The sequence below is a fragment of the Priestia sp. SIMBA_032 genome, from assembly GCF_046535215.1.
Taxonomy (GTDB): domain Bacteria; phylum Bacillota; class Bacilli; order Bacillales; family Bacillaceae_H; genus Priestia; species Priestia aryabhattai.
Window position 1 is genome coordinate 57,672 of sequence record NZ_JAWRXD010000002.1, and the last position, 115,343, is coordinate 173,014.

At 38.6% G+C, this 115,343-nt stretch carries 111 protein-coding genes, 1 pseudogene and 4 other annotated features (1 of these 116 only partly in view); of the genes and pseudogenes, 92 read left to right on the top strand and 20 right to left on the bottom strand.

Features of this window, described 5'->3' with window-relative positions:
* Positions 1-147: 147 nt before the first annotated feature.
* Positions 148-369 (bottom strand): DeoR family transcriptional regulator, encoded by a 222-nt coding sequence (locus tag SB717_RS06245; RefSeq protein WP_013059517.1) that lies wholly within the window; start codon positions 367-369, stop codon positions 148-150.
* 408 nt (positions 370-777) lie between these two features.
* Here SB717_RS06245 and pepV point away from each other — a divergent pair, with 408 nt between their 5' ends.
* Positions 778-2,181, top strand: coding sequence for a dipeptidase PepV (gene pepV, locus SB717_RS06250; protein ID WP_074677845.1), 1,404 nt, complete (start codon positions 778-780; stop codon positions 2,179-2,181).
* A 32-nt stretch (positions 2,182-2,213) separates the two neighbouring features.
* On the opposite strand, the gene cysK is transcribed toward pepV, so the two are convergent.
* The gene (gene cysK / locus SB717_RS06255) at positions 2,214-3,146 is read right to left on the bottom strand and encodes a cysteine synthase A (RefSeq protein WP_045291259.1); all 933 of its coding nucleotides are present in this window, start codon (positions 3,144-3,146) and stop codon (positions 2,214-2,216) included.
* 189 nt (positions 3,147-3,335) lie between these two features.
* Between cysK and thpR the strand changes: the two genes are divergently transcribed.
* The 4 genes from thpR to SB717_RS06275 all read left to right on the top strand — a co-directional run bounded on the left by thpR (position 3,336) and on the right by SB717_RS06275 (position 8,172).
* Entirely contained in the window at positions 3,336-3,890 is a 555-nt protein-coding gene (gene thpR / locus SB717_RS06260; RefSeq protein WP_410903465.1) for an RNA 2',3'-cyclic phosphodiesterase, read from the top strand.
* Positions 3,891-4,025: 135 nt separating this feature from the next.
* Entirely contained in the window at positions 4,026-4,952 is a 927-nt protein-coding gene (locus SB717_RS06265) for a hypothetical protein (RefSeq protein ID WP_074677841.1), read from the top strand.
* A gap of 92 nt (positions 4,953-5,044) precedes the next feature.
* On the top strand, positions 5,045-7,186 hold the full coding sequence (gene pulA, locus SB717_RS06270) for a type I pullulanase (RefSeq protein ID WP_410903466.1): 2,142 nt from the start codon (positions 5,045-5,047) through the stop codon (positions 7,184-7,186).
* A 191-nt stretch (positions 7,187-7,377) separates the two neighbouring features.
* On the top strand, positions 7,378-8,172 hold the full coding sequence (locus SB717_RS06275) for a phosphotransferase family protein (RefSeq protein WP_098622729.1): 795 nt from the start codon (positions 7,378-7,380) through the stop codon (positions 8,170-8,172).
* 6 nt (positions 8,173-8,178) lie between these two features.
* Here the strand turns inward: SB717_RS06275 and SB717_RS06280 are convergent, their stop codons facing one another.
* Positions 8,179-8,457 (bottom strand): YtzH-like family protein, encoded by a 279-nt coding sequence (locus SB717_RS06280; RefSeq protein WP_045291248.1) that lies wholly within the window; start codon positions 8,455-8,457, stop codon positions 8,179-8,181.
* Between the two features lie 127 nt (positions 8,458-8,584).
* Here SB717_RS06280 and trmB point away from each other — a divergent pair, with 127 nt between their 5' ends.
* Both trmB and SB717_RS06290 read left to right on the top strand, forming a co-directional pair.
* Positions 8,585-9,235, top strand: a complete 651-nt coding sequence (gene trmB / locus SB717_RS06285) for a tRNA (guanosine(46)-N7)-methyltransferase TrmB (protein ID WP_410903467.1) — start codon at positions 8,585-8,587, stop codon at positions 9,233-9,235.
* A gap of 75 nt (positions 9,236-9,310) precedes the next feature.
* Positions 9,311-10,168 carry a YtnP family quorum-quenching lactonase gene (locus SB717_RS06290; protein ID WP_410903468.1) on the top strand — a complete coding sequence of 286 codons (858 nt, stop codon included), beginning with the start codon at positions 9,311-9,313 and terminating at the stop codon, positions 10,166-10,168.
* Here SB717_RS06290 and SB717_RS06295 read toward each other — a convergent pair.
* Positions 10,137-10,448: a PepSY domain-containing protein gene (locus tag SB717_RS06295; protein WP_074677831.1), complete on the bottom strand. Its 312-nt coding sequence runs from the start codon at positions 10,446-10,448 to the stop codon at positions 10,137-10,139. The genes SB717_RS06290 and SB717_RS06295 overlap by 32 nt on opposite strands.
* Positions 10,449-10,600: 152 nt before the next feature.
* Here SB717_RS06295 and SB717_RS06300 point away from each other — a divergent pair, with 152 nt between their 5' ends.
* From SB717_RS06300 to murC, 8 genes are all read left to right on the top strand, one after another.
* Positions 10,601-11,674: a M42 family metallopeptidase gene (locus SB717_RS06300; protein ID WP_013059506.1), complete on the top strand. Its 1,074-nt coding sequence runs from the start codon at positions 10,601-10,603 to the stop codon at positions 11,672-11,674.
* 58 nt (positions 11,675-11,732) lie between these two features.
* The gene (locus SB717_RS06305) at positions 11,733-12,257 is read left to right on the top strand and encodes a DUF84 family protein (RefSeq protein WP_098622733.1); all 525 of its coding nucleotides are present in this window, start codon (positions 11,733-11,735) and stop codon (positions 12,255-12,257) included.
* A gap of 153 nt (positions 12,258-12,410) precedes the next feature.
* Positions 12,411-12,728 (top strand): thioredoxin family protein, encoded by a 318-nt coding sequence (locus SB717_RS06310; protein ID WP_013059504.1) that lies wholly within the window; start codon positions 12,411-12,413, stop codon positions 12,726-12,728.
* A gap of 72 nt (positions 12,729-12,800) precedes the next feature.
* A complete protein-coding gene (locus tag SB717_RS06315) occupies positions 12,801-13,613 on the top strand; it encodes a DUF1444 domain-containing protein (RefSeq protein ID WP_074677827.1) in 813 nt (270 codons plus the stop codon).
* A gap of 2 nt (positions 13,614-13,615) precedes the next feature.
* Positions 13,616-14,221 carry a YtpR family tRNA-binding protein gene (gene ytpR / locus SB717_RS06320; protein ID WP_074677825.1) on the top strand — a complete coding sequence of 202 codons (606 nt, stop codon included), beginning with the start codon at positions 13,616-13,618 and terminating at the stop codon, positions 14,219-14,221.
* Positions 14,222-14,650: 429 nt separating this feature from the next.
* A complete protein-coding gene (locus SB717_RS06325) occupies positions 14,651-17,755 on the top strand; it encodes a DNA translocase FtsK (RefSeq protein WP_410903469.1) in 3,105 nt (1,034 codons plus the stop codon).
* A 341-nt stretch (positions 17,756-18,096) separates the two neighbouring features.
* Positions 18,097-18,750, top strand: coding sequence for a nicotinate phosphoribosyltransferase (locus SB717_RS06330; RefSeq protein ID WP_074677821.1), 654 nt, complete (start codon positions 18,097-18,099; stop codon positions 18,748-18,750).
* A gap of 185 nt (positions 18,751-18,935) precedes the next feature.
* Complete coding sequence (gene murC / locus SB717_RS06335) at positions 18,936-20,237, top strand: UDP-N-acetylmuramate--L-alanine ligase (RefSeq protein WP_013059499.1); 1,302 nt, start codon at positions 18,936-18,938, stop codon at positions 20,235-20,237.
* Positions 20,238-20,277: 40 nt separating this feature from the next.
* On the opposite strand, the gene SB717_RS06340 is transcribed toward murC, so the two are convergent.
* Positions 20,278-21,393, bottom strand: a complete 1,116-nt coding sequence (locus tag SB717_RS06340) for an aminopeptidase (RefSeq protein ID WP_013085232.1) — start codon at positions 21,391-21,393, stop codon at positions 20,278-20,280.
* Between the two features lie 281 nt (positions 21,394-21,674).
* Here SB717_RS06340 and SB717_RS06345 point away from each other — a divergent pair, with 281 nt between their 5' ends.
* From SB717_RS06345 to motS, 7 genes are all read left to right on the top strand, one after another.
* Complete coding sequence (locus SB717_RS06345; RefSeq protein ID WP_410903470.1) at positions 21,675-22,160, top strand: DUF948 domain-containing protein; 486 nt, start codon at positions 21,675-21,677, stop codon at positions 22,158-22,160.
* 27 nt (positions 22,161-22,187) lie between these two features.
* Positions 22,188-22,643 carry a YtxH domain-containing protein gene (locus SB717_RS06350; RefSeq protein WP_410903471.1) on the top strand — a complete coding sequence of 152 codons (456 nt, stop codon included), beginning with the start codon at positions 22,188-22,190 and terminating at the stop codon, positions 22,641-22,643.
* Positions 22,644-22,854: 211 nt separating this feature from the next.
* Positions 22,855-23,178, top strand: a complete 324-nt coding sequence (gene ytxJ / locus SB717_RS06355; protein ID WP_074677817.1) for a bacillithiol system redox-active protein YtxJ — start codon at positions 22,855-22,857, stop codon at positions 23,176-23,178.
* Between the two features lie 227 nt (positions 23,179-23,405).
* Positions 23,406-24,482, top strand: coding sequence for a bifunctional 3-deoxy-7-phosphoheptulonate synthase/chorismate mutase (locus SB717_RS06360; RefSeq protein WP_074677815.1), 1,077 nt, complete (start codon positions 23,406-23,408; stop codon positions 24,480-24,482).
* Positions 24,483-25,041: 559 nt separating this feature from the next.
* Positions 25,042-26,040, top strand: coding sequence for a catabolite control protein A (gene ccpA, locus SB717_RS06365; RefSeq protein WP_057233192.1), 999 nt, complete (start codon positions 25,042-25,044; stop codon positions 26,038-26,040).
* 53 nt (positions 26,041-26,093) lie between these two features.
* A complete protein-coding gene (gene motP, locus SB717_RS06370) occupies positions 26,094-26,897 on the top strand; it encodes a flagellar motor protein MotP (RefSeq protein WP_335442724.1) in 804 nt (267 codons plus the stop codon).
* Complete coding sequence (motS, locus tag SB717_RS06375) at positions 26,863-27,543, top strand: flagellar motor protein MotS (protein ID WP_410903472.1); 681 nt, start codon at positions 26,863-26,865, stop codon at positions 27,541-27,543. Before motP ends, motS begins: the two co-directional genes overlap by 35 nt.
* Positions 27,544-27,572: 29 nt before the next feature.
* Here motS and SB717_RS06380 read toward each other — a convergent pair whose 3' ends face one another.
* The 3 genes from SB717_RS06380 to SB717_RS06390 are packed head-to-tail and all read right to left on the bottom strand — an operon-like array spanning position 27,573 to position 30,040.
* The gene (locus SB717_RS06380) at positions 27,573-28,736 is read right to left on the bottom strand and encodes an acetoin utilization protein AcuC (RefSeq protein ID WP_074677811.1); all 1,164 of its coding nucleotides are present in this window, start codon (positions 28,734-28,736) and stop codon (positions 27,573-27,575) included.
* Positions 28,736-29,377, bottom strand: a complete 642-nt coding sequence (locus SB717_RS06385) for an acetoin utilization AcuB family protein (RefSeq protein ID WP_025750679.1) — start codon at positions 29,375-29,377, stop codon at positions 28,736-28,738. The genes SB717_RS06380 and SB717_RS06385 overlap by 1 nt, the downstream gene beginning before the upstream one ends.
* Positions 29,378-29,407: 30 nt before the next feature.
* Positions 29,408-30,040, bottom strand: coding sequence for an N-acetyltransferase (locus tag SB717_RS06390; protein ID WP_410903473.1), 633 nt, complete (start codon positions 30,038-30,040; stop codon positions 29,408-29,410).
* 284 nt (positions 30,041-30,324) lie between these two features.
* Here SB717_RS06390 and acsA point away from each other — a divergent pair, with 284 nt between their 5' ends.
* Positions 30,325-32,040 (top strand): acetate--CoA ligase, encoded by a 1,716-nt coding sequence (gene acsA / locus SB717_RS06395; protein ID WP_410903474.1) that lies wholly within the window; start codon positions 30,325-30,327, stop codon positions 32,038-32,040.
* Between the two features lie 139 nt (positions 32,041-32,179).
* Positions 32,180-32,390, top strand: a binding site (T-box leader).
* 73 nt (positions 32,391-32,463) lie between these two features.
* A complete protein-coding gene (gene tyrS / locus SB717_RS06400; protein ID WP_410903475.1) occupies positions 32,464-33,723 on the top strand; it encodes a tyrosine--tRNA ligase in 1,260 nt (419 codons plus the stop codon).
* A 73-nt stretch (positions 33,724-33,796) separates the two neighbouring features.
* Here the strand turns inward: tyrS and rpsD are convergent, their stop codons facing one another.
* Both rpsD and SB717_RS06410 read right to left on the bottom strand, forming a co-directional pair.
* Positions 33,797-34,399, bottom strand: a complete 603-nt coding sequence (gene rpsD, locus SB717_RS06405; RefSeq protein WP_013059485.1) for a 30S ribosomal protein S4 — start codon at positions 34,397-34,399, stop codon at positions 33,797-33,799.
* Between the two features lie 417 nt (positions 34,400-34,816).
* Positions 34,817-35,296, bottom strand: coding sequence for a GAF domain-containing protein (locus tag SB717_RS06410; protein WP_098622740.1), 480 nt, complete (start codon positions 35,294-35,296; stop codon positions 34,817-34,819).
* 217 nt (positions 35,297-35,513) lie between these two features.
* Here SB717_RS06410 and refZ point away from each other — a divergent pair, with 217 nt between their 5' ends.
* On the top strand, positions 35,514-36,161 hold the full coding sequence (gene refZ / locus SB717_RS06415) for a forespore capture DNA-binding protein RefZ (protein WP_013059482.1): 648 nt from the start codon (positions 35,514-35,516) through the stop codon (positions 36,159-36,161).
* Here the strand turns inward: refZ and hisJ are convergent.
* Positions 36,153-36,947 carry a histidinol-phosphatase HisJ gene (gene hisJ / locus SB717_RS06420; RefSeq protein WP_410903476.1) on the bottom strand — a complete coding sequence of 265 codons (795 nt, stop codon included), beginning with the start codon at positions 36,945-36,947 and terminating at the stop codon, positions 36,153-36,155. The two genes, refZ and hisJ, sit on opposite strands and share 9 nt — an antisense overlap.
* A gap of 213 nt (positions 36,948-37,160) precedes the next feature.
* Between hisJ and ezrA the strand changes: the two genes are divergently transcribed.
* The 5 genes from ezrA (at position 37,161) to SB717_RS06445 (ending at position 43,482) form a co-directional block, all read left to right on the top strand.
* Positions 37,161-38,852 (top strand): septation ring formation regulator EzrA, encoded by a 1,692-nt coding sequence (gene ezrA / locus SB717_RS06425; RefSeq protein WP_013059480.1) that lies wholly within the window; start codon positions 37,161-37,163, stop codon positions 38,850-38,852.
* A 276-nt stretch (positions 38,853-39,128) separates the two neighbouring features.
* Positions 39,129-40,271: a cysteine desulfurase family protein gene (locus SB717_RS06430; protein ID WP_410903477.1), complete on the top strand. Its 1,143-nt coding sequence runs from the start codon at positions 39,129-39,131 to the stop codon at positions 40,269-40,271.
* Between the two features lie 6 nt (positions 40,272-40,277).
* A complete protein-coding gene (gene thiI / locus SB717_RS06435; RefSeq protein ID WP_074677799.1) occupies positions 40,278-41,489 on the top strand; it encodes a tRNA uracil 4-sulfurtransferase ThiI in 1,212 nt (403 codons plus the stop codon).
* Between the two features lie 88 nt (positions 41,490-41,577).
* Complete coding sequence (locus tag SB717_RS06440) at positions 41,578-41,766, top strand: alpha/beta-type small acid-soluble spore protein (RefSeq protein ID WP_013059477.1); 189 nt, start codon at positions 41,578-41,580, stop codon at positions 41,764-41,766.
* 123 nt (positions 41,767-41,889) lie between these two features.
* The gene (locus tag SB717_RS06445) at positions 41,890-43,482 is read left to right on the top strand and encodes an amidohydrolase (RefSeq protein WP_410903478.1); all 1,593 of its coding nucleotides are present in this window, start codon (positions 41,890-41,892) and stop codon (positions 43,480-43,482) included.
* A gap of 23 nt (positions 43,483-43,505) precedes the next feature.
* Here SB717_RS06445 and SB717_RS06450 read toward each other — a convergent pair whose 3' ends face one another.
* A complete protein-coding gene (locus tag SB717_RS06450) occupies positions 43,506-44,306 on the bottom strand; it encodes an NAD kinase (RefSeq protein ID WP_074677795.1) in 801 nt (266 codons plus the stop codon).
* Positions 44,307-44,455: 149 nt separating this feature from the next.
* Here SB717_RS06450 and sppA point away from each other — a divergent pair, with 149 nt between their 5' ends.
* The 8 genes from sppA to SB717_RS06490 all read left to right on the top strand — a co-directional run bounded on the left by sppA (position 44,456) and on the right by SB717_RS06490 (position 51,629).
* A complete protein-coding gene (gene sppA, locus SB717_RS06455) occupies positions 44,456-45,466 on the top strand; it encodes a signal peptide peptidase SppA (protein WP_410903479.1) in 1,011 nt (336 codons plus the stop codon).
* A 10-nt stretch (positions 45,467-45,476) separates the two neighbouring features.
* On the top strand, positions 45,477-45,980 hold the full coding sequence (locus SB717_RS06460; RefSeq protein WP_074677793.1) for an RDD family protein: 504 nt from the start codon (positions 45,477-45,479) through the stop codon (positions 45,978-45,980).
* A gap of 200 nt (positions 45,981-46,180) precedes the next feature.
* Positions 46,181-46,879, top strand: a complete 699-nt coding sequence (locus SB717_RS06465; protein WP_013059472.1) for a DUF2953 domain-containing protein — start codon at positions 46,181-46,183, stop codon at positions 46,877-46,879.
* A gap of 13 nt (positions 46,880-46,892) precedes the next feature.
* Positions 46,893-47,357 carry a GerW family sporulation protein gene (gene ytfJ / locus SB717_RS06470; RefSeq protein ID WP_013085211.1) on the top strand — a complete coding sequence of 155 codons (465 nt, stop codon included), beginning with the start codon at positions 46,893-46,895 and terminating at the stop codon, positions 47,355-47,357.
* A gap of 137 nt (positions 47,358-47,494) precedes the next feature.
* Positions 47,495-48,028, top strand: coding sequence for a thiol peroxidase (gene tpx / locus SB717_RS06475; protein WP_045291207.1), 534 nt, complete (start codon positions 47,495-47,497; stop codon positions 48,026-48,028).
* A gap of 147 nt (positions 48,029-48,175) precedes the next feature.
* Positions 48,176-49,168, top strand: a complete 993-nt coding sequence (locus SB717_RS06480; RefSeq protein ID WP_410903480.1) for a class I SAM-dependent methyltransferase — start codon at positions 48,176-48,178, stop codon at positions 49,166-49,168.
* 196 nt (positions 49,169-49,364) lie between these two features.
* A complete protein-coding gene (locus tag SB717_RS06485) occupies positions 49,365-50,555 on the top strand; it encodes an acetate kinase (protein WP_013059468.1) in 1,191 nt (396 codons plus the stop codon).
* 228 nt (positions 50,556-50,783) lie between these two features.
* Complete coding sequence (locus SB717_RS06490) at positions 50,784-51,629, top strand: EcsC family protein (protein ID WP_410903481.1); 846 nt, start codon at positions 50,784-50,786, stop codon at positions 51,627-51,629.
* 26 nt (positions 51,630-51,655) lie between these two features.
* Here SB717_RS06490 and SB717_RS06495 read toward each other — a convergent pair.
* Positions 51,656-51,970, bottom strand: a pseudogene (locus SB717_RS06495) (hypothetical protein).
* 316 nt (positions 51,971-52,286) lie between these two features.
* On the opposite strand from SB717_RS06495, the gene SB717_RS06500 reads away from it, so the two are divergent.
* From SB717_RS06500 to SB717_RS06535, 8 genes are all read left to right on the top strand, one after another.
* The gene (locus SB717_RS06500; RefSeq protein WP_033579611.1) at positions 52,287-53,495 is read left to right on the top strand and encodes an argininosuccinate synthase; all 1,209 of its coding nucleotides are present in this window, start codon (positions 52,287-52,289) and stop codon (positions 53,493-53,495) included.
* A complete protein-coding gene (gene argH / locus SB717_RS06505; RefSeq protein WP_074677787.1) occupies positions 53,492-54,880 on the top strand; it encodes an argininosuccinate lyase in 1,389 nt (462 codons plus the stop codon). Before SB717_RS06500 ends, argH begins: the two co-directional genes overlap by 4 nt.
* 163 nt (positions 54,881-55,043) lie before the next feature.
* Complete coding sequence (locus SB717_RS06510; RefSeq protein WP_013059463.1) at positions 55,044-55,211, top strand: hypothetical protein; 168 nt, start codon at positions 55,044-55,046, stop codon at positions 55,209-55,211.
* Positions 55,212-55,361: 150 nt separating this feature from the next.
* Positions 55,362-56,483, top strand: a complete 1,122-nt coding sequence (ald, locus tag SB717_RS06515; RefSeq protein WP_013059462.1) for an alanine dehydrogenase — start codon at positions 55,362-55,364, stop codon at positions 56,481-56,483.
* Positions 56,484-56,596: 113 nt separating this feature from the next.
* Positions 56,597-57,274 (top strand): metal-dependent hydrolase, encoded by a 678-nt coding sequence (locus SB717_RS06520; protein ID WP_410903647.1) that lies wholly within the window; start codon positions 56,597-56,599, stop codon positions 57,272-57,274.
* Between the two features lie 134 nt (positions 57,275-57,408).
* Positions 57,409-57,588 carry a hypothetical protein gene (locus SB717_RS06525; protein WP_410903482.1) on the top strand — a complete coding sequence of 60 codons (180 nt, stop codon included), beginning with the start codon at positions 57,409-57,411 and terminating at the stop codon, positions 57,586-57,588.
* Positions 57,589-57,686: 98 nt separating this feature from the next.
* Entirely contained in the window at positions 57,687-57,923 is a 237-nt protein-coding gene (locus tag SB717_RS06530; protein ID WP_074677783.1) for a hypothetical protein, read from the top strand.
* Between the two features lie 81 nt (positions 57,924-58,004).
* Complete coding sequence (locus SB717_RS06535) at positions 58,005-59,321, top strand: CBS domain-containing protein (protein ID WP_074677781.1); 1,317 nt, start codon at positions 58,005-58,007, stop codon at positions 59,319-59,321.
* A gap of 25 nt (positions 59,322-59,346) precedes the next feature.
* On the opposite strand, the gene SB717_RS06540 is transcribed toward SB717_RS06535, so the two are convergent.
* Complete coding sequence (locus SB717_RS06540; RefSeq protein ID WP_045291198.1) at positions 59,347-59,643, bottom strand: YtpI family protein; 297 nt, start codon at positions 59,641-59,643, stop codon at positions 59,347-59,349.
* Between the two features lie 251 nt (positions 59,644-59,894).
* Here SB717_RS06540 and SB717_RS06545 point away from each other — a divergent pair, with 251 nt between their 5' ends.
* Positions 59,895-60,833: a DHH family phosphoesterase gene (locus SB717_RS06545; protein ID WP_410903483.1), complete on the top strand. Its 939-nt coding sequence runs from the start codon at positions 59,895-59,897 to the stop codon at positions 60,831-60,833.
* A gap of 38 nt (positions 60,834-60,871) precedes the next feature.
* On the opposite strand, the gene ytrI is transcribed toward SB717_RS06545, so the two are convergent.
* Together ytrI and ytrH are read right to left on the bottom strand one after the other, a co-directional pair.
* Positions 60,872-61,390 carry a sporulation membrane protein YtrI gene (gene ytrI / locus SB717_RS06550; protein ID WP_045291194.1) on the bottom strand — a complete coding sequence of 173 codons (519 nt, stop codon included), beginning with the start codon at positions 61,388-61,390 and terminating at the stop codon, positions 60,872-60,874.
* Positions 61,387-61,722 (bottom strand): sporulation membrane protein YtrH, encoded by a 336-nt coding sequence (gene ytrH / locus SB717_RS06555; protein ID WP_045291192.1) that lies wholly within the window; start codon positions 61,720-61,722, stop codon positions 61,387-61,389. Before ytrH ends, ytrI begins: the two co-directional genes overlap by 4 nt.
* 141 nt (positions 61,723-61,863) lie before the next feature.
* Here ytrH and dnaE point away from each other — a divergent pair, with 141 nt between their 5' ends.
* From dnaE to SB717_RS06590, 7 genes are all read left to right on the top strand, one after another.
* On the top strand, positions 61,864-65,214 hold the full coding sequence (gene dnaE, locus SB717_RS06560; protein ID WP_410903484.1) for a DNA polymerase III subunit alpha: 3,351 nt from the start codon (positions 61,864-61,866) through the stop codon (positions 65,212-65,214).
* A gap of 201 nt (positions 65,215-65,415) precedes the next feature.
* The gene (gene ystJ / locus SB717_RS06565; protein WP_013059453.1) at positions 65,416-66,645 is read left to right on the top strand and encodes an NADP-dependent malic enzyme; all 1,230 of its coding nucleotides are present in this window, start codon (positions 65,416-65,418) and stop codon (positions 66,643-66,645) included.
* Positions 66,646-66,724: 79 nt separating this feature from the next.
* The gene (locus SB717_RS06570; protein WP_074677775.1) at positions 66,725-67,327 is read left to right on the top strand and encodes a FadR/GntR family transcriptional regulator; all 603 of its coding nucleotides are present in this window, start codon (positions 66,725-66,727) and stop codon (positions 67,325-67,327) included.
* Between the two features lie 226 nt (positions 67,328-67,553).
* A complete protein-coding gene (gene accD, locus SB717_RS06575) occupies positions 67,554-68,435 on the top strand; it encodes an acetyl-CoA carboxylase, carboxyltransferase subunit beta (RefSeq protein ID WP_074677773.1) in 882 nt (293 codons plus the stop codon).
* Positions 68,429-69,406, top strand: a complete 978-nt coding sequence (gene accA, locus SB717_RS06580) for an acetyl-CoA carboxylase carboxyl transferase subunit alpha (RefSeq protein ID WP_074677771.1) — start codon at positions 68,429-68,431, stop codon at positions 69,404-69,406. The genes accD and accA overlap by 7 nt, the downstream gene beginning before the upstream one ends.
* Before the next feature lie 474 nt (positions 69,407-69,880).
* Positions 69,881-71,641 carry a pyruvate kinase gene (gene pyk, locus SB717_RS06585; RefSeq protein ID WP_071270338.1) on the top strand — a complete coding sequence of 587 codons (1,761 nt, stop codon included), beginning with the start codon at positions 69,881-69,883 and terminating at the stop codon, positions 71,639-71,641.
* Between the two features lie 81 nt (positions 71,642-71,722).
* Positions 71,723-72,115, top strand: coding sequence for an FxsA family protein (locus SB717_RS06590; RefSeq protein ID WP_176547927.1), 393 nt, complete (start codon positions 71,723-71,725; stop codon positions 72,113-72,115).
* A 39-nt stretch (positions 72,116-72,154) separates the two neighbouring features.
* On the opposite strand, the gene ytvI is transcribed toward SB717_RS06590, so the two are convergent.
* The gene (gene ytvI, locus SB717_RS06595) at positions 72,155-73,264 is read right to left on the bottom strand and encodes a sporulation integral membrane protein YtvI (protein ID WP_074677767.1); all 1,110 of its coding nucleotides are present in this window, start codon (positions 73,262-73,264) and stop codon (positions 72,155-72,157) included.
* A 113-nt stretch (positions 73,265-73,377) separates the two neighbouring features.
* Here ytvI and SB717_RS06600 point away from each other — a divergent pair, with 113 nt between their 5' ends.
* The 23 genes from SB717_RS06600 to SB717_RS06710 all read left to right on the top strand — a co-directional run bounded on the left by SB717_RS06600 (position 73,378) and on the right by SB717_RS06710 (position 96,878).
* Positions 73,378-73,839: a DUF441 domain-containing protein gene (locus SB717_RS06600; RefSeq protein ID WP_013059446.1), complete on the top strand. Its 462-nt coding sequence runs from the start codon at positions 73,378-73,380 to the stop codon at positions 73,837-73,839.
* A 360-nt stretch (positions 73,840-74,199) separates the two neighbouring features.
* Complete coding sequence (citZ, locus tag SB717_RS06605) at positions 74,200-75,318, top strand: citrate synthase (RefSeq protein ID WP_016765709.1); 1,119 nt, start codon at positions 74,200-74,202, stop codon at positions 75,316-75,318.
* A 75-nt stretch (positions 75,319-75,393) separates the two neighbouring features.
* Positions 75,394-76,686, top strand: coding sequence for an NADP-dependent isocitrate dehydrogenase (gene icd / locus SB717_RS06610; protein ID WP_308201686.1), 1,293 nt, complete (start codon positions 75,394-75,396; stop codon positions 76,684-76,686).
* Positions 76,687-76,714: 28 nt separating this feature from the next.
* Complete coding sequence (gene mdh / locus SB717_RS06615; RefSeq protein WP_013059443.1) at positions 76,715-77,653, top strand: malate dehydrogenase; 939 nt, start codon at positions 76,715-76,717, stop codon at positions 77,651-77,653.
* Between the two features lie 133 nt (positions 77,654-77,786).
* Positions 77,787-78,263: a MaoC family dehydratase gene (locus SB717_RS06620; protein ID WP_060745478.1), complete on the top strand. Its 477-nt coding sequence runs from the start codon at positions 77,787-77,789 to the stop codon at positions 78,261-78,263.
* Between the two features lie 178 nt (positions 78,264-78,441).
* Positions 78,442-79,158: a response regulator transcription factor gene (locus tag SB717_RS06625; RefSeq protein WP_013085192.1), complete on the top strand. Its 717-nt coding sequence runs from the start codon at positions 78,442-78,444 to the stop codon at positions 79,156-79,158.
* Positions 79,151-80,923 (top strand): two-component system histidine kinase PnpS, encoded by a 1,773-nt coding sequence (pnpS, locus tag SB717_RS06630; protein ID WP_074677763.1) that lies wholly within the window; start codon positions 79,151-79,153, stop codon positions 80,921-80,923. Before SB717_RS06625 ends, pnpS begins: the two co-directional genes overlap by 8 nt.
* A 327-nt stretch (positions 80,924-81,250) precedes the next feature.
* A complete protein-coding gene (gene polA, locus SB717_RS06635) occupies positions 81,251-83,878 on the top strand; it encodes a DNA polymerase I (protein WP_410903485.1) in 2,628 nt (875 codons plus the stop codon).
* A gap of 21 nt (positions 83,879-83,899) precedes the next feature.
* Complete coding sequence (gene mutM / locus SB717_RS06640; protein ID WP_410903486.1) at positions 83,900-84,733, top strand: DNA-formamidopyrimidine glycosylase; 834 nt, start codon at positions 83,900-83,902, stop codon at positions 84,731-84,733.
* Between the two features lie 60 nt (positions 84,734-84,793).
* Positions 84,794-85,423, top strand: coding sequence for a sporulation membrane protein YtaF (gene ytaF, locus SB717_RS06645; protein ID WP_033579623.1), 630 nt, complete (start codon positions 84,794-84,796; stop codon positions 85,421-85,423).
* 23 nt (positions 85,424-85,446) lie between these two features.
* Positions 85,447-86,043: a dephospho-CoA kinase gene (coaE, locus tag SB717_RS06650; protein WP_410903487.1), complete on the top strand. Its 597-nt coding sequence runs from the start codon at positions 85,447-85,449 to the stop codon at positions 86,041-86,043.
* 274 nt (positions 86,044-86,317) lie between these two features.
* Positions 86,318-87,349 carry a glyceraldehyde-3-phosphate dehydrogenase gene (locus SB717_RS06655; RefSeq protein ID WP_013059435.1) on the top strand — a complete coding sequence of 344 codons (1,032 nt, stop codon included), beginning with the start codon at positions 86,318-86,320 and terminating at the stop codon, positions 87,347-87,349.
* A gap of 421 nt (positions 87,350-87,770) precedes the next feature.
* Complete coding sequence (speD, locus tag SB717_RS06660; RefSeq protein ID WP_013059434.1) at positions 87,771-88,151, top strand: adenosylmethionine decarboxylase; 381 nt, start codon at positions 87,771-87,773, stop codon at positions 88,149-88,151.
* Positions 88,152-88,244: 93 nt separating this feature from the next.
* A complete protein-coding gene (locus SB717_RS06665; RefSeq protein ID WP_074677753.1) occupies positions 88,245-88,631 on the top strand; it encodes a cytosolic protein in 387 nt (128 codons plus the stop codon).
* A 243-nt stretch (positions 88,632-88,874) separates the two neighbouring features.
* A complete protein-coding gene (gene nrdR, locus SB717_RS06670) occupies positions 88,875-89,336 on the top strand; it encodes a transcriptional regulator NrdR (protein WP_410903488.1) in 462 nt (153 codons plus the stop codon).
* 72 nt (positions 89,337-89,408) lie between these two features.
* On the top strand, positions 89,409-90,836 hold the full coding sequence (locus tag SB717_RS06675) for a replication initiation and membrane attachment family protein (RefSeq protein WP_074677751.1): 1,428 nt from the start codon (positions 89,409-89,411) through the stop codon (positions 90,834-90,836).
* Positions 90,837-90,868: 32 nt separating this feature from the next.
* On the top strand, positions 90,869-91,801 hold the full coding sequence (gene dnaI / locus SB717_RS06680; RefSeq protein ID WP_013059430.1) for a primosomal protein DnaI: 933 nt from the start codon (positions 90,869-90,871) through the stop codon (positions 91,799-91,801).
* 96 nt (positions 91,802-91,897) lie between these two features.
* Positions 91,898-92,758 (top strand): sporulation protein YtxC, encoded by an 861-nt coding sequence (gene ytxC / locus SB717_RS06685; protein WP_074677749.1) that lies wholly within the window; start codon positions 91,898-91,900, stop codon positions 92,756-92,758.
* A 60-nt stretch (positions 92,759-92,818) separates the two neighbouring features.
* Positions 92,819-93,067: a binding site (T-box leader), on the top strand.
* A 43-nt stretch (positions 93,068-93,110) separates the two neighbouring features.
* Positions 93,111-95,069 carry a threonine--tRNA ligase gene (gene thrS / locus SB717_RS06690; RefSeq protein WP_234483698.1) on the top strand — a complete coding sequence of 653 codons (1,959 nt, stop codon included), beginning with the start codon at positions 93,111-93,113 and terminating at the stop codon, positions 95,067-95,069.
* Positions 95,070-95,240: 171 nt separating this feature from the next.
* Positions 95,241-95,363: a sequence feature (ribosomal protein L20 leader region), on the top strand.
* Between the two features lie 69 nt (positions 95,364-95,432).
* A complete protein-coding gene (infC, locus tag SB717_RS06695) occupies positions 95,433-95,936 on the top strand; it encodes a translation initiation factor IF-3 (RefSeq protein ID WP_013059427.1) in 504 nt (167 codons plus the stop codon).
* A 21-nt stretch (positions 95,937-95,957) separates the two neighbouring features.
* Entirely contained in the window at positions 95,958-96,158 is a 201-nt protein-coding gene (rpmI, locus tag SB717_RS06700) for a 50S ribosomal protein L35 (protein ID WP_013059426.1), read from the top strand.
* 39 nt (positions 96,159-96,197) lie between these two features.
* Entirely contained in the window at positions 96,198-96,557 is a 360-nt protein-coding gene (gene rplT / locus SB717_RS06705; protein ID WP_074677743.1) for a 50S ribosomal protein L20, read from the top strand.
* 60 nt (positions 96,558-96,617) lie between these two features.
* A complete protein-coding gene (locus SB717_RS06710; protein WP_410903489.1) occupies positions 96,618-96,878 on the top strand; it encodes a DUF1294 domain-containing protein in 261 nt (86 codons plus the stop codon).
* A gap of 18 nt (positions 96,879-96,896) precedes the next feature.
* Here SB717_RS06710 and SB717_RS06715 read toward each other — a convergent pair whose 3' ends face one another.
* Complete coding sequence (locus SB717_RS06715) at positions 96,897-97,274, bottom strand: hypothetical protein (RefSeq protein WP_410903490.1); 378 nt, start codon at positions 97,272-97,274, stop codon at positions 96,897-96,899.
* A 132-nt stretch (positions 97,275-97,406) separates the two neighbouring features.
* Here SB717_RS06715 and SB717_RS06720 point away from each other — a divergent pair, with 132 nt between their 5' ends.
* Entirely contained in the window at positions 97,407-97,895 is a 489-nt protein-coding gene (locus tag SB717_RS06720) for a dUTP diphosphatase (protein WP_410903491.1), read from the top strand.
* Between the two features lie 77 nt (positions 97,896-97,972).
* Positions 97,973-99,058 (top strand): M42 family metallopeptidase, encoded by a 1,086-nt coding sequence (locus tag SB717_RS06725; protein ID WP_074677739.1) that lies wholly within the window; start codon positions 97,973-97,975, stop codon positions 99,056-99,058.
* Positions 99,059-99,113: 55 nt separating this feature from the next.
* Here the strand turns inward: SB717_RS06725 and sspI are convergent, their stop codons facing one another.
* Positions 99,114-99,320, bottom strand: coding sequence for a small acid-soluble spore protein SspI (gene sspI / locus SB717_RS06730; protein ID WP_013059420.1), 207 nt, complete (start codon positions 99,318-99,320; stop codon positions 99,114-99,116).
* A gap of 140 nt (positions 99,321-99,460) precedes the next feature.
* Between sspI and SB717_RS06735 the strand changes: the two genes are divergently transcribed.
* From SB717_RS06735 to pheT, 3 genes are all read left to right on the top strand, one after another.
* Positions 99,461-100,225 (top strand): TrmH family RNA methyltransferase, encoded by a 765-nt coding sequence (locus SB717_RS06735; RefSeq protein WP_176547928.1) that lies wholly within the window; start codon positions 99,461-99,463, stop codon positions 100,223-100,225.
* A 48-nt stretch (positions 100,226-100,273) separates the two neighbouring features.
* Positions 100,274-100,509 (top strand) — a binding site (T-box leader).
* A gap of 54 nt (positions 100,510-100,563) precedes the next feature.
* Positions 100,564-101,598 carry a phenylalanine--tRNA ligase subunit alpha gene (gene pheS / locus SB717_RS06740; protein ID WP_014458064.1) on the top strand — a complete coding sequence of 345 codons (1,035 nt, stop codon included), beginning with the start codon at positions 100,564-100,566 and terminating at the stop codon, positions 101,596-101,598.
* Between the two features lie 13 nt (positions 101,599-101,611).
* Complete coding sequence (pheT, locus tag SB717_RS06745) at positions 101,612-104,026, top strand: phenylalanine--tRNA ligase subunit beta (RefSeq protein ID WP_410903492.1); 2,415 nt, start codon at positions 101,612-101,614, stop codon at positions 104,024-104,026.
* A 33-nt stretch (positions 104,027-104,059) separates the two neighbouring features.
* On the opposite strand, the gene rnhC is transcribed toward pheT, so the two are convergent.
* On the bottom strand, positions 104,060-104,974 hold the full coding sequence (gene rnhC, locus SB717_RS06750) for a ribonuclease HIII (protein WP_410903493.1): 915 nt from the start codon (positions 104,972-104,974) through the stop codon (positions 104,060-104,062).
* Positions 104,975-105,117: 143 nt separating this feature from the next.
* Between rnhC and zapA the strand changes: the two genes are divergently transcribed.
* The 10 genes from zapA to SB717_RS06800 form a co-directional block, all read left to right on the top strand.
* Positions 105,118-105,378, top strand: coding sequence for a cell division protein ZapA (gene zapA / locus SB717_RS06755; protein WP_013059415.1), 261 nt, complete (start codon positions 105,118-105,120; stop codon positions 105,376-105,378).
* Entirely contained in the window at positions 105,375-105,932 is a 558-nt protein-coding gene (locus SB717_RS06760; protein WP_014458067.1) for a CvpA family protein, read from the top strand. The genes zapA and SB717_RS06760 overlap by 4 nt, the downstream gene beginning before the upstream one ends.
* 198 nt (positions 105,933-106,130) lie before the next feature.
* On the top strand, positions 106,131-107,843 hold the full coding sequence (gene polX, locus SB717_RS06765) for a DNA polymerase/3'-5' exonuclease PolX (RefSeq protein ID WP_098622763.1): 1,713 nt from the start codon (positions 106,131-106,133) through the stop codon (positions 107,841-107,843).
* 19 nt (positions 107,844-107,862) lie between these two features.
* The gene (locus SB717_RS06770) at positions 107,863-110,226 is read left to right on the top strand and encodes an endonuclease MutS2 (protein WP_410903494.1); all 2,364 of its coding nucleotides are present in this window, start codon (positions 107,863-107,865) and stop codon (positions 110,224-110,226) included.
* 181 nt (positions 110,227-110,407) lie between these two features.
* The gene (locus SB717_RS06775) at positions 110,408-110,815 is read left to right on the top strand and encodes a DUF350 domain-containing protein (RefSeq protein WP_013059411.1); all 408 of its coding nucleotides are present in this window, start codon (positions 110,408-110,410) and stop codon (positions 110,813-110,815) included.
* A 320-nt stretch (positions 110,816-111,135) separates the two neighbouring features.
* Positions 111,136-112,827, top strand: coding sequence for an AMP-binding protein (locus SB717_RS06780; protein WP_410903495.1), 1,692 nt, complete (start codon positions 111,136-111,138; stop codon positions 112,825-112,827).
* 112 nt (positions 112,828-112,939) lie between these two features.
* Positions 112,940-113,524, top strand: a complete 585-nt coding sequence (gene fadR / locus SB717_RS06785) for a fatty acid metabolism transcriptional regulator FadR (RefSeq protein ID WP_410903496.1) — start codon at positions 112,940-112,942, stop codon at positions 113,522-113,524.
* Between the two features lie 79 nt (positions 113,525-113,603).
* Positions 113,604-114,377, top strand: coding sequence for an enoyl-CoA hydratase (locus SB717_RS06790; protein WP_410903497.1), 774 nt, complete (start codon positions 113,604-113,606; stop codon positions 114,375-114,377).
* Between the two features lie 18 nt (positions 114,378-114,395).
* Positions 114,396-115,169 carry an electron transfer flavoprotein subunit beta/FixA family protein gene (locus SB717_RS06795; protein ID WP_016765685.1) on the top strand — a complete coding sequence of 258 codons (774 nt, stop codon included), beginning with the start codon at positions 114,396-114,398 and terminating at the stop codon, positions 115,167-115,169.
* A 33-nt stretch (positions 115,170-115,202) separates the two neighbouring features.
* On the top strand, positions 115,203-115,343 hold the 5' end (the start) of the coding sequence (locus SB717_RS06800; RefSeq protein WP_410903498.1) for an electron transfer flavoprotein subunit alpha/FixB family protein. 840 nt of this gene lie beyond the right edge of the window; 141 of the gene's 981 nt are visible here — the first part of the coding sequence; the start codon lies at positions 115,203-115,205; its stop codon lies beyond the right edge, outside the window.

The window sequence follows — 115,343 nt, forward strand, 5'->3', positions numbered from 1 at the left end:
TTTCACGTTAAAGCACTTAAACGAGTACCAACTCTGCTTGACGTGCAAATGGAGCGGGGGACTATGCACTCGTCCAAGTCTTGACTTTCTACTGCGTAGAATTTTATCTCTATATATAAATCACTTACTACCCTTGAAATAAACTTACTAGGATGACATCTTGACCTTCTTTTGCGTAGTCGTCCATGTACCGCGACTTGGGCTGCGAACTAAATCATTATATGCTAACACATTCAAGTCACGCTGAATGGTTCTTGGTGTAATACCAAATTCGTCTACGAGCTCTTGCGTTGTAACTGTTCCATTTTTACAAATGAACATATAGACCGATTTGATACGAGTTAGCATTCGATTAGTTGAAGGTTTCAAAAAACCACTTCCTTATTCGTTTTTCGTAAGGCACAACTTCTTTATAACTCTGAGATGTCAAGCACTATTTCAGTCCTTATCCTTATTGTACACAAAATCGACAGAAAAATAAAAGAGAAAACGCAAATTAACACAATATTTACAAAAAATGATATAAATATGTAATCCTTTCGTAACATCTCCTTCCTCTATTTGCACATTTTTTATAGTATATGTAAACAATAAACAAATAGAATCCGTTTTTATCGATTGTGCCTACAAATTATTTCCCGGAATTTTGACTCTGTAAACCTTTGATATGAAAGGAAAGAGACAATTATTTCTTTCTATATAAAGGTATGATAAAGTTAAATTTACCAATAGTAATGATAGATACAATCTGTAAAAGCAGGCAAAGGAGACAAACAGATGACGGCAATTAATTGGAAAGAGGAAGTTCAAAAAAGAGAAGCTGAAATTCTAGCTGAGACGCAGCGTTTTCTACAAATTAAAAGTGTTTTGACAAGCACAGAAAAACAAGAAGAGCCATTTGGACCTGGAATTGCTCAAGCGCTTGACTTTCTTTTAAATAAAGGAAAAAATGATGGGTTTTCCGTCAAGAACGTAGACGGATATGCTGGTCATATTGAAGCAGGAGAAGGAAAAGACCTCCTTGGCATTCTTTGTCACGTAGACGTTGTTCCTGAAGGAGACGGGTGGTCGGTTGATCCATACGGCGGTGAAATAAAAGACGGGAAAATTTTTGCTAGAGGAGCAATCGATGACAAAGGCCCGACGATGGCTGCTTATTATGCGATGAAAATTGTGAAAGATTTAGGGCTTCCTCTATCTAAGCGGGTTCGAATGATTATTGGAACGGATGAAGAAAGTGACTGGAGATGTGTGGACCACTACTTCAATCATGAAGAGATGCCAACGATGGGATTTGCGCCCGATGCAGATTTTCCTATCATTTATGCTGAAAAAGGTATTACAGATGTAGAAATTCGCCAGCAGCCAATTGAAGGAACAAAGGGAAGCGTTCAGCTTACATCATTTGTCTCTGGGCGACGCTACAATATGGTTCCTGATCTTGCAACAGCTGTTCTTGAATTCCATAGTGAAACGGATATTAAAAATAAATATGATCAATTTTTAAAAGATGAGTCTTTAAAAGGTTCAATAACCGAAAAGAGCGGTGCGTATACACTTACTCTAGAAGGAGTTTCAGCACATGGCAGCGTGCCTGATAAAGGGAAAAATGCTGGGCTTACACTTCTTCGCTTTTTACACACATTAGAACTTGATGAACAAGCTAATCAGTTTGTAGGTTATGCAAATGCGTATTTAGTTCAAGATGCACTAGGAGAAAAAATGGGCTTGAATCGCAAAGATGAGGTCACGGGTGATTTAACGATCAATGTGGGAATCATGTCTTATAATCAAGAAGAAGCGGGGCACTTTGGCTTAAATATTCGCTATCCTGTATCAGCTCATATTGACGATATTATTGATACGATTAAAGAAAAAAGTGAATCTTATCAAATGACCATCAAACATTTTACAGATTCTAAACCACATCACGTCGATCAAAAACATGAGCTTATTCAAACGCTTCAAAAGGTTTACCAAGAACAAACAAATGAAGAACCTACACTTATTTCAATCGGAGGAGGAACATATGCCAGAGCATTAGAAGCTGGTGTGGCATTTGGACCTCTTTTCCCAGGCCGTGAAGAAGTAGCGCATGAAAAAGATGAGTACATGGTAATTGAAGATTTACTTCGTGCAACAGCTATCTATGCACAGGCTATTTACGAATTAGCTAAATAAAAAAGCGAACGCCTTTGCGTTCGCTTTTTTTATTATTCAAATGAGAAGAGGTCGCTTGATAAATAACGTTCACCTGTATCGCAAGCAATACATACGACCACTTGATCGGGAGATAATTTTTTGGCTACCTCGATAGCAGCATAGCACGCAGCGCCTGATGAAGGGCCGACTAAAATTCCTTCTTCAGAAGCTAAGCGTCGCGTAATATCGTAGGCTTGTTCATCTTTAATTTTTAAAATTTCGTCGTAAACATCTACGTTAAGCGTATCAGGAATAAATCCAGGGCTTGTTCCTACAAGCTTGTGCTTTCCAGGTCTTCCTCCAGATAATACAGGAGAACCAGCGGGTTCCACAACGTGAACGGTCATGTCTGGGTAGTTCTCTCTTAGAACTTCACCTGTGCCTGTGATTGTTCCGCCTGTTCCAGCAGTAGCAACAAAAGCGGATAAGTCTTTTCCTAAATCGTTCATTGCCTCAATAATTTCCTTAGCAGTCGTTTTTCGATGTGCGTCAGGGTTTGCATTATTTTCAAACTGCATAGGCATAAATGCATTTGGAATTTCTTTTGTAAGCTCTTCTGCTTTGCGAATTGCCCCACGCATTTTTTCATCGCCCGGTGTTAGAACAACTTCAGCACCATATGCTTTTAACAAGTTAATTCGTTCTTGAGTCATGGTATCTGGCATGACTAAAATAGAACGATACCCTCTTGCCGCGGCATTCATAGCTAAGCCAATACCTGTATTTCCGCTCGTTGGTTCAATAATTGTGGAATTTTCATTGAGCAAGCCTGCTTTTTCAGCTTCCATGATCATATTAAAAGCAGCACGGTCTTTTACACTACGGCTCGGATTAAAAAATTCTAGTTTTAAGTAAACGGATGCTCCATCTGCTGGTTGAAGACGATTTAATTTAACAAGAGGTGTCTCGCCAATCAAATCAGCCATATTGTTAACAACTTTCATTTTTCTCATCCTTTTCTTATAAAAATTCTCTGTATTGTTTCTATGATAACACAAATTCTTATTTTTTAAGCACATGGCAAATTTTCAGAAAAACCTCTCTATTTTATCCAAAAAACCTTTAAAATAAATCTAGTTCTTTTTGAACATAACAAATTGGGGAAAGATAATGAAAACAAAAGGAGGGATTTGATGAAAGGTGATCAACACTATTTTATTGGAATCAACGTGCCTGTCTCCATTGCACGTCAGGCAGAAAATTGGGCAAAGGAATTAACACCTTTTCCTTTCAAACAATGGACATACCTTGACGATTATCATATAACGCTACAATTTTTAGGATTTGTCGGGAACAAAAAGGAAAAGCTGATTAACCGCTTAAAAGAAGTAGCCTCTCGTCATTCAAGTTTTTCATTGCAGACAGGTCAGTACGATGTGTTCGGTGCGTATAACAAGCCTAGAGTGCTTTATGTAGGCCTTAAGCCAAATGATAAGCTTATGAATCTACAAAGGGATATACAGGCCGTATGGGGAGACCTAAGCGGCTTATACGAAAAACGTCCTTATCGTGCTCATATTACGATTGCAAAGAAGTGGGGAGGGGAAGCCGGGCTTTCGGAAGAGCAGTTAAAGCAAACGTTGATTGAAGAACAGTTTCAAGTAAGTTCGTTTGCCCTTTTTGAAGTTCATCCTGCTAGCAAACCTAAATATAAAGAAATACTATCTTTTTCCTTGCAGTCACAGTAGCATATGAACATATAAGCATGGAGAGAGAGTATTTAAAGATTAATCTTATCAAAGGAAAGAAAACGCCGATGATAATAGAGAAACGATCGATGAACAAAGTTTTAGAGGAATTTTAATTAGGGGATTGATGTAAACGTGGCGCAGCTACTTAAGGTGAAAGATTATATTTCCCGTTATGAAAAAGACGTTTATCACTACACGTCTCAGTTTAATCAGTTAAAAAAACATAATTGGAAGAAAGCAAAGCAATTATTTGAAGAAGGGCTATTACATGAGCCCCCTGTACAAGAAGAACCAAAAGCTCAACGTTCATTTTTGCAAAAAGCAAAAGAGCGGTTTACAAGAAAAAAAGAAACGTTTGAAGTGGAAGAGGCGTTCTCTAGCGATAGCGTGGAAAATCAAGAGCTATTGAGGTTTACAACTCTTCCACAAACAGCGGAAGATTTGAAAATATTGTTTTTAGAAAATGTATTTGATCTTCAAATGAAATGGGCTACATCCACTTTATTTGAGTTCTCGCAAGCAGATCGTAAATATTACCATGATGAAGCTCTTCGTTATTTTATTCAGCGCTTTCCTGATACGTATCTCGTGATGTACAAGCCTGTTTTCCTGATTAATAAAGCTCCGGTAGAAGGGGATATCATTATTGTTACTCCAACGGAAACCCTCTGTATTTGTTTAATAGAAACATATAAAAGCGCTGTTTTTCAGTATTCAAAAGAAAATTTTTGGACAGAGTTAAGAGGAAGAGATCAAAAAAAGATATTAAATCCTTTAATTGGGTTAAATCGAATGGAGCAAATTGTCCGAAGCATCTATCGTACTCACGATATTGAACATAGCGTAAAGAAAATATTACTAAGCAGAAATGGATACATTGACTACGCTGCGGAGCCTTATCAGGTTGAATTTGTAGATGCTAGAAAGTATGAAGAATGGTTTTATGAACTTCGTAAATCTAAAGCGCCTTTAAAGTTCAAACAGATGAAAGCAGCTCAGGTACTGCTCGAACACAGCCAGAGTATTTATTTTGACCGGGAATTTGAAGCAGGTCAATAATACGAACATTCACGCTATGAAAGTGCTTTCGTTTTTGCGTTTGCTACATATAATGCTACTAAAGAGGTAATTGGCATAAGGAGGAGAAAAGGATGACTGGTGATAATAAGTTTCAAGCTTATTTAGATCAAATAGATCGTATTACTCTTTTAGTTCCCACTTCTTATCATGAAGGTCAAATTGATTTTTTTGTGATTAAAAGTACACAAGTGCATGAGACCATCTCTATTGAAAACGTACATGAATTAGAAGGTTTTATCAAATATGAAGGCAAGGTTGAAGGCAGCATAGCAATTGGACAGTCGTACTTTATCTGTGATAATTACGGAGAGAAAGTTCCGCTGCAGGTAGGGGCTGTTATACGAACAAAAGAGTTTGATGAAAGATTTTATTATAATCAAAATGATTTGGGTGCAGCCTTTTATTCAGATCATATTATGATAAAAATTTGGGCCCCGACTGCATCAGCAGTGGTTTTAAAATTAATACATGCAAACAGCGGGAAAGAAGAACTGTACGTTATGACTCGTCAAAGAAAAGGCGTATGGGAAAAGAAACTTCCCTTAGATAAAGAAGGGTATTATTATCGATTTTTAATAGATGTAAACGGCGGGACAAATGAAGCGGTGGATCCTTATGCCGTTGCAGCTACAGCAAACAGTGAATACGGAGTTCTGATAAATCTTCATACAGCCTATGTTCATCTCCATGAAAAGCCACCTTTCCTTCAGCCAACGGATGCCGTTATTTACGAAATGCACGTTCGCGATTTTTCTATTCATCCTTCAAGCGGGATGGAAAAAAAAGGTACGTACCTAGCTGTTACTGAATCAAGCGGTCAGCCAGACAAAACAACAGGTCTTCATTATTTAAAAGAGCTAGGAGTGACCCACCTTGAATTTCTTCCTATTAACGACTTTGGCGGAGTAGATGAATTAAATCCTCATGCTTCTTATAATTGGGGGTATAATCCATTGTTGTTTAATGTACCAGAAGGAAGCTACTCCGCTGACCCTTCAAATCCCGTCACTCGTATTGCTGAAGTGAAACAATTAATATCAACACTTCATCAACAGGGATTCCGTGTTATTATAGATGTAGTTTATAATCACGTATTTGTACGAGAAGAATCACCTTTTGAAAAAATTGTTCCGGGCTATTATTTTCGACATGATGAGTTTGGGATGCCTTCGAACGGGACGGGAGTAGGAAATGATTTTGCTTCTGAACGAAAAATGGCGCAAAAATTTATTATCGATTCAGTATTATTTTGGATAAAAGAATATGACGTTGATGGGTTTCGCTTTGACCTCATGGGGATTTTAGATATAGAAACGATGAACATCATTCGGGAAAAAATAAATGAAATTGATTCTACTATTTTGGTGTTTGGCGAAGGCTGGGATTTAAATACTCCTCTCCCCTACGATCAAAAAGCAATGATGGCGAATGCCCGCCAAACCCCTCAAATCGGCTACTTTAATGATCGCTTTCGAGATTCTGTAAAAGGAAGCACGTTTGATGTGTATGAAAAAGGTTTTATCAGCGGAAATATTCATCAAAAAGAGACCGTGCAATCCGTGATAGCGGGGAGCATTCTGGATAAAGAAGACAGCCGGGCTTTATTTATAAATCCAGCACAGTCAGTTAATTACGTTGAATCACATGATAATCATACGCTGTGGGATAAGTTAACGAATTCAAACGGAGACGAAGACGAAGACACTCGTAGAAGTCGTCACCGCCTTGCTACTGCTATTGTACTTCTTTCACAAGGCATACCGTTTCTTCATAGTGGTCAAGAGTTTTACCGCACTAAACAAGGCGTAGAGAACAGCTATAATTCACCCGATGATATTAATGCACTTGATTGGAATCGAAGAATGGAATTTTCTGCTGATGTAAATTGGGTTCAAGAGCTGATTCGTATTCGCAAACAGCACGGTGCATTTCGCCTGGGGGATGCTTCAGCAATTAGGCAGCATGTCTCTTTCCTAAACACGCCGCAATCCGTTATTGGCTATTGTTTATCAAACGTACTGGCTTACGGTCCGTGGAAGAATATTATGGTGTTTTTTAATCAAGGCCTAATGGAAGAAAAAGTAGTTTTGCCAGAAGGACCATGGAAAATAGCACTTGATCATTGTAAAGTATATAAAAATGGGTATCCTGCTATAGAGGATAATGCTATAAACGTTCCAAAGCTTAGCGTTCTTATTTTATTTCAAACGTAATTATTGTCTTCAACCACTTGACGAAAAAAGTATGATGGAGATAATATTTATAAAGGATGGCTATTGATACATATCCTCAATAGCCGTCTTTTTTATTTACTAAGAAAATAACGTCATGATGTCTTAATAGATTGCTTTATTGAGTGAAATTTTTAAACGAAATGTGTGTGTTGAAATTGAAGGTGAATTGGTTGGAAGATATATTAGGAAGCGAATGGGAAATTACTCCTGCTGGCGGAGCGACAGGAGAAGCTTATTTTGCAAAATTTCAAGACCGAAAGCTTTTTTTAAAGCGTAATTCATCACCTTTTTTAGCAGTATTGTCAGCTGAAGGAATTGTACCGAAGCTCGTGTGGACAAGACGAATGGAAAATGGAGATGTGATCACAGCTCAGCACTGGCTAGATGGTCGAGAATTAAAACCAAAAGATATGAATTCGAGTCGAGTGACAGAATTGCTTAGTAAAATTCATCATTCAAACGAGTTATTAGATATGTTGAAAAGGTTAGGGAAAACGCCGCTTCTTCCCGAAGACGTGCTAGCCGATATTCTAGAGAACGTGGACGAACGACTTCAAAAAGAGAGTATTGTAGAGCAGGGAATCAGCTATTTACAAGCAGAGCTTACGTCCATTCAAACAGATAAATATGTTGTGTGTCACTGTGATGTGAACCACAATAACTGGATGCTTGGAGAGAATACGCAGCTATATTTAATTGATTGGGACGGAGCGATGATTGCAGATCCTGCTATTGATTTAGGTTTATTGCTTTATTGGTACATCAATCCATCTCAGTGGGAAGAATGGCTTGAGCATTATGGGATCGAACTAACTGAGAACTTGAAAAAGAGAATGAAGTGGTATGTGATAAGTCAAACCATTTTATTCATTGAATGGCATCGTTCGAAAAACGAACATTCTGAAATGAATTACTGGCTTGAATATCTTCGGTTGTTGCTCGTCAACGACATTCAAGCACAGTAGCAAAGATTATGACAAGGTAGATAGTTCTTGGACCCATTGTGATAAATTTTGTTGATTGGTTTGAATATGTTCGTCTAAATGAGCAGCACTTTTTGCATCTTGCGTGTATTGATACACGTTTTGTAGTGTTGCTTGTACGTCTGTGCTAGCATGTCCTTTTGCTAACATTGATTGAATTAAACGTTCAACCTGTTCACATTCCGCAACTGTTCCGCAGCAATCACTTTGATGATTAGATAAAATATCTTTTAATATATTCATTTGGTGTTCGGCATTTAAAGGCATTAAGCATCATCCTTTCTCGTATGATGCTCTTATTTTTTTCTATCTAAACACAATTATGCATGAGAATGTCGGTTGTTTCGAATAACCGACATTTTCAATGCGTCAAAATAAATTAAAGAGGTGCAACATGAGATTACGAAACAAACCTTGGGCAAAAGATAAAATTGCTGAAAATCCCCAATACGTGGTTCCAAACCCAGCGGATTATAAAGGAAACTGGAAAGAAGTTTTTGGGAATGAAAATTCTCTTCATATTGAAGTAGGAACAGGAAAAGGCCAATTTTTAGTAGGGATGGCTAAACAAAATCCGCATATTAACTATATTGGAATTGAAATGTACGAAAGTGTCATCTTAAGTGCTCTAGAACGACTGATTGAAGAAGAGCTCCCAAATTTAAAGTTGTTGAATGTAGATGCTAACCAACTTAGTGAGTTTTTTACAAAAAATGATGTGGGTCGCGTTTATCTTAATTTCTCTGATCCATGGCCAAAAAAGAGACATGCCAAGCGCCGTTTAACATACAAAACGTTCTTAAACATGTATGAAAATCTGCTGGTTGATGGTGGAGAAATTCACTTTAAAACAGATAATCAAGGGCTATTTGAGTATTCATTGACAAGCTTTTCAGAATATGGGCTTCTTCTCAAGTACATTAGCTTAGATTTGCATAAAAGCGATTTTGAAGGCAATGTTATGACGGAATATGAAGAGAAATTTTCACAAAAAGGCAGCCGCATTTACCGCTGTGAAGTAAAATACCTGAATGAAAAAGACTGAGTTTCTCAGTCTTTTTTTGTTCAAAAAGAGAAGGGGATAGTGATAAAATAAAAAGGAATATAATGGAGGTGTAAAATGGAAACGCTAACAATAGGTGAATTAAAAGTGACATGGCTTCGTGGAGGGAATAATCATTTAGACGGAGGGGCAATGTTTGGTGTTGTTCCAAAAGAGCTTTGGACAAGAAAATATCCTATCTCAGAAGGAAATCGTATTCCAATGAGGACTGATCCTTTGCTCGTTCAAACTGAAAAACACCTCATGTTAATTGATGCAGGCATAGGAAATGGGATGTTGGATGAGAAAAAAAAGCGTCATTTTGGCGTAACGGAAGAATCATTTATTGCTGAAGACTTACAAAAGTTAGGGTTTACGTGTAAAGATATTACTCATATCATTATGACGCATCTTCACTTTGATCATGTGTCAGGCTTAACAAAATGTATCAACGGAAATTTTTCCTCTGCTTTTCCAAATGCAAGAATTTTTGTTAGCGACATCGAGTGGAATGAAATGAAAAATCCTAATATACGTTCTAAAAATACGTATTGGAAACAAAATTGGGAATTTATTCAGCATCAAGTAATAACATTTAGCGACAAAGATGAAATTGTGCCTGGAGTAACGGTTCATCATACCGGAGGTCACAGCGATGGTCATGCTGTAGTTGTATTAAAAGGAAACCATGACACCTTAGTGCACATGGGCGATCTTTTGCCAACACATGCACATCAAAATGTCTTATGGGTAATGGCATATGATGATTATCCAATGACTTCGATTGAACAAAAGCAGCAGTGGCTAGCTTATGCCTACGAGCATCAAGCTTGGCTAAGTTTTTATCATGATGCTTTTTATCGAGCAGTAAAATGGGATAATAAAGGAGAAATAGTTGACGAAATTAAACGGGTGCATTCAACGTTAATTCAATAATAGCACCGCTTTTTTTATCAATGAAAAACTCGTAATGTTCCTGTTTTGCATCACGTGTTCTGATAATTCCACCTGTATAACCATAAAAAGAGAGACCATGTTTTTGAATGACTTTAGTCGTTGTTTCAATCCATGAGCCGTCGATTGCCCCGTTTTGCTTAAAAGCGCTTTTAACAATCGTAAGGGCTTCCGATGAGGAAATTGACGACTTTCTTTTTTGAATAATATAAGCGCTTGCAAATCCGACTGCAGCTCCTGCTATTAGTTGAGTCCACTTCACGTTATTCACCTGCTTTTTAAGGATATGTTTTCACTATTATATCAAATTGTCGAATGCTTTGTTAAGTTGAGTCATAGAAGAGAAGGACGGAACTAGCAACTATTTCCGGTTTTCGATACAATAAAGAAAATGATACATAAAGGAGAGTATATATGAACAATGAAACGCTATCTCTATTTAAAACATTAACGGAGTTACCAGGTGCCGCTGGAAACGAACATCAAGTACGTTCATTTATGCGCTCGCAAATTGAACCCCTTGTAGATGAAGTCATTCAAGATGGGTTAGGAAGTTTATTCGGCGTTCGCTATAATGAAGAAAAAGGTCCTAAAGTAATGGTAGCAGGACATATGGACGAAGTAGGATTTATGGTTACATCTGTAACAGATAAAGGAATGCTTCGTTTTCAAACTCTAGGAGGATGGTGGAGTCAAGTACTTCTAGCTCAACGCGTCCATGTTGTTACAAAAAAAGGTCCTATCACCGGTGTAATTGCTTCTATCCCTCCCCATTTATTAGACGAATCACAGCGCAACAAGCCGATGGCCATTAAAAATATGATGATTGATGTGGGCGCAGATAGCAAGCAGGAAGTAGCAGAAATGGGCATTCGTCCTGGTGATCAAATTGTCCCGATTTGTCCGTTTACGCCAATGGCAAATGAAAAGAAAATACTGGCGAAAGCATGGGATAACCGCTATGGGTGCGGACTTGCGATTGAATTATTAAAAGAAGTAAAAAATGAAAAATTGCCAAATATCTTATATTCTGGAGCTACTGTTCAAGAAGAAGTAGGACTTCGCGGTGCTCAATCCGCTGCGAATATGATTAAACCGGATTTGTTTTATGCACTAGATGCTAGTCCTGCTAACGATACATCAGGTGATAAAAATGCATTTGGACAATTAGGAAAAGGCGTATTACTTCGTATCTTTGACCGTACGATGGTCACACATAGAGGAATGAGAGAATTTATTTTAGATACAGCTGAGACAAACAGCATCCCTTATCAATACTTCGTTTCTCCAGGAGGTACGGATGCAGGGCGCGTTCATACTTCTAACAATGGCGTTCCTTCTGCAGTGATCGGCGTATGTTCACGTTATATTCATACTCATGCTTCTATGATTCATGTGGATGACTATGCAGCTGCAAAAGAATTATTAGTCAAACTTGTACGTTCTACAGACCAAACAACGCTTGATACGATTAAGCAAAACGGATAAAGAAGAACAAAGCAGCTGCTTTTGCGGTTGCTTTGTTTCATAATGACAGGAGAAAAAAATGAAAATTGCAATCGGAACGAAGAATCCAACAAAAGTAAATGCAGTAAAAAAAGTATTTGGAGATACTTTTACATATGTAGAGGTAGACGTGCAGTCCGGGGTGTCGCCACAGCCTTTTTCTGATGAAGAAACCATCCAAGGAGCGATTAACCGCGCGCGTGCTGCAGTCAAAGAGACAGGTGCTGATATTGGCATTGGACTTGAAGGAGGGGTGCAGGAAACGCCTCATGGCTTATTCCTTTGCAACTGGGGAAGTCTTGTTACCTCTAAGGACCTTGAACCGATTTTAGGTGGAGGAGCTCGTATTCTGCTTCCTGAAGCGGTAGCCGGTATGCTTCGTCATGATAAAAAAGAATTAGCCGAAGCTATGGAAGTGTATACAAACCAAAAGAATATTCGAAAAAAAGAAGGAGCAATCGGTATTTTCACCAATGGGCATGTAGATCGGACCGCTATGTTTTATCAAGTTGTTTTAATGCTAAAAGGACAGCTGGATTTTAGGACAAATCAAGCTGTTCAATAGGAAATTTCTTTGTAACCCTTTATAATAGAAAAGCATCAGTGTATGATAGTTGCAACAACTCATATACTATGTTTTGATGTAGAAGGATTAAATAATGTATGGGGCTTTAGCCGTTTAAATACGAAAGTAAAAGAAAAAGTGGAGGAAAGAAAAATGGAAAAAATGCAAACAATTGAACAATACAAAGAAATCATTAAAGAAGGAAAACATATCATGATGTTTTCAGCAGACTGGTGCCCAGATTGCCGAGTAATCGAGCCTGTGCTTCCAGAAATTGAGGCGAATCATAGCGAGTATACATTTCACTATGTCGACCGCGACGACTTTATCGATCTTTGTGCAGAATTAAGCATCTTTGGAATTCCAAGCTTTGTTGGTTACAGCAACGGAGAAGAAACAGGGCGTTTTGTCAGTAAAGACCGTAAAACAAAAGAAGAAATTGAAGAGTTTATTAACGGCTTAAATGCATAAACCAAGTGAAGACTGATAGCTATCTACAGCTATCAGTCTTCATACATAAAAATGAGAAAAGGAGGCGTAAATATGGCGAAAATGAATAGTCAAAAGATGAGAAAACTACTAGAAGAGCGACTAATGGGTGCGGATTGGTCATTTTCATTTGATCGTGAAAAAGATACGCTGCGCGTTGAACATCAGGAAACGAAAAAAGGTGTAACCATTTCTTTACCTGGGCTAATTGCAAAATGGGAAGAAAAAAAGGAAGCAGCTCTAGATGAAATGGTATATTATATAAAAGAAGCTCTTCGTGTTATGAACGATGAACAGCAGGTAGCGGGAAAAGAAAAGCGCATTTATCCAGTTATTCGCTCAACGTCTTTTCCGGATAAATCAAATGAAGACGTGCCGTTGATTTATGATGAACATACAGCTGAAACACGCATTTATTATGCGCTTGATTTAGGCAATACATATCGTCTATTAGATGAGAAACTAATTCGCAAGGAAAATTTAGATCTATCCGCAGTGCGGGAAATGGCTAAATTTAATCTTCGCTCTTTGCCGATTTCACATAAAAAAGATACGGTAGCAGGCAATGACTTTTATTTTGTAAATCAAAACGACGGATACGATGCAAGCCGAATTCTTAATGAGGCATTTTTGCAAGATTTTGCTTCTAGTGTTTCGGGCACAATGGCTATAGCAGTACCTCACCAAGATGTGCTGATTCTAGCTGATATCCAAAACGAAACGGGTTATGATATTCTTGCGCAGATGACCATGAGCTTTTTTGCAAGTGGACGTGTACCCATCACAGCTCTTTCATTTTTATACGAAAACGGCGAGCTAGAACCTATTTTTATTCTAGGAAAAAATCGTAGTAAAGGACGGGACTAATTATGAATCTTTTTTATAATAAAGAAGGCATCGGCGATACGTTAATCGTCAAGCTAGAAGAGATCGCAATTGAAAATCGCACGTTTGAAACAAAAGGCGACGTTGTGCGTATCTTTGATCAAAAATCAAATACAACAGCTGGCTATAACATTTTTCATGCTTCTTCTAAGTTGAAAGTAGAGGGAAATGGTTCTCTTGAATTGACAGAAGAAATGGTGGAAGAAGTAAATCGTGTACTTAGCGAAAGCGGTTTTGAAGGTAAACTTGAAGTGGATTTATCTCCTAAATTCGTAGTGGGATATGTTCAAGAAAAAGAGAAGCATCCAAATGCAGATAAGCTGAACATCTGTAAAGTAGATGTTGGCACAGAAACACTTCAAATTGTATGCGGAGCACCAAATGTAGACGCAGGTCAAAAAGTCGTGGTAGCAAAAGTAGGAGCAGTTATGCCAAGTGGTATGATCATTAAAGATGCAGAGCTGCGCGGTGTGCCTTCTTCAGGTATGATTTGCTCTGCTAAAGAGCTGGCGCTTCCGGACGCTCCTCAAGAAAAAGGGATTTTAGTGCTTGAAGACAAATATGAAGTAGGTCAGCCTTTTCAAGCATAAAAACAGAGTGCGATACTGATTTATAGGGCAAAAGCATGATGTTTTTTTACACGTATATTTCAAAGCGTTACAGTTGCTGAAAAGCAATTGTCAATTCTTAAAAAGGTTTGATAGAATTAAAAGCCACTAGTACATACTAGTGGCTTTTTTCGCGTTCAATTATAAGTGCTAATTAAACGTGAAAAAATATTTTTGCAAAGAGGAATTTTACTGTATAAATAAGGGAAGCAAAATAGTAGATTTTATAGTAAGAGTTCAAGCATACGTGATAGAATGATAAATGAAAACATAGTATATATATCCATCTCAGAGAATACTTTGAGGCTAAAGGTAAATAAAGGATACATGGATAGCTTTTTGTAGGTGTCGCAGCACTGCGGTATAAGAGGCTAAACGAAGTAAGATAGTCTGATAGAAAGAGTGATAAAAATGGGTTTTGTACGAAAAGTAATGGATTATTTACTAGGATACGAAGTGAAAGAAATCGTTGTAGACGAACATGGAAATACAACGGAAGAATACCCTTTAAATAGAGAAAAAACAATTCCTAAAAAGAAGGCTCCTAAGCCTAAACAAATGCAGTCAGTTCATCAAAAGCCAGTGATGAAAGCAGCGCCAAAACCTTCTGTTCCACACTCGGCCAGAACGCAAAAACGGAGTTACAGTGAAGAACAGCAAGATGTTCATACAAAAGTAGCTTATCAATATCCAAAAGGAACGTTTCGTTTCCCTTTAATTGATGATATGGGAGAAGCAAAAAAGTCAGCAATTCCTAAAAATGAACCAAGGCCTGTAGCAAAAAAGGCACCGGCTCCGTTTTATCAAGAGCCTGTTCGCAAGTCAGCGCTAACGCAGCCTAAGTCAGTATCTCAGCCGTTAAAAACGGTATCTGAAAAGAAAGAAGCGATTCCGCAAGTAAGAAAACGTCCGTTTCGTCCGACTGAAATTCCTTCACCTGTATATGGGTTTAATAAGAGGCCTTCTAATGTTGTACAAAACGGAAGTGAGGAAGTAGTAGAATATGAGCTCCCGAGTACACAGTTATCAAAAGCAGCGTTTGAAGATGAAATTTACCGACGAGCGATGAATACGTCTGTTGTAGAGCCGTTAAGAAAACCAGTTTCTCAGCCTATAGCCGCAGAAGCAAAGATTCAAGAAACGGAAGAAATGATGCAACTGTCTTCTCAGCGTTTTGCTCAGTGGAAGCAATATGAGGAAAATCAAAAAGAGAAGCTATCATTTCCTGAAGAAAAGCCAAGTTCTTCAGTAGCCGTAAAAGAACAGGAAGAGGCTCCAACTTTTGAAGAATCACACGCGGTCGAACCGTTAGTAGCAAAAGAGAAAGCTCCTGACTGGGATTTGGCGGAAGAAACAGCAGTAGCTGAAGAGGCTTCAATTTCAAAGGAAACGCCTCCGTTTGAATCATCCGTTTCTTTCCAACAAGAGATCGGAAATGAAGCTGAAGAGGTAAAAGCAGAAACGTTGATGGAAGAAAGCCCAGCGCTTTTACAAGCATCAGAAGAAGTAGAAGCACTAAAGCCTAGAAAGATAGAAGAAGCTCCAGCCGCTGAGAAAGAAAGTGACGTCATTCTAGAAGAGCCAACAAACAGTGTTCATATTGAAGCAGAACATGAGCTGAATTCTGAAAGTTTACATCCATCGCAACCCGCAGCTGATGAATGGCAACCAGAAGCGGTATCGGCTGTTGTTCACCAAGAGCTTGAAAATTCAGTGATAAAAGAGGAAGAGAGCAGTATGCAAGAAAGTCAAGAGTTACAAGGACAAGTACAGCAAGAGTCAGCTGTAGAACCTCTTGTATCTGCAGAACAGCCAGGAGATGCTGAACGAGCTCGCGGTAAGCGACTAGTGCCTTTTAACGTGATGATGCTGAAAAAAGACCGCACAAAGATGGACAACAGCGCTCGAGAAAAAAGTCAGCCGCCCCAAGGTTCATACCAAACGCAGAAGGCAGAAACTCTGCAAAAAAAAACGGAAGTAAGTAGGCAAGAAGAAGTTCACGTTGAAAAAAACAAAGAAGCGGTTCCGCAGGCTTCATTAAAAGCTGAAGAACCTGTAAATGTAAAGGCTTCTTCTCCTTATACATTTCCTGGAATGAACCTGCTTAACATTCCTCCAGCTGCTATTGAAGAAGATAATCAATGGGCGGATGAGCAGCGTGAGCTTTTGGATATGACATTAAAAAACTTTAACGTTCGAGCTAAGGTCGTAAACGTCACGCAAGGTCCTACCGTGACCAGATTCGAAGTACATCCTGAACCCGGTGTGAAAGTGAACAAAATTACGAATTTAACAGATGATATTAAACTGAGCCTAGCCGCGCGTGATATCCGAATTGAAGCGCCAATTCCGGGGAAAAATACGATTGGAATTGAAGTGCCAAATCGTCAAAGTAAGCCGGTGTTAATTCGCGAAATTTTGAGGCATCCTTCTTTTAGAAAAGATAACTCTCCTTTAACGGTGGCGTTAGGGTTAGATATTTCAGGAACGCCGGTTGTGACTGACTTGAACAAAATGCCTCACGGTCTGATTGCTGGAGCGACGGGGTCTGGTAAAAGTGTGTGTATTAATACCATTATCGTCAGCTTGCTTTATAAAGCTGCGCCACACGAAGTCAAGCTTATGTTAATTGACCCTAAAATGGTTGAGCTAGCTCCTTACAATGGCATTCCGCATTTAGTCAGCCCGGTTATCACGGATGCTAAAGCAGCTACTACAGCTTTAAAATGGGCAGTAGAGGAAATGGAGCGCCGTTATGAACTGTTTGCACATGCGGGCGTACGTGATATTACAAAATACAACGAACGTGTAAAAGAACATAATGAAAAAAGCGGGGAGCTGCCATATCTAGTTATTATTATTGATGAACTTGCCGACTTAATGATGGTATCTCCAGGGGAAGTAGAGGAAGCTATTTGCCGTATTGCACAAAAGGCAAGAGCATGTGGCATTCACTTATTGCTTGCAACGCAGCGTCCTTCCGTAGATGTTATTACAGGCTTAATTAAAGCGAATGTGCCAACGCGTATTGCATTTTCTGTTTCTTCGCAAGTTGATTCACGTACAATTATCGACACAGGGGGAGCAGAGAAGCTACTAGGTAAAGGTGATATGCTGCTTCTTGAAAACGGCTCTTCTAAAAGCGTTCGAATTCAAGGGAACTTTGTTTCAGATGAAGAAATTGACCGCGTTGTAGATCATGTCAAAAAACAAATGAAGCCAACATACCTATTTGATCAAGAAGATTTGTTGAAAAAGCAGCAAAGCTTTGCTTCAAATGAAGAAGATGAGCTTTTCTATGAAGCATGCGAGTTTGTGCTAGACCAAGGCGGTGCATCTACTTCCAGTCTGCAAAGACGCTTCAGAATGGGGTACAATCGCGCTGCGCGCCTCATTGATATGATGGAACAGCAAGGCATTATTTCAGAAGCAAGAGGAAGCAAGCCGAGAGATGTGCTCATTACCGAAAACGAGCTTCAGGAAATGGAAAGTCAAACAGCCACTTCTACATTTTAAGCTGTTTTTCTGCATGTAGGTTAAAAAAGAGAGGCTATGCAAGATCAGCAGGATACAGCATTGTGTGAGTTAACGCTCTGTCACTGTATCCGTCGCCTCTTTTTTTCCTGCTTTAAGTTCGTTTATACAGAATTTGAGTAGAGATTTTGGAAGAAATCTATCAGGAAAAAAAGGAAAAGGTTTGTCAGAACTAGTAAAATGATTTACTATATGTAAGGATAATGTGTGTTTTGCTTTTTTAGCATGTGATAGTTTGCTATCATTTATCACCAGCAGAAACATATGAGCTGAAGGCGTTTAAAGAGGACAAACCAAAATAATTAGAGTACGAGTGAAGAGTAATGACAGAAGAAAATCATGAACTGATTAACTTTAATGAAATTCGTGAACAAAAGCAGCTTCAGTCTGATAATGCAATTTGCGACTTTTACAATCAATATTTCTTTTTTGTGAACCGCTATACGAATATACGAGAAAAAGTGCGGGCTTCACATCTATTTAAAGAGTTAGTAAACTTGCCTCATGAGGCGCCTCTGTCTGATTCCCATGAACAATTATTTTTTCAGTGGTTTGCATTTGAATATGTAACCATTCAGGGGAAAACCCTGCTACAGCTTTTTTTAGCTGATCAGGCGAAGCAGAAAACAGAGTCGTTTTTGATTCAAGGAGCCTTTTTTTTGACGAGTGTACTAGAGCCAATTATTGTGTCTAAAGTACCTAATTCGTTTTTCTTAAAAGGATATACCCCATTGACAAATGAGCAGGTTATCATCAAAGATGTAAGAGGAAGATTTGCAAATTTAGAGGAACAACAAGTAATTTGGATTCGAAAAATAAAATCAATCGGATATGACGTGTTAATTGACTCTTTCTTTTTAGGACATAAACAACGCATTGAACAGTTAGTAACGCAATATAATGACAAAAAAAATGCAATGACATGGCGATCGTTTCTAAAACAGCAGGCTATATACTATGTGATGAAGTCAAAATAAAAGGCCGTTTCGCAAGGGAAGAGAGTAGAAATGGAGTCATGGAGTTATGTTATAAGAAGTGATATAATGTACGAATGTTATCGTGAAATCAGCAATCAAACGACATTTATATACGTTTGTAAGAGCAATTCTAGATAACCGTCATATACTGTCTTACAGATAGACGAATGTTGGAGGTTCTTTATATGACAGTTTACCATTTTGTAGGTATTAAAGGAACAGGAATGAGTGCGCTTGCGCAAATCCTAAACGATATGGGCTTTCAAGTTCAAGGATCGGATATTGAAAAAGAAATTTTTACGCAAAAAGCACTAGAACAGCAGGGGATTCCTGTTTTACCATTTGATAAAAATAATATTAAAGACGGCATGACTGTAATCGCAGGAAATGCTTTTCCTGATACGCATGAAGAAATTGCAGAAGCAGCTTCAAAAGAAGGAGTCAAGCTTGTACGCTATCACCGTTTCTTAGGTGACTTTATGAAACAGTATACGAGTGTAGCCGTAACAGGAGCACACGGAAAAACATCCACAACGGGTATGTTAGCGCATGTGATTCAAGGAGCTGAACCTACTTCATATTTAATTGGAGACGGTACGGGTAAAGGTGTAAAAGACAGCAAGTATTTTGCGTTTGAGGCATGTGAGTATCGCCGCCACTTCTTATCTTATACGCCAGACTATGCAATTATGACGAATATTGATTTTGATCACCCTGATTATTTTGCCAATATCGATGATGTATTCAGCGCCTTCCAAGAGATGGCACTTCAAGTCAAAAAAGGAATTATTGCCTGTGGTGACGATGAACATCTTCAGCAAATTCAAGCGAAGGTACCTGTTCTTTATTATGGATTAGGCGAAGAAAATGATTTCCAAGCACGTAATATCGTAAAAAGCACAACAGGCACAACATTTGATGTGTTCGTTCGAAATACATTCCACGCATCATTTGAGATTCCAGGGTATGGCGACCATAACATCTTAAATGCACTTTCCGTTATTGCACTTTGTCATTATGAAGAAATTGACGTTGCTGTGCTGCAAGAGCGTTTTAAAACATATCAAGGTGTAAAACGTCGTTTCAGTGAAAAGAACGTTGGCAAACAAGTGCTAATCGATGATTATGCACACCATCCAACGGAAATTAATGCAACGATTTCAGCCGCTCGTCAAAAGTATCCAAACCGTGAAGTTGTGGCTGTTTTCCAACCGCATACGTTTACGCGTACACAAACGTTCTTAGAGGACTTTGCAGCAAGCTTACAGCACGCTGATAAAGTATATCTATGTGATATTTTTGGATCAGCTCGTGAGCATCAAGGTAAATTATCAATTGAAGATTTACGAAGCAAAATCAGCGGAGCTGAATTAATTAATGAAGAAACAATTGAATCGTTAAAAGACCATAATGAAGCTGTATTAGTATTTATGGGTGCTGGAGACATTCAAAAGTTTGAAAAACTATATCAGCAAACCGTATCATAAAAAAAAGGCACTCAGGAGAGTGCCTTTTTTATTTCAAAACTCATTTTAAATTTTCAGGATTTAACGCTTTTAATTCCTCAATGACAAATAACCCGTCTTTACGAATTAACACGTCATCGAAATAAATCTCACCGCCGCCGTATTCTGGGCGCTGAATCATCACCATATCCCAGTGAATATTTGACTTGTTTCCATTATACGCATCTTCGTAGCACTCGCCAGGAGTGAAGTGGAAGCTTCCGTCAATTTTTTCATCAAATAAAATGTCTTGCATTGGATGTTGAATATACGGATTTACGCCAATCGCAAATTCACCAACAAAACGAGCGCCTTCATCCGTATCAAAAATGCCGTTGATGCGTTCTGTATCATTAGCGGTTGCTTCAACAATCTTACCGTTTTTAAATGTTAAGGATACATTCTCAAACGTAAAGCCTTGATAGTTAGAAGGAGTGTTATAAGAAATTGTGCCGTTTACAGAATCACGTACAGGAGCTGTGTATACTTCACCGTCCGGAATATTCATTTCCCCGGCACACTTCACTGCAGGAATATCTTTAATAGAGAACGTTAAGTCTGTATTCTCACCTGTTAAACGCACCTTGTCCGTACGGTTCATGAGCTCAACCAAAGCATCCATCGCTTTGCTCATTTTGCCATAGTCTAAGTTACATACATCAAAATAAAAATCTTCAAATGCTTCTGTACTCATTTTAGCAAGCTGCGCCATTGAATCGTTTGGATAGCGAAGAACAACCCATTTTGTTTTTGGAACGCGAATTTCTCTATGTACTTTTTTACCGATCGTATTCCCTTGGATTTTCATTTTATCTGCCGGAACATCCGATTGTTCAAAAATGTTTGAACCAGAACGCAAGCCAATATAAGCATTCATTTCCTTCATCACATTTGCTTCGAAGTCTGCCATCATATTGAACTGCTCTTCTTGTGCACCGTTCAAAAGAGCTCGGTCTACCGAATGATCTTTTAGCAGTACAAATGGATAACCACCCGCCTTGTACGCTTCATCTACAAGTGCTGTCACAAGTTCGCGCTGAAGGCCAAAGTTTTCGATTAATACTTTTTCTCCTTTTTGAAGGCGAACAGAATAATTAATTAAATTTTTAGCTAATGTCGCAATTCTAGGGTCTTTCATAAATAGTGCCTCCTTAAAATAGCAATGATTGGTGATTCACTTTCTATTGTACCCCACTGAGCTTATTTTGTTTGTTTTTATGCTTTAAAATCCTTTTTTTCTTTAGGAAGGGAAATAACTCATATATCGCGAAATAATGTACAATCTTCCCTTTTTCTGAATAAAAGCAGAGAGAATATGGTAAAGTTAAAGAGTCTATAGGGAATAGAAGGTTTAATTGTTTATAAAATTGGGAAAGTAGTTATAACAAGAGAGAAGAAAATAGGAGGTGCCTTGCACAGATGGTTATTATTCTTTATTTAAGCGCTGCTATTGTTGCCATTGCGATTTTTTACCTGGTGGTTTCCGTGTCCAAAACATTGAAATCCGTTCAGCACACATTAAATTCAGTGGCAGGTACTTTAGACGGTGTAGAAAAGCAAATGACAGGAATCACAGCTGAAACAACTGCACTTTTACATAAGACTAATCTGTTAGCTGAAGATATTCAGCGTAAATCCGAAGCGCTGAACACAGTGGTGGATTCTGTTAAAGGCGTAGGTGGCTCAATCCAAGACCTAAATAAGTCTATTAAAAGCGTATCATCAAGCGTTTCAGAAAAAGTAGAAGAAAATAAAGAAACTGTTGCTCAAGTTGTTCAATGGAGCAATGTTGCATTAGACGTATGGGAACGTATAAAATTAAGAAAACAGAAAAAAGTTGAAGCAGAGCCTGTACCTGTCGAAGTGAAAGAAAAAGCGGTTCAACGCTCACGCTCATTTTCATAAGGATGAACTTTAAAGGAGGAGACGCATATGTCAAACAAACCAAATAAACCAAACGGCACTTCAAATAAAGGCTTTTTAGTAGGAACAGTGATTGGAGGAGTTGTAGGAGCTGCAACGGCATTACTACTTGCTCCAAAATCAGGTAAAGAGTTCCGTTCTGATTTGAATGAGCAGGCAGCTTACGTTCGTTTAAAAACGGAGCAAGCGAAAAACAGTGCTGTTGAAAAAGGACAAGGCTTTGCTCAAACGGCTAAAGAAAAAACGGCTGGTTTATCACAAACATTGTCTGAACAATCTTCACAAGTAGTCGACAAAGTGAAAAACTTCCGTAAAGTAGATCCTGAACACGAAGCATTACCCCCAACAAGCTTAGAAGTGCTTGCTGATGAAGTGGAGTCTCAAAGCAACGAAGACGTTCAGCAGAAGCTAACAGAAGCTCAAAAAGCATTAGATGAAGTGGAAAGCACAGTGCCACGACCATAATAAACAATCAAAAGCGTTTACCCTATAGGGTGAACGTTTTTTGTATGTAATGTAGGTTGGATAACAACAAGTAAATAATCGTTTCATTGCAGAAAAAAACTCCGCCTTATAAATGAATTTATGAGCATCATACATAAAGCTGAGCACTCTCTTTGTATGGAAACGGTCAAACCATGTAAACTTAAGAGTAAGTACAGAAAGGGTGAAAAAAATGAAAAAGATTTCAACAGTTGAAGAGTTCGAACAAGTTGTTAAGGAAAACAATCGCTTTTTATTTTTAAAGCACAGCACAACGTGTCCAATTAGTGCAGCTGGTCATGAGGCATTTTCAGCGTTTGCTTCTAGTCATGAAGACATTCCCTCTTATTATCTTCATGTGCAAGATTCACGAGATGTATCTAACTATATTGCTGAAGCGTATGAAGTGAAGCATGAATCACCTCAAGCGCTTCTGTTTGAAGATGGAAAAGTGAAGTGGCACGCTTCTCACTGGAACATTAACGAAGAAGAATTAGCGAAAAACGTAGCTCATTAATTGAAAGCGGCTGGGACAAAAGCAGTTTAGGTGAAGGAAGATCCGAACGATTAATCGTTCGGTTTTTTTTATATGCTGATTGCGGTTTCATCCGCTTTTTCGTACAATAGATATAGTTTAGCACATAAAAGCAGAGAAGCCCCTTACATATATCCTCCATCATCTATCATCTTATGTAGTAACCCTGCTAAACGGATTTTTTAAAATCAGTGAAAGGGTGGACGTACATGACTAATTCAGATCTTCAGCATTTGCGATCTCAAATTGACGAAGTAAATATGAAACTGTTAAAGCTTATTAATGAGCGAGGAGAGCTTGTTCAACAAATAGGAAAGTTAAAAGGAATGCAGTCAACCAAACGGTTTGACCCTGTTCGTGAACGAGCAATGCTTGACTCGATTTTGAGTAAAAACGAAGGACCGTTTCAAACGTCGACGCTTCAACATATTTTCAAAGAGATTTTCAAAGCTCATTTAGAGCTTCAAGAAGATGATCATCGTAAAGCACTTCTTGTATCCCGTAAAAAGAAGCCGGAAAATACAATTGTTACGGTAAAAGGAGAAACAATTGGTGACGGACTTCAGCGTTTTGTAGCAGGACCTTGTTCCGTTGAAAGCTATGAGCAAGTAGCAGCCGTAGCAAAGGCCGTAAAGCAGCAGGGCGTGGGCATGCTTAGAGGCGGAGCCTACAAGCCAAGAACATCTCCATATGATTTTCAAGGCCTTGGCTTAGAAGGGCTGCAAATTTTAAAAAGGGTAGCTGACGAATATGATTTAGCCGTTATTAGTGAAATTGTCGACCCCGCTGATATTGAAACAGCTGTAGAATACGTAGATGTGATTCAAATTGGTGCTCGTAATATGCAAAATTTTGAGCTGTTAAAAGAAGCGGGTGCGGTGAAGAAGCCTGTCTTATTAAAGCGAGGCTTAGCCGCTACCATTGATGAGTTTATTAATGCTGCTGAATACATTGTGTCAAAAGGAAATGATCAGCTGATTTTGTGTGAACGAGGAATTCGTACGTATGAGCGAGCAACGCGAAATACGCTGGATATTTCAGCCGTTCCCATTTTAAAACAAGAAACGCATTTACCTGTTTTAGTCGACGTCACGCATTCAACAGGAAGACGAGATTTACTTGTTCCAACGGCTAAAGCGGCTCTTGCCATTGGTGCGGATGGAATTATGGCAGAAGTTCATCCAGATCCTGCGGTAGCACTTTCTGACTCAGCTCAGCAAATGGATATTCCGCAATTTACAGAATTTATGAAGCAGCTAAAACCTATATGTAACTTAAATTTATAAAAAAACGTAAAAATGAAAAATTCGTATACTTTTATGACAAGTTTGAGGCACTTAATGGTTTCAAGCTTGTTTGCCTTTCGTTATAATAAAGATAAGCGAAATTATCACGTATTTTGAAAACAGTCGATAACTTTTGTCAAAATAGGAAAGAATAAGTGCAAATCCAAAAAACAAGAATTTATGAAATTCTCGTGAAACTTGTCGGAAAAAGGCGGTAAATACGTTGCGATGAAGCACATAGTATCGTATAGTAGTTACAGATATTCGCTATCATTCTGTGATTGCATATGATATAAATTCGCGATTCACTTTTTTTATTTACTTACTATACACCGTCTTTTACATTGTTACATATAAACTGGTAAAATTGTCTTTGCACTCGTAATAATAAGGGCATAACAGGAATGATTTAGATGCATACAGGGTATCTAAGCTGTATGTAAGAGTGAAGGAGCTAGAAATAGCCATTCTATAAAGGAAGATGGATTTATATACGTAAATACAAGAAATGAAATAAGGATAAAATAAACGAAATGTTTTTCGATAAGGAGTGTTTGTTGTGAACGTAACAATTTATGATGTAGCAAGGGAAGCAAGCGTGTCGATGGCAACGGTTTCTCGTGTGGTAAACGGAAATCCAAATGTAAAACCATCAACTAGAAAAAAAGTATTAGAAACAATTGAAAGACTAGGCTATCGTCCGAACGCAGTAGCGCGTGGATTAGCAAGTAAAAAAACAACGACAGTAGGAGTTATCATTCCTGATATTTCAAATATTTTCTATGCAGAGTTAGCGCGTGGAATCGAAGATATTGCAACAATGTACAAGTATAATATCATCTTAAGTAACTCGGATCAAAATCAAGATAAAGAACTTCACCTTTTAAATAACATGCTTGGTAAACAAGTAGACGGAATCATCTTCATGAGTGGGAATGTAACGGAAGAACACGTAGAAGAGTTAAAAAAATCACCGGTTCCAGTTGTACTTGCAGCATCAATCGAATCAACTAACCAAATCCCATCTGTCACTATTGATTATGAACAAGCAGCTTTTGATGCAGTGCAATCACTAATTGACAGTGGTCATAAAAATATTGCATTCGTTTCAGGTACGCTAGAAGAACCAATCAATCATGGGAAAAAAGTAAAAGGGTACAAGCGTGCTCTTACTGAAAGCGGGTTGCCTGTACGTGATTCTTATATTGTAGAAGGAGATTACACGTACGATTCAGGTATTGAAGCGGTTGAAAAACTATTAGAAGAAGATGAAAAGCCAACTGCTATTTTCGTTGGAACGGATGAAATGGCATTAGGTGTTATTCACGGGGCACAAGACCGTGGATTGAATGTACCAAACGATCTAGAAGTTATCGGTTTTGATAACACAAGACTTTCAACAATGGTTCGTCCTCAGTTAACATCTGTTGTACAGCCAATGTATGATATTGGTGCAGTAGCGATGCGTCTCTTAACGAAATACATGAACAAAGAAACGGTAGACAGCAGCATCGTACAGCTTCCTCACCGCATCGAGTTCAGACAATCAACAAAATAATACCTGTGTATGAATAAGAACGAATTCAAAGTTCAGACACGGGGAGATAGAATATGAAAAAAATTGATATACTCACACCTATAGGGATACTAATTGGTATCTCTATGGTTGTGTTTGGGGTTATTTCAAGTGGAGGAATGAGCGGTTTTTTAGCTTTTATTGATATGCCATCGATTTTAATTGTACTGGGAGGCGTTTTTGGTACGCTGTGCGTGAGCTTTCCGTTAAAACAATTAAAAAATATGGGAAGAGTAGGGAAACAAGCGTTTCAATCGAAAGAAATAAACGTAGAAGAAATTGTAGGAACATTTGTACATTTATCGGAAAAAGCACGTCGAGAAGGGCTTCTATCGTTAGAAGCAGAGCTTGAACAAATCGATGATTCATTTGTGAAAAAAGGTATTTTGCTAGCCATTGATGGAGTAGAACCGGAAATGATTCGAGAGCTGCTTGAAGCAGAAATAGCTGCAGTGGAAGAAAGACATGCGAGAGGTCGAAGTATGTTTGAAAAAGCAGGCGATTATGCCCCTGCTTGGGGAATGATTGGGACGCTCGTTGGACTAGTATTAATGCTAAAAAGCCTTAATACTCCTTCGTCGCTTGGCCCTAACATGGCAATTGCTCTTTTAACGACTTTCTATGGGGCGCTGCTTTCAAACTTGTTTTTTCAGCCAATCGCAGCTAAATTAGCTGGTAAAACGGAGCATGAGCTTTTTGTTAAAGAAGTGATTATCGAAGGTGTTATCGGCTTGCAGGCGGGTCAAAATTCTCGCTTTGTGCAAGCAAAGCTAAAAGTATTTGCCCCTGTTGAAAAACGAAAGCTTGAAGAAAAGAGAGAGCACGTTCGTGAAGCGTAGAAGAAAAAGGTATTCGGCACAGTCGCCAAAATGGATGGTAACATTTGCTGATTTGGTGACGTTAATATTAGTTTTTTTTATTTTACTATTTTCAATGTCTAGCGTTGATAATCAAAAGTTTCAGATCGTTGTCAATTCGCTTACAAGCGGTGGCTCATTAGCTTCTGTGGAAAAGAGCCAGCAGTCTCAAAAGCTGGATAACATTTTAGCGAAAGTGCAGGGCTACCTGAAGGAAAATAAGCTCCAGCACGTCATTACTGCTAAGCGAGATGAACGCGGAGTGGTGCTCATTTTACAAGAACAGGTGCTGTTTGAAACAGGACAAGCAGACATTTTGAAAAAAGGTACTCCTTTTCTAGATGAATTAGGAAGGTTATTCAGTACTATTCCAAATGATATTAAAGTAGAAGGTCATACCGACAATCGACCCATTCATACCTATCGTTATCCATCTAATTGGGAACTATCCGCAGCGCGTGCTAGCGGCGTCATACGTTATTTAACGAACCATTTTTCTCTTTCTGCTAACCGCTTTGAAGCGCTTGGATACGGAGATACAAAGCCGCTTGTTCCGAACACGTCTAATGACAATCTACAAAAAAATAGACGCGTGGAAATTATTATTTCAGATCCCGAAGCACAGTGAAAAAGGCCATACGCTTGTATAGCCTTTTTTTAAGAATGAGATGTATGAGAACGAATAGGATAAAGAGCGCGCTCAAGAGTTTGAGCGTTTTTTTCTGTTATTTCTGGTTTTCTTGGAATTGGCTGATAGATATTAGGTTCATCATCCCACAGCGTGCAAACGGGATGAGGCGATACTTTTGTCCATTTTTCAAGCCATGACAGAGGAAGCATGCCTTCTGCCTTTCGTTCAATCATTTCAAGCCAAATGAATGACCAAGCCCGAGGAACCACCCGCCAAATATCATAACCTCCTCCGCCAACCGCAATCCATCTTCCCTGACAGTATTCATGGGCAATTTCATGAGCAATTTTAGGAATTTCACGGTATATTTTCGTGGTGCCGCATAAATGGGTTAGCGGATCGTAATAATGAGAATCGGCTCCATTTTGTGTTAAGATAACATCTGGTTTAAAAAAAGCAGCTACTTCTTTTAAAGAGGTCTTATAAACGTCGAGCCAAGACTCATCTTCGGTATAAGCATCAACAGGCACATTAAATGAATAACCATAGCCTTCACTGTGCCCGCGTTCGTTAACGTTTCCCGTGCCTGGAAACAAGTAGCGTCCTGTTTCATGAATGGAAAGAGTACAAACGGAAGGGTCGTCATAAAATGTCCATTGAACGCCGTCACCGTGGTGAGCATCTGTATCGACATAGAGAACGCGCGCGTTGTACTTTTGCTGCATATATTTGATGGCTACCGCGCTATCGTTATAAATACAGAAGCCGGAAGCTTTTCCTCGGAAGCCGTGGTGCAATCCTCCTCCTAAATTTAGAGCATGCTTAGCTTTTCCAGTCATCACATAATCTACAGCAGTAAGTGTACCTCCAACTAAAAATGCACTGGCTTCATGCATGTTGGGAAACATAGGTGTATCTTCTGTTCCAAGACCAAAATCTGCTGCTTTTTCAACAGAAAGCTTGCCGCTACCTGCTAATTTTACCGCTTGAATATAGCTAGTATCATGGACAAGCTGAAGTTCTTCATCAGATGCCATCCGCGGTAATACAATATCTTGATTGCCTAAAGCGCCAAATTCCCGTAACAGTTCATATGTTAGTTGAACACGAAGCTGGTTAAACGGATGATTATTGCTGAATTTGTACGAAAGAATATCATCTGAATAAATAAATACAGCATTACTAGTCATTACGTCATCTCCGGTAATTTAGGCCATAGCACCTCATAGCCGTTTTCTTTTAATGTATTTATACTAATTAATGGATTAATAGCTTGAATGCGAAGCACAAGGATTTTATATCGTTCATCTACATCAGGGTAGACAAGTACGCTTAAGATGTTTGTTCTCGTTGAACCAAAAAGGGATGTAACTTCAGCGAGCACGCCAGCCTTGTTTTCTACTTTTATTTCAATTTGTGAACCTGGTTTATTGGTACCGGTAAGCTGAATAAACGTATGTAATAGATCTCTTTCGGTAACAACTCCTACTAACCGCTTGTTTTTTGTGACGGGAATACAACCGATTTGATGTTCATAAAAAATACTTGCAATTTCTTCAACAAAATCAAGAGGGTGAGCTGTAATGACTTCTGTTTGCATAATCATCCGCACGGGCTCGGATAGAAGAGCAGACGTATAAGTATTATCTAAAATAGATGGACTTGCATCTCTTACGTCTCGATCAGAAATGATGCCAACTACGTGATGAAGGTCATTAACGATAGGAATATGTCTAATCTTATGTGTATCTAAAAGTTTCATAGCTTCAGCAATCGTATGGTCGGGGGTTAAGGTAACGAGATCGGTTTTCATCATTTCTTCAATAATCATCAGACACGGCTCCTTTTCTTAAAGGTCAGCTTAATACATAAAGCGATTTCGAAAGCGCAGGCTATCAAATTCTTGCATGCTTTCTTGAGGGACTCTGCTCCCGATTCTTACCATCAAACAATTAGCAGGGTGGGAGCTAATTTCCGGATCATCTGTGGCAAACCACGTAAGGCCGCCTTTATTCATCATTTTCTCCATAATTTTGCGGTAATCCCACACATTTAGCCCTGTTCCTTTTAAATCCCAATGCCAGTAGTATTCTGTCGTAATGACAATATAATCTTCCATTGCATCATCCATCATAGATACGATAAGCAAGTTTTTACCAACAGCGTAGCTGCGAAATGGGACAGCTACCTCTATAGCTCCTAATTCGATTAAATTCTCCATATTTCCTTCCGACCATCGTTCTAGAGGATCGGGATATAAAAAGGTTACGTAACCAATGATTGTATGATGATGGCGAGCAATAATGATTCTACCTTCAGGCAAGTTGGCAATCTCGATCAATGCTTCTTTTTGCTGTTCAGGTGGACGAAAGGCCGTTAGTTGCTCATGAAAATCAAGTTGTTGCAAGGTCTGTGAGGAGACGGGTCCTTCAATAACAATTGCTCCAACAGCTGTTTTTAGTTCTTTCATATTGTATGTTTGGGAATGTTTCACATGAATCACCACCTTCAAGCAGTCTTATCTGTATTATAATACAAAAAAAACTCTGTATTAAAGCGTTTTCAAAAAATTAAATAAAAGAAAAGGAGTTTTTTAAAAAACATAGAATAGAAAATTAAAAGAGATTCTTGTTAATTCGACACTTATATAACCGAGGTTGTCATATAACAAGGGAGACTATTATCCCAATTCCGACAAATAATTTTTATAAAATTGTGAAAAGTCTATTTTTGTTATATAATAGGTTTGTGAATTTTATACATAAGGGGGAGTTTGTGATGAAGGTGGAAGCGCTTCCTGTAATTGAAGGGGTATACAACTTACAGGACTACGATAAAACGTATCAAACCTTTGACTGGTCACAAGTGGAGAAGGAATTTTCATGGCATGAAACAGGTAAATTAAATGCAGCTTATGAAGCAATTGATAAGCACGCAAACTCTACGCGTAAAAATAAAGTTGCGCTTTATTATCGAGATGCGCAGCGCAATGAAAAATATACATTCAAAGAAATGAAAGAATGGTCAAACAAAGCCGCAAACGTGCTAAAACAAGCAGACGTAGAGAAGGGAGATCGCGTGTTTATTTTTATGCCTCGCTCTCCGGAACTTTATTTTGCATTGTTAGGCGCGGTGAAGCTTGGCGCTATTGTTGGGCCTTTATTTGAAGCATTCATGGAAGGTGCAGTAAAAGATCGTTTGCAAGACAGTGATGCAAAAGTGTTAATTACAACGCCTGAATTGCTGAGCCGCGTTCCGGTGAAAGATTTGCCGGCTTTAAAACAAATTCTGCTTGTAGGAGAAAATGTAGAAGAAGAAGGCATTCAACTAGATTTTCTAAAGCGACTAGAAGCGGCGAATAAAGAGGTAGAAATTGAGTGGGTAGATAGAACGGATGGCATGCTGCTTCATTATACATCAGGTTCAACTGGCAAACCAAAAGGCGTACTTCATGTTCACAACGCAATGCTTCAGCACTATCAAACTGCAAAGTGGGTGCTCGACTTAAAAGATGACGATGTGTATTGGTGTACGGCAGATCCGGGTTGGGTAACGGGGACTTCCTATGGAATTTTTGGTCCTTGGCTTGCTGGAGCAACAAATGTGATTGTAGGAGGACGCTTTAGTCCAGATGCATGGTATCAAGCACTCGAAGATTTTGGCGTAACGGTTTGGTACAGTGCACCTACAGCATTTCGTATGTTAATGGGTGCTGGCGATGACTTAGTTAAACGCTATGATTTAAGCAACCTCAGACATGTATTAAGCGTGGGAGAACCATTAAATCCTGAAGTGGTACGCTGGGGAATGAAGGTTTTTCAAAAACGTATTCATGACACGTGGTGGATGACTGAAACTGGCGGTCAGACGATTTGTAATTATCCGTCCATGAAAATTAAACCAGGATCTATGGGAAAACCTATTCCGGGCGTACAAGCAGCAATCGTTGACGATCAAGGACAAGAGCTTCCACCTTATCGAATGGGGAACTTAGCAATTAAAAAAGGCTGGCCATCTATGATGCATACGATTTGGAACAACAAAGAAAAGTATGAGTCATATTTTATGCCAGGTGATTGGTACGTATCAGGTGATTCGGCGTATATGGATGAAGAAGGTTATTTTTGGTTCCAAGGCCGAATCGATGATGTTATTATGACGGCAGGAGAACGCGTGGGTCCATTTGAAGTAGAAAGTAAGCTTGTTGAACATCCTGCTGTAGCAGAAGCGGGTGTCATTGGTAAGCCTGATCCTGTGCGCGGGGAAATTATTAAAGCATTTATCGCTCTTAGAGATGGGTATGAATCTTCAGATGAACTGATTGAAGATATTCGTCAATTTGTGAAAAAAGGGTTAGCTGCTCATGCAGCTCCGCGTGAAATCGAGTTTAAAGACAAGCTACCTAAAACACGAAGTGGTAAAATTATGCGTCGCGTTTTAAAAGCGTGGGAATTGGATTTGCCAGCGGGCGATTTGTCAACGATGGAAGACTAAGAAGTAAACGTTTCAATCTTTGTAGGAAAAATAAGTGATTTTTATAAAGTTCAAACAGCCAGCTGTTTGAACTTTTTTTTGGACTTGAATTTTAAAATGAAATCATTCATAATTGTGGGGTGTAAACTTTTAAATAAAATAAACTGCAGTGATAGGAAGAAGTAATACTTGTCTCCCTGTTTAAGAGAGCTGATGGTTGCTGAAAATCAGTACATAGACAAATATGAAATACGTCCTTGAGCATCTTTTGTGAACTTACAGTAGCAAAAGACGGGTAGACCGTTACATCATTTAAGTGGGAAATAAATTATTTCCAAATAGGGTGGTACCGCGATATTTTCGTCCCTTCTTTTTTAAGAAGGGGCGTTTTTTATGTTGTTCAACAAATTGTAACGAGCAATCAGATAAAGGAGAGAATATAACATGGATATTTTACAAGATCTTGAGTTTCGAGGGCTCATTAACCAACAAACGGATGAAAAAGGTTTAAGTGAACTTTTGAGTAAAGAGTCTGTTCGTTTGTACTGCGGATTCGATCCGACAGCTGACAGTCTTCACATCGGCCACATGCTTCCTGTTTTAATTTTGCGTCGCTTTCAACAAGCTGGACACCAACCGATTGCATTAGTTGGTGGAGGTACGGGTCTTATTGGAGATCCAAGCGGTAAAAAAGCAGAGCGTACGTTAAATGAAAAAGAAACGGTTGCCATGTTTAGTGAGCGTATAAAAGGTCAGCTTTCACGCTTCTTAGATTTTGAAGAAGGTGAAAATGCAGCAGTTATTGCGAATAACTATGACTGGATTGGCACGTTGGATGTTATTACATTCCTACGAGATATCGGTAAAAACTTTGGTATTAACTATATGATGGCAAAGGATTCTGTTCAATCTCGTATCGAATCAGGCATCTCATTTACGGAATTCAGCTACATGATTTTACAATCATATGATTTCTTGAACTTATACCAAACGTATAATTGTAAGCTTCAAATTGGCGGCAGCGACCAATGGGGAAATATTACAGCTGGCTTAGAATTAATTCGTAAATCAGAAGAAGAGGCAAAAGCATTTGGATTAACAGTTCCGCTTGTAACAAAAGCAGACGGCACGAAGTTCGGTAAAACAGAAGGCGGAGCAATTTGGTTAGACGCTGAAAAAACAAGTCCGTATGAATTCTACCAGTTCTGGATTAATACAGATGATCGTGATGTTATAAAATATTTAAAATACTTTACATTCTTATCACACGAAGAAATTAATGAATTAGCAGCATCTGCAAAAGAAGCTCCTGAAAAACGGGAAGCACAAAAAGCACTAGCGGCAGCGATGACTACGCTTGTACATGGTGAAGAAGCTCTTGAGCAAGCCATTCGTATTTCGCAAGCTTTATTTAGCGGAAGTATTTCAGCGTTAACAGCAGAAGAAATTAAGCAAGGATTCAAGGATGTTCCTTCTTACACGCATACAGGTGAAGATATTGGTTTAATCGATTTACTTGTAGAAAGTAAAATCTCTCCTTCTAAACGTCAAGCACGTGAAGATATTTCAAACGGTGCGATTTACTTAAACGGTGAGCGTGAGCAAGATTTGCAAAAAACAGTAGGTGCAGAAGACCGTATTGAAGGTCAATTCACAGTAATTCGTCGAGGCAAGAAAAAATATACGCTTATTCAATACGCATAAAAAAAAGGCCGAAAGGCCTTTTTTTATATAAAAACAGTAAAAAAGCCGCTCCATAGGGAACGGCTTTTTACTATTAACGAGAGTAGAACTCTACGATTAGTGCTTCGTTGATTTCAGCAGATAATTCAGAACGCTCAGGTAAGCGAGTGAATGTACCTTCTAATTTCTCAGCGTCTACTGTTAAGTAGTCTGGTACGAAGTTGTTAACTTCAAGCGCTTCTTTCACGATTGAAAGGTTGCGAGATTTTTCGCGAACACCGATCACTTGACCAGGTTGTACACGGTAAGATGGGATGTCAACGCGTTTACCGTCAACTAAAACGTGACCGTGGTTAACTAATTGACGAGCTTGACGACGAGTGCGTGCAAGACCCATACGGTATACTAAGTTATCAAGACGAGCTTCTAAAAGAATCATGAAGTTCTCACCGTGCTTACCAGTTAATTTACCAGCAGCAACGAATAAGTTACGGAATTGACGCTCAGTTACACCATACATGTGGCGTAATTTTTGCTTTTCTTGTAATTGTAAACCGTACTCAGAAATTTTCTTACGTTGACCTGGGCCGTGTGGACCTGGAGCGTAAGGGCGTTTTTCTAATTCTTTACCTGTACCACTTAGAGAAAGACCTAAGCGACGAGAGATTTTCCAACTTGGACCTGTATAACGAGCCATGATGACTCCTCCTTGTTTGTGTTTTTATTTTATGCAAAACAAAAACAGACACATTCTAGCGATATGCTCATTTTGTTTTCATGTACCATCGCTCTAGCAGCAGAGAGTTACACGATACACCATCTTGTTAAAAGAATTGCTACTTCTGTAAAACAACCTTTTAATGAGGAACAAAATGAAAAAACATAAAGAAGATTGTATAAGCTGCAATATTTCACACAACGAGTATTATAGGTGTTTCCTCGTATAAAGTCAAGGAAGATTGAAGATTAAAAGAATGTAAAAGAAAGGATATATTCATTTGAAGTATGAAAGGAGAAGAAAGAATCTAAGAAAACGGTGGCGATGGGCTAATCAAACGTTTGTTTAATAAGCAAAAACCGCTGATTGGCAGCGGTTTTTTTTGCTTATTTATATTCAAAGAAAAGAAGTGAGTTCTTTGACGAATTCTTCAAGATACTGTTGATCGATTTCATCAAAGCGATTTTTGATCGGACTGTCAATATCAAGAACACCTAAAAGCTGACCGTCTCTTACAATTGGTACAACGATTTCAGATTGAGAAGCAGCATCACATGCAATGTGGCCAGGGAAGGCGTGAACATCTTCGATTCGCTCTGTTTTCTGATTTTGAGCTGCTGTACCGCATACGCCTTTTCCAAGTGGAATACGAACGCAAGCCGGCAGTCCCTGGAAAGGTCCAAGCACTAACTCCCCGTCTTCCATTAAATAAAAACCTACCCAGTTTACTTCATTTAAAAATTGATTTAGCAAAGCTGAAGCATTTGCCAGATTAGCAATCGTATTGCTTTCTCCTTCTAATAAGGCGCGTAATTGCTTAATTACTAATTCATAATCTTTTTGTTTTGAGCCGCTGTAGTTTTCGACATTAAACAATGTATTCTCCTCCATTCAACATAAGATTTAATGAATTTTTATCAGGAAACGTCAGTTTTAACGCTACTTTGTCGATAAAAGATTACAGGAACTAAAAAGCCTATCACGAATTATGTAGAGAGGCTACTAAAATCCTTTTTAAATACTGTAACGATTTCTACACAATTTTGCAATCATATGTGTTTTGTAAAAATAAATCGAAATGAGGTGTAGATAGATGGCTGTACAGTCAAAAACGAAAGAGAAAATTATTGATGCGGCTGTTTCTCTTTTTAACGTAAAAGGTTTTGATGGTACGTCGGTGCGCGAGATTGCAGGAAAAGCGAAAGTGAACGTAGCGAATATTTCATATTATTTTCATAGCAAAGAAGGATTACTTGAAAGTTTAGTGATTTCTTATTTTGAAGGTTATATTGGGGTGCTGGAGCAAGCATTCCAAGAAATGAAAAAGCTGTCTTCAACAGAAAGTATGATCGTGATGATTCGAGCTATCTTACATTACCAGCACGAAAATAGGCATATTGCCCGGCTCGTATATAGAGAAATCTCTCTTGACACGATTTTAATTAGAGAAGTTATGACTACGTATTTAACCAAGGAAAAATACTACTTAAAAACAATCCTTGAAAGAGGGATGAAAGAAAAGGAGTTTCGAAAGCTGCACGTTTCCTTTACAATCATTGAACTTAAGGGCATGCTCTCTATGCCTTATCTTCATCCTCAGTATCTAAGTGAAGTTCTTCATATATTGCCTCACGAACCATATTTTGTTCAGCAATATGCGATTGAGCTTGAGCAATGGGTGCACACAACGGTATGTTTGCCATATGAACGGACAAACAAACTGCGCGTTCAATTATCCTAAATGGAGCTCTCCATAGCCTTGGCCTAAATCCTTCGCACAGTGGGCGTCTGACCCATATACGAGAGGGATTTTTTTCTGTTGGGCTGCTTTTACGACAAAGGGAGCTGGATACGCTTCCTTGCACAAAGGCTTAAACAACCCTGCACCATTATAATCCAAAGCCAGATCTTTCATTTTTATTTCATCGAGTATTGCTAAAATAATAGGGGAAAGTGTGTCTTCATATGGAAAGCGAGTTTGAAATTTATGTACGAGTGTCATATGACCAATGCGCTTAGGCTTATAAACGCCTAAATTGGCCTGTACAGAGCGTAATACCGTGTTGTAATACTTATCATATACTTTGCTTACGCTGCCAAACTTCTGTACAATATGTGCAAATACGTCATCGCTAAAATCTAGGCAGTCATATCCTTCTTCATGTTTTAAGAAGTGGACAGAAAGTATGCTGTCATCGAGATAAGGACCATATTCGTTTAAGAAAACTGTTGTTTCGTGTTCAAATCCTTCAATAAAGTCAACTTCCAATCCGATATTAATACGAATATCGCGCTCAAATTCTTTTTTAACTTGCTGTACGTTTTGAATGTAGCAATCAAGTTTGTCAGGATCCATTCCGCTGTCGCGATCAGGCGTCGGATCACTGAAGCTTTTTGGTAACGGAGCATGCTCTGTAAACGAAATCTCGCCAAAGTCTAGGGAAATCGCCTGTTCAACATATTGTTGCAATGAATCAGGTGAACCGTGTGGGCAAAATGGAGTATGAATATGTTTGTCAACTTTCATAAAAAATGCCTCCTTTTTTCTTCTTTTTCCATTGTAACGACACAAAGTGACTCCATGCCAATATTTTGTATAAAAAAATTTAATTTTTTGCTCAAAAGTTGGACTTTACATGGTATCATAAAAACATTGACGCAAAAAAATTTAAAGGATTAAATTCACCCTTTTTATAAATAAGAAACTTGTCATGTAGAACGCACTGTAAGGGGGCTTAGTATGGAATTCATTATAGCACTAATCATACTCATTATCGGATTAGTTGTGTACGGAATGTTTTCACGTAAAAAGATTTATCAAGAAATTGATCGCCTGGAAACGATCAAAGTCGAATTAGCAAATACGCCAGTTGCAGAGGAAATTTCAAAAGTAAAAGAATTGAACATGACAGGTCAAACTGAAGAGCTATTTGAACGTTGGCGTGAGCAGTGGGATGAAATTATATCAACTAATCTCCCGAAAATTGATAAAGAACTGTTTGAAACGGAAGAAGCAGCGGATAAATACCGATTTAAAAAAGCGAAGCAGTTATCTATACATATTGATCAAGCCTTAGAACAAACCAAGATAGATATTGAAAACATACTTACTGAACTTCAAAATTTAATTGGTAGCGAACAAGATAATCGATATGATATTGAGGAATTAAATCAGCTTCACCGCCATGTGAAGAAAAAATTGCTCGCACATCGGTATTCCTATGGAAATGCTGAAAAAACGTTAGAATACGCAATTAATACGTCTAAAGAACAGTTTAAAAAATACGAGGAAGAGACGATTAACGGAAACTATCTTCAAGCACGTGAGATTGTTCTTCAATTAAAAACTGATTTAACAGCTATTGATTCGTATTTAGAACAAATTCCAAAAGTGTTAGTTGAGTGTCAGACCACTCTTCCTGTTCAGTTCAATGAACTGCTTGACGGGTTCCGCGAAATGAGTGAGCAGGGATATGTGTTAGATCATCTGCAAGTAGAAGAAACGGTAGAGCTTTTAAAACAAGAAACTGCTGAAATTATTGCAGATATTGAAGAATTATATGTGGAAGAAGCGATTACAAAACTAGATGATGTTAACGAACGCTTAGAGCAGTTATATGACTCACTTGAGCATGAGGTTTTCTCCTATCATAAAATGAACCGTGAATCTCATACGGTATCTAACTTCCTTCGTATGCTTCAAGAACGAAACCGTGAACTTCGTGAAGAAACGCTATTTGTACAGCAAAGCTATCATTTTAAAGAGCGCGATTTAGACGTATATTATAAAATGGACCGCGAACTAAAACGATTAACTAACTTGTACTATAATATTTCGGACAAGGTAGCGGAGCACAATTTAGCCTACAGTGTGATCCAAGAAGAACTCGAAGACGTTTCCAAACAGCTTAACCAATTAAAAGAATCTCAGGAATCCTATAGCGATATGCTACAAGCTCTTCGCAAAGACGAGCTCTCAGCTAAGGACAAAATAGAAGAACTGAAATCTCAATTGATTGAAGCACGACGCCTTATTCAAAAAAGCAACCTTCCCGGTGTTCCTGAAGAATATAAAGTGCAGCTTGAAAAGACGGTTCATATCTTAAATGAAGTAACCGCTAAGCTGAAAGAAAAGCCGCTCAATATTCAAGCTGTTCAATCTTTACTTGAAGATGCTGTTGGTTTTGTTCAGGATACATTTGATGAAACAGAGGCAATGTTAGAAGAAGCGCGACTCGTTGAAAGAGTAATTCAATACGGTAACCGTTATAGAAGTACTCATCACTCGATTGCACAGTCTTTAGAAGAAGCAGAAGAAGCATTTCGTCATTACGAATACAAAGAAGCATTAAAGCAGGCATCTGCAGCTATTGAGCAAGTAGATCCTGGTGCGCTGGATCGTATACAGCGTATTGTATCTTCACAGAGTTAAAAAGCTCGTGTCCAAAGGACACGAGCTTTTTTTTGACGCTTTTCTTTTCTATCTGTTTAATGATAACCTTCTGAAACACTAATAATATAGCCTACGAACGTGCCAGCAACTGTTGGGAAGGACCAGTCAACACCTTGGTTATAAAATGGTAAATAGTTTTTGAAAAGATGGTCTATACTTGTTATGATTACTAAGGCAAAGCCTAATTTAAAAAAGTACCAAGGTGTGGTATGATAATACGTTGTTCCGAAAAAATGAAGAAGGGGGCGCGCATCCTTGATTTATTTAGATAATAGCGCTACAACAAAACCCTATAATGAAGTCATACAATCTTTTACGAAAGTAGCTACAACTTATTATGGCAATCCATCGTCCCTCCATCAATTTGGCGTACAAGCGGAGAATTTGTTGAGCCGTTCACGTGAGCAAGTAGCAGAATTGCTGCACGTATCGTCAAATGAAATTATCTTTACATCAGGAGGAACGGAAGGGAATAATTTGGCTATTAAAGGCGTAGCGATGCAATATAAAAGCCGAGGTCAGCATATCATTACGACAAATATTGAACATGATTCCGTTCATGAACCGTTCAAGCAGTTAGAAGCACTAGGATTTAACGTTACGTATGTTCCGGTAGATTCAAGTGGATTTGTTTCACCTGCGGCTATTGAATCAGCTATTACGGATGAAACCATCTTAGTATCCGTTATGCATGTAAATAATGAGATTGGCACCATTCAACCAATTGAAAAAATTGGAAAAATGCTGATGAACTATTCGAAGGTGCTTTTTCATGTCGATCATGTGCAAGGGGTTGGAAAAGTTCCGCTTTCTTTAGCGGATCACAAAATTGATTTATGCACATTATCAGGACACAAAATTCATGGCCTAAAAGGGACGGGAATCTTATATAAACGAAATGGAGTTCAGCTTCATCCCTTACTTAGCGGAGGCTCTCAGGAAATGCAGCATCGATCAGGCACGGAAAATGTACCAGGAATTGTGGCATTTGCTAAAGCACTTCGTTTAACACTTGAACATGCAGCTCAGCATCAGCAAAAAATGCAGAAAATAAAAGCAGAACTGATAGACAAACTTTCTGCTCACGAAAGAATCACGATTAATACGCCGAATGAGCATTCGGCACCCCATATTATAAATTTTACAGCACAAGGTATTAAAGGTGAGGTTTTTGTTCACGCTCTTGAGGAAAAAGGAGTGTTTGTATCCACTACATCTGCTTGCTCATCAAAGCGAAAAAAGCCAAGTAAAACGCTTTTAGCCATCGGTAAAAATTATGAAGAAGCAGATCAGTCCATTCGATTAAGCTTGTCTGGCTTAAATGATTATAATGAAGTAACGCCCATTGTAAATGCTATTTTCACAGTAATTGAAGATCTAAAGAAAGTAATGAGGTAAATGATCATGATATATAATCATATTTTAATTCGGTACGGAGAAATCTCAACTAAAGGACAAAACAGAAAAAAATTTGTTGCACAGTTAAGAAAAAACATTGTAACGGCTCTTAGTGCATTCCAAAACATTCACGTAAAATACACGAGAGATCGCATGTATATTCACTTAAACGGTGAAAATCACGAGCCTATTATTGAACGTCTTCAGCAAATCTTCGGTATTCAAAGCTTTAGTTTAGCATTAAAAGTTGAAAATGAGCTTGAAGCGATTCAAGAAGCAGCTTTAGAAGCAATGAAAGAATTTGATATAGAAGGAAAAACATTTAAAGTATCTACTCGGAGAGCGTACAAACAATTTCCTCTTGATACAAACGAATTGAATTATGCAGTAGGAAGTCATGTTCTTCGAAATACAGAGCATCTACAAGTAAACGTAAAAGAACCGAGCGTAAATGTACGAGTAGAAGTGAGAAGTGAAGCAACGTATATTACATGTTTTGATTATCGCGGAGCAGGAGGTCTTCCAGTTGGTACGAGTGGAAAAGCGATGCTGATGCTTTCTGGAGGGATCGACAGTCCGGTTGCAGGATACTTAGCAATGAAGCGAGGTTTGGAAATAGAAGCGGTTCATTTTTATAGCCCGCCTTTTACGAGTGAACGTTCTAAGCAAAAAGTAATTGATTTAACGCAAAAATTAACGGCTTATCACGAAAAAGTAAAGCTTCATATTGTACCGTTTACAGCTGTACAGCAAGCAATTCAAAAACAAATTCCAGAGAATTATACAATGACCTCTACACGCCGTATGATGCTTCGAATTACGGACCTTATTCGTGAAAAAAATGACTCGTTAGCTATCGTAACTGGGGACAGCTTAGGACAAGTAGCTAGTCAAACGGTTGAGAGCATGTATGCAATTAATGAAGTGACGAATACGCCAATTTTGCGTCCGCTTGTGACAATGGATAAAACGGAGATTGTGGAAATTGCTCGTAAAATTGATACACATGAAATTTCGAATCGTCCATATGAAGACTGCTGTACAATTTTTACGCCAAGCTCACCAAAAACTAAGCCAAAGCGTGAAAAAATAAATCGATACGAACAATTTTATGATTTTGAAACATTAATTCAAGAAGCGGTAAATAATGTAGAAACGCTTGAGATGACGGCTTCTTCGGCTACAAATACTGAAGACAATGTAGAAGATTTGTTTTAAAAGTAAAATTTCATAAAATTACCAAAAAAATAATGTATGGTGCCATGTGTTTTGACACAATCTATATTCAACAAGGAGGTGAAAACACATGGCAAACACAAACAAATTAGTAGCTCCTGGTTCAGCAGCTGCTATCGACCAAATGAAATACGAAATCGCTTCTGAATTCGGTGTAAACCTTGGACCAGAAGCAACAGCTCGCGCTAACGGATCTGTTGGTGGAGAAATCACTAAACGCTTAGTTCAAATGGCTGAGCAACAACTTGGTGGTAAATAAGTCATATTAATTAAATAATGATGGCTAAAAAGAGTGGGGGAAACCCCACTCTTTTGTCTTGTTTGTTTTGTCACGTATAATAGAGACAAGATCAAGCTTTATAAAGTAAAGGAGATGTTGGCGATGGGGACTTTATTTTACGGCGGCAAAATCTATACGATGCTAAAAGAAGATGAGTATGTAGAAAGCGTATATGTTGAGAAAGGATTCATTGAAGATATAGGTGCAGAAGAAGATTTAAGAATCAAATGGGGTGCTGAGATTGACAAAGAAGTACCCCTCAAAGGATATCCGATGTATCCGGGCTTTGTAGATAGCCATCTTCACTTAATTGGTCACGGTGAAAAGCTCCTTAGACTTGATTTGTCTCAAGCTACTTCTAGGGAAGATGTGCTGATGCGCGTTCGGCAAAAAGTAGAGAGTACACCAAAAGGACAATGGGTAATTGGAGAAGGGTGGGATGAAAATCAGTGGGAAGATTCCTCTTTGATTCAGTATCAAGATCTTGATCAGCTTTCAACTGAACATCCTATTATGTTGAAGCGAGTCTGTCGTCACGGATTAGTAGTAAACGGGACTGCTCTTAAAATAGCGAGGATTACAGCTGAAACACATGATCCGGAAGGAGGTATTATCCAGAGGGATGAAGCTGGAAATCCTACTGGTTTTTTGGCTGACCAAGCGCAAGAATTAGTAACGGCTCATATTCCTCAAGTATCAGAAACCTACATTCAACAAGCGCTTTCAGTAGCGATTAAAGATTGTGTTCAGCACGGATTAACGGGTGGACATACGGAAGATTTAAATTATTATGGAGGCTTTTTGCGTACATACCAAGCATTTCAAGACGTTATTCATAAAGAAAAGCAGCTGTTTCGTGCTCATTTACTTGTTCATCATGAAGTTGTAGATGATATGTATACATACTGTGAAGAAAAGAAAGACACATCCGATTTTATTGAAATAGGACCCATGAAGATTTTTGCTGATGGCTCGCTCGGCAGTCAATCTGCGCTTTTAAGCTTTCCTTACAAAAGCGACCCTTCTACAAGAGGTGTAGCTATTCAATCACTAGGTGAATTAAAGCAGCTAGTAAGGAAAGCGAGAGAATTGGGCATGACCGTTGCAATTCATGCGATTGGGGATTTAGCATTTCAATATGTAGTGGAAAGCATCGAACAATATCCTCCTCAAACAGGGCAAAGAGATCGTATTATTCATGCGCAAATTCTACGAAAAGATTTAGTTGATCGTGTAAAAAAGCTACCTGTTGTGCTGGATATTCAGCCTCGGTTTTTAGCGAGTGATTTTCCATGGGTCATTGAAAAAATTGGAGAAGAGCATTTAGACTATTGCTATGCGTGGAAAACGTTATTAGATGAGGGTGTTATGTGTGCAGGAGGATCAGATGCTCCTATTGAACCTATCAATCCAATGTTAACGATTCATGCAGCGGTTTCCAGGAAAACTTCTCCGAACAGCTCGGTCGTTTACATACCGTCTGAGCGACTGTCTGTATTTGAAGCTGTTCAGCTGTTTACGTTAGGAAGCGCGCAGGCCATTCATCAAGAGCATAAAAAAGGCTATGTTCAAAAGGGCTATGTAGCTGATTTTACCGTATTAGAAAGAGATCTGTTTGAGATACCGGCAGATGATATTCCAGGGATACAGGTGCAGATGACTGCTATTAATGGAGAAATTGTATATCAAAAATAAAAAGCGCCCTTGGGCGCTTTTTATTATAGAAATGTACGCTTAACTCGTTGCCAGAAAGAGTTATCTTTCAGCTTAACCGTTTTAATTTGACGATCGCTTAAACGAATTTGAATTTGATCAACTTGACGTGCATTTAATGCTTCATTATCAATCCCAATAATTGGATTGTGGTTGTTGTCATTGGATAATTTTAAAGTGAGCGTATGCTCAGCGCTTAGGATGAATGAAGATCCTAACGTACGATAGTTATTGTTATTTAACGATGCCAATTCGCTGACTTGCATGCAAGGGATTAACGGATCAACTACGGCTCCACTTACTGATTTGTTATAAGCCGTACTGCCTGTTGGTGTTGAAATAATCATCCCATCCCCACGGAATGCTTCAAAGTGATTTTCGTTAATAAAAACGTCTAGACTGAATGTTTTTATAACACCTGATCGAATGGAACATTCATTTAAGCAATAAAAAGAAGTTCCTTGATCAATTTGAGTTTGTAAAACAGGAAAGCGACGTACTTCTATATTTTCTGTCGTAATAGCTTCAATCATTTTATCCGTTTCATCAATATGAAAATCGCAGTAAAAGCTTAGTTGATCTGAAGTTGTGACGCCAGCATATAAGCAGTCATCTCGAAAGCCAGATTGACGGACAGCCTGCAAGAACGCTCCGTCACCGCCAATACTTACAATGATGTTAGCGCTGTCGAAATTGTCTACTACATGGAAGTCATATTGTTTTGCAAGTTCAATAAGTGGACTTACGAGCGCTTTTGTTTCCTTGTTTTTTGGATGAAAGAAATAAACGTTGCGACGATTTGGCATAGATAGTTCCCCCTTGTTTGTCTGATATGTAAAATATTAGCGATAAAGTAAACTTTTTAAAAAAAGTTTGTTACAATAATTATAGCATTATTGCTTTAAGAATTAAAAGAATAATCTTTTAATTCTGACACCTAAAAAGGAGGATTTTCATGAACAAAAAAAGGTGGATTGCTCTTTTAATTGTGGCCTGCTTATTCATTTTTTCTGCGATTGTTAATATTGGTTTTTCAGTCAAAGAAGAAAAAGATAACGGTCTGGCAGGCATATTTGGAGGAGACGACAGTGAACTATCAGAAACAGTTATCGAAAAAGGGAATGTAGCTAAGAAAATTGCAGTGCTAGAGGTCAATGGAACGATTCAAGATACAGGAAGCGGTTCCTCTCCGCTTATGTCCCAAAATGGTTATAACCACCAAGCATTTTTAAAGCAGCTAGAGGCTGCAAAAAATGATAAGGCAGTTAAAGGAGTCATTATTAAGGTGAATTCACCGGGTGGCGGCGTCGTTGAAAGTGCTGAAATACATAAAAAAATTGAAGAGCTGAAGAAAGACACGAAAAAGCCAGTGTATATTTCAATGGGATCAATGGCTGCCTCAGGAGGCTATTACATTTCAACAGCTGCTAATAAAATCTATGCAATCCCGGACACTTTAACAGGTTCATTAGGTGTAATTATGCAAAGCGTTAACTACGGCAAGCTGGCTGATAAATTAGGAGTAGAATCTGTTGTTATTAAAAGCGGAGCTCATAAAGATATTATGTCTCCAACAAGAGAAATGACCGGAGAAGAAAAAGAAATTATGCAAACACTTGTGGACAACTCGTACGATGGTTTCGTCAATGTTATCTCTGAAGGACGTCACCTGTCTAAAGAAAAAGTTCGTTCTATTGCAGATGGCCGAGTGTACGATGGACGTCAGGCTAAAGAGCTGAAGCTGGTCGATCAACTAGGCTATTTTGAAGATGCGGTAAAAGGAATGGAGAAAGATTATAAGTTAAAAGGTGCACAAGTAATTCAATACAATCAAGGATTCGGACTGCCTTCTTGGCTTTCAATGAGCATGCAAAAAGTAATTGGTGGAGATGAACAAGTCACTGCAATGTTAAAAACATTTGCGCAGCCAAGCTCTCCGCGCTTGATGTATTTATATGCAGAATAGAGGTGGGAATATGGAAAATCAGTCTCATTCAACCGAATCAAACGACAATATAAAACATGAGCCAGCGGTAAGTGCTCCGATAGGTAGTGAATTCCATTATGCAGGCTTTTGGATGCGCTTTTGGGCATATCTTTTGGATCTAGCTGTGGTAGCTAGCTTGAACGCCCTGCTGATCAAGCCCATTTTCCATTTAGCAGATATTCCTCAAGGAGATGGATTTTTTTCTCCCTATACGATTGTAACGGTGATTATCTTTTATGGTTATTTTGTTTTAATGACCAAGTATTTTGGACAAACGCTTGGAAAGATGGTGTTTGGGCTTAAAGTAGTATCGCTGAAAGACTCCACTTTAACTTGGCCTGTTGTGCTGTTTCGTGAAGGAGTTGGACGTTATATTTCTAAAACGGTTTTTTTACTTGGGTATTTATTAGTTGCGTTTTTACCTAAAAAGCAAGGAGCCCATGATTACTACGCAGATACAACTGTCATACATGAAGGTACAATCAGCAGATAATAAAAAGAGGCCGGGACAAAAGGGTTTTAGACGAAGTGAAAAACGCACCACTGATCAAGATTATTGATTAGTGGTGCGTTTTTTTTGTTACGGTAAACGTATATTTCCTTTGGTTATGTCTCAACCTCTTTTTATTGTTTCCATAAGGTTTAATATTCTGTGTTTTGGAGATAATGTGAAGCTAAGAAGGAGTGAAGGATGTGCTATGGCTTTTATGGATATTGCTAGCACTTTTAATTGTTATTGTACTTATCGTATGGACAAAAATCACGCTATTTGTAGATCTTCACCATGTCCGAGATAACGATTATTACAGAGTGAGACTCAGAGCTTGGTTTGGTCTTATTCGCTATACATATGAAATTCCGGTAGTGAAAGTGAAAAAAGATTCTCCTCGTTTGCTTGTTGAAAAGAAGAAAGGAATGGGTGATCAAGGAAAAGAAGACGAGAATTCATGGAGTGATTATTCTGTAGAAGACGGCTTAAGCATGTTAGAAAATGCGAAGCAATTCCTTGAACAGGTAGTCGGTTTTCATAAAATTTTTCGTCGTTTCTTACAGAAAGTGACGGTAAGTGATATTAGATGGCACAGCCGTTTCGGCTTAGGTGATGCTGCGTTAACAGGCGTACTTACCGGGGCTGTATGGTCTGCAAAGGGGGGCATAGTTGGTATAATCAGCCGTTATATGAAACTAAAAGATATGCCTGTAATGAGCGTTACTCCTGTATTTCAACATCTTTGGTCAGAAACGGTATTTGAGTGCATAATTTCTTTTCGAGTTGGTCAAGCTATTCTAGTAGGTTTACGGACCTTGAGATACTGGCGGCATACGTCCAAAAAGCGTCGCAAAAGATGGAAGTCGTCAAATAAGAACAAGACACACTCTGTAAAAACATAAGGAGGTTATCTTAATGGCAGAACATCCAATTAAAAGTTTAATGTCGACAGCTATGGAGAATTTAAAGGAAATGATTGATGTTAATACAATCATTGGTGATCCTGTAGAAACACCTGATGGCAGCGTTATTTTAACGGTCTCAAAAGTAGGTTTTGGTTTTGCAGCGGGCGGAAGCGAGTTTGGAGTAGAAGGGCATGCACCATCTTCTCCGGGGCAGCATCAGCAAGAATCAGGTCATCCATTTGGCGGAGGTAGCGGTGGCGGTGTATCAATTACGCCAATTGCCTTTTTAATTGTGAGTGGAAGCGGAATTAAAATGCTTCACCTTAATGAAAGTACACATTTATATGAAAAGATTTTAGATACAGCACCTCAAGCTATTGAACGCGTGCAGCAAATGTTCAAGCGAAATAACCATCAGCAGGATCATAATCAACAAAATCAGCATCATGACGGTGCAAATGATTTTAATTTGTAAAGATAAACTAAAGCTTTGCTTGCTTCTTTGAACGATAAAAGAAACAAGCAAAGCCTTTTTTATTGGGCATGTTTTCTAGCATACAGCGCTATATTATGTATGTCATTTAATTGCAATATAGAGACAGACAAGCTAATATGAACAGTGTACATACTTATTTAAAGGAGGAATTATTCGTGACTAAATTTAAAGGTAACGATGTAACATTATTAGGAAATCAAGTAAAGGTTGGAGACAAGGCGCCAAACTTTACCGTTTTAGCAAATGATTTATCAGAAGTAACGCTTGACAGCACAAAGGGTTCTGTTCGCCTAATTAGTGTAGTTCCTTCTATTGATACTGGAGTTTGTGATGCGCAAACTCGCCGCTTCAACGAAGAAGCAGCTAAATTAGATAACGTAAAAGTATTAACAGTGAGCGTAGATTTACCGTTTGCTCAAAAGCGCTGGTGTGGTGCTAATGGCATTGATAATGTTCAAACGCTATCTGACCACCGCGACTTATCTTTCGGCGAAGCATATGGTGTAGCTATTCAAGAATTGCGCTTATTGGCTCGTTCAATCTTTGTAGTAGACTCAAATGATAACGTAACGTATGTTGAGTACTTACCAGAAGTAACTGAGCATCCGAACTACGAAGCAGCAATCGAAGCAGCTAAAGCAGCTAAGTAAGATTGTCGATGGGGTTCGGCAGAAGGCGGAAAACAATGTTTTTCGCCTTCTTTGTGTTTTAAGAAGCTTTTATGATAAAATATGATGTTCCAAATAGGACGTTTACTCATTCATATAGATACTATTTCATTACACAGGAGGCAGAATATGAGTCAATTAGCTAGTATGGAAAAGCTATTTGGTGTAATTGATCAAACAGCTATTATTTTAAGAAAAGAACTAAACTGCGTATATTTAGAAGCAGTAGCTGAAACGGGAGAAAACTTGTTTCAAGGAACTATTTTGCAAGAAGAGCTAGATGAGGTAACTAAAAAACGTTTAAAAAAAGAATACGATTCAATCACGCTTGATCATTTTGAGAAAGAAACGATTCGAAAAGCATATCAGCTAGCTATTTTAAAAGGGATGAAAGAAGCAGTTCAGCCTAACCACCAAATGACGCCTGATGCTGTAGGACTATTTGTCAGCTACTTAGTTGGAAAATTCATGGCAGGAAAAGATAGATATACGCTTTTAGACCCAGCAGTAGGAGCTGGAAACTTATTAACAACAATTTTAAATACACACGCTTCGTCAATTGAACATGTATACGGTGTAGATCTGGATGATTTATTACTTCAATTGACATATGTAAATGCAAACTTACAGAAGCACGGCGTTCAATTATTTAATCAAGACAGCTTACAGCCGCTTTTTATTGATCCTGTTGATTTAGTTGTCTGTGACCTGCCTGTTGGTTATTATCCAAACGATGAAGGGGCAAAAGAGTATAAAGTAAGAGCTGAAGAAGGTCATACCTATGCTCATCACTTATTCATTGAACAAAGCTTGCGCCATGTAAAAGACGGAGGCTACGTGATTGCTCTTATTCCAAATAACTTGTTCGAATCTGAACAGTCTCATTTGTTACAGCCGCTGCTAAAAGAGGAAGCAATCGTTCAAGGGATCGTTCAGCTACCGCTTTCAATGTTCAAACAAGAGCAGGCTGCTAAGAGTATTATCATTCTTCAAAAGCAGGGAGAAGGGGTAACTGCACCTGATCAAGCGCTACTTGTGAATTTGCCGAAGTTCAGTAATCGAGAAGCAATGAGTGATATTATGGCTCAAATGGACCAATGGTTCCGCGTTAATAAAAAGTAAGTCTTTTTCGAAAATAATGAATATTTTTAGGTAGCGTTTTCATGATGTATAGCTCTTGAAATCTATTGTCGTGAATGATTAAATGAATAAGGATAGAAATCGTGTCGAAATGCATAGAATATTGTAGAGATTACACTTTTATGTTCTGTTCGTTATGTTTATGATGCACGTATAATAAAGAAGGAGCTGTTTTTTTATGTCAAAAATCATGGCAATCAACGCCGGCAGTTCTTCACTTAAGTTTCAATTATTTGAAATGCCAAGTGAGACGGTATTAACAAAAGGTTTAGTAGAACGAATTGGTTTAGATAACGCTGTTTTCACGATCTCGGTAAATGGTGAAAAACAAACGGATATTACAGAAATCCCTGACCATGCTGTTGCAGTTAAAATTTTAGTTGAAAAGTTACTTTCTCAAAACATCATTCAATCATACGATGAAATCACTGGTGTAGGTCACCGTGTAGTACACGGCGGAGAGAAATTTGCTGACTCTGTTTTAATCACAGATGAAACACTAGCGGAAATTGAAGCTTTATCTGATTTAGCACCGCTTCACAACCCAGCAAACATTGTGGGAATTAAAGCGTTCCAAGATATTCTTCCAAATGTTCCAGCTGTAGCAGTCTTCGATACAGCATTCCATCAAACAATGCCAGAAAAATCATTCTTGTACAGCTTACCGTACGAGTACTATGAAAAGTATGGTGTTCGTAAATACGGTTTCCACGGCACATCTCATAAATATGTTTCTGAGCGTGCAGCTGAGCTTCTTGGCCGTCCAATTGAACAATTGCGCTTAATTTCTTGTCACTTAGGTAATGGTGCAAGTATCGCTGCAATTGAAGGCGGTAAGTCAATTGATACATCGATGGGCTTCACACCATTAGCTGGTGTAGCAATGGGAACTCGTTCAGGTAACATTGATCCTGCATTAATTCCATTTATTATGGAGAAAACAGGAAAAACTGCTGACGAAGTATTAAATGTATTAAATAAAGAAAGTGGTCTTTTAGGTGTATCTGGTATTTCTAGTGACCTACGCGATCTAATCAAAGCAAGCGCTGAAGGCAATGAACGCGCTGAAACAGCACTTGAAGTATTTGCTAGCCGTATTCATAAATATATCGGTTCTTATGCTGCTCGTATGTCTGGTGTAGATGCAATCATCTTCACAGCAGGTATTGGAGAAAACAGTGATGTTGTACGTGCTCGCGTTCTTCGCGGTTTAGAGTTCATGGGCGTTTATTGGGATCCAGCTTTAAATAGTGTACAAGGAGAAGAAGCATTTATTAGCTACCCTCATTCTCCAGTTAAAGTTATGGTTATTCCTACAGATGAAGAAGTTATGATTGCACGTGACGTTACTCGTTTAGCGAATATTTAAGTTCATAAAGTGCCTCTTCAATGCATGAATTCTCATAAATTGTCAGGCAAACTAACGAAAAGCTGATTTCCTTGTTAGGAAATCAGCTTTTTTATATAGCGTAAGTAGCTGACGGTTGAAAGAAGGTTTACAACGTATAGAAGAAAGAAATAATATAGGAAGCAAAATGTAACGGATGCATTATTTGTTATAATAAAAATAAAACTACTTATTTCTTGAAAGGGTGACATGATGATACTAACGAATCGCGAAGAACAGCTTTTAGAAGAAATCTATAAATGGGAAGAGAGCTTACAGAGCGTAGAAGCAACTGAGATGGAGTTATTGTACGAAGAGTGGTTAGAAAAGGGGCTTAGCTTAATTCCAGCTTCTGTACGTGAGACCTATTTACATAAAATTGATGAGGGACTCTTTCAGTTAACTGCATTAATTCAAGGTACGGAAATGCAAACTCAAGCGACAAAACGAATTATTGAAACCGCCCGTGTATTCAAAGAAGATATCACAGATCTGTCAGAAATGAATTCCCTTCAAGTAGATCAGCTTTCTTATATATGCGAACAGCAAATGGCCAAGCTTCGGTTGTATGCGCTGAGTCAAGGGGCACTTTCAGGAACCGGCCAATCGCTGCTAGTCGGTATTGATATACCCGCTGTTTTATGCATGAATATTCAAGCGGTGCAACAGGCAGCAATGAGCTACGGCTATCATATCCAGACTCCTTCAGAGCTTATGCTAACGCTAAAAGTTTTTCATGCAGCAACGTTACCTAGACACCTTCAGGCTGAGGGGTGGCACCAATTAAAAAGTGAGCTAAGCCAAGAATTTGACCCGTATTTTTATGAAGGTGTTGATCAAATTATAGATAAGACGTGGCTGCAAAAAATCGTTGTGCAAATTGGAAAAACGCTAGCTATATTGGCTGCGAAGCGAAAAGTTTATAATCGTTTGCCAATTGTGAGTATGATGGTTGGCGGAGGGATGAATTATCGAATGGCCAAACAAGTGACAGATTATGCGAAGCGCTTTTACCAATACCGCTATTTGCTGGATAAAAAAACCGAGTCTCATTAATTTTTTATGAGACTCGGTTTTTTTGTCTATCCGTGAACTTTTTTTGATATTCCCTCATTTGTTCGATACCAAATCCACAAATCATTAATAATAGAAGCAAGTTCTCCTATCTCGCTATTTAATTAACAGGAGCGGATAAAATTAGTCTCATCTTCTAACGCCGCTTGTTTTTGATTAATACTCTTTTCTAAAGATTGAATTTTGTCTGGAATCTGCCCTCGAATGGATTCCCATGTTAGAAGGATATCCTGCTGAACTTTTTCAGAATAGAATGTCCATTCTCTTTCGAGAGCAGGAATTTTTATCCCGATTCGGTTGTCATAAGTAAAAAAGCGCTCCATTTTTTCACCTCTTCCCTTCCATTTTATACAATGACAAAAGCCAGATCTACTGTAAGTGAAAAATAAATCATTTATACTTGGTTTATACATATAAATATACACAGCGTTCAAGACGGTAATATTCATTTATGTCTATTTTTACAGTATTTTAAAAGCTTTTATCCTATTAAATTAAAAAAAATGTGAATTTATATACTTTTTTTTGAATAACTATTGAAAATAGATTAAAAAGTTGTTAAAGTAATAGTAGATTAAATGAATAAAAATTAAAACGGTTGTATTAATATATATATATAATTTGTAGGAGGAATAGATGATGAGTAATCCAAAAGTTGTTTTAGCATATTCCGGAGGTTTAGATACATCAGTTGCAATTAAATGGTTACAGGAAAAAGGGTACGATGTAGTAGCTTGCTGTTTAGACGTAGGCGAAGGAAAAGATTTAAAATTCGTTAAAGAAAAAGCCTTAACAGTTGGAGCTGTATCATCATATGTGATTGATGCAAAAGAAGAATATGCTAATACATTTGCATTAGCAGCACTTCAAGCCCACACATTATATGAAGGAAAATATCCATTAGTATCTGCACTATCTAGACCGCTAATCGCTAAAAAGCTTGTAGAAGTAGCAGAACAAGAAAATGCAGTAGCTGTCGCACATGGATGTACGGGAAAAGGAAATGACCAAGTGCGTTTTGAAGTATCAATTAAAGCATTAAATCCACACTTAGAAGTTTTAGCTCCTGTTCGTGACTGGAAATGGTCTCGTGAAGAAGAAATCGAGTATGCAAAAGAAAAGAATATTCCAATTCCAATTAACTTAGACAGCCCATTTTCAATTGACCAAAACTTATGGGGAAGAAGTAACGAGTGCGGCGTTCTTGAAGATCCTTGGGCAGCTCCACCTGAAGAAGCATATGACCTAACGGCTTCTCTTGAAAACACTCCGGACACAGCGGATGTAGTAGAAATTGAATTCGTTGAGGGTGTGCCAGTAGCATTAAATGGTCAATCTTACACGCTAGCTCAGTTAATTCTAGAATTGAATGAAATTGCAGGTAAGCACGGAGTGGGACGTATTGATCATGTAGAAAACCGTCTTGTGGGAATCAAATCACGTGAAGTATATGAGTGTCCAGCTGCTATGACATTAATTAAAGCACACAAAGAGCTTGAAGATTTAACATTAGTAAAAGAAGTAGCGCACTTCAAACCAGTGATTGAGAAAAAATTAACTGAAGTTATCTACGAAGGTTTATGGTTCTCTCCATTAACAAATTCACTACTTGCATTCTTAAAAGACACGCAGCAATATGTGAACGGAACAGTGAGAGTAAAACTATTTAAAGGGCATGCTATCGTAGAGGGACGTAAATCTCCTAATTCTTTATACAATGAAAAACTTGCAACATATACAAAAGAAGATGAATTTGATCACAATGCAGCAGTTGGTTTTATCTCATTATGGGGTCTTCCAACACAAGTGAGCAGCATGGTAAATCAAAAGAAGGTGACAACGGTATGACCAAACTTTGGGGAGGGCGTTTTACGAAACGCCCTGAACAATGGATTGACGAGTTCGGTGCGTCAATTTCATTTGATCAGCATCTTGTAGAAGAAGATATTGAAGGTAGTTTAGCACATGTAACAATGCTTGAGAAATGCAGCATTCTTTCTGGAGATGAAGCGTTACAAATTAAAAAAGGCCTTCAAACACTGCTTGAAAAAGCTAAGAAGAAAGAATTAACGTTTTCTGCTCAATATGAAGATATTCATTTGAATTTAGAAAAGCTCTTAATTGATGAAATTGGTCCGGTTGGAGGAAAGCTTCATACGGGTCGAAGTCGTAATGATCAAGTTGCTACAGATATGCACTTATATTTAAAAAAGCACGTTCAGCAAATCGTAGGACTGATCGAAAATCTAGAAGATGTGCTGCTTACAAAAGCTGATCAGCATGTCGAAACTATTTTCCCAGGATATACACATTTACAGCGCGCGCAGCCGGTTTCTTTTGCTCATCATTTAATGGCTTATGTTTCAATGTTTAAGCGTGATGCTGAGCGTTATGCGGAATCGCTAAAGCGTATTGATTTATCTCCTTTAGGAGCAGGAGCTTTAGCTGGTACAACATTTCCAATTGATCGTCATTACAGCGCGGAGCTTCTAGGCTTTAATGGAATTTATCAAAACAGTATGGATGCTGTCAGCGACCGTGACTTTATTTTAGAGTTTTTAAGCAACAGTTCTATTTTAATGATGCATTTATCTCGTTTTTGTGAAGAGTTAATTTTATGGTCTAGTCAAGAGTTTCAATTTATTGAAATGGATGATACGTACGCAACAGGCAGCAGTATTATGCCTCAAAAGAAAAATCCTGATATGGCGGAGCTAATTCGTGGTAAAACAGGACGAGTATATGGTCATTTATTTAGCTTATTGACTGTGTTAAAAGGCACGCCTTTAACGTACAACAAAGACTTGCAAGAAGATAAAGAAGGTATGTTCGATACGGTTACAACGATTGAAGGATGTTTGACCATTTTTGCTGGCATGATTGAAACAATGACAGTAAAAACAAATGTTATGGAAAAAGCTACGAAACAAGATTTTTCAAATGCAACGGAGTTAGCTGACTATCTTGCTTCAAAAGGTATGCCGTTTCGTGAAGCACATGAAGTGGTTGGGAAACTAGTTCTCGTTTGTATTCAGAAAAATATCTACCTAATGGATTTGCCGCTTGAACAATATAAAGAAGCGTCAGATTTATTCGAGGAAGACATCTACCATGTATTAAGTCCAAAAACAGCTGTTAATCGCCGCAATAGCGCGGGAGGAACAGGGTTTGAACAAGTAAAAAAAGCAATTCAGCTAGCTAAAGATGAATTGCACGAAAAAACATCGATATAAAAAGTTATCAAAACGTCCGTAGAAAAATCTGCGGGCGTTTTTTGATGTGAGATAAATGGTATAACTAGAGCATTTAAGAAGAAAATAGAAAAGATCATGTAAGGGATTATGAAGTAAAGTGCACATTCGTAAAGAAAATAGAGTGAAAAAGGAGAAGTGACATATGAAAGACAAAAAACATCCGCAGCATGTATATGAATATGATTTTGAAGGAGAAAAAGAGACATCAAGACAGCTAATGGATTCTTATTCAAGCGGCGTCATTGGCGATGCTATGGCTTCTGTAGTTGAAAATCCAGAAGCACAGAGTGATAACGAACTATATGAATAACTACGTGCATATACTGTATATAGACTAAGAAAAGCAGGATTACGCTGAGCTCTATCGAAAGGTAACGTCATAGTAAATCCGGTTTTCTAAAGGATTTGGTGTGGCGTTCTTTTTTCAGTTAATCACTGATATAAGAAAAGAGGGATAAAGGTGAAAATTGGAGTGCCGAAAGAAGTAAAAAACAATGAAAATCGCGTGGCTATTACTCCAGCTGGTGTTACAGCTTTAGTTAACGGTGGGCATGATGTATATATTGAAACACAGGCAGGAGAAGGCTCTGGATTCCATGATGAAGATTACACAAATGCAGGAGCCTCTATTGTAAATACTGCAAAAGAAGCATGGGATGCGGAAATGGTTATGAAAGTAAAAGAACCGATTTCAGAAGAATACGGATATTTTCGTGAAGGACTTATTTTGTTTACGTATTTACATTTGGCAGCTGAAGAAGCATTAACGAAAGCATTGATTGATAAAAAGGTGGTAGGCATCGCTTATGAAACTGTACAGCTTCCAAACAAAAGCTTGCCTCTGTTAACGCCGATGAGCGAAGTTGCAGGAAGAATGTCTTCTCAGATTGGAGCTCAATTTTTAGAGAAAACCAAAGGTGGCAAAGGAATTTTATTAAGTGGAGTTCCAGGCGTGCAAAGAGGAAAAGTAACAATTATTGGAGGAGGAGTAGCAGGGACCAACGCTGCTAAAATTGCGGTCGGATTAGGGGCTGATGTCACAATAATTGATTTAAACGCTGATCGCCTTCGCCAGCTTGATGATTTATTTGGTAAAGAAGTGACGACCTTAATGTCAAATCACTACAATATTGCACAATCCGTAAAAGAGTCAGATTTAGTAATAGGAGCGGTTCTCATACCAGGAGCTAAAGCGCCAAAGCTTGTCACCGAGGAAATGGTTCAAACAATGTCAAAAGGGTCAGTTGTGGTTGATATTGCTATTGATCAAGGGGGAATTTTTGAAACAACTGATCGCATTACCACTCACGATAACCCGACTTATTCGAAGCATGAGGTCTTGCATTATGCTGTTGCTAATATGCCAGGAGCTGTTCCCCGCACGTCGACCTTAGCACTGACCAACGTAACGGTGCCTTATGCTCTGCAAATAGCAAGTCAAGGATATAAAAAAGCGTGCTTAAAAAACCCTTCCCTTCTTCAAGGAATCAACACCCTAAATGGGTTTGTCACTTACGCAGCTGTGGCAGATGCGCACGGTCTAACTTACGCTGATGCAACAACTTTATTAGAGCAAGCATAATAAGGCATGTTTTTACGCAGTTTGTGATATGATAGCCGCGTATTCACTTGTTTTGTAACCAAAACAGACGGGTAGAATATAGAAAAGGTTAGTGTAAAAGGAGAGAATAAATGATGCACGTTTCTTATCATGGACATTCTATTGTTAAAATTGAAACAAAAGGAAAAACAATTTTAATTGACCCGTTTATCACTGGAAATGAATCAACAGATTTAAATGCTGAAGATGTAAAAGCAGATGTGATTTTACTGACTCATGGCCATAATGATCATGTAGGCGACACGGTTGAAATTGCTAAGCGCAGCGATGCACTTGTTGTGGCAGTAGCAGAATTAGCTACATATCTTAGCTGGCAAGGCTTAAACGTACATCCAATGAGCATAGGCGGAGCCTATACATTTGATTTTGGCACGGTGAAATTGACACAAGCTTTCCACGGTTCAAGTTATACAGAAAATAATGAGAAAATTATTTATACAGGAATGCCGGCTGGTTTGCTTTTAACAATTGAAGGAAAGACGATTTATCATGCTGGAGATACGGCTTTATTTTCTGATTTGAAATTAATTGGTCACCATAAACCCGACTTGGCGTTTCTACCAATTGGAAATAATTTTACAATGGGACCTGAAGATGCGGCTATCGCAGCGGAATGGGTGCAGGCAAAGCTTGTTGTGCCAATTCACTACAATACATTTCCTGTAATTAAGCAAGATCCTCATCAATTTGTTGAGTCTTTATCCGGTATTGAAGGAAAAGTATTAAAAGCTGGAGAAGGATTGGATCTTTAATCATAAATAGAGGCTGGGAAAAAATGCTTTCAGTTAAGGTTAAAAAAGAACGAGTAATCGATAATATCGATTACTCGTTCTTTTTTTATTGTTATGGTGAACGTAGGTTTCATGTATGTAGCGGCTTCTAGCTGTTGATTGGAAGGAAAGAGGAAGACTCCTGCGGGAAAAGCGGAATAGGTGAGATCCCGCAGGAGTGCAAGCGACGAGGAGGCTCACCGGCCGCCCGCGGAAAGCGAAGTCTTGCACGGAAATCAACTGCGGTGTCACAAGCGGTTCAGCTCATGTCTCACGTTTGGTCGTGTTTAGATTGAATCGATGCAGTTATATCTCAATCCCTTTTTATTTGCAAAGAAACGTTCTGCTTTTTTTACTCTACTGCATACGATAGTAATAATAAGGAGGGAGAGTTATGGAAAAAAATCGAGTTATTTTATCGCTTTTACTATGCGGAGTGATGCTTTACTATGCAATGCCGCACTTAGTGTTAACAACTTCGAGTTTGCAAGGGATTTTTAGTATAAGCTGGCTTACCTTTGCTCTTTTTGCAGCCGGAGGAAATTTGTCGTCACTACTTTATGCACCGCGCCGTAAAAAGGCAGGTATTCAAAAAAATAGTGTGAGAAAGCCTTTGCGTCAAAGAGGTTAGATTGAATCCATTTCACTTCCCCCGTATAATAAAAGAAAAGACATATGAAACGTAAAAATGTTTTAGAAGGGTGAAGTACACGTGGCGACAAAACATGAGCAAATTTTACAGTATATCGATTCGCTTCCAATTGGTGAAAAAATTTCAGTGCGCCAAATTGCCAAAGAACTGACTGTCAGTGAAGGCACGGCGTACCGAGCAATAAAAGACGCGGAAAATAAAGGATATGTTTCAACGATTGAACGAGTAGGGACTATTCGAATTGAACGAAAGAAGAAAGAAAACATTGAAAAGCTCACGTTTGCTGAAGTAGTAAACATCGTAGATGGACAAGTGCTGGGCGGACGTGAAGGCTTGCATAAAACGTTAAATAAGTTTGTTATTGGAGCGATGAAGCTTGATGCTATGATGAGGTATACCGAGGCTGGAAACCTTCTTATCGTAGGGAATCGAGTAAACGCTCATGAATTAGCTCTTGAAGCAGGCGCAGCCGTGTTAATTACGGGCGGTTTTGATACGGAAGAATGGGTTAAGAAGCTTGCGGATGATCTTAAGCTTCCTATTATTTCAACGAGCTATGATACGTTTACAGTTGCAACGATGATTAATCGTGCTATTTATGATCAGCTGATAAAAAAAGAAATTGTGCTTGTAGAGGATATTTTAACACCCATCTCTGAAGCGGTTAGCTTGCAGTTAACCGATACAATTGAAAAATGGCACGAATGTAACGATCAAACTCACCACAGTCGTTTTCCTGTAGTAGATCAGCATATGAAAGTTCATGGTATGGTGACCTCAAAAGATGTTATTGGATATGATCTTTCCACTTCGATTGAAAAAGTCATGACGAAAAATCCGATGACCGTTCATGGAAAAACATCGGTCGCTTCTTCTGCTCATATGATGGTATGGGAAGGGATTGAAGTGCTGCCTGTAGTAGACGATTATCACCGATTAGAAGGCATTATCAGCCGTCAAGATGTCTTAAAAGCGCTGCAAATGATTCAGCGTCAACCACAGGTAGGAGAAACCATTGATGACATTGTAACGAATCAATTTATGGACGTACAAGAGACAAAAGAAGCACCGGTTTATCGCTGTGAAGTAACGCCACAAATGACAAACTATATGGGAACTATTTCATACGGAGTTTTTACTACTATTGTGACGGAAGCTGCCAATCGTGTTCTTCGCTTATATAAAAAAGGTGATTTGGTTATTGAAAACATTACCGTTTATTTTATTAAACCGGTTCAAATTGAAAGTGTAATTGAAATTCGCCCTAAGCTGCTAGAACTTGGTCGGAAGTTTGCTAAATTAGATGTAGAAGTCTACAACGCCGGAGTTGTAGTAGGAAAAGCGATGATGATGGCTCAGTTATTAGACAGAGTATAAAAAAGAAGCTGCTTTGCAGCTTCTTTTACATTTGATCTGCTTCTTTTATTGCATAAGGCTGATAGTGCTTATAAGCTTTGACACCTGCTATTATGCTGCCTGAACCGAATAATACAAATAATATGCCGATGATAAGCGAAAGGTTTGTTTCGTAAATAAACCATTGATTGATCCCAAAAAATAATACAAAAGAGCCAAGACAAATACTCGACTTAGCGGAAATCCACTTTCGTTCCATTGGGCGTTTCGAACGTACGTATTTTACTTTTAAATACATGTAGAAAACAAAGGACACAACGATTAAAATCATAAAAAATGGCACAGACGCCCCTCCAGTCCGGTGTATTTCTATCCGTAATGTTTCTAGATGCTAGTAATGCGTAGTGTTGAAAGTGTTTACAGTAGTATCTATTATTTTACAGGCCGATGACAGAAAATTCTACTATTGATTGATTCTTCTTTTAAAAAAGAGAAGAGATATGATTTAATAAATAATATGGATACAGCGCTGCGGAAATGTAAGTGCATGTGGTACGTACATAAAACGAGAACAATATTGACAGGAGAGAGACAATGAAAACACAAATATTAGAAGCTATTAAGCAGTTTGACACCATCATTATTCATCGGCACATTCGTCCAGATCCAGATGCATACGGATCTCAGTGCGGATTAGCAGAATTGTTAAAAACATCTTTTCCGGAAAAGAAGGTATACGTAACGGGAGAAGAAGCGGAGTCGTTAAAATTTTTATACCGTATGGATGATATCGCCGATGACATCTATGAAGATGCGCTTGTCATCGTTTGTGATACGGCCAATGAAGCGCGAGTATCAGATCAGCGCTACGCAAATGGAAAAATGATCATTAAAATCGATCATCATCCGAATCAAACTCCTTACGGGGATTTACTTTGGGTTGAGACGTCTGCTTCTTCAACAAGTGAAATGATTTATGAATTTTACTTGGAAGGAAAAGAAAAGGGGTTAGCTCTTAATGATGAAGGAGCAAAGTTAATTTTCACTGGTATCGTCGGTGATACAGGCCGATTTTTATTTCCAAATACAAAGCCAAAAACATTTTGCTATGCAAGTGAATTGATTCAATATGGTTTCAATTTTAAAGATGTATATGATCAGTTATACAAAACAAAAGAAAATGTCGCTCACTTACATGGATATGTGCTGCAAAACTTCACGATGTCTCCAGCGGGAGTTGCCTACATGAAAATTCCGAATGAAATTCTTCGAAAATATAATGTGACACCTGCTGATGCCTCTCAGCTAGTCGGTTCGTTAGGACAAATTGATGGAGTAAAAACGTGGGTGTTTTTTGTGGAGGAAGAAAATCAAATTCGGGTCCGCCTGCGTTCAAAAGAGCTTGTGATTAATACAATTGCCAGAAAATACAACGGAGGAGGCCATCCTCTTGCGTCCGGCGCTTCCATTTATTCATGGGAAGAAGTAGAGCCTTTGCTGCGTGATTTAGAAGAGCTTTGCAGTCAGGGGTAATCTATAAAATAAGCCGTTGATTTTACATCAGCGGCTTTTTATAATACCTTTTCCATCTTTTTAATTCGAATTTCAATTGAAAGCGTTGTATAAAAATAAATTTGATGAACTTCAACTTCATAAATTGTTTTATCAAATTCGTACTTTTTATTTTCAATTGCTTTTTTTAAGATATCCCTGCTTCGATACGCACTTTCAATATCTTGGGCAATTAAGTGCTGTGCTTCTTCATCAACGCTTTTTTGAATATTGTATTCAACGACAGAATTGACTTTATAACGATGACCGTTTACTAATTTTACTTTTACATTTTGAATAATTAAATGCTGTTTCATTTCCTTGTTTAATGCTTTTACATCTTCTTGCCATGCGCTAATTTGCAAATTTGCTTTTTTTAGCTTATCATTAGCAATTCGAATCTCCTCTAGCTCTCTATCTCTTGAAACGCCGTAAATCGTTAAAAACACTCCCCAGCTGACAATTGCTCCAATGACAATACCGGCAAAAAAACGCTGCCAGTCGGAGCGCTTGAACATTCGCTCACTGGGTACCCTCATACAAAGTGCTCCTGCGTTAACCACTTGATGATTAGAGCTCCGGTCTGAGCTCCTCCCATAGCGGATAGAATTAAAAGAATTTGTTTGAATACATCTTTTGTCGCTCCTTCAAAGAGTCCTCGCTCAAAGCTGTAAAACGTATCAAATGTTCCTCCGATGGCTCCGACAATGGCCCAGATTTTTAGACTATTGCTGAGGGTATGCATGACGTACAGGGGAGATTTGCCAATTAAAAACCCCGCAAATGCTCCGATTAATGAACCTCCTAAAATAATGCCTAATGAAGTAAAGTAGCTCCAAATAAAAAGAGACATAAAAGGCTCTTTTGCCATGACGCGTCCTCCTTTGCTATTTTATTGATAACTCATGCTTCCTACATATATATGGACAAACGTTCAGAGTTATGTAATTTGTCTACGCTCGCAACAAAATTTATAATGAGAATAAAGAATTAAAGAAAGGTGGGAAGTCCTGTGCCTTTTGTTCACTTACAGCTTCAAAGTTCTTATAGCTTACTAAGCAGTTCTGTTCGTATTCATGAACTTGTAGAAACAGCTAAAAAAATGAACTATGAAGCGATTGCTTTGACCGATGAAAATGTAATGTACGGAGTCATTCCTTTTTATAAAGCCTGCGTGAAAGCGGGGATTAAGCCGATTATTGGGCTCACACTATCAATTTTGGAACATGAAGAAAGCGAGCAAGCGTATCCTTTAGTTTTGCTAGCAGAAAATGATAAGGGCTATGAAAATTTATTAAAACTAAGCAGTTTAGTTCAAACAAAGGAAAAACACGGTGTAAAGAAAAAATGGCTCCAGCATTATAGCAGCGGGCTGATTGCTATTACACCTGGCGTAAGGGGAGAAGTAGAAACTCTGCTAGCAGAAAACAAGCTTCAAGATGCAAAGCGAGTGCTTCAATTCTTTAAAAAAGTATATTCTCAGTCTTTGTATATATCGATACAGCGCCACGGACAGGATGAAACTTTGATAAATCAGCAGTTAACGGAGCTTGCTGCTGAAGAAAATGTCCCGCTCGTAGCAACGAATCAAGTGAAATATTTAAAAAAAGAAGATCGGGACGCATATGATTGCTTAGCGGCTATTCGAGACGGAGAGAAGTTACATAGCGGTGAACAGGTGCAAGAAGAAAGCAGCGAGTACTATTTCAAATCACCTCATGAAATGGAAGTTCTCTTTCATGATCAGCATTTTTTAATAGAAGAAAGTATAAAAATCGCAAGACGATGCGAGCTTAAAATTTCTCTAGGCGTAATGTCCATTCCAAAATACCCTGTTCCTCCGTCAGCTACATCATCAATCTACTTGCGCACTCTTTGCGAAAAAGGACTGCAAGAAAGAGTTCAAGTGATCACGGAACAATACCAGAAACGCTTAGATTATGAGCTGAACATTATTGAAAGTATGCGCTTTAGCGATTACTTCCTTATCGTGTGGGATTTTATGAATTATGCTCATGAACATAGCATTTTAACAGGTCCAGGTCGTGGCTCAGCGGCGGGCTCACTAGTTTCATACGCCTTACGAATTACAAATGTTGATCCAATTCAGCATCAGCTTCTCTTTGAGCGCTTTTTAAATCCTGAACGTATTTCGATGCCTGATATTGATATCGATTTTCCCGATAATAAACGAGATCAAGTCATTCAGTATGTGGCTCAAAAATATGGAGCGCTGCATGTAGCTCAAATTATTACATTTGGAACATTAGCGGCTAAAGCAGCCGTACGTGATGTAGGAAGAGTGATGGGATTTGATCAAGAGGCGCTAAACAAAATGTCCAAAGCGATTCCAACTAAACCAGGTACAACGTTAAAAAGTGCTCTTCGTGATTCAAGAGTTCTTCAAGACTATTTATCTGAAAATGAAGCCCGAAAGCAATGGTATAACATTGCCATGAAGATAGAAGGTCTGCCAAGGCATACTTCAACACACGCAGCAGGCGTTGTGATCAGTGAGAAGCCGCTGACGCAATCTATAGCTGTACAAGAGGGACATGATAATGTATATCTGACTCAATATCCAATGGAAGCTCTGCAAGACGTTGGGCTTTTGAAAATGGACTTTTTAGGTTTGCGCAACTTAACCATTTTAGATCACATTTTAAAGAAAATTGAGCGGGACATGAATCAAAAGCTGTCACTGTCTCATATTCCATTTAACGATGAGAAAACTTTTGAACTGCTGAGCAAAGGAGATACGACAGGGATTTTTCAGCTAGAGTCAGATGGAATGAGAAGAGTTCTTCAGCAATTAAAACCTACAGAGCTAGAAGATATTGTAGCAGTTAACGCGCTGTATAGACCCGGTCCGATGGAAAATATTCCAACTTATATTAAGCGCAAGCACGGAGTGGAGAGCGTCATATATGACCATCCTACGCTTCAAGACATTTTACAATCCACGCATGGCGTTATCGTGTATCAGGAGCAAATTATGCAGATTGCTTCAAAGATGGCTGGTTTTTCTCTTGGAGAAGCAGATTTATTGAGAAGAGCAGTTAGTAAAAAAGAACGAGCCGTGCTTGATCGTGAACGAGCACATTTTGTTCAAGGAAGCGAGAAGAAAGGATATGACCTATCCGTTGCTAATCGGGTCTATGACCTTATTGTGCGTTTTGCTGATTATGGCTTCAACCGGAGCCATGCCGTTGCTTACAGTATGGTGGCTTATCAGTTAGCTTATTTAAAAGCACATTATCCGCTACAGTTCTTTTCAGCGTTGTTAACGAGCGTTATTGGAAACGAAGGGAAAATTGCTCAATATATTAATGAACTCAAAAGAAAAAAAATACAAGTTCTCCCACCTTCTATTAACAAGAGTATGTATTCGTTTAATGTAGAAGGTGAAAGAATAAGATATAGCCTTGCAGCGATTAAACATATTGGTGCGGCAGCTATGCAGGAAATAACAGAAGAGAGAAAGAAAAAAAGATTTGAAGACTTATTTGATTTTTGTGCACGTGTTTCACCAAAAGCTGTGAATAAAAAAGCGCTTGAAGCTTTGATTTTGTCTGGAGGCTTTGATGAATTTGGAGAAAATCGAGCAACTTTATTAGCAACGATTGATGTAGCATTTGAACATGCAAGCTTGGTACTCCCTGATGATGACTTTGGATTTGGAGCTGAATTTTCGTTAAAGCCTAAATATATGGAAAAAGAGGAACTGAAAATAGAAGATCGGCTTCAGTATGAAAAAGATATGCTAGGTTTTTATTTATCAAGCCACCCTGCTTCTCAGTATGAAGCACTAAATTCATTTTATTCTGTTGTTTCTCTTCACGATATGAAAGAATACGCTTCAGGAAAAGCGGTCTCTCTTTTAGTATTTGTGTTGGAAATTCGCGTCATTCGCACGAAAAAAGGAGAGCAAATGGCCTTTTTGCGCATCACGGATGAAAGTGGAGAAGGAGAAGTTGTTGCATTTCCCCGCGTATTTGAGCAAAATCGTCTGCTGTTTGAACAAGGTAAGGTTTTACTAATACAAGGAAAGATAGATGAAAGAAATGGACAGCAGCAAATCGTTTGTCAACGTGCTGAAGCTGCTAGCGAAGCGGTTCAAAAACTACCGTCAGAAGAATTGTACTTACGTATAGAAACAAAGCAAGGTACGGAAAAGCTGCTTCATACTATTTATCAGCATTTTCAGTCTCATAGAGGGAAAATCCCCGTGAAAATTTATTATGAGGCAGAACGTCAATTGGTCAAGCTTCCTGTCCACTATTCTGTTGAACGAAGCGATGAGTTGATTAAAACTTTAAAAGCAATGCTTGGAGAAAAGCACGTTGTATTCAAGAAGATATAGTCTTTACAGATTTCATGTGATGTTATATGGTAAAATAGTTAAAAAAGTGGTCTGACCACCGTTTTTTTATAAAATATACGAATTAGATGCGTTTTTCTTGAAATGAAATGCAATTGGATTTATAACATCATATGAGTGTGGGAAAGAACATGGTTCAGGCGCAGTATTTGTTATCATTTTGTTTATTGGGAGTGAAATTCATTGTCTTTACGTGAAGAAGCATTGCATATGCACCGCATTAACAAAGGTAAACTAGAATCAAAGTCCAAAATTCCTGTTCGAAACGCAGAGGATTTAAGCCTTGCTTATTCCCCTGGTGTAGCAGAACCTTGCAAAGAAATATATGATGATGTAAACAATGTATATGAATATACGATGAAAGGAAATATGGTAGCTGTTGTATCTGATGGCACTGCCGTATTGGGCTTGGGCAATATAGGCCCTGAAGCTGCTCTGCCAGTAATGGAAGGGAAAGCTGTCCTTTTTAAAAGTTTTGCCGGCGTAGATGCATTCCCAATTTGTTTAAACACGACAGATGTGGACAAAATTATAGAAACTGTTAAATTGCTAGAACCTACTTTTGGAGGCGTTAATTTAGAAGATATTGCGGCTCCTAACTGTTTTGAAATTGAAGAGCGGTTGAAAAAGGAAACAAATATCCCGGTTTTTCATGATGATCAGCATGGAACGGCTATTGTTACGGTAGCGGGTCTTCTTAATGCCCTGAAGCTGACAGGAAGAAAAATGTCACAAATCAAAGTGGTAGCGAATGGAGCAGGAGCTGCTGGCATTGCTATTATTAAATTATTATACAGCTATGGAGTGCGCGATATTATTATGTGTGATTCCAAAGGAACGATTTATGACAAGCGTCCTCACGGCATGAACCGTATAAAAGATGAAGTTGCAGCCTATACAAATCGAAGCAAAGTAGAAGGTACGTTAGCCGATGCGTTAGAAGAAGCTGACGTATTTATTGGAGTTTCGGTTGAAGGAGCACTCACACCGGAGATGATTGGAAAGATGAATCCAGACCCAATTATTTTTGCAATGGCAAATCCAGTGCCTGAAATTATGCCAGAAGAAGCTAAAAAAGCTGGCGCGAAAGTAATCGGCACCGGACGTTCAGATTTTCCTAATCAAGTGAACAATGTCTTAGCTTTTCCGGGGATATTCCGAGGTGCACTAGATGTGCGTGCTACTCATATTAATGAAAAAATGAAAATGGCTGCGGTTGAGGCCATTGCTAATTTAATTACGGAAGAGGACTTGAATACAGACTATGTGATTCCAGGGCCATTTGATGCACGAGTGGCTCCGGCAGTAGCCGCCGCTGTTGCAAAAGCAGCTATGGAAACAGGCGTTGCTCGAATAAAAGTAAAGCCAGAAGCCGTAGCTGAAAATACACGTCGTTTAGCGATTATTGAATAAGGTTACATCAACTGTTCTTTGACAGGCATGATGCTTCAAGCATGCCTGTTAAAGTAATGTAAAGTGAGTGGTAATAAACTTGAAGAATGAACGTTCAAAAGTATATGTAGAAATTCTAAAACAAATTCGCCAGCTAATGGAAGATGATCGTTTAACTACGGGTGATAAAATCCCGTCAGAACGAGAGCTTTCTGAACGGTTAGGCGCAGGACGTTCTTCCGTTCGAGAAGCGCTCAGAGCGTTAGAGCTAATTGGGTTGATTGAAACTAGAAGAGGTGAAGGTACGTTTATTAAAGAAGTGGGTGATCATCAATTTATTGATTTATTAGCTACTTTTTTAATACAAGACGGTAAAACAAAATCAGACTTAATTCAGACGAGATATATTCTTGAAAAAAGCTGTTTGTTTTCTGTTTTAGCGGAACAGAACGAAATCAATGTTTCGAAAGCAATTCAAAAGCAGAATGACGATTGTTTAAAGAACTTGTTTGACTATTTGTTTTCTTTGCAGCCTAATCGGCTATTGCACCGAATTTGGCTGATTATTTGCCGTTTTTCTCAAACCTTTCAACAAAACTCAGCGCCAAGCGACACTCTTATAAATGAATTAGTAGAGGCGCTAGTTAAAAAGGATAAAGCAACTGTATTAAATCTTCACCATCAGTGCTACAAACAAGTGTGAAAGAAGGAATTTGTCGAAAGAGACATGCCATCTTTCTACACAAAATCGAACCGTCATCTAGTAAAGTAAATAGCAACTAATAAAGTGAAGCGAACAATTCATCCAATTTTTTCTTATCTGTCGCTTGTTTTTGCGTTTGAGACGGGCTTTCATAACTTGTAAAGTAGAAGAAGAGGAAGAAGAAAGGTTCTTATGTTAAAGAAAAGAACCAAAAGGAGGTTACACCTTGTTACGAGATTTATTTACAAAAAACACAAAAACTCCAAAAAAACGAAAATATGCTACGATTCCTTCTGAGCATATGAGACAAGATGTACCTGAAGGGATTATGACCAAGTGTAAAAAGTGTAAGAAAATCATGTATACAAAAGAGTTAAATAAAAACTTAAAAGTATGCTTAAACTGTGGATATCACCATCAAATGACAGCGCCAGAGCGTATTGAAAGCTTGATTGACAGCGGTACGTTTGTTGAATACGACAAAGATATGAAGTCAGAAAATCCTCTTGGGTTCCCGGATTATCTTGAAAAGCTCGAAAAAGATCGTGAGAAAACTAATTTAAGTGAAGCGATTGTTACGGGTGAAGGGGATATTGAAGGGATTAAAGTAGTGGTTGCTGTTATGGATTCACATTTCCGTATGGGAAGCATGGGTTCTGTAGTAGGTGAGAAAATTACTCGCGCCATTGAAAAAGCAAAGGAAATGCATGTCCCATTCCTTATTTTTACAGCTTCAGGTGGTGCACGTATGCAAGAAGGTGTTCTGAGCTTGATGCAAATGGCTAAAACTAGCGCAGCCCTTAAAATGTTCAGTGATGAAGGCGGCTTAATCATTTCGATCATGACACACCCTACTACGGGAGGAGTGTCAGCGAGCTTTGCTTCCCTAGGCGATTATAATTTAGCCGAGCCGGGTGCGTTAATTGGCTTTGCTGGAAGACGTATTATTGAACAAACAATTAGAGAAGAGCTTCCAGAAGATTTTCAGACGTCTGAATTTCTGTTGAAGCATGGTCAATTAGATGGAGTTATTGACCGTCACGATTTAAAAGAAACGTTAACAACTATTTTAGATATACACGTAGCAGGAGGTGACATCGAGTGGTAAGTGAATTAGAGTTTGAACGTCCAATTGTTGAGTTACGCGACAAGATTGCAGAACTGAAAGAGTTTGCTAAAAATACAGAAGTGGATTTATCTAGCGAAATTGATAAGTTGGAAAAGCGCTTAGAAAAAGTAGAGAACGATATTTACAATCATCTAAGCCCGTGGAACCGTGTTCAAATTGCTCGTCATCCTGAGCGTCCTACAACACTCGATTATATTTCTCGCTTGTTTACAAACTTTTTAGAGTGTCATGGAGATCGCTTTTACGGAGATGATGAAGCAATCGTAGGAGGAATTGCCAAGTTTAATGGCGTGCCTGTTACCGTGATTGGACATCAGAGAGGTAAAGACACGAAAGAAAATATTCGCCGTAATTTTGGTATGCCTCATCCTGAAGGCTACCGTAAAGCACTGCGCCTAATGAAGCAAGCGGAGAAATTTAACCGCCCAATTATTTGCTTTATCGATACAAAAGGAGCTTATCCAGGGAAAGCGGCAGAAGAGCGCGGACAAAGCGAAGCTATTGCGAAAAACCTTTTCGAAATGGCTGGCTTAACTGTACCTGTTATTTGTATTGTAATTGGAGAAGGAGGAAGCGGAGGAGCCTTGGCATTAGGTTTAGGAAACCACCTTCATATGCTTGAGAACTCGACGTATTCAGTAATTTCTCCAGAAGGAGCGGCTGCCATTCTTTGGAAAGATTCTTCTCTTGCCAAAAAAGCTGCTGAAACGATGAAGATTACAGCACCAGATTTGAAAGAACTGGGTATCGTAGATGAAATGGTTTCAGAGGTAAAAGGCGGAGCTCACCGAGATATCGATGCACAAGCTGGATACATGGAAAGCATGATCAAGAAATCATTAAAAGAGCTGATGAATTTATCAAAAGAAGAGCTAGTGGAAGAGCGTTATTTAAAATACAAAAAAATCGGACAATTTGCAGCTGAAAACGATGCCATTACTATAAAATAAAGAAACGTGCACTCTTGAAAAATAAGGGTGCGCGTTTTTGTGCGGTTTGTATAGCCCTTCTCTATTGTGTTTACAAGTTCTTCGTGGTATTTTATAGACAGCAAAAACCTTTAAGTAAAAGTAGAAAAAGAGTGTTTTAAAAAAATTTCCTATGGTTATTAGCAGCTGTGCGAGCGTTTGTCTTTTCTCTAAAACGTGAGATATATAAGACAAATCATGCAGCAAGTATTGCTGTATAAATTGCAGGGAATAGTAAAACAAGAAGCAAACGATGAAGAAATTCATCGTTAAAGTGCTGTGTATTTGTTTGCTATTTGATTCAGCGCTACGTAGGTGTTTCATAAGTTACACGCAAAGCAAGATGAACGAGTTAAGGTAACAAAATATTTGTTCACAGCCTGCTTGGGTTAGTAAAGGAAATAGCTGTTTGCTCTATCTAAAGAGTAAATAGTAAATATATAGGAGGAAATTTGAATGCGTAAAACTAAAATTGTATGTACTATTGGACCAGCGAGTGAAAGTGTAGAAAAATTAGTTGAACTAATTAACTCAGGCTTAAACGTTTGTCGCCTAAACTTCTCTCACGGTGACTTTGAAGAGCACGGTGCACGTATTGTTAACATTCGTGAAGCTGCGAAGCAAACAGGTAAAACAGTAGGTATCTTACTTGATACAAAAGGACCTGAAATTCGTACAAATACAATGGAAAATGGTGCGATTGAGTTAGAAGAAGGCTCTGAAATCATTGTTTCTATGACAGAAGTAGTGGGAACAACTGAAAAATTCTCAATTACATATCCAGGTCTAATTGATGACGTACACGTAGGATCAAAAATCCTTTTAGATGACGGTTTAATCGGTCTTGAAGTACTAGACGTCAATAAAACTGATGGTGAAATCAAAACAAAAGTACTTAACCCTGGTACATTAAAAAATAAAAAAGGTGTAAACGTGCCAAACGTAAGTGTAAACCTTCCTGGTATCACTGAAAAAGATGCAAACGATATTGTATTTGGTATCGAACAAGGCATTGATTTTATCGCTGCTTCTTTTGTGCGTCGCGCATCTGATGTATTAGAAATTCGTGAACTACTAGAAAAACACAATGCAGCTCACATTCAAATCATCTCAAAAATCGAAAACCAAGAAGGCGTAGATAACATCAAAGAAATTCTTGAAGTTTCAGACGGCTTAATGGTTGCTCGTGGTGACTTAGGAGTAGAAATTCCTGCTGAAGAAGTACCATTAGTACAAAAAGATCTAATCAAACAATGTAATGCACTTGGCAAGCCAGTTATTACAGCTACACAAATGCTTGATTCAATGCAGCGCAACCCGCGCCCGACTCGTGCGGAAGCAAGTGACGTTGCCAATGCGATCTTTGATGGTACAGACGCAATTATGTTATCCGGTGAAACAGCTGCAGGTTCTTACCCAGTTGAAGCTGTACAAACAATGCATTCAATCGCTTCTCGTGCTGAGCAAGCTCTAAACTACTCTGAGATTTTACAACAGCGCAGCAAGCAAGTTGGCCCATCTATTACAGATGCAATCGGACAATCTGTTGTGCACACAGCGCTTAACTTAAACGCTAGTGCAATCGTAGCGCCAACGGAAAGTGGTTATACAGCAAAAATCGTTTCTAAATATCGTCCGCAATCTCCAATCGTAGCTGTTGCAGCAAACGATTCTGTTGCACGTCGTCTATCTCTAGTATGGGGTGTTACACCAGTTGTTGGTGAGCGCGTAAGTACAATTGACGATATGTTAGATCACGCTGTAAATGACGCAGTAAAAACAGGCGTTGTAGCACACGGTGATTTAGTTGTTATTACTGCTGGTGTTCCAGTTGGAGAATCAGGTGCAACGAACTTAATGAAAGTTCAAGTTGTAGGTGACGTTCTTGCTAAAGGACAAGGAATTGGTCGTAAAGCAGCAGTTGGTAAAGTAGTTATTGCTAAAACTGCTGAAGAAGCAAATGCAAAAATGACTGAAGGTGCTATCCTTGTTACAAACAGCACAGATCGCGATATGATCAGTGCAATTGAAAAAGCAGGGGCTCTTATTACAGAAGAAGGCGGTCTAACAAGCCATGCAGCTGTAGTAGGGTTAAACTTAAGCATTCCTGTCATTGTAGGCGTAGAAAACGCAACAAGCGTATTCTCAGAAGATCAAGATATTACAGTTGATGCTTCACGTGGTGTTGTATACAACGGACACGCAAGCGTACTGTAAGAACACGTAGATGATTGAAAAAAAGAGAAGGGGAAATCCTTCTCTTTTTGTTTAGGCAATTCAATAAGCGAAGAGGTGATGATGGTGAGGAAGTTCCTTCCGCTCCTTCTTATTGTACCTGCTGTTGAGGTAATGATTTTGATTTATTCAAGTCATCTCATTGGTGTAATGTCAACATTTTTACTGATTATTGCTACCAGTTTTATTGGTGCGTTTCTAGCGAAAAAACAAGGAACATCTCTTTTTCAAAAGGCACAGCGTCAGATGAGCCAGGGACATGTTCCGAGCGGTGAAATCCTTGATGGTATGTGTGTACTATTTGGCGGGCTCTTTCTGCTGTTTCCAGGCTTCTTGACAGATGTTGTAGGCTTTATCTTTTTGCTGCCGTTTACACGCAAAATCGTTAAGCCTTTTCTTTTAACGTGGTTAAGAAGATTTTTTCAAGGGCGTAATCGAATGACGATTATTCGTTAACTAGAAAGTGTGTGAAAGAAGCTTCTTTCACACACTTTTTCATTTTCCTATAATAAATTGCCACGTCTCTTTAAAAACTCCCGTTGTATGAAGTGTTTTTAGAATAACAAGAATAACAGGACCAACTATTAATCCGAAAAATCCAATCAGTTGATATCCTACAAATAAAGCAATTAATGTAGCAAGAGGATCAAGACCGATGCTTGATGACAGAATCTTGGGCTCCATAATTTGCCGCTGCACAAGTACTACAGCATATAGTACCGAAAGTCCTACAGCAAATGAAACATTATCTGTTGCAAACGCATAAATCATCCAAGGAACAAAAACCAGTCCTGTTCCGAGGTAAGGAAGAATATCTACTAAGCCGATTAATAAAGCGACTGTAATAGCATAATCAACCTTAAGAACAAGTAAACCAAAAAGAACGATGATTGTGGTAATCGAAATAAGCGTAAGCTGAGCTTTAATAAATCCAAACAGTGCATTTTTAAGCTCCAGAATAACTGTCTGTCCATTTTCTCTTACTTTTTTAGGAATAAACATGCTGCTTTTAGCCATCAGCTTGTACCAATCTTTACTAATAAAAAAAGTAGCTAGCAATGAAAAAATAATCACAGTAGCTGCATTAGGCAATACGGATAAAAGTACTGGGATGCTTTGCAATACATTTTGCAGAAAATCGCCCACCGTTTGAGCGATATGGTTGCCTACCCCTTTAATGTTCGATAAAATAGTTGCTTGCTGACCGGTATTTAAGTTATTAAACATAGAAGTAATACGTTCATAAAACGGAAGTATTTGTTCTGTAGCAATATTTTCAATAAATATGACCACTTCTTTGAAATTTGTGGGAACAACTTTCGCTAAGTACGTACTTCCTGCAATGATTTCTGTGATAAGTAACGTAATAAGTCCGGCCAAAAGAGAGAAGATAAGAACCATTGACAGTAAAACAGCTAAGTAGCGAGGTAAACGCAGCTTCAATTCAAATAGATTAACCATAGGATTTATAAAAAAAGCGATGCAGCAGGCGATAATAAATGGATATATGAGAGAAGAGACATAATAACTAAAAAATATAGATGCTGCAATAATTACCAACACACAAGCTAAGCGAAATAGTCGATGTAAATGAAGCTTGTACACAATAAATAGAGGCCTCCTTGTAAACGATAGTCAACAAAAGAAAAAGCTACTCATAAAATATTTACGTAATACGCTTTAGATTTATCACAATAAAAAAAGAAAGGATGAGTAAAATGTTCTCACAACCCATGCTTTTTTTAGCTGTTTTACTCGTAATTGGATTAGTGGCTAAAAATCAATCATTAATCATTGCAGTTGCATTTTTACTTATTTTAAAATTAATCGGGTTAGACGGTAAGGTTTTTCCGTTTCTACAATCAAAAGGAATTAATATTGGAGTAACGGTTATTACAATTGCCGTTCTTGTGCCAATTGCAACAGGAGACATAGGGTTCAAACAATTAGGAGAAGCCGTGAAATCTTCGTATGCCTGGATTGCTTTAGGAGCCGGAATTGCTGTAGCAATTATTGCCAAATATGGACTTACGCTCTTGGAAGATGATCCGCATATTACGACCGCTTTAGTTTTTGGCACAATTCTTGCTGTGGCGCTGTTTCAAGGGGTAGCAGTAGGTCCGTTAATCGGTGCTGGAATCGCTTATTTATTTATGAAATTAACCGAACTTTTTTCGTAGAAATTTTTGTATAATAATAATTTTTTTAAAATTTCTTCTCTCTTTTGATTCACAAAAGTCAGATAATTGTTTATAATATATTTTGAGGCCGCATCTTTTTACATACAATTGTATGTTTTACCTATAGGGCTGTAACAAAGCAATGACACATGCAGATGTTTTGATTTTGTGTGTTATTGAAACAAATGGAAATGTAAGCATTTTCTTTGCGTGGGGTGAAGGAATGTTCTTCCAAGATATATATTCAAAAGAGGCGCTTCGTATATCACTTAATGTCTAGTTGAGCAGAGGCTCAATTTTGTTTTTCACGTTTTACACAGAAAGGTATGGGGAATTTTTTCTGTAAAGGAGTGGAGATTTATGACAGCAACTCGAGGTCTAGAAGGGGTAGTCGCTACAACGTCAGCAGTAAGTTCAATTATTGATGACACTTTAACATATCAAGGCTACAATATTGATGATTTAGCGAATTATGCAACATTTGAAGAAGTGGTGTATTTACTATGGCACGGAAAATTACCTAACAAAGAAGAATTATCTGTGTTTTCTAGATTACTAGCAGAAAACGCTAAATTACCCCAAGAAGTCTTAGATCATTTCAAAACTTATCCAATTAAAGATGTTCATCCAATGGCAGCTTTAAGAACAGTCGTATCACTATTGGGGTTGTACGATCCTGAAGCTGATCTAATGGATGAAGAAGCAAATTATCGCAAAGCTGTTCGTTTGCAAGCACAATTACCAACGGTGGTAACGGCTTTTTCAAGAGTCCGTAACGGATTAGAGCCAATTGAACCAAACGAAAACTATAGCATTGCCGCTAACTTTTTATATATGTTAACCGGCGAAGAGCCAACTGATATCCAAGTAGAGGCATTTGATAAGGCACTTGTCTTACACGCTGACCATGAGCTAAATGCTTCAACTTTTACAGCTCGTGTCTGTGTGGCAACATTATCCGATATTTATTCAGGAATTACAGCCGCTATTGGAGCGTTAAAGGGTCCTCTTCACGGGGGAGCGAATGAAGCTGTTATGAAAATGTTGTCTGACATTCAAACAGTTGAAAACGCAGAACCTTATATTCGCGAAAAGCTCGCGAAGAAAGAAAAGATTATGGGATTTGGACATCGTGTGTATCAGCAGGGTGATCCTCGTGCCAAGCACTTGAAAGAAATGTCTGAAAAACTTACCAAACAAGCAGGAGATACAACGCTATACGATATGTCAGTGAAAATTGAAGAGATCGTAACAGGCGAGAAAAAGCTTCCGCCAAACGTTGATTTCTATTCAGCTTCTGTATACCACAGCTTAGGGATTGATCACGATCTATTTACTCCGATCTTTGCCGTAAGCCGCGTATCAGGATGGATTGCTCACATTTTAGAGCAGTATTCAAACAATCGTTTGATTCGTCCAAGAGCTGATTATATCGGTCCTGGAAAACAAACGTACATTCCGCTTGAAGAGCGCAGCTAAACAATGTGACGAAGGTGCTCACGTTCGTTGAGCACTTTTCCATAAGTGAAAGTAGACAAATTTTTTAAGGAGGTCATTCTCATGACAAAAGGTGAACAAATTTCTGTAGCAAACGGCGTGTTAAACGTACCAAATAATCCAATTATTCCATTTATCGAAGGTGACGGAATTGGTCCGGATATCTGGGCAGCAGCTTCCCGCGTATTAGAAGCAGCGGTTGCAAAAGCATACAATGGTGAAAAAGAAATCGTTTGGAAAGAAGTATTAGCAGGTGAAAAAGCATTTAATCAAACTGGCGAATGGTTACCGGAAGAAACGTTAGATGCAATTCGCGAATACATAATTGCAATCAAAGGACCATTAACAACACCAGTAGGCGGTGGAATTCGTTCTCTAAACGTGGCATTGCGTCAAGAATTAGACTTATTCACATGCTTACGTCCTGTTCGCTACTTTGACGGCGTACCTTCTCCAATTAAGCGCCCAGAAGATACAGATATGGTTATCTTCCGTGAAAATACTGAAGATATTTATGCTGGTATTGAATATGCAAAGGGTTCTGAAGAAGTACAAAAACTTGTTTCATTCCTACAAACGGAATTAGGCGTAAATAAAATCCGTTTCCCTGAAACTTCTGGATTAGGTATTAAGCCTATTTCTTCTGAAGGAACAGAGCGTCTTGTGCGTGCAGCAATCAACTATGCAATTGAACAGGGCCGCAAGTCTGTTACGCTTGTACACAAAGGTAACATTATGAAATATACAGAAGGCGCATTTAAAAATTGGGGCTATGAGCTAGCTGAAAAAGAATTCGGCGATAAAGTATTTACCTGGGCTCAATATGACCGCATCGTTGAAAAAGAAGGTGCACAAGCTGCAAACAAAGCTCAATCAGAAGCGGAAGCAGCAGGGAAAATTATTGTAAAAGATTCAATTGCAGATATCTTCTTACAACAAATTTTAACTCGTCCACGTGAATTTGATGTAGTAGCAACAATGAATTTAAATGGAGATTACATTTCAGATGCATTAGCAGCACAAGTTGGCGGTATCGGAATTGCTCCAGGAGCAAACATCAACTATGAAACTGGACATGCTATCTTTGAAGCCACTCACGGTACAGCACCTAAATATGCTGGTTTAGATAAAGTAAACCCATCTTCTGTATTATTATCAGGTGTGTTAATGCTTGAACACCTTGGCTGGAATGAAGCAGCGGATTTAATCATGAAATCAATGGAAAAAACAATTGCTTCAAAAGTAGTAACATATGATTTCGCACGTTTAATGGACGGCGCAACAGAAGTGAAGTGTTCAGAGTTTGCTGATGAATTAATTAGCAATCTAGGAAAACAAGTAACAGTTTAATAGCTATTCATTTAGGGGAGGAATTATAATGGCAAATATGCGTAAAAAAGTATCTGTTATCGGAGCGGGCTTTACGGGAGCTACAACTGCTTTTTTAATTGGTCAAAAAGAATTAGCTGATGTTGTATTAGTTGATATTCCGCAATTAGAAAATCCAGCTAAAGGTAAAGCGCTGGATATGTTAGAAGCAAGTCCTGTACAAGGCTTTGACGCTAACATTACAGGAACAGCCAACTACGAAGACACAGCTGATTCTGACATTGTCATTATTACAGCTGGTATCGCGCGTAAACCAGGTATGAGTCGCGATGATTTAGTCACAACAAACCAAAAAATTATGAAGTCTGTTACTCAAGAAGTTGTTAAATACTCGCCAAACTGTCACATTATCGTGTTAACAAACCCGGTAGATGCTATGACGTACACAGTATTTAAAGAATCTGGTTTTCCTAAAAACCGTGTAATCGGTCAATCAGGCGTGTTAGATTCTGCACGTTTCCGTACGTTCGTAGCGCAGGAGTTAAACATTTCAGTGAAAGATATCACAGGCTTTGTACTTGGTGGACATGGCGACGATATGGTACCTCTTGTACGCTACTCATATGCTGGCGGTATTCCTCTTGAAACGCTTATTCCAAAAGCGCGTCTTGAAGCAATTGTTGAAAGAACACGCAAAGGCGGCGGCGAGATCGTAAACTTATTAGGGAACGGAAGCGCGTACTACGCTCCTGCTGCTTCTTTAGTAGAAATGACAGAAGCGATCTTAAAAGATCAGCGTCGTATTTTACCAGCGATTGCTTACCTAGAAGGTGAATATGGTTATAACGGCATCTACTTAGGTGTTCCGACCGTATTAGGAGCTGCAGGAATTGAGCAAGTAATTGAATTAGAACTTACTGATTCTGAAAAAGCTGCGTTAGATCAATCAGCAAAATCAGTCAAAACTGTCATGGGTGTATTAGCTTAATACAATAAAGTAGGTTTGAGTATAGGTTTTTATCAATATTCAAACAATAGTCACAAGGAAAATTCGAGGGAAACCTCGAATTTTTCTTGTATATAAAGAAAAACTATTACTTTATACAAAAGGTGGAATGATGATGGTATTAGGTAAAAAACAAAAAATAGGTCGAAGTATTGAAGATATAAAAGTTGGAGAAAAATTAACGCTAACTGAACGAATTGAAGATAAAGATATCTTATTGTACTTAGGGCTAACAAATGATTCTAACCCTTTATACATTCAGCATGATTACGCATCTCAGACACCTTTTAAGAAACCTATTGTGCCAAGCATTATGATTACCGGTATTATGACAGCAGCCATTTCAAAGTACTTGCCCGGACCTGGAAGCCATGTTGCAGAACACACGGTTGCCTTCCCCAAAAAAATTCACCATTATAGTACGATTGAATTTTTATTTGAAGTCACAGAGGTAGATGTTTCTTCTAAAACTGTTACGATTGAAGTGGAAGCGTTCAATGAGCAAAAAGAGAAAGTAGTAACGGCCCGGTTTCTTGTGTATCCGCCGTTTAGACTTCCATCAGTAGAGACGCATGACTTTGAAAATTTTTAAAACGCCTTAAATATTTATAAATATCGAAGAAATCCTTTGGCTATATTTTCTGAAAATGTTGAAATGTATTGGAGAACGAGGCTAAAACATTGTATGATAAGAGAAGATAAATAGAAAATAATATCATTTGGATGAAGCTGCGGTTTAATTTAACTAGATGGAGGCTTATATCGTTAATATGAGTAAGAAATTATTAGTCGTAGATGATGAACAATCAATTTCAACATTATTACAATATAATTTACAACAAGCTGGCTTTACAGTAGAAACAGCTGAAGACGGGGAAGAAGGATACAACAAGGCACTAGAAGGAAAACCTGATTTAATTGTGTTAGACTTGATGCTTCCTAAGATGGATGGAATTGAAGTTTGTAAAAAGCTTCGTCAGCAAAAAGTGATGACGCCTATTTTAATGTTAACTGCAAAAGACGATGAGTTTGACAAGGTATTAGGGCTAGAGCTTGGCGCAGATGACTACATGACGAAACCATTTAGCCCTCGAGAAGTAGTAGCGCGTGTAAAAGCCATTTTACGCAGAACACAAATTATTGCTCAGGAAAATGAACAAGAGGAAGATGGCGAGCGCATCATGATCGGTGATTTAAAAATTCTTCCAGATCATTATGAGGCCTACTTTAATCAAGAGCAGCTTGAGCTTACTCCAAAAGAATTTGAGTTATTATTATATTTGGCAAAATACAAAGGGCGGGTATTAACTCGTGATCAGCTGCTAAGTGCAGTGTGGAATTATGATTTTGCTGGAGATACACGAATTGTAGATGTGCACATCAGCCATTTGCGTGAGAAAATTGAACACAATACGCGAAAACCTGTTTATATAAAAACGATTAGAGGATTAGGATATAAGCTGGAGGAACCAAAGGTAGATGAATAAATTTCGTTCAAGGCTACTTTTGGCTCTATTAGTACTTATCATTATTGTATTAGTAGGTCTTGGCCTGCTGCTGGGGCAGTTGTTTAAAAACTTTTATTTTCAGACGTTTCAAGAGCGAATGGAAAAAGAAGCAAAGCTTGTGGAAATGTACATTAGCGAAGAAGGCATCACAAGTCCTGCTTTAAAATCTAAAGTTGATCAAATCAGTCATTCGCTAAGTGTACGAACGACTGTCGTTCAAAAAGATGGAAAAATATTAGTTGACTCAAATCCAGGTAGCAAGCAGCAAAGAATCGAAAAAAGTATTGTAATCCAACAAGTATTGAAAAAGCAGTTAAACAGCAAAAAAAGCTTTGATCAAATTAAAGAAGATTACGACTTATATTACTATGGTATCCCGCTTATTATAGAAGGTAAGCAAGAGGGATTTGTTGTTCTCAGTACATCGTTTGATTCATTAAAACAAGTAAATCAGCAAATCTGGGGCCTTCTCATTGGAAGCTTAGGTCTAGCTTTGATTGTGATTTTACTCTTAGGTGTAAAGATTATGGGGCGCTATACCCGTCCTATTGAATCGGCAACCAAGGTGGCTATGGAACTTGCAAAAGGGAATTATAAAGCTCGTACATATGAAGATTATGTAGACGAAACAGGGATGCTGAGTCAGTCTATTAACGCACTTGCTCGTAATCTGCAAGAGTCTATCACTAATCAAGAAATGCAGCAGGACAGGCTGCGCACGCTAATTGAAAATATGGGAAGCGGTATGCTTCTTATCGATAGTCGAGGCTATATAAACTTAGTGAATCGAGCTTATAAAGAGCAGTTTCATATACATCCGGACGACTTCCTTTATCACTTGTATTATGAGGTATTTGAGCACAAAGAAATCATTAAACTTGTGGAAAAAATATTTATGACCGAAGTAAAGGTCCGAAAACAAGTGGTTCTGCCTTTGAATATTGAACGAAGATATTTTGATGTTTACGGAGCGCCGATTATTGGCTTAAACGATGAATGGAAAGGCATTGTGCTTGTTTTCCATGACATTACTGAGCTGAAAAAACTAGAACAAGTTCGCCGTGACTTTGTAGCGAATGTGTCTCATGAACTAAAAACTCCTATTACGTCTATAAAAGGATTTAGTGAGACATTACTAGACGGTGCCATGGAAGATCCCCAGCTGCGACAGCAGTTTCTATCTATTATTTTAACGGAAAGTCAGCGCATGGAGAGCTTGATTCAAGATCTTTTGGATTTATCTAAAGTTGAACAGCAAGGTTTTAAACTAAGCATTCATTCAGTAGATTTGAATACCCTTCTCTATGAGGTCATAACAGTGCTATCAAACCGAGCGAATGAAAAAGAAATCGCGCTAACGTTAGATACGCTTCCTGAAGAAGCGTGGATTGATGGTGACAGTCAGCGCCTTATGCAAGTGTTCGTTAACTTAATTGGCAATGCGCTCATGTATACACTGCCTGGAGGAACCGTTCACGTTTCGCTTGAAGAGGAAGAAGAAACGATTACGGTTCATGTTCAAGATACAGGTATCGGTATTGATTCTGATGAAATTTCACGTATTTTTGAGCGCTTTTACCGAGTAGATAAAGCAAGAAGCCGTAATTCCGGAGGAACAGGTCTTGGATTAGCAATTGTTAAACATCTTGTTGAAGCTCATAAAGGGGAAATTGAAGTGAAAAGTGAAGTCAATAAAGGGACAACTTTTTCGGTGAAGCTGCACAAGTATTTGCCGCAGATGTAAAATGTTTACGTTCCTTTTACAATTTATTTAATGTAGCTTAATAATTAATTGATACAATTTTTCATGGAAACCCCTTCATCCAAGGAGCCAATGTGTAAGGCGAAAATAGCTTTAACCGTGCTATTTTCGCCGATTCTTTTTGACAATTTCTATCCATTCACTTGTTACACCGCCTAAAATAACTAGGCGGTGTTTTTATTTTATGATGTACAAATCTTATGGCCGCATGAAAATAAAACGTTGAATTCAAGAGTACTTTTTGTCCTTAAGCTTATTGTTTGCTAAAATAAAGGTAAGATAAGAAGAGAGCGAAATGGAGGAACATGAATGACACAAAAACTAGTATTAATTGACGGGAATAGTATTGCCTACCGTGCATTTTTTGCTTTGCCGCTTTTAAACAATGATAAAGGAATACATACAAATGCCATATACGGCTTTACTACAATGCTGACACGTATTTTAGAAGAAGAGAAGCCGACGCATTTACTCGTGGCTTTTGATGCAGGGAAAACAACGTTTCGTCACAAAACATTTACAGAATACAAAGGAGGCAGACAAAAGACGCCTCCTGAACTTTCAGAGCAGTTTCCCTTTATTCGTGAGTTGTTAGATGCATATGGGATTAAGCGCTATGAACTGCCTGATTATGAAGCAGATGATATTATCGGTACACTTTCAAAACAAGCTGAACAAAAAGGAATGGCCGTAAAAGTCATTTCCGGGGATAAAGATTTACTTCAGCTTGTGTCAGAGCATGTAACCGTAGATATTACGAGAAAAGGGATTACAGATGTCGATTCATATACGCCAGCAGCCATTGATGAAAAGTATGGTATTACGGCTGCACAAATCATTGATATGAAAGGCCTTATGGGAGACAGCTCGGATAATATCCCAGGCGTGCCCGGAGTCGGGGAAAAAACAGCCTTAAAGCTATTAAAAGAGTTTGAAACGGTTGAAAACGTATTGCAATCTATCGATCAAGTCAGCGGTAAAAAATTAAAAGAAAAGCTAGAAAATAATCGTGAATCCGCCATCATGAGTAAAAAGCTTGCAACTATTTATTGCCAAGCGCCTCTTGAAGTATCTGTAGAAGATGCAAAATATGACGGGTTTGAATCTTCAAAGGTCATCTCTTTATTTAAAGAGCTTGGGTTTAATTCTCTGCTTGCTAAATTCGGTGAAACAGCAGAAGAGGAAGCAGATTTTGAAGAACTGACGTTTGAGATAGCGGAAGAAATTCACGATGATATGTTAACAAGCGAAGCAGCTCTAATCGTAGAAGGGTATGAAGAAAACTACCATCACAACCAGCTGCTTGGTTTTGGAATCAGCAACAAAAACGGCCACTATTTTATTGATAAAGACACAGCTCTTTCATCTTCTAAGTTTACAGCATGGCTAGAAGATGAAGATGTAAAAAAGACGGTTTTTAATGGAAAACGTACGATTGTATCGTTAAAATGGACGGGGCATGAGATTAAAGGAATTGAACATGATGTCATGATTGCTTCTTACATTTTAAATCCCGCTGAGGCAAATGATGATCTGGCGACAATTGCAAAATTAAAAGGATATCATCAAGTGCAATCAGATGAAGCTGTGTATGGAAAAGGAGCTAAGCGAAGCATTGCGGAAGCTGATCAGCTAGCTGAGCATGTTATAAGAAAAGCAGCCGCCGTAGCGTATTTAAAAGAAGTGTTAGAAAAAGAATTGGTTGAAAATGAACAGTTTGAGCTGTTTGAAAAGCTTGAAATGCCTCTTGCCATTGTTCTTGCTGATATGGAATATCAAGGAGTGAAAATTGACCGGGCGCGTTTGGATGAAATGGGCGAAGATCTTCGAGAACAGCTTGAAAAAATTGAAGCGAAAATCTACGAATACGCGGGGCAAGAATTTAATATTAATTCACCAAAGCAGCTAGGAGTTGTTCTTTTTGAAAAAATGCAGCTTCCAGTCATAAAGAAAACAAAAACAGGTTATTCCACATCAGCCGATGTATTAGAGCAATTAGCTAGCTCCCATGATATTATCCCAGAGATTTTACAATACCGTCAGCTAGGAAAATTACAGTCTACGTATATTGAAGGATTAAAAAAGGTTATTCATGAAAGCGATGGGAAAGTTCATACCCGCTTTAATCAAACGTTAACTCAAACGGGAAGATTAAGCTCAGTAGATCCTAACTTGCAAAACATCCCGATTCGTCTTGAAGAAGGTAAAAAAATAAGAGGTGCGTTCGTGCCTTCACAGCCTGATTGGTTAATATTTGCTGCAGATTATTCACAAATTGAGCTGCGAGTACTGGCTCATATTGCAGATGATGAAAAGCTAATTGATGCGTTTAAGCATGACTTAGATATTCATACGAAAACAGCGATGGATGTGTTCCACGTCGAAAGAGAAGAAGTAACGTCGAATATGCGCCGTCAGGCTAAAGCAGTTAATTTTGGAATCGTCTACGGCATCAGTGATTACGGTTTATCGCAAAGTTTAGGAATTGCAAGAAAAGCAGCGGCTACTTTTATTGAACGCTATTTAAAAAGCTTCCCGGGTGTACAGGAGTATATGGATTCGATTGTGCGCGATGCAAAAGAAAAGGGATATGTAACAACGCTCTTGCACCGCCGACGTTACTTGCCTGAAATCACGAGCCGAAACTTTAATCTCCGCAGCTTTGCTGAGCGTACAGCTATGAATACGCCTATTCAAGGGACAGCAGCTGATATTATTAAAAAAGCAATGATTGAAATGGATAAGCGCTTAAAAGATGAAAATCTTCAGGCTAAGCTACTGCTTCAAGTACACGATGAGCTGATTTTTGAAGCTCCAGAAGAAGAAATTAAAATTTTAGAGAAAATCGTACCAGAAGTAATGGAGCACGCTTTAGAGCTAGAAGTTCCGTTGAAAGTAGATTATTCTTACGGAAAGACTTGGTACGAAGCAAAGTAGTAGAAAAAGGATGTGACAAACGTGCCAGAATTACCAGAAGTTGAAACCGTCAGACGTACGTTGATTGAATTAGCCAGTGGTAAGACCATTGAGCGTGTAACCGTTAAATGGCCTAATATTATCAAACGTCCTGAGCAAGTTGAGCAGTTTTGTGACGCGCTTGTTGGACAAACCATTCGAGATGTTAAACGCAGAGGTAAGTTTTTGAAAATTGTACTCGATGATTATACGATGGTTTCTCATCTGCGTATGGAAGGGAAATATGCTCTCCATGAAAATGCAGAAGAACCAGATAAGCATGTACACGTCTTTTTTTACTTCACCGATGGAACAGAATTGCGATACCGGGATGTAAGGAAATTTGGTACCATGCACTTATTTAAAAAGGGAGAGGAAGACCTGTTTCCTCCTCTTATTGGCCTTGGACCTGAACCGTTTGACGAAACATTTAATCCAAGTCAATTAAAAATGCGAATCGGCAAAACCTCTCGAAAAATCAAGCCGGTTTTACTCGATCAAAATGTTGTGGTTGGGCTCGGGAATATTTATGTAGATGAAGCACTATTTCGCGCAGGGATTCACCCTGAACGAGTAGCCAGCCAATTAACAGACGAAGAGTATGAAAAATTGTACAAAGAAATTGTAGCGACTCTTCAAGAAGCGGTGAAACAAGGGGGCAGCACAATTCGCACGTATGTAAACACACAGGGGCAAATAGGCATGTTTCAGCAGCAGCTGTACGTGTACGGAAGAAAAGGCGAATCCTGTAAAATTTGCGGTACCCCAATTGAAAAATTTGTTGTAGGCGGTAGAGGAACACACATCTGCCCAAATTGTCAGCCGGATAAAAAATAACAATGGATGGGCTCCTTTCATATACTACGTATAGACAGAAAGGAAAGGAGTCCTCTCATCATGATAACATTTTCTTTACTTATTCTTGCTTTTGCCGTAAGTCTTGACAGCTTTAGCGTTGGCCTGACATACGGACTTCGAAAGGTGAAAATCCCACTGAAATCCATTTTTATTATTTCATGTTGCTCAGCATTTTCTTTAATGTTTTCTATGTTTTTAGGAAAGGTACTTACGCATCTATTTTCAGTGGATGTACTAAATAAAGTAGGCGGAGGTATTCTTGTTCTACTTGGAATGTGGATTTTATACCAGTTTTTTTGTCCGGCAGATTCATCTCGAGTGAAAGAAGAAAAAACATTAGTTAAAATTGAAATCAAGTCGATTGGCTTAGTCATTAACGTATTGAAAAAACCGACGGCAGCAGATTTAGATAATTCAGGTTCCATCACTGGGATTGAAGCATTTATACTTGGAATTGCATTATCTCTTGATGCATTTGGAGCAGGATTTGGAGCAGCTTTATTAGGATATTCGCCGTATGCTTTAGCAATTGCTGTAGCTCTTATGAGTTCACTTTTTTTAAGTGCTGGCATACAGTTTGGCAAAGTTTTTTCACGTTTATCATGGATGAAAATGTTCTCCTTTTTACCGGGAGTTCTGCTTATTATTTTAGGTATTTTTAGATTTTAAATAAAGCGATAAAGGAGAGGCCAATGTCAATTGTAATTGGATTAACGGGCGGAATTGCTAGTGGAAAAAGCACGGTAACCGGAATGCTGAGAGAGATTAATATTCCAGTAATCGATGCTGACCACATTGCAAAAGAAGTCGCCGAACCAGGAAAAGAAGCATACAACCAAATTGTAGAGACGTTCGGCCGTGCCATTCTTCACGAAAATGCGGAGATCAATCGAGCGGCTTTAGGGGAAATTGTGTTTTATCAAGAAGAAGAACGTAAAAAGTTGAATGCAATTGTACACCCTGCGGTAAGAAAAGAAATGCTTTCTCAAAAGGAAAGGTATATCGAGGAAGGATACGATGCTGTGGTATTAGATATTCCGCTGCTGTTTGAAAGTGATTTAACACACTTAGTGGATAAAGTAGTGGTTGTATATGTCGATGAGCCTGTGCAGCTAGAAAGGTTAAAGTCTCGTAATGATCTCTCGACGGAGGATGCCTATGCACGTATCCGCGCACAGCTGCCTCTAATTCAAAAAGTAGCCTTAGCCGATGCGGTGATCAATAACAACGGACCTGTAGAGGAAACAAAACAACAGCTTTTAAGTATATTGGCCCTGTGGCTAGATTAAAGAGGCTGGGACAAAAGTATGTTAGCTGAAGGAAAATCCGAACGAGCTTGATTCTTGAGGGAGAATCAAGCTCGTTCGGATTTTTTATTGGGAATATTTAAGTGCTTCTAAAAAAGAATGTGTTAAATATCTGTTCTCGCTATATACATATAGTAAAACTTAATTAAAATAATTTATTAAAAAAAATTAATATTATTCACTTTTTAAATATTTATGTTATACTATTCAATATAAAAAGTTAAATAGTATAACACATATAGAGAGGGGTATAGCCATGAAAGCACGTATTGCCATTAATGGTTTTGGAAGAATAGGAAGAATGGTGTTTCGCACAGCGATTATAGAGGAGAATTTAGATATTATTGCAATAAATGCATCTTATCCAGCCGAAACATTAGCACATTTAATCAAGTATGACTCTATACACGGACCATTTAACGGAGATGTTAAATGTGATGATGATGCGCTAATTGTTAACGGTAAAAGAATCCAGCTATTAAATTCACGTGATCCGCTGAATTTGCCTTGGAAAGAGCTTGGGATTGATCTAGTTGTTGAAGCAACAGGGAAATTTAATTCAAGAGAAAAAGCGCAGTTACATATTGAAGCAGGTGCGAAGAAAGTTGTCTTAACGGCGCCGGGTAAACAAGAAGATATTACCATCGTGATGGGCGTAAACGAACGAGAGTTTGATGTGAATCAGCATAACATTATCTCTAATGCCTCTTGTACGACAAATTGTCTAGCTCCAGTTGTCAAGGTGTTAGACGAAGCGTTCACAATTGAAAACGGTTTAATGACGACTGTTCACGCATATACAAATGATCAAAAGAATATTGATAACCCGCATAAAGACTTGCGAAGAGCCCGTGCGTGTGCTCAATCAATTATTCCTACAACAACTGGAGCAGCCAAGGCGCTTTCATTAGTTCTTCCTCATTTAAAAGGAAAGCTTCATGGGATGGCGCTGCGCGTTCCTACGCCGAATGTATCGCTTGTCGATTTAGTTGTGGATGTAAGGAAACCTGTGACGATGGAAGATGTTAATTTAGCGTTTATTAAAGCTGCTGAAGGACCATTAAAGAATATTTTAAATTTAACAATGGAACCACTCGTATCAATTGACTTTAATACAAATCCTCATTCAGCTATTGTAGATGGACTATCTACGATTGTAATGGAAGATCATAAAATTAAAGTGTTAGCTTGGTACGATAACGAGTGGGGCTACTCTCAGCGCGTAGTCGATTTGGTAAGATATATTGCCGCAGAAATGCGTAATGGATCAAAAATAAGAGTAAGCTAAGAAAGCTATAGATTGCTTTTAAAAAAACAGGGAGCTATCGCCCTGTTTTTTTGTTTTTATTCAAAAGAATAGGGAAAAGCAATAAGATAAGCATGCAAAGGAGTGTTTCTTTTCCTCAATTTTAATAAAACATTAATAGTCGTTTAGCCGCTTTTACACGCTGTCTCACGAGAATACAGGGGTAATTTGTATAGGTCTATCTGCAGGAACAATCTTTAATAAAATCAAAACACGTATTGCAAAATAAATGTAAACAAAGTATACTATGTTTCGTGAACTTCTTGTGTACCTTTCGGTGATGTGGCTACTTAAAGGGTTAGGACCTCTTTGGACTAACTTTCCCCCGTGGTAGTTAACATGCTATATGGCGAAAGAACTTCATGTTTAACGATTAAAAATTGTTAAAGGGGGAAATATCATTATGGAAACAATGGGTCGTCATGTCATCTCAGAATTATGGGGATGCGATTTCGATAAGTTAAATGATATTGATTATATTGAAAAAACGTTTGTTGATGCAGCTTTAAAATCCGGTGCGGAAGTTCGCGAAGTAGCGTTCCATAAATTTGCACCTCAAGGTGTAAGTGGCGTTGTTATTATTTCAGAATCACATTTAACGATTCACAGCTTCCCAGAGCATGGTTATGCAAGTATCGATGTTTATACTTGTGGTCATTTAGATCCTACAATCGCAGCAGATTATATTGCAGATGCTCTAAGTGCACAGACACGTGAAACAATTGAATTACCACGTGGAATGGGTCCTGTTCAGGTAAAACAAACTAAAGCGAATGCACTTTAATAGTGTCGATTGATTACGTAAGTTAAGAGGTGTATTACACACCTCTTTTTAGTATATAAATTTTTAATACGCAAAAACAAAGGGGATAACAACATGGGGGTAGTACAAGCAGTTAAATCTTTATTTTCTAATCATGTAGAAACAAGCGATCGCCATTCAGATCCGACTCTAAAAACACATTACTACAAAACAACGGCTGGGAATGCATTTAAGCAAGTTCATGAAATGTTGAAGCATATGCAAGGGATAGAGATACTTGCTGCGTATGAAGAGCGAGGAGAAATTAGCTTAAACGTTGTAAAAGGAAGAAAAGCTTTTGTTGTGATTACCATTATTGGTGTACGTCCTCTTGAAACCGCTATCGATTTTTCTGCTACAACAGAGTCAAAAGTGGTGCCAGTTGATTTTGGTTTTAGTAAAGAACTTGTACGTACGCTTTATAAAAGCTTTGATCAAAAACTTATTCCTCTTTCTTCGTAAGTTCCTTATCATTTTTGAATTTCAGGGAATAAAATGGGGAAATTCCTTTTCCTTTACTTGTATTCAAGCCTTGTTTTCTATAAGATGGAATAAAGTAAATCCTTTAATATAGCATCGTGTTTGATAAAGGAAATGATGATGACAATCATAATAAATGGCGAATAGCCGACTAACATAGATGGAAATTAACTTATATGAGAGAAAATAAAAAGAAAAACAAGGTTTATTATTGGAGCTGAGAATATGAAGTGCCCATCCTGTCATTACAATGGAACGAGAGTGCTGGACTCACGCCCTGTAGAAGAAGGCCGCTCTATTCGTAGAAGACGTGAATGCGAAGAGTGTCACTATCGTTTTACAACTTTTGAGAAAGTAGAAGAACTTCCATTAATTGTTGTAAAAAAAGATGGAGCGAGAGAAGAGTTCAGCAAAGACAAAATCCTTCGAGGGTTAATTAAAGCGTGTGAAAAACGCCAAGTAAGCTTAAAACAACTAGAAGATACCGTACACGATATTGAAACAGAGCTGCGCAGCCAGGGTACATCAGAGGTGCAGTCAGATGTGGTAGGAGAAATGGTGATGGAGCGATTAGCTGTTATCGATGAAGTCTCTTATGTTCGATTTGCTTCTGTATACCGACAATTTAAAGACATCAATGTATTTATTGATGAATTAAAAGATTTAATTAAGAAGGAACGACTGTAAAAGAGCTATTGAAGTATTCTTTAGGCTCTTTTTTTGTCATTTCTATTACTTTAAAAGTAGGTAGGGAACGACATGAAAGAACAACATTGGAAAGAAATGATACCCGTCGATCGTTATGTTGTTCGTTCGAACGGCATACTGCAGGAATACGATCGAAAGATTTTAACAATGCTCTATCAGCCGTTGGTGGGTACGACGTGTTTTGGTTTGTATATGACGCTATGGAGCGAGCTGGAACAAGATCGTTTATGGGGAAAAGAGTCCACGCATCATCATTTAATGTCAATGATGCAAATTAATTTGAAAGTTATTTACCATGAGCGGTTAAAGTTAGAAGGCATCGGTTTGTTAAAAACATATATTAAGGAAGAAGATGATGTTCGTGTGTTCATTTATGAACTCATTCCTCCTCTTACGCCCCATCAGTTCTTTAATGATGGCGTATTAAACGTATATTTATATAACCGACTAGGAAAATCCATCTTTCAAAAAGTAAAAAATTATTTTTCGGATTCACTCGTGGATGATCAATCGTTCAAAGATGTGACGCATTCATTTAACGATGTATTTAAATCAGTTAAAGCAACGGAGCTGGCTCCAAGTTTTCAGTCTGAAAGCAAGGATGTATTTTCTCCCGATGCTCAAACGGACTTTATGGATTCTTCAAACCGTGCTTCTATTGAGATGAGCCCGGATTCCTTTGATTTTGATTTATTTTTAGCAGGCCTAACAGATTCAATGATTTCGAAAAGGTCCATTACATCTAAAGTAAAACAAGCGATTGAAAAGCTAGCCTTTTTATACGGCATCGATCCTCTTCAAATGAAAAATGTAGTGCTCGATTCGCTAAATGAGAACGATCAAGTTGATATTGAATTGCTTAGAAAAGCAGCGCAGTCCTTTTACCAATTTGAAAATGGAGAAGCACTTCCAAATCTAAGCGAACAAATTCAGCCCCCTATGCTTCGTACCATGCAGGAAAAGCAGCCTCAGACGAAGGAAGAGCAGCTCATTCAACAGCTTGAAGTCACCTCTCCTCGACAGCTATTGATCGAGTTTTCAGGGGGAGCAGAGCCATCAAAAGCAGATTTGCAAATGATTGAAGAAGTGATGTTTAATCAAAAGCTTTCACCAGGGGTAGTAAATGTTCTGATTTACTATGTTATGCTAAGATCGGATATGAAATTATCTAAGAGCTATGTAGAGAAAATTGCTGGACACTGGGCGCGCAAAAAGGTACAAACTGTTCAAGATGCCATGAATTTAGCTAAAAATGAACAGAAAGAATATCAGAATTGGACCGAGGCAAAGCAAAATAAAAAAACGGCCGGACGAAAAATTGTGCGTAAAGAAATGGTGCCAGAGTGGTTGAGCGATGAAGAAAAAGAAGAGAAAAAGCAGCCTTCAAAAGAAGTGGATGGATTTGAAGAAGAAAAACGAAAGTTACAAGAAGAGCTCAAGCAGTTAGATCAAGAGCTAAAACAAAAGCATAAAGAATAAAAAGCAGGTATGATAGAGATGAGGTGAAAAAGATGAAGCCTATCAATGATTCACTAAATCAGTTAGTGAACAAAAAGGATTTTAAAGCACGTTTAGAAGCATTAAGAAACAGTATTCTGTCTAATCCTGAAGTTAAAACGTTTCTGCAAGAGCATCGCCATGAGTTGGATGAGCAAATGGTCGACCGAGGCTTGATGAAGATGCATGAATTTATCGACCAAAGCAAATGCTGTGACAAGTGTCCTTCCCTGCAAAGCTGTGTCAATATGGTGAAGGGGTATCACCCTCAGCTGGTTGTAAAAGGCCGTAATATTGATTTACAGTATGAACGCTGTCCTAGAAAAGTACAAGAAGATGAGCGAAAAGAACAAGAATCTTTTATTCAGTGTATGTACGTGCCTAAAGAAATTTTACAGGCAACGATGTCTGATATTGAAATTGAGCAGGGAAGATTTGAAGCCATTAAACTAGTAAGAGATTTTGTTCGAGAATATGAGCCAAATAAGAAAATGAAAGCTTTATATTTACACGGTTCGTTTGGTGTGGGGAAAACGTATTTTCTTGGAGCAATTGCCAATGCGTTAGCGGAAAAGAAAGTGAAGTCCACAATTTTATACGTCCCGGAGTTTTTGCGTGAGTTAAAAGGTTCGTTTCAAGATCAAAGCTTTAATGAGAAAATAGAGTATGTTAAAAAAGTACCGGTTCTTATGCTTGATGATCTCGGAGCAGAATCCGTAACGAGCTGGATGCGAGACGATGTGCTCGGAACCATTTTACAATTCCGCATGCTCGAAAATTTGCCGACATTTTTCAGCTCGAATTTAAATTTTAAAGAGCTTCAACATCATTTGACTTATACCCAAAGAGGCGAGCAGGAAGAGCTAAAAGCCGCTCGTGTCATGGAACGAATTAAGTCTCTAGCCATTCCTGTTGAAATGAATGGAGAGAATAAACGAAATAGATGAGCAGGTCGTTTTACATTTCTTGTAACGACTTGCTCATTTTTTTGCATGTTGCCCCATATACATTAATAAAGCGTGTCCAAAGGGGGGCTATGAGGAATGAAAATATTCTTTAAGTATGTAGAAGACGCAGTCATTGTATATGAGTCTTTATGCGCGAAGCGAAGCGCTTTATCATATGGTTCACAGTGCTTGAAGCTGGTGAATAATCAGCTTTTAGTCATTGATGAGACATACAATAGAGAGGCCATTTTACAAGACATGGTGATACCGGTATTAACGCACGTAATTTTAAAAAAGAAAGAGAAAAAGATGATGGTAAACATATTAAAAGAACAATTTTTCTATTCAGAAGAGGAAGAGCAAGATTTGCTGCTTCAAATTATGGGGGGGATTATGGAAGGAGAGAGAGGCGAAATCCCGCAAAAAACATTTTCTCTTCCAAGAGAATTACTTATCCGCCAGGCTCTTCAAGACTTCTTCATTCATAATGTAACGTTCACCTTTGAGTCTTTTCTCCAATTCCGTTTAAAAGAATATCAAGAGCGGCTGCGCTATTATGCTGAGCTGGCAATTGATGAATATAAGCTTGAACAAGACTATCAAATTCTTATTCATCAGCTGCGTCAAGCAGCTAATGAAAGACAGTCATCTACAGGCGATGTGTATGTAATGCACTTGAATAAAAACAACTTTGTATTGTACGACCAAAGCAGTAGATATGTTCCGGAACGTGAATGTGCAGTCCTAGCAGAGGCCTTCTTATCTGAACAAGAATCAGTATACATAGACTCAACTATTATCGCGCCTTTGCTGAGTTTATCTCCAGCTGCTATTCATCTGTATAGCGACCAGCATGATCATGATTTTGTTTATACCATTCAAAATATTTTTCAAGAAAAAGTTATGTTATACGAAAAAAATGAATTTCCGTTTGATCAAAAGCAAAATATAACGTGAAAGGTTGATTTCTATTTTGAAAATGAATATAATAAATGCATATTGAAAAACAGCTATATGTTACAAGTTATGATGAGGACATGATTGTATATTTACGGTTTGTAGAGAGGGAGATCCAGGCTGAAAATCTCCTAACACGGAATATATTCTTACCACCTCTAAACTTCAGTAGTAAACGAGCAGCGTCTCTAGTAATTACTGACGGAATTTCCGTTATAAAACCTCGAGCCGCTTCGGGTTCTTTGGGTTATCCAAGATACGAAGAGGAAACAAGGGTGGTACCGCGTGTATACACAACTCGTCCCTTTTGATAAGGGACGAGTTTTTTGTTTTTACAAAAAGTTTATTAGTTATGTTAAAGGAGTGGAAAGTTGTGTCAGAAGTAATCAAAATGACATTTCCTGATGGAGCTGTTAAAGAGTATCCAAAAGGATCATCAACAGAAGATATTGCGGCTTCTATTAGCCCGGGATTAAAGAAAAAAGCATTAGCAGGCAAAGTAAACGGCGAGCTGCTGGATTTACGTACGCCAATCGAACAAGATGGCAGTCTTGAAATCATTACGCAAGATGCTCCTGAAGCGCTTGAAATTATGCGTCACAGTACAGCGCATTTAATGGCTCAAGCAATCAAACGTTTATACAAAGATACAAAAGTACAGCTAGGTGTAGGACCGGTTATCGAAAACGGTTTTTACTATGACATCGATATGGAAGAATCAATTACTCCCGAAGATTTAGGTAAAATTGAAAAAGAAATGAAAAAAATCGTTAATTCAAATATTGAAATTGAACGAAAAGAAGTTTCTCGTGAAGATGCCATTCAACTTTTTAAAGAAGTTGGGGATGACCTAAAACTTGAACTAATCGATGCGATTCCAGCAGGTGAAAAGGTTACGATTTACCAACAAGGCGAATTCTTTGACCTTTGCCGAGGCGTACACGTGCCGTCAACAGGCAAAATTAAAGAATTTAAATTATTAAGCGTGGCGGGTGCTTATTGGCGCGGAGACAGCGACAATCAAATGCTCCAGCGTATTTATGGTACAGCATTTTTTACAAAAGCGGATTTAGACGAGCATCTTCGTCTTCTTGAAGAAGCAAAAGAACGTGACCACCGTAAACTTGGTAAAGAGCTAAACTTATTTACAAATTCTCAAAAAGTAGGACAAGGTCTGCCTTTATGGCTTCCAAAAGGTGCGACGATTCGCCGTATTATCGAGCGTTATATCGTAGATAAAGAAGTAAGCCTTGGATATCAGCACGTTTACACTCCAGTGCTGGGAAGTGTAGAACTTTACAAAACGTCTGGTCACTGGGAGCACTACCAAGATGACATGTTCCCTGCAATGGAAATGGATAACGAAGACCTAGTGCTTCGTCCGATGAACTGTCCTCATCACATGATGGTTTACAAACAAGGTATTCACAGCTATCGTGAGCTTCCAATCCGTATTGCTGAGCTTGGAACGATGCACCGTTACGAAATGTCAGGAGCATTATCAGGACTTCAGCGTGTTCGAGGCATGACGTTAAATGATGCGCATATCTTTGTACGTCCGGATCAAATCAAAGAAGAATTTATTCGTGTAGTTCGCTTAGTTGAAGCGGTTTATAAAGATTTTGGATTTGAAAATTATTCATTCCGTCTATCTTACCGTGACCCTGAAGATACAGAAAAATACTTTGATGATGATGCAATGTGGGAAAAAGCACAAAGCATGTTAAAAGACGCAATGGATGAGCTTGACCTTGATTATTATGAAGCTGAAGGCGAAGCGGCATTCTACGGTCCAAAACTAGATGTTCAAGTTAAAACGGCTCTTGGCAAAGAAGAGACGCTATCTACGGTTCAACTGGATTTCTTACTTCCTGAACGATTTGATTTAACGTATGTAGGGGAAGACGGAAAACAACATCGACCGGTTGTTATTCACCGCGGTGTGGTGTCAACAATGGAACGTTTTGTAGCTTTCTTAATTGAAGAATACAAAGGAGCTTTCCCAACGTGGTTAGCACCTGTACAAGTTCAAGTGATTCCGGTATCACCTACGGTTCACCTTGAGTATGCAAAAGAAGTGCAAGAACAGCTTCAGCTTGCCGGTATTCGTGTGGAACTTGATTCTCGCGATGAGAAAATTGGCTATAAAATCCGTGAGGCTCAAATGCAAAAAATTCCTTATATGCTTGTTGTAGGGGATAAAGAAGTAGAGGATAAAGCAGTAAATGTACGTAAATATGGTGAGCAGAATTCAGAAACAGTGGATTTCCAAGCCTTTTTACAAAATGTAAAAGCAGAAGCATCTCGTTAATGAAAAAAGCAGAGAATTGAAATTCTCTGCTTTTTTATCTAACATTTATAAAAAACTGTTGCATAAATGTTTTTCCTTTGATACAATAACTTTTGTTGTGAAAAAAGAACGAAATCATTGACTTTTGTCTTTGTTGATACTATAATAGCTTAAGTAATTGAATACTTGTTTATACAGAAGAAGAAGCACCCGCTTCTCACCTGAGTGACGCATAGAGCAGTTAGCAGGTACATCGTATCTTAATTAAAACGATAGAAGTGTGGGTGCAGTATGTACTCACACTTTTTTGTGTGAGTTAATAATCGGTCTAAGCAAGCGTATTCGCTCATTAAACCTTGGAGGTGGCTACTTATTAGCAAGGACATGATGGTAAACGAGGGCATTCGAGCTCGCGAAGTTCGTCTAATTGATCAAAACGGTGAACAATTAGGAATTAAATCAAAAAATGAAGCGTTAGAAATTGCTTCACGAGTAAATCTTGACTTAGTAATGGTTGCTGCAAATGCGAAACCGCCGGTATGTCGTATTATGGACTACGGTAAATTCCGCTATGAGCAACAACGTAAAGAAAGAGAAGCTCGTAAAAACCAGAAAGTTGTAAACTTAAAAGAAGTTCGTTTAAGTCCAACAATTGATGAACATGATTTTAACACTAAACTTCGTAACGCACGCAAGTTCCTTGAAAAAGGTGACAAAGTGAAAGCGTCTATTCGCTTTAAAGGTCGTGCCATTACTCATAAAGGGATTGGCCAAAAAGTACTTGAACGTTTTTCACAAGCTTGCGAAGATGTAAGTTCAGTTGAATCGGCTCCTAAAATGGAAGGCCGCAGCATGTTCTTAGTCTTGGCACCTAAAAACGAAAAGTAATAGAACGAGGAGGAACACCCCATGCCAAAAATGAAAACACATCGTGGCGCTGCAAAGCGTTTCAAAAAGACTGGAAGCGGTAAATTAAAACGTGCTCGTGCTTACACAAGCCATTTATTCGCTAACAAATCTACAAAACAAAAGCGTAAATTACGTAAAGGTTCTTTAGTAAGCAAAGGTGACTTCAAACGTATCCGTCACTTATTAGATAACATTAAGTAATTTGGGTTGAGATAGAAACAATACAGGAGGTAAACAATTATGCCACGCGTAAAAGGCGGTACAGTAACACGCAAACGTCGTAAAAAAGTTTTAAAATTAGCTAAAGGTTTCTTCGGTTCGAAGCATAGATTATATAAAGTTGCTAATCAGCAAGTTATGAAATCTAACATGTATGCTTATCGTGACCGTCGTCAGAAAAAACGTGACTTCCGTAAATTATGGATTACACGTATTAATGCAGCTGCTCGTATGAACGGTCTTTCTTACAGCCGTTTAATGCACGGTTTAAAATTAGCAGGTATTGAAGTTAACCGCAAAATGCTTGCTGACTTAGCTGTAGCTGATGAAAAAGCATTTGCTGAATTAGCAACTGCTGCTAAAAAAGGCTTAGATAAGTAATGAATATAAAGTCTCGTCATCTTTAGATGATGAGGCTTTTTTGCTATCGGAGGACATATCATGAATGAACTGCTGCTTACCTATTTTATTGTTATTAATATAGTAGGGATAGGGATGATGTATAGAGATAAACAAAAAGCGAAAAGACATGAGTGGAGAATTGCCGAAAGCACGCTGTGGACGGTAGCTGCTGTCGGAGGAGCCATTGGAGGACTGATTGGTATGTACTGCTATCGTCATAAAACGAAGCACACATCGTTTACAGTAGGCTTTCCTATTCTTGCCGCTCTTGATTTATTTTTCTTTTTTGTTATCAGCTGAGCACAAATGATTTTGTGCTCAGTGTAAAAATTCTCGAACGGGGCTTTTCCAGCGAATAGGAGCATTTGGATACATGTCGTGTACGTGATTTTCCAGCAGCTTGAAATCTTGTTTTTGCAGTTCATGTAATCGAGATGGATCTGTTAACACCATTGTAATTGATAAAGATTCTGGTTGATTGGGATTGCTGTATTTTTCTCCTTCAAATAAAATACCTTTATACGTTAGTAGAAAATTTTTGCGGATATTCGTTTTTTCGTCGACGACAAAAAATTGCTGATGTTCCTGAGCTGCTACAAGCTTCCGCTTTGGACTGCGAAAATGCTGAACCAGCTTTAATAGTGTGTAAGCAACAAGCGCGAAAATGAACACGCGAACGATAACAATAACAAACATAACGCTCCCTCCTTTACAAGGCACAGTTTTCTTACTTTACGTTTCAGTCTCTAAAAAGTTTCATGATTTTTGATATAATTTCTTTATTGGTTTAAAAAGAAGAAGATATACATAATTACAGGAGTGATTACATTGAATTTACAACAGCTATTTACCATGCAGCGCCAGCTGGATCAGCATATAGAAGATAAGCATCAGCTTCATAAGGAAGACTTGGTTCCGAGAAAACTTTTAGCTCTGCTTGTTGAAATGGGGGAGCTGGCAAACGAAACGCGCTGCTTCAAATTTTGGAGCGTTAAACCTCCGGCTGAAGACGCTGTTATTTTAGAAGAATTTGTGGATGGGGTACATTTTATTCTGTCTTTAGGGATTGAAAAAGGATACGATGATTTAACTGAGTTACCAAAGGCAAAAGCAGGTGATTCAAAAACAGCACAATTTTTACAGGTGTTTGCACAAGTTGCTGCTTTCGAGCAGGATTTGTCGAAAGAAAACTATGTGAACATGTTTGTATCTTACATGACGCTTGGCGATATGTTTGGTTTTTCCGCTGAACATATTGAAGAGGCGTACATCTCAAAAAATGAAGTGAATTTTAAACGCCAAGAACAAGGATACTAGAAATAAAGTGATGGGAAATTTTACTTCAACCTCTTTTTAGCTATAATAGAGGTATACATATGAAAGGGGTAATCCATATGACAAAGTTAGATGAAACATTAATGATGCTTAAAGCACTAACAGATGCAAAAGGAATTCCTGGAAATGAACGTGAACCGCGTGAGGTTATGAAGAAATATATTGCACCTTATGCAGATGAAGTAACGACGGATGGGCTAGGCAGTTTGATTGCGAAAAAGGTGGGCAACGAACAAGGGCCTAAAATTATGGTAGCCGGTCACTTAGATGAAGTAGGTTTTATGGTGACTCAAATTGATGAACGCGGCTTTATTCGTTTTCAAACAGTAGGCGGATGGTGGTCCCAGGTCATGCTTGCTCAACGAGTAACGATCGTTACATCTAAAGGAGAAGTAACGGGGATTATTGGCTCAAAGCCTCCTCATATCCTGCCTCCAGAAGTTCGCAAAAAGCCAGTTGATATTAAAGATATGTTCATTGATATCGGCGCTTCTAGCAGGGAAGAAGTAGCGGAGTGGGGAGTGAAACCTGGTGATCAGGTTGTACCTTATTTCGAATTTACGGTTATGAACAACGAAAAGATGCTGCTAGCGAAAGCCTGGGATAACCGTATTGGCTGTGCAATCGCTATCGATGTATTAAAAGCTTTAAAAAATGAAGCGCATGAAAATGTTGTGTATGGTGTAGGAACGGTGCAAGAAGAAGTTGGACTTCGAGGTGCAAAAACATCTGCTAACTTTATTGAACCGGATATTGCATTTGCTGTTGATGTCGGTATCGCTGGAGATACACCTGGCGTTTCTGATAAAGAAGCCTCTTCTAAAATGGGAGATGGTCCGCAAATCATTTTATATGATGCTTCCATGGTCTCTCATAAAGGACTTCGAGATAAAGTGGTAGACGTGGCAGATGAATTAAATATTCCGTATCAATTCGATGCAATCGCTGGAGGCGGTACGGACTCAGGTTCTATCCATATTTCAGCTAACGGGGTGCCAGCACTTTCAATTACAATTGCAACTCGTTATATCCATTCTCATGCAGCGATGCTTCATCGTGATGATTATGAAAATGCAGTTAAATTAATTGCGGAAGTGATTAAACGCTTAGACCGAGACACGGTTAACGCCATTACGTACAATTAAAAAAAGCTCATTCTCCTAGGAGAATGAGCTTTTTTTGTACATAGGAAAAGGTTATTTATTTTAAACCGTTTTCAAGCGTTGTCAGAATTTCTTCTTTTTCTGATTCCGGAGACTTTTCCCAAAGCACCTCAAATAAAACACCAAGTCCAGGGAGCATTTTTTCTTCACCGCTTTGAATAGCGTCAGAAATTGTAGCCTCAAGCTCTTCTTTTGAGTTTCCTGAAACGTTTGCAATAACAGCATTTCGTAAATTAAGATCCATCATTTTCACCTCAGCTATCGTAAAGTTACCAATAGTTTTTGTTTTCTTTGCGATTTCTATGTACAATAAAGTGAAACTTATCTAATGATTATTGAGAAAAACCTAATCGAACTATTTATTTTTGTATAGATAAAGGAGTTATGTTTGTGAAACAAATTGATTCAGTTAAAAATCCGCAGGTAAAAGCGTGGAAAAAGCTGCATAATAAAAAAGACCGTGATAAGCAGGGCCTTTTTATAGTAGAAGGCTTTCATTTAGTCGAAGAGGCTATCAAAAGTAATGATTGCGTAAAGGAACTAATTATACGGGAATCGACCGAAGTGCCCGCACAGTGGAATATAGACGGTATCGAAATAACCGTTGTAAATGAGGCAATTATTAAGTTATTATCTGACACAGAAACACCTCAAGGAATTATTGCCGTGTGTTTTCAAACAAAGCATGCAGAAATCATTCATACAGCACAGAAAGTATTGCTTTTAGATGCAGTACAAGATCCAGGTAACCTAGGTACGATTATTCGAACCGCTGATGCTGCCGGAGTGGAGGCTATTATCGTTGGAGAGGGCAGCGTGGATGTGTACAACCCAAAAGTCGTTCGTTCAACGCAAGGAGCTATTTTTCACCTTCCAATTGTAAAAAGCGATTTACTCCAAATGATTTCACTGTTAAAAGAAAGAGGCATCGCAGTTTACGGCACGTCGTTACAAAATGGAAAGGTCTACACACACGTAAAACCTTCAAACAAATTTGCGCTGATTGTGGGAAATGAAGGAAACGGCGTAAGCGAGAAAGTGCTGGAACAAACGGATCAGAATCTGTACATTCCCATCTATGGAAAGAGCGAGTCGCTAAATGTTGCCATCGCCTCTGGAATCTTACTTTATTATTTACGTGGAATGTAGTTGCATCGAGAACGTGTTTTCACTATAATAATACAATAGTTACATATGTAAAAAACGATGAAAGAGAGCAGTAGCTTATGTCCGTTTATGCAGGGAGAAAATGCCGTGACTGAAAGCATTTTTATAAATGTAATAAGTGAATTCACCTCTTGAGTTGACACTTAGACCGTCTTACATAGATGTAAAGGTGTTCCGGAGATTCCGTTAACTTGAATGAAGTGAACTGTATACGTCTGTGTATATAGTTAACAAGGGTGGTAACGCGACTAATCCTCGTCCCTTTTTTGGGAGGAGGTTTTTTTATTTGTCATTTTTTACGCTAAAAGGAGGAATAAGTGATGAAAGAACGTTTACAAGAACTTCAACAAGAAGCAATTGCAAAAGTCGAAGCAGCAAGTGCTTTAAAAGAATTAAACGACGTACGCGTAGCTTATTTAGGAAAGAAAGGCCCTATCACAGAAGTACTTCGCGGTATGGGAAAACTTTCAGCTGAAGAGCGTCCTGTAATGGGAGCACTTGCAAATGAAGTGCGTGAAGCTATTGCATCTAAAATTGAAGAAAAACAAACGGCGTTAGAAGCAGCCGAGGTAGAGCGTAAACTTGCTTCAGAAACAATTGACGTAACGCTGCCAGGACGCCCTGTTAAAGCAGGTACGCATCACCCGCTAACAAGCGTGGTTGAAGAAGTAGAAGATTTATTTTTAGGAATGGGCTATGAAGTAGCAGAAGGACCGGAAGTAGAGCAGGACTACTATAATTTCGAAGCGCTGAACTTGCCAAAAGGTCACCCAGCGCGTGATATGCAAGATACGTTCTATATTACGGAAGAAACGCTTCTTCGTACGCATACATCAACTGTTCAAGCTCGTGTTATGAACAAGAATGAAGGCAAAGGACCTGTTAAAATTATTTGCCCGGGTAAAGTGTATCGCCGCGATGACGATGATGCTACACATTCTCATCAATTCATGCAAATTGAAGGTCTTGTAGTAGACGAAAACATTCGTATGAGCGATTTAAAAGGCACGCTTGAAGTATTTGTGAAAAAGATGTTCGGTGCAGATCGTGAAATTCGTCTTCGTCCAAGTTTCTTCCCATTCACTGAGCCGTCTGTAGAAGTAGACGTATCGTGTGCAAAATGTGGAGGTAAAGGCTGTAATGTATGTAAACAAACAGGCTGGATTGAGATTTTAGGAGCCGGCATGGTTCATCCAAATGTTCTTGAGATGGCTGGATACGATTCAACTAAATATCGTGGTTTTGCTTTTGGAATCGGTGTAGAGCGTATTGCTATGTTGAAACACGGCGTGGATGATATTCGTCATTTCTATACAAATGATGTTCGTTTCTTAGATCAATTTAAACAAGTATAAAGGAGGGACTACGATGTTTGTATCTTATCGTTGGTTACAAGAGTATGTTGACTTATCAGGCGTAACGGCAGAAGAGTTAGCAGATAAAATCACAAAAAGTGGAATTGAAGTTGAAGGTGTAGAAAACTTAAATAAAGGCATCAGCGGAGTAGTAATTGGTCACGTTGTAGAACGCGAACAGCATCCAAATGCTGATAAATTAAGCCGCTGTCAAGTAGATCTTGGCGGAGGAGAAATCGTTCAAATCGTGTGCGGAGCACCGAACGTGGCACAAGGTCAAAAAGTAGCGGTTGCAAAAGTGGGAGCTGTACTTCCAGGTAACTTTAAAATCAAGCGTGCTAAGCTTCGCGGTGAAGAATCGAACGGTATGATTTGTTCTCTTCAAGAGCTTGGCATTGAAAGCAAGCTTGTGGCAAAAGATTATCAAGAAGGCATCTTCGTGTTCCCAAGCGATGCTGAAGTAGGAGCAGATGCACTAGATGCATTAAACTTAAACGATGAAGTATTAGAACTAGGGCTAACACCAAACCGTTCAGACTGCTTAAGTATGTTAGGTGTAGCACATGAAGTGGCTGCTATTTTACGTCGTGAAGTGAAGTACCCGTCAGTAAACGTGCAAACGTCTGATGAGCAAGCAGCTGATTATATTTCCGTTAAAGTAGAGGCAAAAGAAGACAATCCGCTTTACGTAGCGCGCGTTGTCAAAAACGTAAAAATTGCTCCGTCACCACTATGGATGCAAACACGTTTAATGGCAGCTGGCATTCGCCCTCATAACAACGTAGTTGATATTACTAACTACATTTTGCTTGAATACGGCCAGCCGCTGCATGCTTTTGACTATGATCGTCTTGGTTCAAAAGAAATTGTTGTACGTCACGCGTCAGAAGGCGAGAAGCTTGTAACGCTTGATGACCAAGAGCGCGTATTAAAAGGCAATCAGCTTGTCATTACAAACGGAAGTGAACCGGTAGCACTTGCAGGTGTAATGGGCGGAGCAAACTCCGAAGTAAAAGACGATACGGTAAATGTTCTCATTGAATCAGCTTACTTCAAAGGCTTAACGGTTCGCCAAGCTTCAAAAGACCACGGTCTTCGCAGTGAGGCAAGCGCTCGTTTTGAAAAAGGAATTGATCCTAACCGTACGCGTGTAGCTGCTGACCGCGCAGCAGAATTAATGGCTGAATATGCTTCAGGTGAAGTGGTAAGCGGTACTGTAGAAGTAGATACACTAACTGTGGAACCTGCTGTTGTAGCTGTGTCACTTGGACGTATTAACAATGTGCTTGGTACAGAGCTATCAATGGAAGAAGTACAAGATATTATGAACCGTCTTCAATTTGAAAACAAAGTAGAAGACGAAACCATTGTTGTAACAGTGCCAACTCGTAGAGGTGATATTACAATCGAAGAAGATATCGTCGAGGAAGTAGCGCGCATGTATGGCTATGACAACCTTCCTACAACGCTTCCTGTAACAGTGGCAACTCCAGGAAAACTAACAGAGTATCAGCTTGGACGCCGCAAAGTTCGCCGTTTCTTAGAGGGAGCGGGACTAGCACAAACAATAACATATTCGTTAACGAGCGCTGAAAAAGCTACTCAGTTTGCACTCAATGCAACAAGTACGATTGGTTTAGCAATGCCTATGAGTGAAGATCGCAGCATCCTTCGTCAAAGCTTAGTGCCTCATTTGTTAGAAGCAGTGAAGCATAATAATGCTCGTCAATCGGATTCTATTGCCCTATACGAAACAGGCTCAGTGTTCTTATCTAAAGGTGAAGGAGAATTACCGGATGAGCAGGAGCGCGTAGCTGGTGCAATCACGGGTCTATGGCATACTCACGGCTGGCAAGGTGAAAAGAAAGTCGTTGATTTCTATGTGATTAAAGGTGTACTAGAAGGGTTATTTGCACAGCTTGGTTTGGAGAAACGAATCTCATATGCTCCCGTTAAAAAAGACGGTATGCACCCTGGACGTACAGCGGCTGTATGGTTAGATGAAAAAGAAATTGGATACGTAGGTCAAGTTCATCCTGTTGCTCAGAAACAGTATGGTCTTCGTGAAACATACGTATTTGAATTACACCTTCAAGAGCTATTAGCTGCAGATGTCGAAGAAATTCGTTATTCAGCTATTCCAAGATTCCCATCTATTACACGTGACATTGCACTTGTTGTAGATAAAAACGTTCTTGCAGGAGAAGTTCAACGCGTCATCTATACGACGGGTGGAGAACTTTTAAAAGACGTGACGGTATTTGATCTATATGAAGGAGAGCGTATGGAAGAAGGCAAGAAATCTGTAGCTTTCTCTTTACGTTACTTAGATCCTGAACGTACGTTAACAGATGAAGAAGTAGCAAAAGCACATGGTGCAGTGTTAGAGGCTGTAGAAAAAGAATTTGGTGCAACGCTTCGTTCATAAGAATAAGAAAAGAGATGTGGATTTCCACATCTCTTATTTTTTAGCTAATTTTAAAGCTTTTTCTGTATTAGCAAAATGAATTTTAGCTAAAGAGTTCAGCGCATTAACACCATGTTTTTTAATGATTTTAGCAGCGGCGATATCAACTTGTGCGCCAGCTCCGCGAGGAATGACCATCCCGGTCTTTTCCGTCAGTAAATCCATTTGTTTTAAAAATGCGTATCTGGCAATAATGGAAGCAGCGGCTACAGATAAATGAACGCTTTCTCCTTTTGTACTGAAAAAGACATTTTCTTTGATAATTTCTTTTTCCTTTACCACATGTTTATAATAGGTGTTTTTTTCGACAAACTGGTCAATTAAAATGGCATCGGGTTTTTCAGGGTCCAATTTTTTTAACACGTTGGATAAAGCTTTGTTGTGTAACAGAGCTTTCATTTTACCTTGTGACATGCCTTTTTCTTGAAATGCATTATACTTTTCGTTATGTAAAACAAGCAAACTATAGGGAATAAACGAAACAAGCTGCTTGGCAATTTCAATGATCTTAGCATCCGTTAACTCTTTTGAATCTCGTACTCCTAATTCTTTTAACAAAGGAAGCTGCTCTTTTTGAACATAGGCAGCAACTACGGTCATAGGACCAAAATAATCTCCCGTTCCTACCTCGTCAGAACCGATGACCGATAGTGAGCTGAAGTTTGATGGGAGGTGTGAGACAGGAGCTTTTTTCACAGCATCTAAAGGGCCTCCCCACTTAGCCGCTTCTGTTTCAGCTTCTTTTCCTTGAAAAAGTACTTTTCCAGAGCGGTACGCAGTGATAGAACAGCCTGGAGTTTTAGCTGCAAAAATACTTCCCTGCGGAAGTTTGGGCTGTAGATAGGATGTGTAATGAAGCTTCATTTTAGCTATTTGATCAGCTGATACTTTAATAACAGCATGTGACATAATGCTTCACTCCTTTCGGGGTATTTTAGTTTACTTTATAAGCACTATCCCTTATGATAGCTTAAATATAGATATGTTTCCATTGAAGTCTTCTTCGTGGTATGATAGGGATTAGGATTTTTCGTGGAACGGAGGATTTTCTCGTGTCAAGACAAGATAAAACACGTGCGACAGTTGACATCTTTGGTCAGCAGTACAGCATCGTCGGTAGCGAAAGTACAAGCCATATTCGACTTGTCGCCTCTATAGTGGATGAAAAAATGCGTGAAATCAGTACTAAAAACCCTTCTTTAGATATCAATAAATTAGCAGTATTAACAGCCGTGAATGCTGTACACGAATATATAAAACTGAAAGAAGACTATGAGAGACTTGAACAAAAACTTTATGGAAAAGAGGAATGACTGAGTCAATGCTTAATATCATTTTAATTATATTGCTTCTTTTAGGCTTTGTAACAGGTCTTAAAAGAGGATTTATTTTGCAGCTCATTCATATTGTCAGTTTTGCGGTTTCGTTTATCGTCGCTTATATGTTTAGTGGAGATTTGGCAAGCCGACTTCGCTTGTTGATTCCGTTTCCGGACAATATTCAGCAGCAAAGTGTCGCATCGTTTGTATTTGATTCTGGAACGATAGAAGACGCTTTTTATCGAATGATTGCATTTGCGATTTTATTTTTTGCTACTCACATTGTACTTCGCCTTGCAGGTTCTGTTTTAACGGCTTTAACGGAACTGCCAATTCTGCGCCAGTTAAATAAATGGGGTGGAGGTGCACTTGGGTTCGTTGAAGTGTATATCATCGTTTTTATTTTGTTATACATTGGAGCCGTGATTCCTGTAAGTGAAATTCAAACGCCAATTCAACAGTCTTCAATTGCAATCAATATCGTACAAAATACTCCGTACTTATCGTCTGCCATTCAAGATTTGTGGACACAGTATGGTGTAATGTAATGAAATTACAATAGCTTGTTGAGAGGGTGTGTCGAAAGTGTCATAATACTTTTGAGATACCCTCTTTTTTTATCGCAGTCTGTTCTGCGGTTTTAACGGAGATAAAAGTATGTCTAGATAAAAATTTGAGAGAGTACATATGTCACTCATCATGTTTTTGAAAGGTTCGTTATTATGATAATAGGCTGGTGAAAAGAGATGAATAAAAAGGATATTATTAAATTGTTAGAAACAATTGCTACATATATGGAATTAAAGGGAGATAACCCTTTTAAAATTTCCGCTTTTCGAAAAGCAGCTGCAGCGCTAGAAACGGACGAGAGAACGCTGACAGAGATTGAGGATTTTACAAAGCTCCAAGGGATTGGAAAAGGAACGGCTGCAGTCATTACAGAGTATATGGAAACAAATGAGTCAAGCGTACTAGAAGAACTAAAGCAAGAAGTTCCTGAAGGACTTATTCCTCTGCTTAAGCTGCCGGGGCTTGGAGGTAAAAAAATTGCTAAATTATATAAAGAGCTAGATATTCGAGATATGGAATCACTGCATCAGGCGTGTATGGAAAATCGAGTGCAGGGCCTAAGCGGTTTTGGTAAAAAGACGGAAGAGAAAATTATCGCTGCTGTTGAAGAGTTTGGGAAGCGTCCTGATCGTTTGCCTCTTGCTTTTATGCTTCCAATAGCGGAAGAAATTTTAGAAGCCCTTAAGCATATGCATAGCATTGAGCGTTTTTCTCAAGCAGGGAGCATTCGCCGCATGAGAGAAACCGTAAAAGATCTTGATTTTATTATTTCAACAGCTGAGCCTCATGCTGTCCGTGAACAGCTAGTATCGCTGTCAAATGTGAAGGATGTAATTGCAAATGGAGATACAAAAGTATCGGTAACGTTAGCCTATGAGTACGATGTGTCTGTGGATTTTCGTCTTGTGGAAGATAAAGCATTTGCCACGACGCTTCATCATTTTACAGGATCAAAAGATCATAACGTGCGCATGCGTCAATTAGCAAAAGAACGCGGTGAAAAAATTAGCGAGTATGGCGTTGAAAATACGGAGACAGGCGAAGTCATGACATTTGAGTCTGAACAAGCATTCTATGAACATTTTGGGCTGTCTTTTATTCCGCCGGAACTTCGTGAAGACGGAACGGAAGTAGATGCATTTATAAAGCCACAAACGCTCGTGACCTACGATGCCGTAAAAGGTGATTTGCATATGCACTCCACGTGGAGCGACGGGGCGTATTCGATTGAAGAAATGGCGGAAGCATGTCGCGCACGAGGCTATGAGTACATGGCGATTACGGACCATTCTCAGTATTTAAAAGTAGCTAACGGTCTAACGCCTGAACGCATTCGTAAACAGCGTGAAGAAATTAATCGGTTAAACGCACAGTTCGATGATTTTACAATACTAGCAGGAATTGAAATGGATATTTTGCCCGATGCAACACTTGATTATGATGATGAAATGCTAGCTGAGCTAGATTTTGTTATTGCATCCATTCACTCTAGTTTTTCACAATCACGCGAAGAAATTATGAATCGATTAAAGCAAGCATTAAACAATGTCCATGTAGATTTAATCGCTCATCCGACCGGTCGTTTGATTGGTCGCCGCAACGGATATGATGTAGATATTGATATGCTAATTGAATTAGCTAAAGAAACAAAAACGGCTCTTGAACTAAACGCGAATCCAAACCGTTTAGATTTAGCCGCTGAGCACATAAAAAAAGCCCAAGAGGCAGGAGTTAAAATTGCGATTAATACGGATGCTCACAATCTAGACATGTTAGAGCATATGGAAATTGGAATATCTACGGGAATTAAAGGCTGGCTTAAACCAGCAACGGTATTAAATACGTATAGCCTCAAAGAATTAACAGCCTTTTTAAATCGACATAAATAAGCAACAGGAGGAATCAGTTTTGCAATCACGTATTTTCCATGTACTAGAGTTTAATAAAGTTAAGGAACAGCTTCAGAAAAAAGTAGCTTCTTCTTTAGGCCGAGAAAAAGTAGCAAATTTGATTCCCTCGACTCAGTATGAAGAAGTAGTCAAATGGCAGGAAGCAACAGATGAAGCTACAACCGTGCTGCGATTGCGTGGCAACGTACCGCTAGGGGGCATTTTTGACGTTCGACCTAGCGTGAAGCGCGCTGAAATTGGAGGAACGCTAAGCTCTAATGAACTTCTTGATGTAGCAAGCACTATTTATGCTGCAAGACAAGTCAAACAATTTATTGAGCAAGTAGTAGAAGACAAAGATTTACAGCTTCCCATTATAACTGAACACATCGAAAAACTAATGCCTCTTCCTGAGGTAGAACAAACAATTAAAATGAGCATTGATGAGAATGGTACAGTGCTAGACGGTGCAAGCGACCAGCTAAGAGGCATTCGTCAAAAACTTCGCTCGACGGAGTCTCGTATTCGCGAAAAGCTAGAAAGTCTTATTCGCTCCTCGTCTGCTCAAAAAATGTTGTCAGATGCGATTGTGACTATTCGAAATGAACGTTTTGTTATTCCTGTTAAGCAAGAATATCGCAGTGCGTATGGAGGCATTGTCCACGACCAGTCTTCATCTGGAGCAACGTTATTTATTGAGCCTCAGGCGATTGTGACGTTAAACAATGAGCTTCAAGAAGCAAAAGTAAAAGAAAAACAAGAAATTGAGCGTATTCTCATTGCTTTAACCGTTCAGGTAGCGGAAGTGGCAAATGAACTCCGTCAAAACGTTTATCTGTTAGGTGAGCTGGACTTCATGTTTGCTAAAGGACGCTATAGCCATGAGCTAAAAGCTTCAAAACCTAAAATGAACGACCGAGGCTATATTAAGTTAGTGAAGGCAAAACATCCTCTTATTGCACAGGAAGATGTCGTTGCGAATGATATTGAGTTAGGTGATCAATATACGTCTATTGTTATTACAGGACCAAATACCGGCGGTAAAACCGTCACGTTAAAAACACTTGGATTATTTACGTTAATGGCTCAAGCAGGTTTGCAGATTCCTGCGCTGGATGGATCAGAAATGGCTGTGTTTAAACACGTATTTGCTGATATTGGAGATGAGCAGTCCATTGAACAAAGTCTGAGTACCTTTTCATCTCATATGGTCAATATTGTAGATATTTTACAAAAAGTAGATCATGAAAGTCTGGTCTTGTTCGATGAATTGGGAGCAGGAACAGATCCTCAAGAGGGTGCAGCGCTTGCTATTTCGATTTTAGATCAAGTATATGAAAGAGGCGCTCGCGTAGTTGCGACTACTCACTACCCTGAATTAAAAGCGTACGGCTATAACCGTGAAGGAGTGGTCAATGCTAGCGTAGAGTTCGATATTGAAACATTGAGTCCTACTTACAAGCTGCTGATTGGTGTACCGGGCCGAAGCAATGCGTTTGAAATTTCCAAACGTTTAGGTTTAAGTGCAGAAGTAATTGAACGCGCCAAAGGCTATATTGGCTCAGAAACAAATAAAGTAGAAAATATGATCGCTTCTCTTGAAGATAGCCGCCGTCAATCTGAACACGAGCTAGAAGAAGCGGAAGAGCTAAGAAAAGAGGCTCAGAAGCTTCATAAAGAATTACAGAGTCAGATTATTGAGTTTAATGAAAAACGAGATAAGCTGTACGAAAAAGCTGAAGAAAAAGCTCAAGCCACAGTTCAAGCAGCATCTGAAGAAGCAGAGAAAATCATTAGCGATTTGCGTAAAATGAGTCAAAAAAATCATGCGCTTGTAAAAGAGCATGAATTGATTGAAGCGCGTAAGCGTCTAGAAGATGCAGTTCCAACTCTTGAAAAAAGTAAAAAGAAACCGGCTGTGCCGAAAAAACAAGAGCGCACTCTTCAAGCTGGAGATGAAGTGAAAGTCTTAAGCTGGGGACAAAAAGGAACGCTTGTGGAACAAGTAAGCAATAATGAATGGCAAGTGCAAATGGGAATCATGAAAATGAAGGTGAAAGAAAAAGATCTCGAATATATCAGTTCCCCAAAACCTGTAGAAACGAAGCCGCTTGCTATGGTAAAAGGAAAAGATTATCATGTAAATCTAGAACTGGATTTAAGAGGAGAGCGCTATGAAAATGCGCTGATTCGAGTTGAAAAATATATTGATGATGCTTTGTTAGCCAACTATCCGCGCGTTTCGATTATCCACGGTAAAGGAACTGGAGCTCTTCGTAAAGGTGTACAGGAATATTTGAAAAATCATCGTTCTGTTAAAAATATTCGTTTCGGAGAAGCTTCTGAAGGAGGTTCTGGCGTTACGGTTGTGGAATTTAAATAAAAGAATGCTGAAATAAAGGTGTCAGTTGATGCGCTGAACAAGCATATATGAAGATAGAAAATCCGACATGGCTTATGGACTATGCTGGGTTTTCTATCTCTTTTAAGAACGATACAAGTAAAGGAAAGAGACCTGTCAGTTTATTGCGTGGAGTGTAATATAAATTAGGAGTGATGCAAAAATGAGGGATTTTTGGAAAGACCCGTATATTGAATCCGCCGCTTATTACAGCGTGGTTGTCTTGAGCATTGTCGTCTTTCTTGTTGTGTTTGAACTCGTTACTAAGTATAAGAATTGGGAAGAGATTCAAAAAGGAAATATGGCTGTTGCGATGGCAACAGGTGGGAAAATATTTGGATTAGCTAATATTTTTCGCTATTCGATTGAGCATAACGACAATTTGTTGCGAATGCTCGGATGGGGAATATATGGGTTCGTTCTTTTACTAGTGAGCTATTTTATTTTCGAATTTTTGACGCCAAAATTTCGAATCGATGATGAAATTGAACAAGATAACAGAGCCGTCGGGTTTATTTCACTTGTTATTTCAATCGGTATGTCCTATGTAATAGGAGCAGGGATAGGATAGGAGAGAGTTATGGAGAAGTTAGCGAAAATTTTACTCGTTTTATGCGGAGTGTTTATGCTTATTGGTCTTATCTATTTATCTATATAGCTTTTCCTAACATTGTGATGACAGCAAAAAAGCTGGCCTTAAAGAAGGTCAGCTTTTTTAATGATTACTTCCATACGTCTTCAGCAATTGAAATCACGTGCTTTACTTTATCCCGCTGCTGCTCTTCTGTTAAAAAAGAGAACATTGAATAACGATTGCATCTAAAAAAAGAATGAACTATAATTTTAATTAGAAAATTCTAATTTTTTATTTTTTTGAGGGAGAGGATACGTGTGGAATCCACCGAAAAGATATGGCTTTCTCAATATCCAGAGGAAATATCTGCTACGCTTCATTATGAACAAAAAAATTTAGCACAGCTTTTTGAAGAAGCAGTTCAAAAAGATCCTAAAAAAAACGCAATCTATTTTCTAGGGAAAAAAATGACGTTTTCCCAGCTGCATCAAGATTCTTTGAAACTGTCATCTTACCTTATTGAACTGGGATTAAAAAAAGGGGATAGAGTAGCCATTATGCTTCCAAATTGCCCTCAAGCTGTCATTTCCTTTTATGCTGTTCTTCTTGCCGGAGGAGTAGTCGTTCAAACAAACCCTTTGTATACGGAAAGAGAGTTAGAGTATCAGCTGAATGATTCAGAAGCGACCATGATTATTGCACTCGATTTGCTATATCCGCGTGTAGTAAAAATGAAAGCGTTAACAAGTATAGAACACGTAGTCATCACCTCAATTCAAGATTATCTCCCGTTTCCCAAAAACATACTCTATCCATTTATTCAGAGCAAACAGCAGAAGATAAGCGTGGATGTGAGTCATACGGAGACTACTCATTTATTTAAACGCATTATAAATGAATCCTCTCCAGCAGTATGTAATGCCGAGGGAATTTCAGATGAAGATATCGCAATTTTACAATACACTGGGGGAACAACAGGTTTTCCAAAAGGAGTCATGCTTACTCATAAAAACTTGGTAGCCAATGCAACGATGTGTTCACATTGGTTGTACCGCTGCAAGCATGGAGAAGAAAAAGTGCTTGGAATTATCCCGTTTTTTCACGTGTATGGTTTAACAACGGTTCTTGTTCTATCGGTTTTGCAAAACTACGAGATGGTGCTTCTGCCTAAATTTGATGCAAAAACGACGCTCAAAACCATTCATAAGCAGCAGCCTACTTTATTTCCAGGTGCTCCAACAATTTACATCGCATTATTAAACCATCCTGATTTAGCAAAATACAACCTATCTTCTATTGATTCATGTATGAGCGGTTCGGCTCCTCTCCCTGTGGAAGTGCAGGAGCAGTTTGAAAAGCTCACTGGAGGTAAACTAGTGGAAGGATACGGTTTAACGGAAACCTCTCCTGTTACTCATGCTAATTTTCTTTGGAAAGAGAGAATACCAGGAAGCATAGGAGTGCCTTGGCCAGACACGGATGCCAAAATTCTCTCGTTTGAAACAGGTAAAGAAGCTGCTGTAAGCGAAGTAGGAGAAATTGCGGTTAAAGGTCCTCAGGTAATGAAAGGATATTGGAAGCAGCCTGAAGAAACGGAGGCTGTTATGCGAGACGAATGGCTGCTAACAGGTGATGTTGGCTACATGGATGATAAGGGTTATTTTTATGTAGTAGATCGAAAGAAAGATATTATTATTGCCGGGGGATATAATATCTATCCCCGGGAAGTTGAAGAAGTATTATATGAGCATGAAAAAATTCAAGAAGCTGTAGTGGTAGGTGTTCCTGACCCATATAGAGGAGAAACAGTGAAGGCTTACATTGTATTAAAAAATGGTGTAAGATGTACTGAAGAAGAGTTAAATGATTTTTCTAGAAAGTATTTAGCTGCTTATAAAGTTCCGCGCCTTTATGAATTTCGAAATGAGCTTCCAAAAACAGCGGTCGGTAAGATTCTGCGACGAGCGCTGATTGAAGAAGAAAATGAAAAGCATAAAAAGGCGACGTAGTCGATCGTCGCCTTTGATTTTTTTGCTGAAACATAATTGACAGATACTTGCGGTTTCTTTATTATAAAGATATGAATGAATAATCATTCATATTTTAAAGGAGCGTATAAGATTGAGAAGAAATAAGCCAAAGTATAAGCAGATTATCGATGCAGCTGTAGTAGTAATAGCAGAAAACGGATACCACAATGCTCAGGTTTCTAAAATTGCTAAGCAGGCTGGAGTTGCAGACGGTACGATATATTTATATTTTAAGAACAAAGAAGATGTCTTGATTTCCTTATTTCAAGAGAAGATGGGACAATTTGTAGAAAAGATTTATGAAGAACTGGCGGGGATTGAAACCGCGGCAGAAAAACTTCATGTATTAATTGACAAGCATTTTTCATTTCTAGCGGAGGATCATCATTTAGCTACAGTGACACAGCTCGAACTGCGTCAATCGAACAAAGAATTAAGATTGAAAATTAACGATGTATTAAAAGATTATCTGACTCTCATTGATTCTATTTTACAGACAGGAATCGAAACGGGTGAGTTTTCTGAAAATATAGATATTCGCCTTGCGCGACAGATGATTTTTGGAACGATTGATGAAACTGTCACAACATGGGTAATGAACGATCATCGATATGGTCTAATAGAATCGGTGGATAAAGTCCATTCCCTACTGTTAAACGGCTGCAGCGGCTCATAGTGGTAAATGAGCCTGCTGCCCCCTTGCGAGGGGAAAAGCGCAAGGTAATGAAAATAGAAAGAAAGGGTGGGGGAAATAAATGGAGATTATCCAGGTTGAAACTGTTGATGCAATAAGCTTCATTACGTTGAATAGACAACCTGCTAACGCTTTGTCTCAAGATTTATTAAAAGATCTTTCAAGTGTTTTAAAACATTTAGAAGATAGCAAAGAGACAAGGGTTATCGTCATTAAAGGGGAAGGGAAATTCTTTTGTGCTGGAGCTGATATAAAAGAGTTTACATCACTTCAGCAGGAAAAAGAATACGAGAAGCTTGCTGTTAACGGCCAAGAACTCTTTGAGTATATTGAAAATTACCCAAAACCAGTTATTGCAGCTATTCATGGAGCTGCTTTAGGCGGAGGATTGGAGCTTGCTATGAGCTGCCATATCCGTTTGGTAACGGAAAATGCTAAGCTGGGCTTGCCTGAGCTTCAGTTAGGACTTATACCAGGGTTTGGAGGAACTCAGCGATTGCCTCGTTATGTAGGAGTTCATAAGGCTTGTGAGATGATGCTGACAAGTGATCCAATATCCGGGAGCGAGGCAGTGGAGTTAGGATTGGCAAACGCAGCTTTTGAAGAAAGTCAGCTTATCAACGAAACGTTTTTACTTGCTAGAAAAATTGCCAAAAAAAGCCCAATCTCTGTTAAAGCTACCTTGCAGCTGCTTCAGCATGTAAAAACAGATGCTTATTACAGCGGCATCAAAAAAGAAGCGCAGCTTTTTGGAAGCGTATTCAAAAGTCGGGATGCTCAAGAAGGCGTAGCCGCTTTTATTGAAAAGCGCCAGTCTAAATTTTTAGGAAAATAAGCTTAGGAGGGGAATTGAATGAATATTTATGTGTTAGTAAAAAGAACATTCGATACAGAGGAGAAACTTTCTTTAAAAAATGGTCAAATTGTTGAAGATGGAGCTGAATTTATTATTAATCCTTACGATGAGTATGCAGTTGAAGAAGCTATTCAGCTAAAGGAAAAGCATGGCGGGGAGATTACGGTCGTGAGTGTAGGAGGGGAAGAATCAGAAAAAGAACTCCGAACAGCTTTGGCTATGGGAGCAGATAAAGCGGTTTTAATCAACACAGAAGATGACATAGAAGATGGCGATCAGTACACGACTTCTAGGCTGCTGGCACAATACTTAAAAGAACAATCTCCTGATTTAATCTTGGCAGGAAACGTGGCGATTGACGGAGGTTCGGGCCAGGTGGGACCGCGCGTAGCAGAACAGTTAGAAATTCCTTATATTACGACCATTACAAAATTGGATATCGAAGGTGAAAAAGTGACGGTTGTACGCGATGTGGAAGGTGATTCGGAGGTTATTGAAACGTCGCTTCCTCTTTTAGTAACAGCTCAGCAGGGGCTTAACGAACCTCGCTATCCATCTCTTCCAGGGATTATGAAAGCGAAGAAGAAACCGTTGGTTGAAGTGGAACTGGATGATTTAGATTTAGATGAAGATGATGTAGAAGCAAAAACAAAGACAATTGAAATTTATTTGCCTCCGAAAAAAGATGCAGGACGCGTATTACAAGGAGATATAAAAGATCAAGTAACAGAACTGGTCAATTTACTGCATAAGGAAGCAAAAGTCATTTAATAAGTCAAAAGTCAAAACAATGGGGGTATTGCAATGGGACGCAAAGTGTTAGTTCTAGGAGAAGCACGTGATGGGGGATTACGAAACGTATCGTTTGAAGCGATTTCCGCAGCGTCTACTGTAGCTGACGGGGGAGAAATTGTTGCAGCGTTAGTAGGAAAGGACGTAAAAGCT

Bases quoted from the DNA above. Each gene is read 5' to 3' on its own strand.
- pepV (WP_074677845.1), top strand. From the start codon at position 778: ATGACGGCAATTAATTGGAAAGAGGAAGTTCAAAAAAGAGAAGCTGAA.
- cysK (WP_045291259.1), bottom strand. From the start codon at position 3,146: ATGAAAGTTGTTAACAATATGGCTGATTTGATTGGCGAGACACCTCTT.
- thpR (WP_410903465.1), top strand. From the start codon at position 3,336: ATGAAAGGTGATCAACACTATTTTATTGGAATCAACGTGCCTGTCTCC.
- pulA (WP_410903466.1), top strand. From the start codon at position 5,045: ATGACTGGTGATAATAAGTTTCAAGCTTATTTAGATCAAATAGATCGT.
- SB717_RS06280 (WP_045291248.1), bottom strand. From the start codon at position 8,457: ATGCCTTTAAATGCCGAACACCAAATGAATATATTAAAAGATATTTTA.
- trmB (WP_410903467.1), top strand. From the start codon at position 8,585: ATGAGATTACGAAACAAACCTTGGGCAAAAGATAAAATTGCTGAAAAT.
- SB717_RS06290 (WP_410903468.1), top strand. From the start codon at position 9,311: ATGGAAACGCTAACAATAGGTGAATTAAAAGTGACATGGCTTCGTGGA.
- SB717_RS06300 (WP_013059506.1), top strand. From the start codon at position 10,601: ATGAACAATGAAACGCTATCTCTATTTAAAACATTAACGGAGTTACCA.
- SB717_RS06305 (WP_098622733.1), top strand. From the start codon at position 11,733: ATGAAAATTGCAATCGGAACGAAGAATCCAACAAAAGTAAATGCAGTA.
- SB717_RS06310 (WP_013059504.1), top strand. From the start codon at position 12,411: ATGGAAAAAATGCAAACAATTGAACAATACAAAGAAATCATTAAAGAA.
- SB717_RS06315 (WP_074677827.1), top strand. From the start codon at position 12,801: ATGGCGAAAATGAATAGTCAAAAGATGAGAAAACTACTAGAAGAGCGA.
- ytpR (WP_074677825.1), top strand. From the start codon at position 13,616: ATGAATCTTTTTTATAATAAAGAAGGCATCGGCGATACGTTAATCGTC.
- SB717_RS06325 (WP_410903469.1), top strand. From the start codon at position 14,651: ATGGGTTTTGTACGAAAAGTAATGGATTATTTACTAGGATACGAAGTG.
- SB717_RS06330 (WP_074677821.1), top strand. From the start codon at position 18,097: ATGACAGAAGAAAATCATGAACTGATTAACTTTAATGAAATTCGTGAA.
- murC (WP_013059499.1), top strand. From the start codon at position 18,936: ATGACAGTTTACCATTTTGTAGGTATTAAAGGAACAGGAATGAGTGCG.
- SB717_RS06340 (WP_013085232.1), bottom strand. From the start codon at position 21,393: ATGAAAGACCCTAGAATTGCGACATTAGCTAAAAATTTAATTAATTAT.
- SB717_RS06345 (WP_410903470.1), top strand. From the start codon at position 21,675: ATGGTTATTATTCTTTATTTAAGCGCTGCTATTGTTGCCATTGCGATT.
- SB717_RS06350 (WP_410903471.1), top strand. From the start codon at position 22,188: ATGTCAAACAAACCAAATAAACCAAACGGCACTTCAAATAAAGGCTTT.
- ytxJ (WP_074677817.1), top strand. From the start codon at position 22,855: ATGAAAAAGATTTCAACAGTTGAAGAGTTCGAACAAGTTGTTAAGGAA.
- SB717_RS06360 (WP_074677815.1), top strand. From the start codon at position 23,406: ATGACTAATTCAGATCTTCAGCATTTGCGATCTCAAATTGACGAAGTA.
- motP (WP_335442724.1), top strand. From the start codon at position 26,094: ATGAAAAAAATTGATATACTCACACCTATAGGGATACTAATTGGTATC.
- SB717_RS06380 (WP_074677811.1), bottom strand. From the start codon at position 28,736: ATGACTAGTAATGCTGTATTTATTTATTCAGATGATATTCTTTCGTAC.
- SB717_RS06385 (WP_025750679.1), bottom strand. From the start codon at position 29,377: ATGATTATTGAAGAAATGATGAAAACCGATCTCGTTACCTTAACCCCC.
- acsA (WP_410903474.1), top strand. From the start codon at position 30,325: ATGAAGGTGGAAGCGCTTCCTGTAATTGAAGGGGTATACAACTTACAG.
- tyrS (WP_410903475.1), top strand. From the start codon at position 32,464: ATGGATATTTTACAAGATCTTGAGTTTCGAGGGCTCATTAACCAACAA.
- rpsD (WP_013059485.1), bottom strand. From the start codon at position 34,399: ATGGCTCGTTATACAGGTCCAAGTTGGAAAATCTCTCGTCGCTTAGGT.
- refZ (WP_013059482.1), top strand. From the start codon at position 35,514: ATGGCTGTACAGTCAAAAACGAAAGAGAAAATTATTGATGCGGCTGTT.
- hisJ (WP_410903476.1), bottom strand. From the start codon at position 36,947: ATGAAAGTTGACAAACATATTCATACTCCATTTTGCCCACACGGTTCA.
- ezrA (WP_013059480.1), top strand. From the start codon at position 37,161: ATGGAATTCATTATAGCACTAATCATACTCATTATCGGATTAGTTGTG.
- thiI (WP_074677799.1), top strand. From the start codon at position 40,278: ATGATATATAATCATATTTTAATTCGGTACGGAGAAATCTCAACTAAA.
- SB717_RS06440 (WP_013059477.1), top strand. From the start codon at position 41,578: ATGGCAAACACAAACAAATTAGTAGCTCCTGGTTCAGCAGCTGCTATC.
- SB717_RS06445 (WP_410903478.1), top strand. From the start codon at position 41,890: ATGGGGACTTTATTTTACGGCGGCAAAATCTATACGATGCTAAAAGAA.
- SB717_RS06450 (WP_074677795.1), bottom strand. From the start codon at position 44,306: ATGCCAAATCGTCGCAACGTTTATTTCTTTCATCCAAAAAACAAGGAA.
- sppA (WP_410903479.1), top strand. From the start codon at position 44,456: ATGAACAAAAAAAGGTGGATTGCTCTTTTAATTGTGGCCTGCTTATTC.
- SB717_RS06460 (WP_074677793.1), top strand. From the start codon at position 45,477: ATGGAAAATCAGTCTCATTCAACCGAATCAAACGACAATATAAAACAT.
- ytfJ (WP_013085211.1), top strand. From the start codon at position 46,893: ATGGCAGAACATCCAATTAAAAGTTTAATGTCGACAGCTATGGAGAAT.
- tpx (WP_045291207.1), top strand. From the start codon at position 47,495: ATGAACAGTGTACATACTTATTTAAAGGAGGAATTATTCGTGACTAAA.
- SB717_RS06480 (WP_410903480.1), top strand. From the start codon at position 48,176: ATGAGTCAATTAGCTAGTATGGAAAAGCTATTTGGTGTAATTGATCAA.
- SB717_RS06485 (WP_013059468.1), top strand. From the start codon at position 49,365: ATGTCAAAAATCATGGCAATCAACGCCGGCAGTTCTTCACTTAAGTTT.
- SB717_RS06490 (WP_410903481.1), top strand. From the start codon at position 50,784: ATGATGATACTAACGAATCGCGAAGAACAGCTTTTAGAAGAAATCTAT.
- SB717_RS06500 (WP_033579611.1), top strand. From the start codon at position 52,287: ATGAGTAATCCAAAAGTTGTTTTAGCATATTCCGGAGGTTTAGATACA.
- argH (WP_074677787.1), top strand. From the start codon at position 53,492: ATGACCAAACTTTGGGGAGGGCGTTTTACGAAACGCCCTGAACAATGG.
- SB717_RS06510 (WP_013059463.1), top strand. From the start codon at position 55,044: ATGAAAGACAAAAAACATCCGCAGCATGTATATGAATATGATTTTGAA.
- SB717_RS06520 (WP_410903647.1), top strand. From the start codon at position 56,597: ATGCACGTTTCTTATCATGGACATTCTATTGTTAAAATTGAAACAAAA.
- SB717_RS06530 (WP_074677783.1), top strand. From the start codon at position 57,687: ATGGAAAAAAATCGAGTTATTTTATCGCTTTTACTATGCGGAGTGATG.
- SB717_RS06545 (WP_410903483.1), top strand. From the start codon at position 59,895: ATGAAAACACAAATATTAGAAGCTATTAAGCAGTTTGACACCATCATT.
- ytrI (WP_045291194.1), bottom strand. From the start codon at position 61,390: ATGAGGGTACCCAGTGAGCGAATGTTCAAGCGCTCCGACTGGCAGCGT.
- ytrH (WP_045291192.1), bottom strand. From the start codon at position 61,722: ATGGCAAAAGAGCCTTTTATGTCTCTTTTTATTTGGAGCTACTTTACT.
- pyk (WP_071270338.1), top strand. From the start codon at position 69,881: ATGCGTAAAACTAAAATTGTATGTACTATTGGACCAGCGAGTGAAAGT.
- SB717_RS06590 (WP_176547927.1), top strand. From the start codon at position 71,723: ATGGTGAGGAAGTTCCTTCCGCTCCTTCTTATTGTACCTGCTGTTGAG.
- SB717_RS06600 (WP_013059446.1), top strand. From the start codon at position 73,378: ATGTTCTCACAACCCATGCTTTTTTTAGCTGTTTTACTCGTAATTGGA.
- citZ (WP_016765709.1), top strand. From the start codon at position 74,200: ATGACAGCAACTCGAGGTCTAGAAGGGGTAGTCGCTACAACGTCAGCA.
- mdh (WP_013059443.1), top strand. From the start codon at position 76,715: ATGGCAAATATGCGTAAAAAAGTATCTGTTATCGGAGCGGGCTTTACG.
- SB717_RS06620 (WP_060745478.1), top strand. From the start codon at position 77,787: ATGGTATTAGGTAAAAAACAAAAAATAGGTCGAAGTATTGAAGATATA.
- SB717_RS06625 (WP_013085192.1), top strand. From the start codon at position 78,442: ATGAGTAAGAAATTATTAGTCGTAGATGATGAACAATCAATTTCAACA.
- pnpS (WP_074677763.1), top strand. From the start codon at position 79,151: ATGAATAAATTTCGTTCAAGGCTACTTTTGGCTCTATTAGTACTTATC.
- polA (WP_410903485.1), top strand. From the start codon at position 81,251: ATGACACAAAAACTAGTATTAATTGACGGGAATAGTATTGCCTACCGT.
- ytaF (WP_033579623.1), top strand. From the start codon at position 84,794: ATGATAACATTTTCTTTACTTATTCTTGCTTTTGCCGTAAGTCTTGAC.
- coaE (WP_410903487.1), top strand. From the start codon at position 85,447: ATGTCAATTGTAATTGGATTAACGGGCGGAATTGCTAGTGGAAAAAGC.
- SB717_RS06655 (WP_013059435.1), top strand. From the start codon at position 86,318: ATGAAAGCACGTATTGCCATTAATGGTTTTGGAAGAATAGGAAGAATG.
- speD (WP_013059434.1), top strand. From the start codon at position 87,771: ATGGAAACAATGGGTCGTCATGTCATCTCAGAATTATGGGGATGCGAT.
- SB717_RS06665 (WP_074677753.1), top strand. From the start codon at position 88,245: ATGGGGGTAGTACAAGCAGTTAAATCTTTATTTTCTAATCATGTAGAA.
- nrdR (WP_410903488.1), top strand. From the start codon at position 88,875: ATGAAGTGCCCATCCTGTCATTACAATGGAACGAGAGTGCTGGACTCA.
- SB717_RS06675 (WP_074677751.1), top strand. From the start codon at position 89,409: ATGAAAGAACAACATTGGAAAGAAATGATACCCGTCGATCGTTATGTT.
- dnaI (WP_013059430.1), top strand. From the start codon at position 90,869: ATGAAGCCTATCAATGATTCACTAAATCAGTTAGTGAACAAAAAGGAT.
- ytxC (WP_074677749.1), top strand. From the start codon at position 91,898: ATGAAAATATTCTTTAAGTATGTAGAAGACGCAGTCATTGTATATGAG.
- thrS (WP_234483698.1), top strand. From the start codon at position 93,111: ATGTTAAAGGAGTGGAAAGTTGTGTCAGAAGTAATCAAAATGACATTT.
- infC (WP_013059427.1), top strand. From the start codon at position 95,433: ATGATGGTAAACGAGGGCATTCGAGCTCGCGAAGTTCGTCTAATTGAT.
- rpmI (WP_013059426.1), top strand. From the start codon at position 95,958: ATGCCAAAAATGAAAACACATCGTGGCGCTGCAAAGCGTTTCAAAAAG.
- rplT (WP_074677743.1), top strand. From the start codon at position 96,198: ATGCCACGCGTAAAAGGCGGTACAGTAACACGCAAACGTCGTAAAAAA.
- SB717_RS06710 (WP_410903489.1), top strand. From the start codon at position 96,618: ATGAATGAACTGCTGCTTACCTATTTTATTGTTATTAATATAGTAGGG.
- SB717_RS06715 (WP_410903490.1), bottom strand. From the start codon at position 97,274: ATGTTTGTTATTGTTATCGTTCGCGTGTTCATTTTCGCGCTTGTTGCT.
- SB717_RS06725 (WP_074677739.1), top strand. From the start codon at position 97,973: ATGACAAAGTTAGATGAAACATTAATGATGCTTAAAGCACTAACAGAT.
- sspI (WP_013059420.1), bottom strand. From the start codon at position 99,320: ATGGATCTTAATTTACGAAATGCTGTTATTGCAAACGTTTCAGGAAAC.
- SB717_RS06735 (WP_176547928.1), top strand. From the start codon at position 99,461: ATGTTTGTGAAACAAATTGATTCAGTTAAAAATCCGCAGGTAAAAGCG.
- pheS (WP_014458064.1), top strand. From the start codon at position 100,564: ATGAAAGAACGTTTACAAGAACTTCAACAAGAAGCAATTGCAAAAGTC.
- pheT (WP_410903492.1), top strand. From the start codon at position 101,612: ATGTTTGTATCTTATCGTTGGTTACAAGAGTATGTTGACTTATCAGGC.
- rnhC (WP_410903493.1), bottom strand. From the start codon at position 104,974: ATGTCACATGCTGTTATTAAAGTATCAGCTGATCAAATAGCTAAAATG.
- SB717_RS06760 (WP_014458067.1), top strand. From the start codon at position 105,375: ATGACTGAGTCAATGCTTAATATCATTTTAATTATATTGCTTCTTTTA.
- polX (WP_098622763.1), top strand. From the start codon at position 106,131: ATGAATAAAAAGGATATTATTAAATTGTTAGAAACAATTGCTACATAT.
- SB717_RS06775 (WP_013059411.1), top strand. From the start codon at position 110,408: ATGAGGGATTTTTGGAAAGACCCGTATATTGAATCCGCCGCTTATTAC.
- SB717_RS06790 (WP_410903497.1), top strand. From the start codon at position 113,604: ATGGAGATTATCCAGGTTGAAACTGTTGATGCAATAAGCTTCATTACG.
- SB717_RS06795 (WP_016765685.1), top strand. From the start codon at position 114,396: ATGAATATTTATGTGTTAGTAAAAAGAACATTCGATACAGAGGAGAAA.